Raw genomic sequence first — 115,343 nt, 5'->3', positions numbered from 1 at the left:
CCCGCTCATCGTATCCGTATTTAGCCAATCCCTCGATTGCGAACTTTGCTTGATCGAGCCAAACGTTCCCTCGCCAGTACGACTCTGGGTGAAACGAAGACGCTGAACGGGACACAGTCGGGAAGGGTAGATGCGTATTGAACTCTTCCGGATCAAGGAGCGTTTCGACGACAGCATCTGCCTGGTCCTGCGTAGCGACACCGGCCCATAATGGTATTGCCCCCTCGATTGCCCGTCCCACTCCACGAGCGTCAATCAGTGGTTCTCCATCCATTGTGATATCATAGAAGAAGCCGCTTCCCTCGTGGAACATGTGTCTCCGAATGTAGTCCGCAACCTTCTCGGCTTCGTCGTGATAGCGCTGTGCCTCTGCATACTCTCCACACCTGCCCGCAATACGGGCGAGGTATCGTTTTTCAGCGTATAGGTATGCGTTGAGGTCGACCGACTCCTGATTTAGAGAGTAGCCAACTCTGTTCCCATTGTGACGGTTCTCAAGCACCTCGGAATCATCGAACCGCGGTGCATTGTCCATCCCACTTTCCCAAGCAGCAGCAGTTACAATGGCATCGTCACTCTCGTTTTGGGGGTGCACAGTCGCGCCGTATTCGGCGATCCCATTACCATCGTGGTCACGCGTCCGATACCACCAGTCATGATATGCGACGAGTTGGGGATACATCTCCTGAAGGAACTCCTCGTCGTTATCATTCTGGTAGACTTCCCAAACTGCCCATGCAGCGAGCGGTGGTTTGGAGTTCCGAGCGTTCCAATTCCCGCCGCCATCTTCTGGCTTGTTGTACGCGATTAGGTCCTGTATCATGCCCGCGTCCTGCGGTCGGGTAGCAGAGTCTCGAGTGAACTGATAGTCGAACATCGACTTGATAATCTGCTTAGCCAACCACGGGTCAAACCGGGCCGTGCCAACAGCCTGCTTCCAGGTATCCCACGCCCAGAACCCACCAGCAAACCATTTGTATGCTATCGATGGAGTCATGCCATCGGTTTCGATGGCTCCCGCAGGACTTCGCCAGTTACCAATTAGGGTCTCTACAGCCTTGATGCCAACTTCTTCGTACGTAGAAGAGCCGGGTTCTTCGATCTGATCAAGATACTCATTCCACCGGTCAGTCACCTGTTGTATGTATTCGTCTGGTTGGCGGAGAATTGCATCAACCCGCTCGGCTTCGATATCGGCACCCTGCTCTGTGAACGTATACGACTCTGTCCACACCAGACGTTCCTGACCGTCGGGTGAGAGTGTGATCGTCGGCGTCAATTCAGCCGTATATTCACTTCCACTGACTGTGGTTTTCACAGGGCGATTGTGCCTGACCTGGAATCGCTCTTCGCCACTGGTCATATACGACCACGTCTCCCTGACGTGGTCGAAATCAACACGAATGCCTTCGGTGCTCTCCACAAGATTCGGGGCATCGAACTGGTTCTCGAGCAGGGAACCGGACCACTCCGCGTTCAAAAGCCGCTGCCTTGAACCAGTATTCTCTATGTCAGCAGTCACAAGTGCTGTTCGGTTCGTCACAAATCGGAGTTCCATTCGGATTCTCAGCCCATCAAGAGTGAATTCCTGGGCCAACACTCCTGGATATGACTCGAAGTCAGCACTCTCAGCCTCAGCCAATTGAAGTACTTCGTCGGTCTGCTTGTCTATAAGAGTAAGCTGGCTGAATGCTTCACTCAGGAACCACGAGTACTCTTGCGCGATATACAGTGGACCGGTAAAACCTCCGTAGTGAGATGTGTCATCTTCATTAGGAAGGGCGTAGCCGTGCCAAGCACCTTGGTCGGTGAACGGAGTGATATCCATATTGGCGTCGGGGAGTGCCGAATCGGGTACCCCGTAATGATCTAAGGTGGTCGGATGGGTTCCACCGGGAAGGGACGGCGGGTAGGGACTTGCACGACCGTTGTTTGCTGCAAGTGGTATTCCGGCTCCAGCAATCCCAGCTAGTTGGAGTATTTGGCGGCGGTTGTACATCAGCCCTGTATTTGTTGCATCGTTGTTTGTCATCGTGAATGCGTTCCAATCCTATTGAATCGGATTCCCACATCTGCCGTCTGTCAGCCATGGCGTTTCATTCATGTGTCAGTAACGCCCATGGCCCGATTGAGTGGGTTGAGAGTGGGTCTGATAAGGGTTTTCTAAAATTTTCACGCGGTAGTTCGTTCATTATCGTGGCTGTCTCTCCGTCAGATTGAGACTCCATTCGCAACTCAGTAGGAGCGACGTTACGAGAAACAGCGCAGCGATCGAGAGCGCTGCCATGACTGTGTCAGCGACCTACCGCTGAAGCGCTGGGCATTCGTCTGTAGTAAGACTCACACCTCAGTTGCGTAGGGGTAACGATGTTTCCTGCAAGATCAGTCGGTGCTGGTGGACGTCTGTAAGTCCCTGGTCAGCCTCTCCAACAGCGACAGTGGCGAATGGCCAAGACACTCACCTAGCTTATGGAGGATGAGTTGGTCATGCGACCGAAAGGTCACCGCCCAGCGTTCCGGTGGAGACACGAGTTCGTCGTCTGCTTGGTCGGTGACCAGATTCAATAGATTACGACTCACCAGTAGCGACATCAGTGTCGCATACAGCAAGATCTCCACGACAAGAGGGTTGCTCGTTTCGAACTCATCCAGTTGGTACTGTGTCTTCCCCTCACGGAACAGCGTTTCTACCCCTATCGACACCGATACAACATTGCTAGATCCGACGGAAGATACTTTTTTCTCGGTGGATTCGTGATGTAGGGATGGTAGTCGTCGGCGTCCGTAATGAGGACGCCGACGACGTGGAGGTACTCTGCGTGTACTGGCGTCGGCCGGTGATAGAAGCCACCGGGAGAGATTGGCTCGTCGGCAGTCAAGTTATAGCTACGTCTGAATCCAGCGAGTGTTCGGCTCTCGCTTGCGGCGGAGCCGAACACGAGAACCGAAATCTGAAGCTTGCCGTCTCACTCGGCCACGCCACGGAACTCAGAGGGAAACAGTATAGTAAGCCAACGCATGATTCTCGATGAGGAGGCTTTGGTGGGCACAACCGTCGCCTCCTCAGTTCTCTCGAACAGAAGCCTCGATAAGTCGCTGCTGTCATGCGGCTCTTCTCTTAACTAAAAACGCATGAGTGGTGGGTTTGTCTCTTCATCTCGCAGCCACAGCTCTCACTGCCAGCTGTCACTCGACGTCGATCATGTTTTGATCCTCGATCGTGGCCCAGACCTCCGTGCCGGCGTCGGTCACGCCGTAGACCCGCCCTTTTCGGCGGTCTTCAGAGACCAAGAGCGTGACGAGCTCCCCATCACGTAGCTCTTGGAGTGCTCGGGAGACGTGTGCGATACTGAGTCCGGTTTCATCAGCAATGAGCGACGGTGTCGCGGGCCCCTTTGCGAGGCGTTGCAATGTGGCAACACGATAGCGAGAACTGATGACGAAGCTGACGTGGTCCCACTGCTCGTCGGACGTCATAGGTGAATCTTCACCTGCCGAGTCTGAGTGTAGTCTCCCGTCATGTGCCATGAATGAGCATCTTCTGATTGGTAGCTGATTAACAGCGCTGATTGTTTCGGTGGATAAGTCACTCCAAATTCGAGGATTGTTGAGGGTAGCCAATTGTTTCTTTCTCTAATTTCACCATCCTACTTAATACAGAACACACTATCATTCAGCAATCTACCGCGAAGGGCAGGTCGCTGATTACGAGCGCAACCCATGGTGTCGGACGCGTTATCACGACGCCGGCGTCGATGGACAGCCTGGTAGCGAGAACGTGTGGGCGTTCCCGATATCGATTCGTCAGTGGGTATCGACAGCATTCAGCCGCGAAAGCTATAAGACTCAGTTACTCCCATTTCAAAGGATATAACAAAATTTGCTCGTGCAAAGGATAGGTTCGTGGGCCACTGGTCCACACCAACACTTATGTGAGGTCCTGTCATGTGTTGCTCAGGAGTTCAGGCCTGGACCTACCCACCCCCAGATGCAACCGCCCATGCCTGAACTCCATCACCTATCCAACCGGTATGTACTACGGCAGCCCGTATCGGCCACAGACAATTTATACAACAACTGAGTAGTCTTGACCTCCTCCCCGCCGTGAACAGTAGTTGCCGAACCTAGCTGATGACTTGAGTCGTAGTCGACGACATGGTCGACACAGCTGAAGCAAACCAGGTCTGTCGTGCTGCCTCAACCCTTCTCTACCCGGCACTGAACTTCGATATCAAACCGTGTGGAACCTACACGAGAGAGGATTTCGAGCACGTCCTCTCTCGTATCGCCTTCAACCAGGAGTTCGCGAACACCGGCGGTAAGACTGTCCAACTGGACCGGTCCGAGCCGGTCGACGTCACGTCGACGGCTCGGAACCCACTCGCGAAATCGCTGCTCTACCACCTCCGGCACCTCGACGCGGACGCCATCGACGCCCAGTTCGATGGCGTCCGCGACCGCCTATTCCAGGTGCTTCGGTCACTTCGGTTGCTTCCTCCTCGTGTTGACGTCGCGATCGACCTCCACGAGTGGCGGTTTTACGGCTCGGCCGACACCGACCACGTCCTCATCACCTATCCCGATCTCGGGACGAACCGAGCGTACTGCTTTGCAACGCTATGTATCGTCGCTCCAGGCGTGCGATTCACGCTCGCTACGATACCGATGGACGCGAACGGCTTCCGTGCGAAGCAGGAAGCCGTTCGCTCACTCATCGGCGAAGCACGTCAATATGTTTCGATCAGACACGCCTATCTCGACCGGGGCTTCTACCAGGTTCATGTTGTAGCGGAGTTGGAACAGCTAGAAGTCGACTACATCGTGCGTGCGAGGCCGAGTACGGGGATGAAAGCCCGTCTCAGCGCCGGCGCTGAGACGGTCGTCGATGCCTACCAGATGCAGCGAAAGCGGCCACCGATAGCGTCGGTCGACGTCACCGTGTTCGCTGTGCCACACCGAACGAACGAGGACGAACACGTCTGGTTCGTCACGAACCTCGACGTAGAGCGTGAGACGGCCAAAGCGTACGCGGCGGCGTTCCGCCGTCGCTGGGGAATTGAAACCTCGTACCGCCAGATCGGCGACTTCCTGCCGAGAACGTCGTCGTCGACGTTCTCGGTGCGGCTGTTCTACTTTCTGTTCGCTGTCTCGTTGTACAATCTGTGGGTGTTAGCGAACGTTCTGATCTCTGGCGGACCGATTTCGAGAAAGCCGCAGATTTCGACTCGAATCTTCCGAACTCTGGTAGTTGCGAACGCGTACGGCTAGTGTCCAGCAAGCGGTGACCGGGATGACCGGTCAGCACGCCAGTCGAGAGTGACATCGCTCGGGAACGCCACCTTCGGCGGCGTTCCCTCGCTCGGTCCCCACAGAGTTCGTCGAGAAATGAACCGAAACTCACCGCGAGACCGATCGAATCGCGTGATTCACTTCCGAGAACAATCTGATTCGGCAACTACTGTGAACGGCGAGGATTCCTCCGTGGGTAATCCAGTCAGTCGGTTACCCCGGCTGTGAACTTGCGGGTTTGCTGATGCTGGGTTGGTCGAGTGACCACGACTGTTCCCCATAATCGGCGAGTGTCCACTCGTGTTCATTCCACTGCCAGTACGCCCCATTAGCGGGTACGTCCCTACCGCGTTCAGCAGACAGGGCAGCAGGCCGAGCCATCGGCCCTACTTCAGACTGCAAGATATTCCACGCCCCCACGACATCACTGTGCGCCTCCAAGCCGCACGCGTCACATCGGAATGAATCACCGTTCCGAGTGACCGCATCACCCCTACACGCTGGACACGTACTACTTGAATCGTATTCACTAGTCTCCGTCACGGTGATGCCAACATCACCGAGTGTGAGTATGATCCGCTCGACGAGTTGCCGGTGCGACCAGAACGCGTGCGTTTTCTCGTTTACGTCCGCAGACCAGTGCGTCTCCAAGACGTTAGTGAGATTACCAACGTACACGGCATCGACGTTCCGTTCAAGTAGCCATTCAGCGGCGAGTTTCACGGCTGCGTCTCGTGCATGGTCACGCTTCCGACTGCGTTCATCGTACAAGCGTTGAATCCGTTTACTCGTGTACCGGTCGTCCGGCAGTTCGGACTGCAATTCAGCAATCCGTTCGGACAATTGCTGGAACCGTTCAAACTCGGGGCGGGCATGATATACGGCGGTGTCACCGGTTTCGGTGACGACCGCGAGCGTGTTGTTTGCGCCGACGTCGATAGCGGCTGACCGCGTCGTGTTCTCGGTGTCGAGTGTATGAGTGAATGCAGCCTGCCGCTGTTCGCGGAGATCGTCTGACTGAATGCGGACAGGATGCTGGACACGAAGCTGGTCAGTGTGCTCATCGTAGATGAGCTCTAATCGACTGTCGCTGCCACGCCACTGCGGGTTTCCACGTACTTCGAGCGTCACGCGCTCGTTGTACTCGAAGTCGTACCGGTCTTCAAGGACATCACCAACGCCGAATTCGAGTATACTCGTTGTCGCGTCCCAATCGAACGTGTAGAGATCGTTCCGGACGAGGCCGTGCAACTCGTAGCCGTCGTCACGATTCCCCCAATAGCCGGGTGGTGATGGTGTCTCCGTCACAGCTTGGTTCGACTCGTCACGGTACAGTGAAAGCAGTTCGAAGTGACTGCGCCAGGCTTCACTGTTTTTCCGGGCGAGTTGCTGGCACGTTGCTTTGCCGAGCAGCGGTGCGTACTTATTGTACAGGTCGGTGTACTCGGCGTCCCACACGTCACCATCTTCGTCGAAGTATTGTTGACGGCGGCGGTAGGTGATCTGGTTCCAGAGCGGGGCGTGTGCGGCCAGCCACTCGAACAGGCATTCCCGATACCGGTCACTGACCGGTTCAGCATTATACGTGTTCGTTCGTTGTGGCCGGTCGCTCACACCAAATGAAAGCATATCTTGTCACTTAAACATAAGGATTACAGGGAGTCTGTGTCTGGTGGTTTGCTGCATATCATGTCGGATTCATCCCCGCGCTAAAGCGCGAGGCTTTCTCCTCTGAATTCCGTAACGGCGCTGCGGCCTCGGTCGCCACCAAATCGCGAATTGTCCGTGCAGCCCGCCGAATCCTCTTTTTGCTCTTCGACAATGCAGATCATATCTCGACACCCGAACGAGGTCGTTGACCAGTGAGCCGCCGACGGGCGGGCCGATGTCCCAGCCGCGCTCTTCGCGAGTGTGTGTAGCTAAGCGGCGATCAAGGTTCGCTACAGTCAGTGTCACTCAGTCGCATGAGAACAGGAAGAGAACGACGCGAATATGTTCCGGACAAGTCTCAAACAGAGATCCTAAGAAAACCCCCAATATGGTCTCTGTTGGATCACTTGTCGGAACGGTACTGATGGCAGTACTCACGGTTGGTGTGGCCGCCAGTCTTAGCCGCGTCGAGAACTGGCGCTCCTATACACCAGCGGTCGGGAGTAGTCATACCACGACCGGCCACACACATGCGGAAAAACCGAGTGGACTCGTTCGTTGGCTGACGACTGTCGACCACAAAGATATCGGTATTCTCTACGGGGTATTTGCGGTCGTTTCATTTGCTTGGGGTGGCATCGCTGTCGTCCTGATGCGACTAGAACTGCTTTACCCGGCACAGGATTTCCTCAGTACGACGCTCTACAACGGTTTGTTGACGACCCACGGAATCACGATGTTGTTCCTGTTCGGGACACCGATATTAGCGGCGTTTTCGAACTACTTTATCCCACTACTCATTGGGGCGGATGATATGGCATTTCCTCGGATCAATGCTATCGCCTTTTGGCTGCTACCTGCTGCAGCCCTCCTCATCTGGGGTGGCATTCTTGGAGCGCCATTTCTTGAAAATATCGAACCCGCCCAGACTGCATGGACGATCTATACACCCCTCTCGGTAGAACAGTCGAATCCTGCGGTAGACCTGATGCTCTTGGGGTTACATCTCTCGGGCGTCGCGGCAACGATGGGCGCAATAAATTTCATCGCGACAATCTTCACAGAACGCAGCGAGGAGGTGACCTGGGCGAACCTGGACATCTTCTCTTGGACAGTCCTCGTACAGTCAGCACAGATTCTCTTCGCGTTCCCGCTTCTCGGTAGTGCCCTCGTGATGTTGCTTCTGGACAGGAATCTCGGTACAACGTTCTTTGCTGTCGAAGGGGGTGGGCCGCTTCTGTGGCAACATTTGTTCTGGTTCTTCGGTCACCCAGAGGTCTATATTCTCGTATTGCCGCCGATGGGCCTGATCAGCTACATCTTACCGAAATTCTGTGGTCGAAAGTTGTTCGGATTCAAGTTCGTGGTATATTCCACACTCGCGCTTGGAGTCCTCTCGTTCGGCGTCTGGGCTCACCACATGTTCGCGACAGGGATGGATCCACGGCTTCGAGCGTCGTTCATGGCCGTCTCAATCGCCATCGCTATCCCGAGTGCCGTCAAGACGTTTAATTGGATGGCAACGATGTGGAACGGCAGTCTCCGTACGACTGTGCCATTTCTGTTCTGTGTCGGCTTTGTCGGGAACTTCATCATTGGGGGTGTGACTGGTGTTTTTGAGGCAGCTATTCCCGTTGACCTAATTCTCCATGACACCTACCACGTAGTGGCGCACTTCCATTACGTGATTATGGGCGGTATCGCCTTCGCCGTCTTTGCAGGTATCTACTATTGGTTCCCACTGTATACTGGTCGGTGGTACCAGCGATCGCTGGCTCGCTGGCATTTCTGGTTGACCCTTATCGGGACCAATATTACCTTCTTCCCGATGGTTCTCCTAGGATATGCCGGGATGCCGCGCCGGTATGCAACCTATAGCGTTACTGCCGGTCCGTTGGAGCTGTTCTCGCTCTTGCATCAGCTTGCCACAGTCGGTGTCGTGTTATTAGCTATTGGGCAGCTCATATTTGTCTGGAATATCGTCGTCTCATGGCTCGAAGGGCCACAAGTGACTGCGGCTGATCCGTGGAATCTCAAAGATCAGGAGCAGTTCACACGAGAGTTTGCGTGGTTCGAACAGGAGAAACTCCCGACGCTTTCGGATGGTGGCGAAGAAACCACATCATCAGGTAATATTGAATAGATATCTGATAGTCAAATTCCGGCGTCTTCTGATTCGATTGCGAGCCGAACTCACGTGCGAGAGTTCACAATTTCGCGAGTGCCGTTTCGAGATCCCTGATCAGGTCCTCAACGTGCTCGATACCAATGGGAATCCGGACCAGTGAGTCTAGTATCCCTGCGGATGCCCGTTCCTCGTCGGAGAGATAAGACGCGGACATCGTTGCGGGGTGGTCCGCGAGCGATTCTGTTCCACCGAGGCTGACCGCCAGCGTGAACACGTCGAGTTCCTCGAGGACGGCACGCGTCTCAGCGCCGGTCGCGTCCAGTTCGAATGAGACGATGCCGCCGAAACCGTCCATCTGTTGCTTTGCGAGATCATGCTGGGGGTAATTCTCTAATCCAGGGTAGGTGACCTGCACCGTCGCGGGATGATTGTCGAGGTACGTTGCGATTTCCGCGGCATTCGTTTCGTGCCGTTCCATCCGGAGCGGAAACGTCCGGAGTCCACGGAGCGCCAAGTAACAGTCGAAGGGGGCGAGCGTTCCGCCGAGATCATACGCCTGTGTGTGATTCACGGCATCGGCAAGTGTATCATCGTCGGTTAGAACTACGCCACCCATCGAATCACTGTGTCCGTTGAGGTACTTCGTTGTGCTGTGGACGACGAGATCTGCCCCGTGCTCGAGTGGGCGCTGGAAGTACGGCGTCGCGAACGTATTGTCGACGACGTAGGTTGCCCCGGCAGTCGCTGCGATATCGGCTACAGCCGAGAGATCACAGAGCCGCAGTAACGGGTTCGTCGGCGACTCCATCCAGATGAGCGTCGTCTCGTCGGTGACTGCCTCGCTGACGGCATCTACATCCGTCGCATCGACGTAATCAATGGTGACGCTGAGTGAATCACCCAACAACTCCTCGAAGAGTAAACGCGTCCCACCGTAGATGCCATCGAATGCAACGACGTGGTCGCCCGCCTCGACGACCGACAGACAGGTCGCAGCCATCGCAGCCGTTCCTGACGCACACGCTATGGCGTGTTCGGCACCGCTGAGTCGTGCAAGCCGATCTTCGAGCACGTCACGCGTCGGATTGCCGAAACGGGTGTACTTGTACCCGTGGTCTGCATCACCGGGAGCACGCATTTCGTGGGTGGTGGTGAGGTGGATTGGTGAGACCACGTCGCCAGAACCTGTGGTGCCTCTCCCTTGCTGGTCATATCGAGTGGCGACAGTTTCGATGTGGTAGCTCGAATCGTCCATACGTGCCTATCCGATCGTTCCGCACACCAAAAAACGAACCAAGAGTGTCAGTTACCTATCGTCAACCCTTGAACAGATGGTGTTCAGCTTAATGCAGGTTCGAAGATCGTTGCCGGTTCCTAACGTGGAGAGCGAATTTGACAATGAGTCGTTAGAGGCGTGACTGGACGTCTAAATAAACGATCCAACTAGGAACGGGTGTTAAATCGACGTTCGCCTCGACCACATACGGATTCACGACTGAACGGACCATCGAACTAACGTCGTTCGAGACGGGATACGTCATCTTCTTGTACAGACCAGTAGTAGAGCGGGAGTTGACATACTCCCGTTCCTGATGGTGGACGCGCTAGATTTGTGTACGTCATACCGGTCAATATTGTGCTCGGCGATATGGACAGGGTTTAGGTGGGCATAGGACCCTCAGTGCCGACATCAGTTCGCCACGTCGACAGGGGAGCCTGGCTGAGCGTCGACGGAACGCGGAAACTCGGCGTTAGTAATCTCTGGCGGTTCAGAGATCCTGGGTTCTGTGAGTGCAAAGTGACCGACTTTCTCGCCGAAGGCTTCGCTGAGATCGGTGTCGACGGGACCAGTATCGAGGCGCGACTCGCTGGTCGGTGTATCCAGTGTGGGACCGAAGGGACCACCCCCTGGCTCACATTAGGGCACATTGTAGCTGTTGGCAACCGGGAGTTCTACCAGACTGATCAGAACGCGATTCAAGATCTCTCTCTGTCGTCGATCGACACGGGCTAATCAGATGTGACTGAGAGTTCGGATTTATTCATCCGATCACTGCGTCGATATTGCTTCAGCACTTGCTCTTCCGCACGGTGGAGAATCTCGCTACAGGTCGACTGCGCGATATCCAACTCGTCGGCGAGGTCAACGAGAGTTGTTCGCCGCGGCGTGTCGTAGTAGCCGTGTTTGATCGCATTGTCGAGTAACCATTCTTGCCGCTCGGTCAGAAGTGAATCTGATTCTACCTCTTGCTGAATCCGTTCGACGGTGTACTGTATACCGAACCTGTCGAGCGTGTCCCCCAGTTCCGATAGTGTCTGTTGCGGTATGGTCGCTTCGAGTGACATCTCCCCGTCTTGGACCTCGAAGGGCATCTCGAGAGGAACGCCCGAGTCCTGTACTGACATCAACAACAGTGGCACCGTCGTCTCGACCTGAATTCGACTGATGCTCGGTTCACTCTCGAAGACCGTCAGATCAGTCACCGAATCGTATTCACGTATCTCTTTACAGACAGTCTCGGGGTCCTCGCCGAGAATCTCGATCCGGGCGACGCCAGTGTTGGTGTTCGCGGTTGCCGCAAGTACTCGAAACGCCGTGTCGGGGTACGTCTGTGACAGCTCGCGTATCCAGACTGACTCTGGAATCGTGATCGTGAATTTTGCATAGGGCATGGTGGTATTGGAGTTTGGTTGCTCGATCGGGTCCTGACCGAACTTCACTGGATTGCTCTCAACCCATATTTTAGGGGGACCTAAAAGTATGTTGGCGTGAACATCTTCGGACAGGGTTGAAGACTAAGCTAGAAGCGAGATATTCATCACGCACTCGATGGACACGAATCTAATTTAGAACGAAGAATCCGGAGACCCACGACTTGCTCTTTCATTCTGCATCGCACGCTCCATCGGATTCGACCCGACCTCGGCACTGTTCTTGGGATCGGCTGACACATTTCCCGTCTCTATGTACTTTTTCTCGAGTTCCACAAGCTGGTCGTTGATCGCGTCGCTCTGGTGGTGCATGGGGGCGGCACGAACTCGGATGAGATCATACTCGTGACGGTCGATGAGTCCATTCCATGCTCGGAACGACCCTATTGTCAGCGTGTGCGTCTGCGGGCAGAACGGGGTCGTCGGCGTGAATTCTGCCCGGAGGACACGATCGACACTGTCGCCCGTGATGACATCCGTAGCATCGTCCCGCTCAACGGCATAGCGGTAGCCCGCGTTCTTGTGGCGGGTGTCCAAATTCAATCGTGCGAGGTTGTAATTGAAGGTCATATCGTAGACCTTCCGCTCCTCGAAGAGGTCACGCGTCAGCCGGTGAAACGTGACGTGATCGATTCCGACGAGTACGTCGTGCCGGTCGAGAAACGCACCAGGCATCGGCACATTGTCCGGCACGAACTCGTCGTAGTTATCGAATAGAGAGTCATCGTCCCGACCGAACGGCGACGGAAAGCTTGGCATACACCTCTCTACGGAATCAGGTGGCGTACCACTATTGCCAAAGATATTCGTAGTGTCCTATCACGGGGTAGACCTGTGCGCTCCCCCGCTAGACGTGAACGCAAATGGCAAATTTTCTACAACCACACTGGTCGACGTACTCCCACTTGAAGTCTTCCACGCCAAACTCGTCGTCCAGCATCAAAAAGAGGTAGTCCGATGGATACCTGTGATTCTCGTGGGTCGCCTCATTGACGTGGTTTCCTTTAGTTGTGTATTCCACTGAGTCGATTGCCTAGCAGATAGCTAGTGCACAGTCGATCTCCGGTTTTCGAGGTTCGTAGGTTAGGGTTTGTTGTGAACGCGGTCTGTGACCGGTTCAGAATCGGGGTTTTGAGGAGGGATTGACATCGCTGCTTCCTACGACATCGTTTGCTCGCCTGCGATAGTCCAGTACGTGCTCTGAATCGCTTTCCCGAGAAAATATCCAATAAACACCCAGAGAGCACTATTCTCTAACCCCTGAACAACAAACCCGCCGATGGCACAGATTACGCCGAGTAGAATTCCGAAATGGTCTAGTCCAGCGGACACTCCTCGCATGGTACGTTTGAGAACATTCTGAGATGAAAGTATTCGTCCGAATAAATTCGGCTTACATCCCCATCCGGCACCTCCATACCAGAGTGTACCCTCTCGAAAGTCAAGGCGAGAGTGAATATCTTCGCGACAAGCGACTGTATGGGCCGGCGAATACAGCGTGATAGACAATGGCAGCCAATTTAGCCCAAGTAGCTTTCGAATCGGTATCGGAGATCCCAGAAACGGCATCAGTATGTCACTTCGATGAGATCGGGGACGTAGTCCAAGAAACGCTTGTTTTGGCGGAAGAGCGGAACCAATCAACGGTTACTGTTGCCCCGATTCAAGCAGCACTTATTGATGAATGTAGCTGTGATATCATCAAATTCACCGACTACTACCGAATGTCCCGTGTGTAGCTGGTCACGTACCAATTTAGTAGTTGTACGGCGGGTGTACCGGTCCTGAGGCGATAACTACGCACAGCTACTGAGCGCCTGCCTCAGGCGATATTCCGAGCAATCAACGACGTACTGCAAACGGCTGGACGAACCAACTAACCAATAATCGACCGGATACGCACCGTTTGTTGGTTAGTGATGTCTCAGACTCTCGCTGTCGCCATCCTGTGCTGGTGCCCGGCCTGCGCCGACGTCGGCCGCAATGTCACCCTGGCCAACGCCAATTCACGCAGTACCTCGGCCAGGACGCTCTCGGACCCACGCAACACGGCGTCGCGCGTTCACGCATCGCTCTGACTCGCTCCCGGGGCGACGACGGCGACAGCCGCGTGGCGACACGGTGGCATCGAGAGTCCGAGTAGCCCGCCGCACCTGTTTCCGACCTTCCACGGTACAGCTTACGTCTCGACACCTCGCACAAGATTGCTGACCAGTGAACCACCGACGTACGGGCCAACGTCCCACCCACGCGTTCGATGGAGGTGCCCACACCACTCGCAGAGCGTCTGGCAGGGTGCCTGCTCCAACTCGACCGTCCCGCGTTGTCGGCCGACGTCAGCTTTGTCATCTTCAACAAGGCCAACCCCAACCAGTGGCTCGCCTCCGATTTCACCGTCGGCCTCTCTACGCAGTCCACCACCAATCAGGAGGAGCCACGATGATTGTGGCCGAAACTATCGGCTGTCAATCATTTCCTCTGTCCCCGCCCTATCGCCGCTCGGCCATGGCCACACGGTCCAACCCACGACGGCCGCACACCAACGGAGACGGTGGGTCCCCGCGCCGGCGGTCGACAGGTCAGGTGTGATCGCTTGCCAGCACCCAGACGCCAACGACGTCCTGCTCATGCACGCGGGTTACTGGAGATGCCACCCTCGCTCTCGCTCGGGAGGTGAGCCACCCATGACGAACACGCGGTGTCCTGCCGTTGGCGAAGTTGTCGCCTTCACCGAACTCGACTGTGCCCCACGACTGCTCGTCACTCGCGTCGACGATGCCGAGGAGACCATCTGGCGGCTGCATGCCTCGGTTGATGATCACCTCCACCGAGAGGACGTGACGATCGCGGTCCGGCGCGCTACAGGGCTGGCAAGGTTCTGTGTCCCCTGGGACGAGTGTCGACAGTTCGAGGGCCCCGGTATCGATGGCTATCCACTCCGGGAGGATGAAGAATGACTCGCGCCGGACTGCTCGGTCTGACGCGCAGGCAGGAGTGGCCCTGACTGCCATAGGCTGTCAGAGGCATCAGACCAGTCAGGGCCGTGCTAGCAAAGATGGGTGCGGCTGGAATAAATGTAGGTGTTGGAGTAACATTCTCGATAGTCTGGTGGGAGTACCAAACCGCCGGACGTGGGGACCGAGGCCGATCACCACTACCTCTGACAGTGCGGAAACCCGCAGTGAGAGAATAAGTTGGCGAGTTGTAATGTATGCATCGGTAACTAGTTTGAGTAGGGCTCGCGGCCGGCATCCGATTCGGCGCCACCAGCAGACAGCTGGCACTCTTCAGCCAGAGAGTGGCGATGGTGACAGAACGAAGGCTCATACCACCTACCTACAGACACGGCGCACCGACACGCCTGTCGGAGAGGTGTGTGGGTCGCAGGAACGGCGGGATGGCCGCCCGGGGAGGGGCCGATCCTCGGACGGCCGCCAGACAGGGGCACACAGTCGATGGTATGCGGACGTGCCAAGACGCAGACGCCGGTGCAGGGCGCCGGCTGTAGACCGGGGCCCCGTGTGTCATCACGTCGACAAACCTGGTAAGTATACAGTCGGTAACTGGAGGGCCGCTGCTGGCGAGCAATTGGCGCGTGGCCACATCTGTCGTCGTGACGGCCGGCCCGTCCTGTGATATCGAGCGCCCCGAGCAGGCGTCGCTGCCTAGCCATCGTCAGTAACGGTGGTTAGGGACGGATAGCGTCCCGCTGGAAGCAACCGCCTACTAATGATGCAGCCACGGTTGCACCGGGGTCGATGCCACGCCAACGACCCGTGGGTGGGGAACAGGATCCCACTGTCCTCGCTCGCTTGTCGGCGTGATTTGTGACAGCGGGGTCGTCGCGCGCCCGGGCGGTGGGGGTGTGTGCCTGCTGTGGCACGCGGCCCCACTGGAGGGCGGTCGTCCGGCGTTGGCGACAGCGTGTGCATGCATGGTCTCGACGATGCCACACAGGTCGGGCTGACTGCACCAGCGACTCTTGAATTGGACACGGGAATCTCCTGGAACAGTCCAGCCGCTGTGGCTGGCGCTCGGATTGATCAGTCCATCCAGGGCGCTGCCGGGTCACAGTCCCGCAGAACGGACCTCGGGTGTGGGTGTGATATCGTATCTGCCCAGACAGGTCCGGATGGCCCGAGGCCCACTCCATGCTCATGGGGTGGAGGTGAAAAGCGCGTCCATCTTTAGGGACGGGGCTGCCGACCGACTGGGTGATGGTCCGGCATGACGGCCCCCGACGTCGACGCAGTCGTCGGCCTGCCCGGCCTTGTCGGCGTCCAGCCGTTACTCGTCGTCGCCACCGTCGAAAGCGACGCTGTCACCGAGGTCGTGCTCGTGGCGACAGCCGATGACTCCCGCCAGCGGCGCGTGATGAGCGGGGATAATTAGCGACTGCCAGCGTCACCAGGTGTTGCCGACTGCCAGCCAGCGCGATGTGACTCGCATGCCAGGTTGTGTTCTCCGGGACGACTGCCGGCATCGCGAGGGCCCAGACAGGCCGGGCTGGTCGCCAACAGCGGGTGTGAACTGACGCTCCACACGCGGCCGCTGGCTGTCGCTCGACGACAGAAACCGATCCCCACGAGCGACGACTGTCAGAGGCACGGCAGTGGTCGGAGCTGTAGTTGTGCGTCTAGTATTCGCATACGTATATCTGTGGATAGCCGTACAATATTGCGCCAGCTGACGGCGCCGCAGCGCCGCCACGCTGGACTGCCCGTCGCCGCGAGTGCCTCTGACAGCACGACTGCCGGCGGGTGTTTAATCATTCACTCGTCTTATGAATATTCTGGAACTGATATCGGACTGACCACATCGGCGCCGCTCACGTCTCGACCGCCGCGAGTCGTGTCGTGGTGGCGCCCACTACCCGGCCAGTGGCGTCGAATCGACGAGGGTAGTTGATAATGGGCTAGCCAGCCCCCACCAGTAGTACTGCCACGACACACACCCGCACAGGCCGCCCAGTGGCGCCTGCGGTACTGCGTCGGCGACCTCGTCCACTACACTGAGTGGACGAGTGAGTTCGCCGCTGTCGAGAACCTCTACGAGCAGTACCGCTGTGGGGCGTACGGCCACGACGTCGTCATCGAACGCCAGACGGTGGTCGAATGATGACGGGCCGCGATGCCCTCTCGGACACCCTCTCTCGTGTCCAGTGTGCCACGCGTAGCGACCAGCTGCTGTTGACCGCCAGCGACGCCTAGCCCGCGTGGTCGGTCACTCCGGTTCGATTCCGGGACGGGCCCTGTGGTCAGCATGCCACGAACTATCGACACCGACGAGAGCGGCACTGACAGCACAGCCACCGATGACCAACTGGCCGCCCACCTCGAAATGGATTTCGGCGACGACGCGCCGGACACCGAGACGTTTCAGGACATGGTCGGGCAGCTCGAGGACGAGACCGCACCCCTCGTTTCCAGTGTTCTTGAAGGGCTCCTCACAACGGTCGAACCCCTCCAAGAACGCATCGACGAGCCTGAAGCCCAGCAGGAACACACGCACGACATCGCGACGACGGCTGTGGGCAAGGCCACCGAAGCCGAGAGCCGCCTCGACGACGTCGAAGCCCAACAAGCACAGACCCACGAGGTCGCCAAGAGCGCCATCGCCAAAGCGCAACAACTGGAGGCTGATCCCGACCAGCAGGAGGATGCTGAGACACTCCCCGATGTCGGCCCGCGGCGCCTCAACGTCGCTCTCACCCGCGCGAAAAAATACCTCGTCCTCGTCGGCAACTGGGAGACACTCATCGCACCAGAACCAACCCGAAACGACTGCAGTGACGTGTATGCCGACCTCCGAACATGGCTTCTCGAGAACGACTGTTTCGAGGAGACTGCACCAATAGAACAGTAACGGTACGCACAGCCACCCACAGTGCGCTGCTATTCGGCATTCTCACCGCGCGTTGTCGTACTGCACCGAGTCCGCAATATACGCTGGCTAGCGGTCAGACTCGGGATATACGCGGAAACTCGAGATAGCGGTCACCACTGTCTTTCGTGCCCGCAATCGCCTGAAAGCGACATGGTCTGGCAGCGGTCTGATGCCGACCTGAGCTAACCAACATTGTCAAGGAAATAGCACTCCATGTTGGTTAGCAGATGAGCGACCGTTCCCATGTCGAGGCGGCACTTACGGAACTCCACGAAGTAGACAGAACATCACTGGACGAAGCAGCGGCCACAACCTACGATCAGGCAGTCGATTACGTGGAAACTCTTCTCGACGAATTCGACGCAGTAAGCGCAGCGGACCAGCCGACCGAAACTGCTGAAACACCGGATGAATGGACCGACGATGAGTGGACAGACCAACTCCAAGCGGCGCGTGAGAAAGCGGCGCTTCCGCCAACCAAAGGAACGCTCACAACGAAGACGATCGATGGCCGTGACTACTACTACCTGCAATGGCGGGACGATGGGACTGTCAGGAGTCAGTATGTGGGGCCAGTCAATCCAGCCTGAACGAAGCGTGGGTACGAACAGACAGCGTACATACCTTCCTTATTGTGTCATCCCAGAATGCCCGGACTGCTCGAACGCCTATCTGATTGAGACAGTCGCGTGCCGTCGGTTCCACCATACGATGTCTATACTACACCCGACAGAGCCGGGACGAGACACACCCGCTCCCGAGTGAAACCGAACTGTCAGTCACGCCGATTGGAGACATTGTCACTAAATGATGGTACGACACTCAGACAGTCAGAGACGGGCTGACCGACACTCACGACCACCGTCGCATCAACCGAGGAGATAGAGATGGCAGACGATGTCGCCGACTGACGTGATCGAGGCCACGCCGCTACCGATACCCCGACCAGCGCTCGTCGCCGCCATCGAGAGAACCCCCCCTCCGAGACCAGCGCCGACCGGCGGCTGTGGCACCTGGACGACGCATCGATAGACGCCTTCGCCGTCAGGGCCCACCAGATACCCGGGTTCGCTACCTACTGCTGAGTAGCGACGCACCACAGTCGGTGACGAGGAGGCTGTCGTTGACGCCGTTGACGTCCTCGCCAACGCGACGTCAGACACTTCTCCACTCGCCAGCACGATCGGACACCCCGAGGTCATCACGACAGTCGGACACCCCCTCTCCAAGACGATGGACACCCCGCCGGCCGAGACGATGGTACTGTCGACGAGGAGAGCGATGCATCAGTTTCTGGGAGCCCCGTCTTGGGAGTACCACACACCATACTCGCCGGTCGCGGGTTGGCGGTATCCTGGTCGCCGTTGTCGACGTCGTCGTACAGCGGCCGTTCCAGTCATACGTCCCGCCGAACAGATAGCGCTGGGACACCTCGTAAACCGCTTGAACGTGGACACCCCGATGGAAGTTGAGGCTCTCCCGTGGGGGGATGTCGGTCGCTACGCCGCCGAGGAGTAGCCGCCCCTCGTACTGGTCGCGCATCGCTTCACAGTATGCTTCGGTGTCGCCACCCCTCGTACTGGTCGCGCATCGCTTCACAGTATGCTTCGGTGTCGCCACTCCTGCGAGTAGGCTGTTTGTGAGGCCCATGGGGCCGTTGTCTCGATTGCGCTGCTAACAGTTGCTACCGATTGCGGGGAGACCACATGCGACGGAGGCTAGTTTTACGGAGACACTGTCGAAGTAGCCGGTAGAGAGAACATGCAAACTGTGAGCCACTGATTCTATCATGCTATGATAATTTCTGGAGCACCGTGCTGAATACAGCGTACGGTCCGTGCGTGCCGCCTGAGTCAAACGACAGTGGGCGTCTACGTATCGCAATTGTCACTATATATACACACATTTTAGTTCGTGACAACTGATGTTTAGGTATGTCAGCCACGGTTGAATGGGATACAGTTCTTTCTGAGGTCACTGACGTCGTTCAATCGGAGGCCGATTTCGTTACAAAGGCCGATCAGGTGCTGGATATCGGTGCCGCTGCCCTCGACGTTGAGCACGGTCATATCACTCGTATTCTCTCGGAACTCGATTACTGGGAGGTCGTTGCCAGCACTGACTCGCCGAATGGCCTGTATCCCCCCGGTCTTGAAGCCGATCTCGGGACCACGTTTTGTCGCCGGACGCTCGATTACCAGACACCGCTCGCTCTCCACAACGCTACGACACAGGGCTGGGTGGACGACGTTGCCTACCAGACCCACGAGCTGGAGTGTTACATCGGTGTCCCCTTCGAACCTGGCGGACGACTGAGCGGGACGCTTTGCTTTGTCGACCAGGGTGCCCGCTCGGAACCGTTCACCGACGCCGAACTGGAGTTTGTCGACTGGCTTGCCACGACGCTCGAAACCGAGTTCCGGTTGCAAGAGCAGGCCCTCGCGCTGGACAGTTACCAGATGCTGACAGGTATTCTCACTCGAGTTCTACGCCACAATATTAGCAATGAATTGACAGTCCTCCGTGGATGCGTCGACCTCGCCGCTGGTCAACTTGACGGAGTTTCTACCAACACGGCACGACTCAACGCAGCCCTCGACAGAATCATCGCTCTAGCCGAGAAGGCACGGGACTTACAAAAGCTGGCGGAGACGGACTACGAACTCGAACGGCAGTCGATACCGGACCTGCTACGCGAGAGCCTCGCAGCGGTTGAACGGAACCACCCGTCCGCCGACTTCTCCATGACGGTGCCCGATGATCTGCAACTGCTCGCCTACCCATCGCTGAAAATCGCTGTCCGAGAGTTATTCGAAAATGCGGCCAAACACTGCGGTGACAACCCAACCTGTACGGTCACGGTTGAGGAGTTGCCCGATTCAGTAACGGTTACCATCAGCGACGATGGGCCGGGGCTGTCCGAGCACGACCAGCAGGTACTGAAGGGTGGGACCGAGACAGCCCTGTGCCACGGAAGCGGCGTGGGACTATGGATCGCCCGGTGGGCAATCGATACCCACGACGGGACCATCGAAACCACCGTTTCGGAGGCGGGAACGTCGATTAGCGTTACGGTGCCACGCCCGGAGCTGAACCGAAAGCTGATGAACGCCGAATCGGAAAAGAGGGGAGACTGATGTTTTAAATCTAACGGCCAATTCCAGCCGAATTACACCATATACCCTCTGTACTGTACGAACCGCGCACGGTGTTAAACTCGCGTCACCGCTTCGTCGACGTCGTTGCCGACACGATCGTCTCGATGGACGTCGTCTGTCGGCGTCGTCGAGGTGGGGTCGGCGGACCCTCGCCACACCCCGTTATCGAGATGTAACAATTATATTAGAAATATGGGATATCTTGCTTCGTTCGCGTGTTTAGAGGTGTCGGGCCACAGTCGCGTGTCTCTCCGCTGTCGCGGCGAGTAACCCGGCGCGGATAAGACAGAGTGGATCGAACCTACTTCGCTTCGGATCAGGTGAGTAACCACCAGATTGCACAGCTTTGGGGTGCTTTGAATAGAAAATTTGAGAAGGGACGCTAACCTCTGTATCAAAGGTCGCTCCGAACTGGGATCAGTCTGGGTCGAACCCGGTACCGAGAGGGCCAGATCGGGGCTGTGAAATATTTATAAGATATCTGATAACAAGGTCCAGAATCTTGGCGATACGCTCCCTCGGCGAGCGCGCCGGCGTCGGTGAGTTCGTCGATCCGCTTCGAGTTTGTGCGCCGGGATACCTCGAGACACTCTCAGCCGTCGGTGGCCGCCCAGCCAACGGCTTCGGAGGGTGACCACCCCGCTGTGGGCGAGGAGACAGTCGTACAGTGTGCGGGCACCACCAGAGATGTTGAGGCCCCGGAGGTCGGATCGTTGGCCCCGATGGTTGTCTTCCGGTCGTTACTGGGGGGCACCAGTTCTCCGTCTGCTCGGAGTCCGAGGCCGGTCGCCGTCTCGTCGACGTCGAGAACGACGAGAGTTGCAGTGTCGCCATCAGGTATCTTAGCGCCAAACAGTCGCTCTGGAAGGACCGGGTTTCTGACTCGTCGCCACTCATCAGGATTGGCATCGTTGAACACGTCCATGGCGTCGCCGAACGTCGCTAGCTCTCGGTCTGGATGTTCACGCTCGACGCTAACCGGCGCGACAGGGCAAGCCAGCGTTAGCGCGGGGAGGCATCGTTGAGAGGGTATTTCGTCGATACGGCAGCAATCCACGGCTTTTCGACCTCCTGCCCATAGTGTGATTTGGAGAATTTGCTCGCCACCGTTTCCGATTCATCAAACGCTGAGTGTCAGGGACGCTGGGTCGGTATTATGCTAACCAACAACTATCGATTAAATATAGTCTGTTGGTTAGCCACCTGTATCCGTCGAGTTTGTGCCTCCCTTTGAGAGTGGAGACACCACCAGTGCGTAATCATCAAGACATCAGTTTCGAACAGTACGCGTTCGACGACGGCGACCGAGTACACGTTGACTGGACTGACGGTATGGGTCCACTCGGCGCGTTTGTCGGCACGGTAACCCGGATTTCACGAAGCGCCGACGACGTGATAGTCGCCATCGAGGCCGACGACCGTGCGTCCGATTGGGTCAAACCGTCATATGTGGTAGCAGACTTCTCCATATATTTGCCACTCATGGCATCCTGTGACTGATAGATTGGTTGTGATGAATACAGAGGATGGGCCTTGTTTAGACGGTTAGACTCGATCAGTCTGAGGAGATGTTCCACTAGTATCGCATACTAGTAGCTTCGAAGAAGTACCAAATTTACTAGGAACTGAAGCGGGACAGATTGGGTGTGCAAACCAAGGCCTCCCGCTTCGCAGAGACAGTTGTATCGCTCGCCAAAAAAGCCGTCGCTGGTGAGCCAGCTCCGGCATACCGACCCGGAAAAGACGGGTATGCCGACTGGGTGATTCTCGCCGTTCAGGGGTTCAAAGAGTATCTCAATCACGATTACAGGAAGCTGATGGATGTTCTGCGAGAAATGCCGAGAGTTGCAGAATCACTCGATTTAACGGTTGAGACGCTTCCTCACTTCTCCACGATCTGTGCGCGGAAGCAAGCGATTCCGATGAAGCGGTGGCGAGCAATCCTCGACGCGTCGGTCGAACTGTACGAACTCGGAGATGTACAGGCAATCGACGCAACTGGCGTGGATCGTGTCCAAGCGAGCCAGCACTACGCGAAACGGACGGATTACACGTTCGAGGCGGTGAAGACCACGCTGCTCGTCGATTGTGAAACAAGTGCGATTCTAGATATACACTGTTCGATGAAACAACCGCACGATACACAGGTCGGTTGGCAGGTGTTGGTGCGGAATCTTGACGATCTGACGGCTGTAGCGGCGGATAAAGGATACGACTGGGAAGCACTTCGCACGAGAATGCATGCTGAAAGTATCACACCGCTGATTCCGCAACGCGGCCCAGGTTTCCGAGGATGGGCGAGAAACTCACTCATCCATGATCGGGCGTATAATCAGCGTTCCAATGCTGAGTCCGTGTTTTTCGGATTGCGGCAACGATATGGTGAGACGCTATGGGCGAGAACGTGGTTCGGTCAATTCCGCGAACTTGTCATGAAATCAGCGGTGCGAAACATCGAACGCGCAATCGAGGTGACTGACCGCTGAACGCTGGCGTCTAAACAACGCCCAGAGGATGTGATTCCAGAACGAAGGGTCGACACCGGGGTGATTGCCCGGCGGCTCCAGAGGAGTTTTTGTCCGGAGTAATGATAAAGCACGCATGCACCCAAGTGCCGAGGGGTTCGTCGATCGAGCCCGCGAGCAGTACGGAGTGGAGATCGATGTCCACGAGTTCCCCGAAGGAACCAAGACGGCCGCCGACGCAGCCGGAGCGATCGGCTGTGAACTCGCCCAGATTGCCAGCAGCATCGTCATGTCCGTTGACGACGACCTAGTGGTGGTCGTGACAAGTGGCGCCAACCGTGTAAGCGAGTCGAAGGTCGCCGCCCATTTTGACGTCCCGGAAGAACCGGTATCGATGGCCGATGCTAGGAAGGTCAAAGACCGGATCGGTTGGTCAATTGGCGGCGTACCCCCGTTCTGTCACGACGCCACGGTTCCCGTCCTGTTTGACAAGACTCTGACAGAGTTCGACACCGTCTGGGCAGCGGCTGGCACACCTGAGGCGGTCTTCCCGATCGCACCATCTCGCATTCAGGAGTTGTCGGAGGCGACTGTGCTGGACGTCGCCGAGTAGGCCTCGGAAGGCCACCGACTGCGCCGATAGCATTCGCGTTGGCGTCCCTCAATTCCAATTAAGGCCGACCCAGCTGCGAGCTGAGTTACCACCTACAATGGGGTACCGCGAGCTGGCTGACCCGGATTCATCTATTGTTGTGACTTGGACTACCCCATCCAGTCGTTGTCAGTAGCAGTGTGCTGAACACAGAGCGCGTCTCGCAGAGTAGCAGCTACACAGTCAAGATCGTAATGTTGCGTTCAAGTCGAATATGGTCGGCCTATATCTGCTACAGTGATTGAACGATTTCACCAATCTGAGCAATTTCGTCGCGGGCGGCTTCGAGTTCGGGCTCCATGAGATTTAGGGCAAACCCGTGAATCATGTCCCCATGGTGACGGTAATCGACCGACACACCCGCTTCTGAAAGCCGGTCAGCATATGCGGCATCCTCGTCCCGAAGAGGATCGAACTCTGCCGCGACTATTGTTGCTGGAGGTAGTTCCGCAACGTTTCGTGCTTGTAGTGGTGATACATATGGGTTCTTTCCGTCGAGTGGTGTTTCTAGATAGTGGTCCCAGAACCACTGCATCGCGGCTCGTGTGAGTAGATATCCCTCGGCATTTTCTTCGTAGGATTCAGTCGTGAAATCGCGATCCAAGACTGGATACATGAGAAACTGGTGAGCAATTTCGGGACCGTTGACGTCACGAGCACGCAGGCACACGGCCGCAGCGAGGTTCCCGCCGGCACTATCCCCGCCGACCACGAGCCGATCAGGGTCCGCAGTAAGTATCTCTGGGTGTGATGCTGCCCATTCCGTCGCAGCGTAGCAGTCTTGAAAGGGTGTGGGGAATGGGTGCTCCGGCGCCACCCGGTAATCAACTGAGACAACAGTACAATTTCCAGCGTTCGCGATTGCACGGCACACTTGATCGTGGTCGCCAGTAGTTTCGAACACCCATCCCCCACCGTGGTAATAAATGAACAGTGGCCGGGGACCAGCCGTATTGGGTTCGTACACGCGAATCGGAACTGGTCCGTTTGGTCCAGAAACTTTCAAGTCGCGGATCCGATCAATCGGATCCCAATCTGGATTTTCGAAAGCTGATAGTTCGCTATGTAGTCTTCTGGCTTGATCAACAGACAGATCGGCGAAATCTGGCACATTCTGTTCTTCAAGATCAGTCAAAAGTGCGCTGATTTTAGGGTGAAGCTCTCGTGCCATTTTCTGAGAATGACCTAGTTGAAAAATAAGTGTGTTTATTTGCTAGTGGCTCTTGATGTCGATTCTGACGGTTAGCAGTGGGGAGGTCTCGAATTGAGCTAGTTGGTGTAGTCTCTTCTGTCGTTCGTTTAGGTGTACCGTCTGTCTTTAGGAGATTCTTCGCTCCTTTTGACCACTATTCACCTGTCGGGCACGCACTATCTGCGACGTCGACATCCGGCTGTTTTCCAGAGCTTGGCCCGTCGATCGCTGCCATGATTAACCAACAATCCCGGTTCCTCGGGACAATATGTTGGTTAAGAATGTCGACGGGATGAGGGGCTGTGCGCCCACGTTGAAGATGCCTCCCTCCGAACTCCTAGGTATGTGTGGCCGAAACTCGCTCTTCATCGACCAGGCTGACCTCGAGGCTTGCTTCGACGCCGAGGTCGTCACGGACGGCGGGTACACACCCCGATACAACATCGCGCCTGGCGAGGACCTCTACATCATCACGAACGAGGCTCCAGACGAGATCGACGCCTACCACTGGGGGGCTGATTCCGTTCTGGGCGGATGAGCCCGAGGAGGGCATCATCAACGCTCGCTCCGAGACTGCCGACGAGAACCCCGTCTTCGAGCGGGCGTGGGAATCTCGTCCCTGTCTTGTCCTCTCGTCGGGGTTCTACGAGTGGAAATCACCGAATGGCGGGACAAAACAGCCCTACCAGATTTTTCGCGAGGACGACCCTGTCTTCGCGATGGCCGGCCTCTGGGACGTCTGGGAAGGTGAGGATGAGACGATCTCGTGTGTCACGATTCTCACGACGGAGCCAAACAACTTGATGAACTCAATCTACGACCGGATGCCGGTCGTCCTCTCGCAGGACGCGGAGTCCGACTGGCTCGCCGCAGATCCGGACACCCGCAAGGAACTGTGCCAGCCGTATCTGAAGGACGATCTGGACGCCTACGAGATTTCGACGCGGGTCAACAACCCCGGAAACGACGATCCGCAGGTCATCGAACTGCTGGACCCCGAGCAATCGGGTCTCGGCGAGTTCAGTTCCTGATAGCTGACGGTGTCACGGTCACCGCATCGGCGACGCAGCTGCCAAATCGACGAGCGAGTACTCTCGATCCCGACTCGTCCCCTCCGCCTCGAGGAGGTTGTACTGAGCCATCTTCGAGAGGTACGTGCGGATAGTCCGCTTCGTCCGTGGGTCATCGACGTCCTCGGTATAGCGCTCGTGAATCTCGCTCGGCCCGACCGGGTCGTGCTCGCGAACGATGTCGTAGACAACCCGCTGATAGGGGGTGAGTGAATCGAGGCTCTTCTGCTTAATCTGCGCCCGGGCATCCTCGGCGGCATCCAGAAGGACGTCGTCGGTGATGCGCTCGTGGTTCTCGCGATCGGCCTTGCCCGCGGCCGTTCGAAGGATGCCGATTGCGAGGCGGGCGTCGCCGGCGGCCGCGTCGGCGATCCGGTAGAGCTGGTCGTCGGTGATCACGTCCTCGTCGAGCCCCCACTTCGCCCGCGCACTCAGGATGTCGTACAGCTGCTCGTCGTGGTACTTGTCCATCCGGACGTGCTCGCTGGAGCGCAGGCGGCTCACGAGGAGGTCGTCGACGCGATCATCGTCGGTCGCGGCGGCGGGAGTGACTCGAATCTCCAGGCGTTCAACACGGAACGGGTAGCGGAGGCCATCTTCACCGCGAACATGCCGATCGTCACCGCAATTGGGCACACTGATGACCGGCTAATCGCAGATCGAGTAGCGGATATGGCCGCGATTACGCCGACGGCCGCCGGCGAGTACATCGTCAAGTCCCGCGAAGAGTTCCTCGCCAGCGAAATCGAGTCGCTGGAGCAAGAGCTCGACGCCGCGTACGAAACCTTTGAACAGGAGCACGAACATGAACAGGAACTCGCCGAAGCAGTCAACGAGGCGACCGCACTTGAGGGAGTCCCGCCGATCTATTATAAGGTCGCCATTGCTGTGCTGCTGTTGCTGGTCATTACCGGATTGTGGCTGGGGGTAATCTGAGCGTGGCAAACGGCCAAGATATCCACGACCGGCTGACCCGTGTCGAGGAAATCATTGAGCAGCTCGATTCGGACGAGTATGACCTCGATGAAGGTACAGGGCTCCACGAAGAAGGTCAGGAGCTCTTGGTCGAGGTGCGAGAAATACTCGATAACGGGCGTGGAAACGTCGTGGAACCCGAGTAGAGTACCATACCAACCTTAACCAACATCCAACGGCAGCTAACCTCCCCATTGTTGGTTAATAGTATTCTTGCAAGGTGAACGAGCTTTCCGGTTATAGTTTATTTTAGAATTTTGCACCAGTTGGTGGCCAGAAAGCATATACCGATCTTCTAGCTATCGCACCACCATGGACCGGGGCTCAACCGGTGCATACCCACCCCGCACATATGATCACACGGGCAGTCACCATCGAAGACATCGATGATCTGTACCTGACGTGGAACAGCCATATCAACGGTTCCGCCCTCTACCGCCGCGCCCTCCGAGATGAGATGGAGCTTCGCGACGTCGACCCTGACGAGCTTCGAGATCTCTTCGAACGGGCCCGCGAACAGGGCTACACGAAAGAAGAAATCGTCGAGGAGACCAACCGCTACGCCGATCTGAAAGCACTCGTCGACGACGCAGAGGAGTAACCCGCTATGTCACAGGACAATACGCCCTCCGAGACGGCCCCGAATCGCGCCGACAGCCAGTCCACGGCATCGAGTAGGCTTCCCAGGCAAGCTGTCTTCATCGTCGTCGTCCTGAGCCTGTTCGCTGTGGAACCCGCCGCCGCACAGACGAACGCCGTCTGTAGTGCAGACAACCTCCCCAGCATGATCGAGGGCTTCTTCCAGCTCACCACGGCCCTGGGGATTGTCGGCCTCGCAGTCGTGTGGCAGGCTGACTCCCTTATCGAGATGTTCACGATCACGCCGGATCAAAAGAAGGGACTCAAGCGGCACAAACGCTCGGCTATGAAGTCCGCCGTCGTCCTCGTCGCCCTCGGCCCACTCTACACCGTCGCCGGCTCGATGATGAATCTCCCGCTGGCGCAGTGCGTCAACCTCGCCCCCTGGTAGGCAACTACCACCTCCGTCGGAAGCCCCCTATGGAACACCGAGAGCTCTCCGTGCTCATGGCCACGCTGTTCGTGACGAGTCTAGTCACGGGTCTCGTTACTGCAAGCCCGCCACGGCCTAGCACGGAGGGGAATGGGCTTACTGAGAATGAATCAGCGACGCTGTGGTCTCGCGACGCGGATAACTACATCAGTCAGGAGGAGTACCAGCAGCGCTACGGCGAGAGCCGGACCGCGATGCACCAACTCGCAAACGGGACGGACATCACGTTCACGCGCCCGCCGGCGACAGCTGCAACGTGGACGCGAAACGATTTCGTTGATCTCGACGCCGGTGGGTCGGATACGTCCGTGCATCCGCGCCACGCGTCGCTTGAAGATGGCGTGTTTATCGAGGACGCCCACGCCACAGTGTTCGCAGTGCAGCCGTCGACGCGTGGTCACCTGGAGTCAGGTGACACGCCGCTCTATATCGCGCCGAACGGCACGATGCGGGGGTTCGTCGACTATCGCGTTCGCGTCCCGAACGGAAGCTCCTCGGGGAACACGACGATCGAGTGGTCGCTCGCGAGCAACGAGGTTGAGGAGGTTCGGTTGCAGAAGGACGGCGAAACCATCGTTGAGCGCGACGGCTCGCACACGCCGGCCCTCGACTACCAGACTGAGGATGACTGGAGTGCAAACCTCACGTTTGAAGCCGAGATCAGCGTCCGACTGAAGAAGACCACGCGAATCGACCGAGGCGACGAGACCGATGTCGAGGTCACGTATCGTACCGAGTCGCTCAACGTCTCGGATTCGATTGCCGTCGAGATCTACGACCTCTCGGCGTATCCCTACTATGCCGAGTATCCCAATGGTGACGCTGGTGTGGCCATTTTCCAGTCCCGACCGTGGCAGGGGTACACGCTGACGGAGAATGGAAGCGCACGAGTGCGTGGCGTCTGGCGGTTCTACACCGCTCGGAACACCAACTGGGATACGCTCGTCAGGTCCAACCGGACCGACAGCGCCACCGTCGAGTCTGACGCGATCCCCGTGTACGTCCACGCATACCCGTCGCGAATCGGTCCGAGGGCTGAACCCGTCGGCGATGGCCCCGAAATCATCAACACGTGGGGCACTGACCGGCCGTCTCCGGTTGGCACGCTCGGCGAGGACATCAACATCGACATCGTCAACCAGTCGTACACGACGACGTACGGCGTCGCAGTTCGCGCCGAGAGCGTCGACCGTGACGCGCTCCAGGTAGCGGGGATCGTACGGGGCGTGAACGCCTCGATTGTGGCACCTGACGCTGGCTCTGAGCGGCAGCTCCGGCGCAGTAATCTGACTGTTGAGGTGCTCCAGCAGAACGAAAGTCAGGCCACACTCCGCATCGAACTCCGGGACAACGAGACCGGCGCACCAATCGTACTCAATGATCCCGACCGACGATATCCAATCGGTGGGAACACTCGCAACGGGTACATCACCGTCGCGGAGCAACGCGTCGAGACCAACGCCTCCGGGGTGGCGATCGTGACGATCGACGAGCCGGGTATCTACACGGCTCGGTACCATCCGGGTTCGTGGCTCGGGCACGACCCCGCGTATGTGAGTGCGACGGCAACAGCTCGGTGGCATCCGCTCGGCACCATCGACGGTTGGTTCGCGTTCATTTTCGAGGTTGGCTGGCAGCTCATCCCGTTTATTGTAATGTTCTACGCTGGCAAGCGGCTCCTCCGAATGCTCGGTCCAGAAGACATCTTCCAACGGAACCCATAGTCCATGACTAGAAACCACCCACACATCAGTCGGCGAACCGCCCTCCGAACAGTCGCAGGTGCTGCCCTCATAAGCGTCGCTGGCTGTCTGAACGACAATGGCGGGTCTGGAACACCTAGTGACGGGACGACTTCTCCAGATGGCAACGGCCCACTCACGCGTATCGTTATCGAGGAAACAACACTCGTCGTCGAACTCTCCGAAGAGGCTGACATCGACCAGGTCAACCTCATCCAACCGAACGGCGAACTATTCGGGAAACGTGACGTAGCTGCAGGTGCTCAGCAGGTCTCATTCGAGATCGGCACCGCGTATGCGCCCGGTGAGTACCGGATTGTCGCACTGAAGGGCGAGGAGACAGTAGTCGAGACCACGACTGAACTGCGTCCAGAGATCCAGATACAGGATGTTGGACTCTATCGGAATAATCCAGATAAGCCGTGGGACGAAGTCTATGGTGAGAGCGAGACGGACCGGATCAAGAATGGCGAGGCATTCGTTACGGTAGAGAACACAGGGAGTGGTCCGGAAGCGATAACTGAACTAATCTTCTCCGGGGACGTTCCCAATCCAATTGAGAACCCCAGAGGCAGTGGAATGCACGAAACCGATCGGGTAGTAGTCTCCCCTGGCGAGACGGCCGACCTGTTCAGTAATTCGTTCCCGTTCGGCTCAGAGAGTGAGGAAGGAATGGGGTGTTCCCCAGATGGAAACAGCGGGCAGTTCACGGTTATCGTCGAGACTCAAGTCAGTGGCAATCGGGTCACAAGTACCTACAATGTCCAGTATTCTGGGTCTGACGAGATGACTGACTGTGAGGTCACGATCACGGAGGCTTGACGATGGTTGATCTTATTGACGTCGTCCTTGAGGGCATCAAGGGCGTCGTTGATTGGTTCATTGGGCTGTTCATGGACGGCCTCAGATCGGGGTATGAGACTCTGACTGAGGGAATGTTCGGGACACCTACTCCAGAGACAAACGGAGCTTTTGTCTTCGGTGAACCAACCAATGCACCCTGGCCAGCGATTCACGATGCTCTCATCGGCGGCGAAATCATGCTGGTCGCTCTTTTGCTTCTCGTGATGAGCGTCCAAGGGCGTCACACGGCTCGAATCTTCAATATTGGAGGAGCCTACGAAGCCCGGAAAACGAAGAAGACGGCCTGGATTGGAGCCTTTCTGATTATCACGTGGTACTGGATTGGGACTCTCGCGCTCTACCTCGTCGACGGATTCACTATCGCCCTGATGCCGGAGCTTTCCTCCGTAGCCTCGGCAATGCTTCAGTTCTTGGGTGCAGCCATCACAAATCCAGGGCTGGGGCTATTGTTCGCCGTGATTGGTGGAATCTCTATGTGGGCGCTGGAGGCGCTGTTCTACATCCGGATGATTCTGCTCTATGTCTACCTGTACGGAATGCCGATTGCATTTGCACTGGCCTACGGAAACATTCCGGTCGTATCCGATATTGCGATGGGATTCTGCAAACGGTTTGTCCCGTTGGCTGTCCTCCCGCTCCCAGCAGCGATGGTTCTCAAGGGCTATGATCTAATCTACGGCGGTGGGACGCTCACACCAGGAACAGCGTTCCTCAAATATCTCGTCGCTGCGTCCCTCCCGCTGGTCGCTCTCTACATCACGTGGAAGACGTTCAAATACGCGACGCCGTTGACGGCCAAAGTCGTCGGCGGTGCAACGAAAGGCGCAGCACTCGTTGGCGGTGTCGCCGCCGGTGGGTACCTTGCTGGCTCCGGCGTCGCGACGACCGCCGCTCGGTGGGGGCCGAAAGCCGCCGCTGGCCACGCCGTCGCCCAAAAAGCGGCTGCCCGCGGTGGGCATGGAGGAAACAATGACAGCACGCCATCGTACCGTCGAACAGAGAATGACCCTAGTGGAGCGACAGCGGAATCGGCGAGTGACGACAGTGAGAGGGAGTTTGATCGAGGAATCCACTAACAATGTCAGCAGATCAAGACGCGGCCGCACGGCGCATCATGGATCAGTTCGGCGAGGAGAGCCGCATCCCGTATCTCAATATCGAGGAAGGGGACGTCGGCATGCTCATCGCCTTCCCCATTATTGGGCTGTTTATCGCTGGCCTCACCGGGATCGAGTCGCTTGCCCTCCCGTTCGTTGCTGGCGGGCTTGGCTTTGGCGTTGCCGTCATCTACGTCTCACCAACCCACCTGAACGCCTGGACGTGGACCAAAGACGTCTATCGGTACCTCAAACGGCCTCAGGTCACGTTCAGTGCGCCCGCCAACGCCGACACGAGTACCAACGAGTCAGAGCGCAACGAGGGCGGACTCGCGAACTACACGCCGTTCAAGCCGGACGAGCGAACGCAGGATCTCACCAACATCAAGCGAGCGTGGCCGGGCGCTGGTGCTATCCAGCGTGAAGACGGCTCGATGGAGGCATTCATCGAGATCGATCCGGCCAACATGGACTTCGCGATGTCCGACGACTGGGCGCAGCTCCAGGACGCCGGAGAAGAGTTCGCCAACAAAGAACTGGACTCGAAGCTCAAACTCCACGCCACAACCCGTTCCTTCCCGGTCGAGCAGATCACCGAGACCATCGAGGAGCGCCTCACTGACGAAGACGTTACGGAGAACCCGATCTTCCGGGAACTCCTCGAAGAGTACCGGGAGACACGGCCGAAGGAGATGCGTGACCGGGGCATCCAGCAGGTCCGGTACTACATCGGCGTTGAAGTTAGCCCGATAGAGGTCTACGACCGCTTCCGCGACGAGGGCACCCCCGCAGAGAAGCTGACCCAGTTCCCGGCCATCGGCTTCCTGTTCAACCCGTTCGTCACCCGCCGCGAGGACCTTACCGACGTCGAACGTCGTGCGCAGATGTTCGAGAAGCTCGACAGTCGCGTCAACGACGTGCGATCCGAGTTCATCCAGCAGGCGTCGGGGTGGTCCGCACGTCGACTCAGCACGGTCGAGCTGTTCGTTCTGAATATGGACTTTTGGAACGGCCGCGAACACGACTACGACGAGGCAGAACGTGTCGTTCGCGACCAATCGATCATCGGCCACTCGCGCCGGGAGGACCCACACGATGCGTAACGTGATCCTCCAGACTGGTGGTGGCGCGCTTGGCTCCGTCGCCGGGTGGCTCCAGAATCTGACGCCAGCAGAGAGTGCAGTACTTGCCCTTGCAGTGGGTCTCAGCCTTGGCGTCGGCAGTAAGTACCTCTGGGACCGCTTCACTGCGGATGATGAACCAGACGTGGACTTCACCGATATCCTCGACGAGGAGACACTCGAAGAAGGCGAGGCCGAACGCAAGCTCCTCGACGACATCGCCGAGTCGCACAAGACCGTCACCGCGCCCGGAGCTGTCGAGTGGGAAACGCGAGCCGCACGGGTCGGCGAGCAGTGGACGACGACTCTGTACATCGCTAACTATGCCGACTACCCCAACGACGGATATCTGAGTGACCTCTTCGAGATGACCGACGTCCAGTTCGATCTGACGGCCCACATCACGCCGAAAAATCAGGAGCGGGCCCGGAACGAACTGCAAGACATCGCGGACGACCTCCAGGTCGATGCTGACCTCGAACAGAGTATCCGGAGCGCGTATCTCCAAGAGCGCGCCAACGAGGCCGCAGCGACGTACAAGGCCGTCGAGAACGGCGCGAACGTCTTCGACCAGGGGATGTTCATCACGGTTAGAGCCGACGAGAAAGACGAACTCAGAGATGCCGTCCAGACGGTCAAGAGCGCGCTCCGCGACGACCCGGCGAACCTCACGCCGAAGACGGCTATCTGTCGGCAGGATCTCGCTCTCCAGTCCGCCGCACCCATCGGCGACAACGAGTTCGGCCGGACGTCGATCGCGCTCGGCGGCGCCGTCGGCGCGTTACTCTCCTCGCCGCACAACGCGACGATTCTCGAGGAGGGCGGCGTCGAGTTCGGGATTCACAAAGACAATCAAAGCCCCGTGGTCATCGACCCCTTCGCCCGGGACAACGGGTACGCGATGTTCACCGTGGGCGATACCGGATCAGGGAAATCGTTCAGCTCGAAGCAGAACTTCATCCGCTCCATCGAGCAGAGCAAGAACCGTATCGGCATCATCCTCGAACCGCTGAACAACTGGGCCGGTGTCTCGGAGGCCCTCGACGCCAAACGAATCACTGTCGGCGGGACGCTCGGGCTGAATCCGCTGGAGATCCGGGAGACGCCGGAGCACGTCCAGCGAGCGATGGGCGAGGACGCGAGTCCGTTCAACGAGAAGCTCGACGACGCGATGAGCTTCCTCACGAACTTCTTTGCCCTCCGTGGTATCTCACTGGGAGACCGGCGCACCACGCTCGAACTCGCCCTCAAACGTGCCTACCAACGCAACGGAATCACCGACGACATCTCGACGCACAGCAATCCGAGTCCGACCATCCGCGAGATGATGGACGTCTTCGAGGACATGGTCGACGACCCTGAGGAGTTCGTCGTTCGATCCGACGAAGAGGCAGGGAAGATCAAAGAGGACGCGACGTGGCTGCTCGATCAGCTCCGCCCCTTCGAGGACGACGGTCGCCACGCCAACCTCGGCCAGGAGTCCGACTTCGACATTCGGGACGAGAAGGTCATCTACCTCGACCTCGCTCAGCAGGAGGGCAGCGTCGACAGCAGCACGGCACTGACGATGCAGTTGCTGATCTCGCTGGTGTACGAGCGGGCGAAAGTCTCAGACAAGGAGGTCGTGTTCTACATCGACGAAGCCCGCTACATTATGCAGGATGCCGCGAGTCTGGCGTTCCTCGAGACGGTGTTCCGGCACCACCGCCATCACGACCTCTCGATTCGGCTGGTCACCCAGACCGTCGACGAGTTCTTCGAGCACGCCGAATCTGAGGCCATCCTGGACCAGTGTGCGGTCAAGCAGTTCCACCGCCTCGACGGGATGGATGATGAGTGGGCCGAGGAGTTCGGGCTGAACTACGCCCAGATGCGGTTCGTCCAAGACGCCGTCCCCGGCAACGAGGACGCCGGCTTCTCCGAGGCCCTCGTGGGCGTCGACGGCGAATGGCGTGGGATCCAGGTCAAAGCGATGCCCAAGGAGAAGCAGGTCATCGACTTCGAGCCAACCGAGCAACGGCGAGACTCACTCCCCGGAACTGGTGAGAATGCTGTGGACGCGGAGGTGCAGGCGTTCCAAGACGATATTGAAAGCCGAGCGACCGACAACGGACAACGCCAACCTGAGCAGACGCCAGCAGAGACTGATGGTGGCGCAGCGGGAGGTGGCGACGATGCGTGAATACCTTCGCGTGACGCCAACCTCCGAACGCCTCACTCCGGAGCGTCTGCCGCAGGCACTGGAGAGCCTCCACAAACTGACATCAACGGACTCGGCAGGGCTAGCTGACAAACTCAATCCGCTACATAGCGACACACCGCTACGCTTCGAATTCCTCGCGCTCAGCGAGGGGAAAGATGACCCCGTCGAATTCTACTACGGTGCCGACGACCATCTAGATACTCTTGAGAAACGGCTCCGGTCGATCTATCCCGAGACATTCGATATCGAGCGTACTGAGGTCGACATCGCATCCCGACTCGTACAGCCTGTCGAATTCGACCGCGAGACATTCGTCGAGCACTATGAGTCAGGCGAACTCACGTACGAGTTCGGCCCTGACGAGCAATACGAGTGTGGCACTGACGACAACAGTCAAGCGGGGCCAGCGGACGCCGAATCAGTCGCGGATGGGGGAACGGTCGGCGACCAGCCTCCCGACCACATCATCGAGATCGGCGAGACTGCCCTCGAACTCGCCCCACCAGATGCGATTCCCGAGGATGATCCACTCACGACACTTGCCAAACCAACGGTAACATCGGACGGGTCGATACTCGCCCGGCCAGCGACCGAATCCGTCTCCCCACTCGGCGTGCGGTGGCAAGGGTCGGCGACTCGGAAGCAAGACTGGATGACCTCACTCTCGCCATTTACTGCCGACGACGAAGCGGAACTCCCAGCCGTCGATCAGCAAGGAGGTGCGCTCGCGTCGCTCGTCGACCACCTGATGGAGGCGACAGCACCAGTAGCGTTCCAAGTCGTCTTCCAACGACTCGAGAGCTGGCAGTCCGATGCCGACCTTCGCAAAGAAGACATCATCGACGGACGGGACACACTCGCACAAGAGATTCTTGGCTCCCTTTTCGAACTCGATGATCAACCGGAGAGTCGCGATAGAAACCAGCTGAGCGACGCGGTTGCAAAACGTGTTGCGGCAATCGAGGCGACAAATCCGAAGCGGTCGTTCACCGCGAACATCCGAGCAATCGGGATTCCATCCGGTAGTGACGGTCGCGATGATCTCGATGAACGAATGCAATCACTGGTCCCGGTATTCGACCCGCTTGACGGGCCATACTATGAGGTGGAGGCCGAACGGTTGCGCGACAGCGGCTTCCGGGAAGCCACGAAAGAACGGAATGCACGAGCAGCGCTGCAGCGGCTCTTGGAACGTGAGATCACGACTGGCCGTGGAAAAACCCGATCGGAGTTCGTCCTGAGTGGTCGAGAACTCGCGCACTTCGTCCTCGTCCCCTCCTCGGAACAGCTTACTGTCGAGGGGGCACGGGGGACGCGTGCGGAACAGCAGAGTCGGAATCCGTTGCCCCGTCCGCACCAGGACCTCATGAGTGAGTTCCGAGACGGGATGGCAATCGGGCATGCCCTCGACGACACTGGCGAGGCCGAAGACGCGCCGACACACATTCCACCCGGACTGCTACCCACTCATTACGGCCGGTTCGGAACAACCGGCTCCGGGAAGTCGAAAGCCCTCATCAACGACCTGCTGTCGCTGTACGACAACACCGAGGGGCCGACGATCCTCATCATCCCGAAAAACGACGATATGGCCCAGAATTATATGCGGGCTCACGCGCGTCGGTTCGGAATGACCGACCTCGAAGAGAACGTCGTCCACTTCCCGATCCCGGACGTCCTCCCCGGGTTCTCGTTTTTCGATCTCGAACCGTCGATGGAGAGCGGACGACGCCGCGAAGACGCCGTCCAACGGAAGGCCGACCACTACGAAGAGATTTTGAAGCTCGTGATGGGAACCGACCGCTACGAGCGGGCGACTGTGGCCCCGACTCTCATCAAGACACTCATCAAGGCCTTGTTCGACGAGGAATACGGCCGTGAAAACGGGCTGTACCGAGCGTCGACGGACTACTTTGCCCACCGACAGCTCGAACATATCGTCGACCAGCTCTGGGAGGCCGGGCCACCGAACGAGAACATCGCCGACGCCCCACGGTCGAGCGACGAGGAAGTCACCCGGACAATTCGACGGCAGATCCAGTTAGATCCGAACACCTTCGCGAACGTGATGGGCGGTGTCGGAAACCGCCTCGCCTACATCTCGCAAGATACGCACCTGCGCCAGATCTTCAATAATACCGAGAACCAGTTCGACTTCCGGGATGTCCTCGACGAAGATACGGTCATCCTCTTCGACCTCGGAGACCTCCGCGACGACGCCGCCCGGATTATGACCGGTGTGATCCTGACCAATCTCGATGCAGCCCTCAAAGATCGCAAACAGGCGCTCTCCCAGCACTCGGACGACTACGTCGTGAACTTGCTCGTCGACGAGGCAGCATCCGTCGTGGTCTCCGACATCATGAACGATCTCCTCGAGAAGGGGCGGGGCTTTCGCCTCTCTGTTGGCCTGTCGATGCAGTTCCCCGAACAGATGGAGGCTGAAGGCGGACGGAAAATCTACCTGAACGCTCTGAACAACATCGGCAGTTCGCTCATCGGGAAAATCAACGTCGACCGGGAACTGGCGCGAGCGATGGCCCACGAAGAAATGGACCCTGCGGATTTCGCCAATCGGATCCGTTCGTTGCCGCGCGGAGAGTGGATCGCCAGCCTGCCAAGCCCGACGTTCGGTGAAACAGGGCCGTATCCGTTCAGTCTCGAACCACTCCCGATTCCACCGGGCCACCCCGAGAGTGAATCCCCGCTCACTGAGCGTGAAGAGGAGCAGTTCACTGAGACACTCTCCTCGATGCACGAGCACATCAGTGACAGACACGGTGTGCCGGCTGCAACAGACGCCTCAACAACAAAAACACCTGCCGACGTACATGAGGTCCTCGATATCGCGAGCGACGACCTGGACGTCGCGATTTCGAAGGTAGTTCGGGGTCTGCAGCTCCGAGAAGGCTGCCGTGAAGAGAACGGCTGGGTGGCTGTCGAAGCAGTTGACGACGAACTCAGACGGCTCTTCGACGACGTCGACGCCGAGCCGCCGTCGTATGATGCACTCGCGGACATCCGAGAACGATCACGATACCTCGATACGACCGTCGATATCGACGCCGACGAGCTCCGCATCCGGCTCACTGACGCCGGAGAAGAGATCGCGATGCCTGATACTGGTGGCGTGCAGGCCGCTGGTGGGAGTGCCCACGACGCAGCACTCCTCCAGATCGAAGAAGAGCTCACCGCACTCGGCTTCACCGTCTCGATCCTCGCACAGGATGGTAGCGAGAAACCTGACGCGAGGGCGAGCCACCCCGACGTTGCCGACCGATTCGCCATCGAAGTCGAAACGACGACACCCGAGAACCCCGCAAAGGTACTCACGAATCTCCGGAAAGCCCAAGAGGCAGGGGATATCCCGCTGTTTGTCGTTCGGCCAGGAAACGATGAAACGGAGTGGGCCGAGCGTGTCGACGGCATTCTCACGCCACCCGTTCGCACCCTCCAAAATGGTGAGACGCGGTTCTACACGACTGACTCGAATCTCATGTTCAACGGTGGAGCGACCGAAGAAGGTGGAGTGACGGCCGTGCGACCGGCGACCGACGACGAGAACGGGACCCAGAACATCTGGCAGCGTGATGACGACGAGATTGTCCTTCGCGATGCCAGCGGGACGGAACACATCCGCCTCCCATCGCTTGGAACACTCTCGAAAGATCGTGTTCCAGCTATCTACAGCTACGATCACGCTGCCGACGAGTACGTCGTTTATGAGCATGGTGAGCAACACATCTACGAGACGAAATCGGCGTTCGAGGATGACTGGGTGCGTGTCAAGAAGCCATTCGTCCCCGAATCCGAACTCCCCATCCCAGACTACACACGTTCGACGTACGGCATCGTCATCCTTCACGATGAGGCGGAATCGGTTGTGTATGAAGACGGTGAGAAGCGGCCACTCTCGACAATCACTGACGGGTCGATCCGTCCGGTATCGCCCGAATCAGCGGCCGCTGACGAACCACGGAGTCAGACCGACCAGGCCGATGAGCCGGTCGAAGAGAAGCAGGAAGACCAATCGCCACCGTCGTTCGAATCGTTCGTTGACGACTATCTTATCGAAGACGCAGATGAAGCCGTGCCGAAAGATGAGGTATTCGGCCTCTACAACGACTGGGCAGAGGCACACGGCATCGACGATCCGCTGAATAAGAGTTGGTTCACACGGAAGCTCAACACCCACATCGAGGTAGACTCCACGAAGAAGCGAATCGACGGGGAGCCCGTCCCGCATTACACTGGTGTCCGCATCCGATCTAAAGAGGAACCTGAGTCATGAAATGGACGTACATGGTCCAATTCCCGATATCATCGGGACTTCTTGAGACCTGTTCCACCCAAGCTGAATCATGACCTCATCCAATCAAACTCGAAGGTCGGATATCACCCGACGGCGGCATGTTCCACCCAAATCCTCAATGGGTGGAACACCAACGAGCTTGGCGGAATGGGTGGAACACGCTCACGTCCAGCGGTTTGCAACCAGCCATAGTGAGTGTTCCACCCAACAACCAACTAGAATAGAACGGGGGGTCCCCGTTGGGACCAAGGGATTGGATCGAGACGTACAGCAGCGTGAAGTCTGTGCTGGCTCAGAGCCAGTGAGAGCCATGCGAGGTGCTATGTGAGGATGTGTGAACCTATCGTCAACGAGCCGGAGGCAATTCCGGAGACGTTACGCGAACGCGACCAATGGGTGTGCTGGCGGGAAGCAGAGCGAGACGGCAAGCCGACGAAAATTCCGGTAACGCCGGGGGATGGGGGGTTCGCGTCAGCAACGGAATCGGCGACCTGGGCGAGTTTCGAGGCCGCACTCGACTACACCGAGACGGCACACGCCGATGGCGTCGGGTTCGTGTTTACCGACGACGATCCCATCGTCGGCGTCGATATGGACGACTGCCGCGACCCAGAAACCGGCGACGTCGACGACGCAGCGCTGGACATCATCGAGCGACTCGACTCCTACACGGAGGTATCTCCGTCCGGTACCGGCTATCACGTCCTGATCACTGGCGCACTCCCCGACGGGCGGAACCGGCGCGGAAGCGTCGAACTGTACGACACGGCACGCTTTTTCACCGTCACTGGCGACCACGTCGAGCGGACACCAACGCGCATTGCACGCCGGCAGGACGCGCTCACAGCGATTCATCGTGAGTACGTCCAGGAGGCCGAGTGTGACACTGCACCCGAGTCCGAACAGCGTGGTGACGCTGACGACCGGTCACCGACGACCGATGCTGTCGACGTTGACGTCGACCTCGAAGACGAGGACCTCCTCGAGAAAGCGCGAAACGCATCGAACGGCGAGAAGTTCGAGCGGCTCTGGAACGGGAATACGGTCGGCTACGACAGTCAGTCCGAGGCCGACATGGCGCTGTGTTGTCTGCTAGCGTTCTGGACTGGCGGCGACCAGACGCAGATGGATCAACTGTTCCGCCAGTCGGGATTGATACGGGAGAAGTGGGACGAGGTCCACTACGCTGACGGGTCGACGTACGGCGAGAAGACCATCGAGCGAGCGATTGCGACCACGTCGGAGTTCTACGACCCGGACGCCGGCGACGACGCCGCAGATTCCCACGACGCACCTGGCGGGGTTACTGCTGGCGGTACGCCTGACGAGGCAGACCGGAGTCGTGCGTATCTGGCGGAGAAAAACCGCTTGTTGAGCGAGCGCGTCGACGAGCTCGAAGCAACACTCGAACAGAAGACTGAGCGGATCGAGACCCTCGAAGCAGAAATTGAGCGACTCACCGACGAACTCGCGGCCCGTGACCAAGAGACTGCGCAATCCCACAAGGAAGACTCCGGTACAAGGGACGAGACCGGTGATGACCCAGAGCCAGCCTCTTTGTTGAGTCGATTCTTCGGTGGTCGGTCTGAGTAGCAGCGGGGACTGAAACGTCAGGACAATCATCCCTGTCTGAGGGAACTACTTCCAGAGCACTGGTTCCGTGAACGGAGGCGGATTACCCAACGCGCTCGTTATATCGTGCTCCATCCCCCACCCACCGCTCCCGACGCCCGGTGACGATGACTCCTGCCGGTTGACCATCGTGATGCCCTGCGACTCGGTCTCGACGAGGCCGAAGAGTGGATCGCAGAACTATGTACGAGTAGACAATTCCTCCGGAGTAGCGTTTATTGCGCCGACCAAGGGTGACGGCGCTCAGCGCGATGGGCACCACCACGAGAGTCACCGTGGTGTCCAGCCCGGTGTCAGCTGAGTGCAGTCACAGGTGAATCCATGTCTACGTTCAGTAACTCCGAGGCAGCGAGTGCATCGCCGTCAGAAAACCACACGAGTCCATCGAGAGAGACCGAGGACACAGATTCGCAGCCGTCGTGGTCAGACGATGCAAGCAGCGAGGATGGAACGTCAACGCTCAGAATGAACCAATGTCCGGAGTGCGGAGCCCGTCGCTTCGTCTCGAAACTCCTCGTGTACGAGGTTACAGGCTACGACGAGGGCGGTGAACAAGATTTCCGCCGCCAGCACGTCCGGGCAGAGTTCGAATACACCTGCAGCGAGTGCCAGACGACACTCCGGACGCTTCCCGCAGATCGCCGCGACTACTACGATGAAGTCGCGGTCCTCGACACGGAACGGCGGGCAGCCCTCCGTGATCAACTCCGCCAGCTGGGGAGGCGATTCTGGCGGCGTCTCGCAGCGCGGACGACGTGGCTGGCACTCGGACTCGTTACACTCGTGACCGGGCTCGTGATCGCACTCTAATAGCCCGAAGGAAGAGAGCTTCCTCGCTATCGACTCTTGCAATCCACCGGAATACGCAGGGGGTTATCGACGGTGGAGAGCTAGCCCATCAGCAGGAAAGAGACGGTTTCGGCGTACGTGCCCAGGAAGAGCAGGGCGCAAACGGCCGGGCGAGCTGACTGTCCGTGGTCGTCGTTCGCGCCCGCAAAGGGGCGAGGCGCGCTCTAAGCGCGTCCAGAGCGTGAGCTTCCATGACTGGACCCGATATCCTCGACGACACGACAGGCGACTACGACCGGCTCGAAACCGAACTCGTTGCACAGGACCGGGATGCGTCCCGGGTCGCGACGGCGGACATCGACGAGACGACTGCCCGCCGTCTCGTTGGCGAACTCGTCAAGGACGATGTGGTGACGCCGATCCCTGACCAGCGCGTGCTCGTCCACGAGCCCAGTAGCACGCCCTTCGAGTCGATCACCCAGCTCGGCGTGTTCCATCGTGGCTGGCAGGCCGCCACCGACGTCGACGCGGAGGACAACTGATGCAGCAGACGCTCTCCGGGTGTGCGTTCTGCGATACACCGCCCGGGGCAGAGAGGGGCGAGGCGCATACGTGGGGGAAAGATGAACGGGTGACGCACCCAATCTGTGTCAACTGCGCCATCCTGACGCGGCCGGATCCCGATGAGCGCGATCACCACGCCTGCGACGGGTGCGGACTGGTCGTCGACGCCCTCGCGGCACTCACGCGCTTCCGTGTGGAACTCGGCCATCTCGAGGGGCCGCTGCAATTTTGCGAGCGATGTAGTCCCGGCGGACTTGCAACGTACTGGACGCGCGACCTCGAGGAGCATCTTGTCCAAGAGGTCAGCAAATAAAGAGGAGAGCGATATCCGTACGTCACCCCCGGAACAAGGGCTGAGCCCGTCATTTAAATATTTGTAGCACGATGGTACTACCATGAAATACGCGAGTGTCAGCGTCAAGTTCCCGGTCGAACTCGACACCGAAATCGAGCGATTCCTCGATGAAACGGGGATCTACACGAATAAGAGCGAGTTCATCAAGGAGGCATGTCGGTCCCAGCTCCGAGAACTCAATAACGACACGGCGATCGCCGCGCTTCGGCTAGAGCAGCTGCTGGCGCAGGCAGAACAGAGCCGCCAGTCGGATAGCGATATCGACGCAGAGCTCGCGGCACTCGGGGAGAAAGTCGATGCGGACGACCTCGAACAGGCCGTCGAAGAGGCACGGAAGGAGACGTCCGAGCAGGTGTACGGGTCTGACGCGTGAAGATCCTCGATACGAATCTGTGGGTCTTCGGGACGCTGCGAACCAACGAGCAGGCCGCTGAATTGCTTGCTGAAATCGACCGCGGTGAAACAACGTCTGCTATCAACGCGTACATGGTCCAAGAAGCGCTGGCCGCATTCGACCGGACACAGAGTCTCTCTGCGGCGGATCGGGATACCGTCAAAACGAGGTTTCTGACGCGACTTACGCGAATGACAGGGCTCATCGAGGCGCCGTCGAGTCGCGATGTGAGCGACGCACTCCTGCGAGAACAGCGATCAGCTCCTACCGTGCAGACGCTCGCCCGCGTCTGTGAGATCCAGCCGAAGGACGTTCCAATCCTCGTGCTGGCGTTTGAGCACCGTGATCACGAACCGACTATTCTCACAAACGACGAAGCCTTCGCCGAGCTGGAGCCAGCAGCGCACTCACTTCCTGAAATCACCATCGAACACGTTTCCTGACGGCGTCCAATCTCGCTACGGCAGCGCCTCCTCGGCGACCATGTGATTGTATGACTCGGACGCCATATATTGAAAGCGATGGCGGTATTCGGTATCGATATGGAGTGCCCTGCGTGTGGCGGCCCTGTCACGATGGAAGTGGGGCCAAACCACCCGCTCTCGGCATCAGTGGCGGATGCACTGCTTGCTGCTGACGAAGATGAGCAGATCGTCGTCGCCCGAAATTGCTGGGCGTGTGGCTGGAGTGAGGAGCGGTCGGTGTCCATCGACTCGGTCGAGACAACCGAGGGAGACACCCACGCTGTCGAGCGAGCCGCGCTTCTCGACGACATTATGAACGAGGCTACGGCGATTGACGACCTCACGACGCTCGAAGACGCCCTCGCTGGGGTTCGCCGTCAGCGTCGTCTCAAGACTGCTGGGGCCGACTCAACTGACAACGTCGACAGTGGATAGGTACTCCCATGACCGAGACCGAGGCGCTCTACGACGTTCGAGAACGGACGGAGAATCCAGCCCACGCATCGGTCGACGACGTGATCACACTCGTCCTTGATCGAGCACGGGAACCGCGTGAGGACCACAACGCACATTTCGACGAGGCCATGGCTGCTGTGGTCGATCAATATGGTGCAGATGCGGTCAGAACGGTCATCCATCGCGTCCTCGTTGAGCACTATCCGTTTCGGACAGCCACGGTCAACCTCGATATGCGCAATTTCGATGGTGTTCGGATCGGCACGACGGCTGGCTGGTTCTTGCGAGAACTAAACGCGGAAACAAATAGCTAAGCATCCGCCTGAAAGCCCTCGGCCGCTCGGCATCCCGCGACCCACGCTGCGCTCCTCGTTACACTCGGTGCTTGCGGGGTCGGGGGACGTCCGAGACGGCCTCGCCCGGCTGTGTTGAATCGCCATAAGGCAGTGGGATTCACTGTTTCACGGCACGCTTGATGTTATAGACGACACACATCAGAGCGATTTCTCTGAACTCACGGAACCAGGAACGCGCTCGCACGGCGAAGCCGAGCGAGCGCTTCACAGCCGAGTTCACAGTTTCTGTCATAGAGCGCTGATTGTAGCGTCGTTTGTCGATTCTAGCGTTGTGAGCGTGGTCGTAGGGAGCGAAGATACGGTGCTTGATGAGCGGTCTGATGCCGAGTTCACGCAGTGCTTCGCGGAGCGCTTGCTTGTCATAGCCTTTGTCGGCCGCTAGAGACCGCAGATCGCCCGCGTTCCGGCGGGCGATCTGCTCAGCGAGATCTGCGTCGCTTCCTTCCCGAGTTGTTGAACAGTGTACGTCAAGAATGGCTTGAGAGTCTGTGTCGACGAGTTTCGTGACCTTCAGCTTCTGTACGCGGTAGCTGATTCGCTGGCAGTAGTGGCGGCTCGCAGCTGAGCGTTCGTAGAATGTAGCGTCGATAGCGGCGTGTTTCGATGGGTCGTGTAGCTGCGCCGACTGGCGCAGCAACACTCGACAAACGCTCATACTGATCCGGTCGAACGCCTTACACAACGTGGATGGAGAGGGGAGATCGGCCGCTTCAAGGCCGATCTCCCCGGTTATTTGTGGCATCTCTTTGAGCAGGTCGATCGTCATTCGGTAGGACGCATCCAGGTAAATCCGCAGACAATGCAGGGAAACGAGAGCATAGTCGGCGAATCCGCCGCCACCTTCCGGGGCGGCGGATTCGTCTCCATCACCGGTAACAACTTGAGCAATCGGCACAATCTCACCAGTGAAGCGGGAGATTTGTGTCATGGACAACCGAATCGTCCCGCTTCAACTCCTTTGATTTAGCGACCTATCCCGACGCCGTCTAGTGATTCAACACAGCCCCTCGCCCTTTCTGAGTCCACCAGGACGGTGGCTGGCTGGCCGAGCAACGTGGCCGGCTAGACAGGTGTGTACGTAACGGCCCGCCCCGCTCGCCGCTGCCGCCCTCCGCTTGCTCACGGCTCACTCCGTTCGCCGTTCGCGTCGAGGCGCTCCCTGCGGTCACGCCTCGCTTCGCTCGCGACCGACCATTCCGGGCTGCGCCGAGCAAGCTCGGCGTTCCGGGCTAAAGTGAATATGGTCTCGACGCCAGCATTAAGCGCGTTTTCGGTTGCGCCCCTCGCGGGCTTTCGCGTTCCAGCGCTTTGGGCCGTTCCGCGCGGCGAGTCACCCCACGACTCGCCGTGCTCACGACCGTCGCCCTGGACACAAACCCGCAGTCCGGGCCGGACGCGAGAAACGGCTTAAAGCTGGCCGCTCGCTCCGGGCGGGTCGGCGCGCGGTGCTGGTTGGGTGACCTTCCTTTGGCGCTCTCGCTCGCGCCCCAGGGGGCGCTCACGAAGGCGCGAGCGAGAGCGCGCAGACGAGTCTGTCGGTCGTTGTCGTCGAGGAAATCCGCGATGTTTGAGGCATCGCGGTGTCGGGCGCGTGAGCGCCTTCAGGTCTACGTGAGACCAATGTCAAGTAACAACGCCACCAGTAATGTAGTTTCGGTCGATGAACAGGCTTTCGAGAAACACGATGAAGTCGAGGTCGACGAGGACGGATTCGAGGTCGTCGACAAGACCCCGGAGTTCCGGGCGACGGTCGACATGGAAGTGCAGGCGAAAGTCGATTCCAACCATCCGGACGCGCGGGTCGAGGAAGGGCCGGATCACCTGTTCGGGAAGACCCTCGAACAGGAAGAGCGCATCGAGGCACGGGAGGCCGAGCTGGAGCACATCAGTGCCCAGGCGGAACTCAGTCAGCAAGAGGGACGCGCGAAGCGGACGCGAGAGGTCGTCGTCGAGCAGTGTGGCCGTGACGAGCCGGAATCGGTAGAGCGCACGGACCCCCGAGAGAAGGTGACGCAGGAGGAACTCGCGGCGGTGAACAAGCAGGCGATGCGGATTAGCGACGAGGTGAAGGGCGGCTGGTCGAGAGCAGTCGTCGCGAAGCAGCTGGCCGAGAAGGTGCAGCGCGGAGAGGACGTGACGAAGGCAGTGCTGGAGACGTTGGAGGAGCAGAAGGCGGTCCCCGGTGCAATCGTGCCCATCGCGGATGTGCCGGACGTCCCAGTCGGTGAGGTGACGGTCCAGGGTGAAATCACTGAGCTTTGGACTCCCTCAAGTTCAAATATACAACAAGTCGGGCTGATCGAGGACGAGAGCGGACAAACGAAATTCACGGTCTGGGAGAAGAGTGGGAAAACGATAGTTCGGGAAGGGCAGACGGTCAGGTTCAGAGCGGTCAAGAAAAATTGGTACCAAGCCCGGTGCAGTCTCGCCATCACGGGCTGGAGCAGGATCGAATTCCCAGAGCGCGGTCGGTGGTGGGAAGAGTAGGCGAGCGCGGTGTTTCTTTTTTGGTGTGTGCCGGACCGACCCGGACCCCGCCGCCCCACCCTCCGCTCCGTGCTCGCTTCGCTGCGCGCGCAGCCACGACCTTGAAAGCCGGTCGGACAATTTATACTAAAGGTGGGGGAAAGACACACAAGGCTGCTAGCCTAGGTTTTGGAACCTGAGAAGGCTTAGGCTTAGATTGGCGCCGCTATTAGAATTAGTTCGATACTGATTCTCCTGTAAAGTCTTCGGCTCTCGTCTCACCAATTCCCTCCACTTCATCGACCAAGGTCTGAGGGTCAGCATCGTAGAGATCTTGAGGCGTTTCAATACCGAGGTCGTGGAGCTGATCGATATTATTCTCAGTGATTCCGTTGAATTCGGTTAGCTCTTCCCCATATTGATCCTGAATCAGAGCGGTTCTGTCAGTGTATTCGCCGTACAGATCGATAATGGAGCTTCTGAACGCTTCTCTCGTCTTCTCTCTTTTATCTGGCCCAAGGCTTCCAGATTCATAGCCGTCATCACGTCGCTCATACTCTTCTACGATGGAGATGTCGAAGGTGGTCTTTGGTCGTTGTTTGAACTTGAGCTCAAGCTCCATCGAGTCTGTCGAATCTAGGTCATCGAATAGAGCCCTGACGGAGTTGAAGTAGAAGCCGCTATCCAAGCAATCCTGCACAAACCGGTTCTCTCTAAGACTAGTCCCCTTGAACACAGCATCAGTAATACCTCTAAGTTCTTCGTCTAGTTCTTCCTCGATCTCTTCCTCGTCCTCAAATTCTGCATCTTCCTCTTCCTCAAGTATCTCACCGACTTCTCCGCTTTGCTTGATACCGAGTTCAAGGACCTGCTCAAATCTCCATTCTCCAGGTGTATCCCGGAGGAACTTATTGAACATCTCAACGCTGTCTTCTGCAGGGATAGTCTCCAAATTGAAATTGACTCTCTTGATTCCCGGTTTTCTCTCGCTGAGTCTCTTTGACTCCCAATCATTGAAGAAATCGCTGGCAGCGTTGAACTCGTCCGAGTAGCGATATTCTTGAGTCCCTTGCCACACCCCGTCTTCGTCCGTCTGTGTGAGGGAAACGGTGACAGAACGGCTCTGTTGGCTTTGGAGAGGACGTCGAGATGGGTTTCGGTCCTCGTACTGCAGGTTGATATCAAAGCCATCGTCTGTCTTGGCCACACTTTGTACCTCCAGATCTTTGTTCTCGTTATACTGGTATCCCCTCCCCATGTTCGTCTCCAAGTCTTCTATGAGAGCCTCTTCATCTGCTTCGCTCTCAAAAATGAATGCGGTGGCTTTCTTTCTCTTGTCCTTCTCCAGTACGTCTTTTTTCAGCGAAGTCGTCCGAGCGTATCCCAGGAACATCCGGCGTGTAAGGTTAGCCAAGTCCTCTGTTTCGCCGGAGTGTACTAGTACATTAGAGTGTTTGCGGAAGAAGGTCTGCGCCTTGTTGCGTCCATACTTTTCCTCGACGATGGCTTTGTAGTCTTGGTCGCTGGGGTACTCGTCCATAATTAGTCCTCGCTCAGGTCATCCGCGTATGATTTGAAATCAACCTGCGGTAGCTGGTTGAACTCGAACCGCTTCTCTGGCGGAAGGATACGTTCCTCCAGCGTATCGATTGCCGCTTCATAGAGTTCGTCTTCCTCCTCTCCGGACTGCATATAGGTGTAGATCCAGATTTCGTCGGCGTCGAGTAGTTCGTTGTCGCGCAGCGAGTAGTACAAGAACTCAAGACTGTTTTTATTAGTTCCCGCAGAATTGAATACAATACTGATATCTTTCGTTTCAGCATCCCGATCGTTCATTTCAGTCTTCTGAAGCTTTGCATAGACAAAGTCGGAAAACAGGTACTCAAACGACATTGTGTTCCGTCGTTCAGGAGCAGCCTTTGGCTCCTGAAGTGACGGGTAGTAGAAGTTGAGATCTCCTTCGATAATGTTGTCACCACTGGTGTGCTCTTCCTCAATCTCCCTGTATTTCCTCTGTATACTGGCGAGACGATCAAGTTCTCTATTGCCGAGGATGAGGATATGGTTGGGCCCTCCGCCCCTCTTGACCTTACAACTCTCTACATAGGCTTGGAAAGTCTCATGGTCGTAATCGTCGTCATTGGTGTAGGCACCAAGAATGGCTGTATCTCTCCTCCGACTCTGGTAGTTGTTTAGCTTCTCCTCAAAATCCTCAGATCTTGTTGAACACTCTAAAGCGGTTCTAGCCTGTTTTGCGTCCTTCTGAAGCGAGCTAGGACCCCAGCTGCTCCACTGTTTAGATTTAGATTCTACAATGACGCCCCTCTCATCTGAGAGGTACGGGTCCCTATAGGCCATATACCCGTCAATACCGTGTTCGTTTTTCTCGTGTTTTCGAGACTCACAGTCGATGTCTCTTCCACCGCCAATATAGTCCCAATTAAATTCTTTCAGCAGGGCGATAAGCCGCTTTTCGGCCCTGTCGCCAGAGTTGCGCTCTTCTTCAGCCATCGTATGCCTCCCGAGTTACCTTCTTTACCTCAGTCCACAACGGGTCCTCCGACTCCAGGCTAGAGTATAGTCGGACTGTACCACTTTGGAAGAAACCGAAAGTGGCCTCTTGTGACTGCGTCTTGATGTTTGCTCTTAAAATAGTGATGTCACTGCTGTGAGAGTCTATCAATGCACGAATGCGCATATCTCCTACATCCTTGATTGTATAAGTCCCAGACATCCCACTCTCTGCCTCAAAATTCTGAATTCGTAAACTCGAAACGTCAATAGACCACCCCGTGTCCTGTAGATGGGCGTACAATCTATCTATTGGAAGCTGCGTTTCGGTAATTGGAAAGCTGAAATCACTTGCCTCGCCGATTCTGGATATCAGCTTACTAGTGTCACTTTGATCGGAGAATATAGAGAGTAGACCGATATCGAAGTCAAGCTGGAAGGGGATCAGAATGGTTTGCTCCACCTCCTGGTCTACCACTTGGTGTGTAGATTCATCGAATGTTTCCCTTTTGACAGGGGTTTTTTCTACCAGGTGTCCACCAATCGCCATATCGCCTGTTTCGGAAATATTGAAGCCGTAAGAGCGGTTTTCTGTAAACTGAAGACTCTTTATCCCTTCAAGTGCTTCTTGATGATTCTCTTTTCCGGGTTCCAGTATCGCTAGGTTGGCGTTGAATGGAGACTGTGTGATCACAATCAGGCCCTTATATTGTTACTCATGAATATGCCTTGTCACAAAAAACTACTGTAAGTGGTATTTAAAGTACTTCAAACTCACAGAGCTCTCTACTTCCGAAAAGAAGGGAAATAAACCTATCCTCCATATAAAGAGTGGCTCCAGTCATGTAGAGTCTATTTTCCCCTCAATGGGTGAGGGGCTCGCCGTACTGGCGGGTTCCCTGAACACGGTGAGAACGATGGCAACCAGAGACATCTACGAAACTGGCTTCGACGAAGACGTCCGAACGGAGTCGAGTGCGAACCAATGCCCCGAGTGCGACGGCCGGGTCACCACGAACGCGGTCGAGACCGTCTGCGAGGACTGTGGCCTGGTCATCGACGAACAGCGCATCGATCACGGGCCGGAGTGGCGAAGGTTCGACGAAGACGAACGGGAGCGCACGGGCGCTCCGTTGACGGCGGCGCGGCACGATCGAGGGTTGTCGACGGAAATCGGCCGCGGGATCGATGCGAACGGGAACGAACTCTCAGGACTGAAGCGACGCCGGCTGTTCCGAATGCGGCGTGAACAAACCCGTGGGCGGTTTCAGTCGAAAGCCGAACGCAACCTCGCACACGGGCTTAGTGAAGTCCGCCGGATCAGTAGTGTGCTCGAACTATCCGAGGCGATCCGTGACCAGGCCTGCCGGCTCTTCCGCAGCGCTCAGAACGAGGACCTCCTCCAGGGCCGGTCGATCGAGGCGATGGCCGCCGCGAGCGTCTACGGCGCGTGTCGGTGTAACGGGCGGCCGCGAACGCTCGTCGACATCACCGATTCAGCGCGCGTCGAGCAATCGCGGGTGACGAACGCATACACGACGCTGAATACGGAACTCGGCCTACCAGCCCAACCCGTGACGCCCAGTGCGTTCGTTCCGCGGTTGGCCTCGGAGCTCGGCGTCTCCGATCAGATCCGGCAGCGGGCTCGGCAGTTGGCGGAAGCATCCGAATCGACCGGAGCAACCACGGGGGTTCGACCATCTGGGTTCGCCGCAGCCTGTCTGTACAAGGCCGGACGCGAAGACGGACGATGGCTCACCCAGTCGGACGTCGCTGACGTTGCGAACGTCTCGGTGGTCACCGTGCGGACCCACCGCGACGCGCTGGACGAACTGGCTGTCTAACGCCCACACTGCTGATTTTCGGTTGTATGTCTGTAGGCTGATTGATGTGAGAGCCATTATTTAAACCCGAAGACGAAGCATGATACGGCCAGATCACTCTATGACCGACCAGTACGCCGACTACGAAGCCCTCCGACCGCTCGGCGAAGCGACCCACGTTCCCGACGGTCAACTCGCCAGTAGTAGTGGCGAGCCCCGGCGGCAACGCTCTGGTGGCGTCGACGCGGGCTATCCAGACGACCCGACAGTAGATGAGACCGAGTGTGATTGCTGTGGAGCGTCGATCCCCGCTGGCCAGTCGAAGTGCCGGCTCTGTCTCACGAACCATCTCGAAGCAGCCGACGACCAGGACACATCGAATGCCGAACGAACCCTCCTCCATATCATCCACATAGTCGTTGAGGCGTCGACGTTCTACGGCGCCGTCGGGAAGGGATCTGCTGCGGCCACCCTCCTCGCGAAGGCAGATGATGACCCAGTAGTCGATGACTGCAAGCTAATCTATGATCTCGACGAGGAACCGGCCCCACAGCTTGTCGACCAGTGGCCCTCGCTCCCCTCGGCGACACGGGTCACGTCTGAATGTGGTAATCAGCTGCTAGTGTCCGCTCGCAACAAGACATCGCCGACAGAGACGACGCAGTCCCGTCACGACGGCGAGCACGCGACGTTTCTCTACGACGAAACCGGGAGCGCGGTTCGAACCGAAGAGGGTCTTGCAAGCCTCCGTGAGGATGCAGACGACGACCTCTGGCTGGTGTCAGCGATTGCGCTCCAGGAATCCGTTGACAAAACCGATACCGACCAGCCACGACGCGAGCGCCCAAACAGAACTCACCTCGAGTGTCGGGAATGTGATGGGGAGACTAAGCATCGATTCCGCGAATTCGAGGCTGTCCCCGATGACGAGTGGACCGGGCAGCCCATGTGGGAGTGTCAGCGGTGCGGGACACCTCGCTATGGGCCCGAACCCGAAGGCGGTCAATAGAGACGGTATCAGTTTAACCAACGAACCCTGATGTCGATTCGTTCTGTTGGTTAACTGGAGGCCAGTTCGTGATCACTCCCGGACTCCCCACTGACTGCCCGCCGGTGTTTTTTCGCGCCGTAAATTGGCGGAGGCGCACATATGGACCCACGAGACACCCCCGGCTATCGACTCCACCGCGCGCTCAGCAGCCTCACCAGTATCGATATCGACCAATTGGAGCCCGCTGATCGAGAGCGAATTAGCACCGCGACGACGCTCCTCGAGCAGGTGGATTTTCTCACCCAACCGGATACGACGAGGGACGGTGACGTACACGGAGAATCCTGACAGCACGACGCGTCGACAGCGAATCGTCCTGTGGCCGTCACAGCGTGAGCGGTTGTTTGCCCCCTGAAGGGGTGCGGGGGCGCGAGACCGCTCCCGAGAACAACCCATGGCAACACTCCAAGCCGCAACGACATCGACCGGCGCGCTCGTAACAGACCCACAGGCCGTCCGCCAGCTCTGTGAGAACCACTGCTTCGGGACGCTCAACTGGGAAGTGGACGACGACGGCGAACTCGTTATCTGGGGCTACGACAGCTTCGAAGTGTACGAGGCCCGTGAGAACGGTCTTCCTGATTACGACGGTGGCATCGTCACCCACGAGTTCCTCCGGTCGCTCGCGGAGTATCTCGAACCGGACGAAGAATTCGACATCCAGACAGCCGGATTTACCAAGTGCCGATTTCCCGTGCTGGCGAAACGGTACGTCATCCGCGACGGTGAGGTGCTGTACGCGGACCTCAGTTCCCCCGACCCGATCGACGAGTAGCGTTGTTCGTCCCCCGGGAGGGGTGCGGGGCGATCCAGTCGTGGGTCGTCCTGCGAGGTGATTGTTCAATGGGCCACCGCGCACTCGTTGCGTACAAACGAACTGACGGACAGTACACGCTCCACTACTCTCATTGGGGTGCAGCGAATCTCAAGCTCAAGCACCGAATCTCGGCCGAAACACCGTTCGGTGGCGAAGACACCAACTCGAAGTGGGCGAAACAGCTGCTGGCGGAACTGGCCGATGGCCTCGAAGCAGATGCCGTCGACGGCTACCTCGCCGGCGAAGACCTCCCGTCGACGGTCGTCGAGCCGAAGCCCCGCGCCACCGGCCTCACGCTCGAGGAGATTATCGCTGACCATCTCGACTACCTCCATCACGAGGCGTTCTACGTGGTGTCACCGACCTTCGAGGTGACTGCCTACCGGACACTGTGGTTCGGCCTACAGTACGACTCGGAGACAGTCGACCACGACGAGACAGTCGGCAACGGGGCGCTCGCCACCGTCCGATGGCACGACGGCAAGCCGGTCGGCGACGGCCATCTGAAGGGGCAGTTCCGGGCACTGAAAGACGTCGTTGGCGATATGGTCGACAAGGGTGTGTTCACACAGTCGACGGCCCGCCAGTACCTCAAGCAGAAACTCGGCGAGTGGGTCGGGAACCGCCAGGAACTGCGTAGCCCAGGCGGTGAATCACCGTCTCCGGACGCGACACTCAGCCGCTCGTAGGGCGATTTGCGTCGAAGCAGATGGTGGTTTTTCTGGGGCAGAAAGGACTGAGCCCCATCGTAGGCTCGTGATTTGATGCCTGAGAATCCAGACGAAGATCCATTCCACGATTGCGAGTTAGGTCCCGCCGCAGTCCTCGGGACGCGCACCTTCCACGATGTCCTGTTCACCGAGGATACGGAGACGCCGGTGAACGTGCTAACTGGCAAGACGCCAACACATTCGCAGGCGACCGTCGAGGAAGCGAAGAAATTCACTGCGAGTATCGACACGGACACACCACAAATCGCGCTCCCGGCCTCTGTCGAGACGCAGGTCGAGACCCAGAGCAAGCCCTACACCTCAGCTGCGTTCTTCCATTTCAAGGCGACGGGGTCACTCGAACGACACCGTGCCTACCACGTCGCGTACGACTCGGATGCGTTCACCGTCGACTTCGAGGCCGACTACGCGTCGGGCGATCTAACCATCACAGTCGACCGAGCGAACGAGTCCTAAGAATCGACCGTTAGATCAGGTTTTTCGAGCGCCGGCGATGGGTGCCGGCGCAGCAGGAGCGAGCAACGACTCCCGGTGCGTCGGCGCTTCGAGGTGTTCGAGATGCACATGGTCATTTACAGTCTGGTAGAAGCATCGACAAAAGACGAAGCACTATCCACCGGAAAGACGGTGTTCGACCGCCTGGTCGGCGCGGACCCACACGCTGGCGCCGTCTTCGATTACCACGTGACGTTCGACGAGGAGGATACGTCCGTTGCGGGGAAGGCGCGATGGGGTGAGTTGCCGACTGCAGCCCCCGTCAACTCCGATGACGGCCAAGACCTGCTTGAGCGTGGCTGGGAGGCGACGAAAGAGGAGTTCGAGCGGAATCTCGAACGGGTGAGGGAGGCACTTGACGAACTTTCCGATGAGGAGATCATGCGCGACGAAGATCTCGCTCGGCACGCCTTCCACCAAGTCGGCGCCTACGACGGGCCAACGATCTTCTTGTACAACGAATATGCGAACGGTATCCGTCACCGTGAGCAGCTGGATCGAGTGCTGGAGGAGAGTGAAGAGCTCTGGATCGTGCCCGCAGACGTCCACTTCTAACAGATGCCCCGGATCACCAACTGGCGACGTGAGAGCCGCACGCCCACACTCGCATACCGGAATACCGAGACCGGCGCTCGGGCGGTCTTACACCGAGCACCGGATTCGTACCGCTACAAGTGGCGTGGCGTAATCCTCGTCGACGGCTACCCAGTGTGGTCGCGGGGGTACGAGACGAAGGACGCGAAATCGTTCCGTGATGAGCTCCGGGAACGGCCAGCGCCCGAACTGAGTTGTCCCGAGTGTCCGAACAGCGACGTGGCAATCGGTGGGAAAACGGCTGACGGTGCGAAGATTCAGCGCTGGTTCGAGTGTCGGAACTGTGGGTACGAAGCATCCTCGCGAATCGTGTACGGCGCCGAGCGCTGATTGATAGGAGCGTATCTGTGGTGACGTTTATTTTGGGCCGGAATGGGTGGCCCGTCTCAATCGGGCCAGATCCATAGATGAGTCTGGAAGTCATCGACCGCCACAGTGAAGCACTGTTCGAGTTCCTCTGGTGTCCGGTCTGCGGGCACGAGATATTCAGTCACATCCCCTTCGAGGGGATGTTCTGCAAGAACTGCAATACGCAGGTTAAACTGCAAGAGTCACGGGAGACACGTGGCTACGAGGAGGCCGTCCTCGCCTGCTTCGACACCGATTCGACGTGGAACCTCCACGTCGACGAGAAGCTCCGTCGCGATCTTCCGGATGGGTCGGCGCGGGTGAAGGTCCTCGGTGCCCCAGGCGACTATGAGGTCGATTGGTGGAGTCCGAAGCCAGATGAGAACTGGGAGCCGGTCGAACGTGGTGAGTTCGACGATGTCGAGGAACCTTCGGAGGTCTCTCATTTGGCTTAGCGAAGCACTGCTGCAAATCTAAAACCGAGTCACAGAGAGTACTCGCATCGATTAAGTACTCGGTCCTGCCATCTGTCTATGAAGTTAATGTTTACTCGAGATGATCTCCCTCGTAATGACCGTCTTTCTAATCCTATCACAGTCCTCGTTCGAGAGGTCTCGCCCTCCAGCAGTAACAAACTCGATTTTGAAGTTACAGTCGAGGATGCAGACGGACATACAATCTCTCTTAAAATCTGGTCGACGCATTCTCTCTCCCTTTCGCTTACCGAGGGTCACCGGTACGAACTGAAAGACGTGCGAGGAAGGTACTGGTCACAGGGTGGAAGTCGACACTACCAGCTCGACAGTACGAAGGATCTGACAGTAACTGAACTCGGTCCGGCCGATGACACCGCAACACGACTCTTGATTGTCGGCGACACACACGTCGGTTATCGGCATCGTCGCCGTGATAAGAAAGCAAAAGGTGCTAAAGATCTCGACGCTCGTGGTCGCTTCCAAGCGGTAATGGATCAGGCCAATACCCTAGACGCTGATGCCATTGTCCACGCCGGGGACATTTTCGATCACGTTGCCATCGGGGCAGACCGGTCCTTTGTGATAGACGCTCTCAACTCAGAGCTCAATATTCCGTTCTACTACATCTACGGGAACCACGATGAGCCTGCTAGCCGTCGAACAGTTGATGGAGCAACTAATGATACGTCAGAGGTTGAGCGTCTCTCGAAGAATGGAGAATCAGTAGGGGAAACAGACGTTACGCTATTCGGGATCGACTACAGTCACGATAGCTTCCCGGGCGAACCGCTCGAAGCCTCGGTTCAATCAGTACTTTCAAACGCGAATGTATTGGTCGTCCACGATACTCCATACCCTGTCCGGAGTGAAAACGGGTACCACATACATCAAAAAAGGGGAGCAGATTTTCGGAAGGCTATTGAACAAACCTCCGTTGAAATTGATCTCATCGTCTCCGGGCACATGCACGTCGGTCAACAGGGCACGCTTGATGAGTTCCAAACGCCCGTCCTTGTTACCGGAGCACCAGCACCAATCAGTAGCGGGAAAGAAGACAACAACCCGTCAACGTGGCTCCTCCGTGTGACTGAGAGCGGCATTGACGGCATCACACGACACCTTCTCTGAGAACTGGTTGTTATTGCGCCGGCGATGGGTGCCGGCGCACACGCACCGGCGGTGTTTGATGTCGACACGAAGTCAACTCCGATTCGTCCAACGAGTCGATCAGGACGACGAACCAAACGATGCGGACCGGGTCGCACAGGTGTACCGGCATTCTGACGGCTACCCGACGAGCGTCCTTCAGGATCTCGTCCGACTGAAGGAACTGCTCGATGCGACCCGCGCCGAGAGTGGACCGGCCTACACGGCAGCGGCGTTCGTGTTCCTCGACAAGCTCTCAACGGTCAGTCTGTATCTGGATGGTGATCCAGAGCGAACGATCGACGCAGCGCAGCCAGCAGACCTCCTTGATCCGACCAATATGGAGCATCTCGACCAGCCGCTGTTCCTGCTGGGTCACGGCATCGAGAATCCGGCCGACGGCATCCACGGCGACGAGGAGTATCTCTACGTCGTCGAACTCCCCACACGGAATTCGTTCGAGGAGCCCGCCGAATGGATCATCAAGGTGAGCGGTCACTCCGCGTTCCCCCGCTGGGACGGTCCGACCGACGAGGCCTTCGAGCGGGCCAGCTGGCAGTTCCACGGCCCACTGGAGGACGCGTTCGAAGAACTAGTTGCTGAACCGGCGTGAGAACGCGACCGGTCTAAATGATGCCGCCGATGACGAGCAGGCCGACGACGAGCAGAAGCGTCGCGACCACGCTCCCTCCAGCGAGTAACTTGTTCTCCATCGCCTTCTCGTGGAGTGGCATTGCGGCGTACTCCTCGCGGAACGCCTCGAGGTTCTGGTCGTCGTAGAAGTACTTCGTCTTCAGCGCGAACCGTTCGGTGACCGCACAACCAGTACAAATCGGCTCGCCTTCCAACCGTTCCGTTTTGGTGTGGCTGGAGCAGGCGATTGCCCCGCAGTTCGGACAGTGGGTGTACGTCTCGTCGACGCCGCTCGTGTCACAGTGGACGCACCGATGGATGCCGTCCTTGTCTGTTACTCTGGACGGCCCTGCCGCGTAGTACTCGTAGGGGTAGGTGTACTCCTGGAGTTCCGTTGTCTGTCGAACCTCGGGGAGGTACACCAGTTCGATCGACTGGACCGAGATGTCCGAGCGGTTCGGCTCGCAGGTCTTGTTGTACGTGACGTTGTTGTCGCCGGTGTAGGTGACCGTCGTCGTGTGGTGCTGTTGGAGCCGCTCGACGGCCCACTCCTTGTACTCCGTTTGCGTCTGGCCGAACCGGTTCTCCTCGACGTCGTCGAACACCTCTCCGAACTGCTCGGCGTCGAGGTCGACCGTCGCGTGGTGGTTCTCGGTGACCAGCGTCGCGACATCTTCATCGACGACCTGCGGCTGCCCGCGTTCGGCGTGGGCAACGAATCGGGTCCGGTCGTTGATCCGGTGGATGACGCCCACCGATGTCTCGAAGACGGCGTTCGTGTCCGCGGTGACCGCGACCACCGGGCGGAACGTCACCGATGAGTGCGGTTCTGGGAGGTCGGCAGCCTCGATGTTCTCGATGTCGCGGAACGCCTCCGCGACGGTCGCGTCGACGTCGGCGGCCAGGTCGTACGGGCGGAGCGTCTCGTCGCAGAGAATCTCGATGCGCCCGTTGTAGAGGTCAAGGCCGATCTCGTCGGCGATGTCCCGGAGGTCCTCGCCATCGAGCAGCTCTATTGGATGGGGATCGTCATTCTGCTGGAGTCGATGCGCGTACTCCTGGGCGGGATTCGTGAACCGGCCGGTCGTGACGACCATCCCGCGTTTCGGGCCGTCGAAGTCGAACGTCGCAATTGCTGAGTGGAGCTTCTGGACGACCGGTCGCCCGACCGTCCCCGTGTGCTTGCACTCAACGATGATCGCGCGCCGCGTGCCGTCGACGACCTCCTCCATGATGACGTCGCGACCCTCGTCGGCGGTTCGGTCGGCCTGACGGACGTTCTCGTAGCCGAGATTGCGGAAGACGTCCTCTATCACGTCCTCGAACTCGAACCCTGAGAGATCGTCCAGTACAGCCATCCCGATATACCTGGACAGTACGTTGCAACTGTCAAATACGTTGCCGAACGCAGCTACGTCCTGTTTTTGAACCCCCGAGAGGGGTGCGGGGGTGATCAAACGAGCCTCCCGCGAACCAACCTATGAGTGGAATCAGCGACCCACGCTCACACGTACAGTCACGGACCACGGCTGATCCCGACGTCATCTACGTCGGTTACCGTCGTCGAGGCCGCGCCATCGTCGAGAAGCAATCAGACCAACAACAGCTCACGCCAGAGCGGAGTCTCGAGCTGGCGAATCACAGTCCTTCGGGCTTCGAATGGGGATATGGTGGCAGCGGGCCGGCCCAACTCGCACTCGCCCTCCTGCTCGATTACACCGACGATGAGGAGGTAGCGCTTGCGGAGTACAAGGCGTTCAAGACCGAAGTAGTGAGCCAGCTAGAGTGTACAGGACCCGACGGCTGCTGGCGACTCACCGGACGCGAGATAGATGCTAACCTTCATGAGATAGTCGACGACCCAGTCGCACCGTCCGTCAACTAACGATCACAGAGCGCAATCAATGTCAGAACACACTCAGCAGCCTCGTGCGGACTCAGAATCGCAACAGAACCGTGAGCGTCAGGTGCCAACCGAGTACGTCGAGCGAAGCGATGTCGGCGTCTCACTCACCGTCAAACTCACTCGCGGTACTGGCACCCGCGATCAAGACAAGATCACGGCCAAAGTGAAGGGTAAGACGCTCGAAGACGCCCGCGAGGATATGGAAACCCTCCGCGAGTATATCCACGACCTCGCTGAGGACACTCGCCAGATCCAGCCAGCCGACCCACACGAATAGTACTTCTTTTGACTATTGCACAGAATTGTGTAACCAAAGGATGTACGAAGTGTGCGGTGAGAAGGAACTCAAGGTCATCCTCGCGCTTGACCCGGGCGATTCCATCTCAGGCGTCGCGCGGAAGATCGACGAGAACCGGGAGACGATCCGTCGCGTCGTGAATCGCCTCGAGGAGGCGGGATACGTCGCGGGCGACGATGGGCTTCATCTCATCGATCAGACGTTCCGAGACGCCGGTCTCGAGTTCCTGACGGCGTCAGCAGACATCTCGCCACCGTCGATCTCAGAAGCCTATGTCCTCCCGCAGTTCGCGGGGATGGAGTATGCATACACTGGCATCGATGCGGTCTACGTCTGGACCCGCGGTGGCTACCAGGTCGCTCGCGACCCAGAGGACTATCCGCTGTTCATCGCCGTCCACGAGTCTGACCTCGATGCCTGGACGGCGTTCTTCGATCGGTTCGAAATCCCGACTGCGGAAGAACGCCTGCCCGCTGCCGACCTCGATGGTTCGATACAGGTGGTACTCAAGCCGCGGCCACAGATCGAGGCCGAGATGGTCGACGGACGGCCCGTCATCCCACTCGAAGAAACTGTGGCGTTCGCAAACGAGCACTACGCGCACTTCCAGTCAGCGCTCGACATGCTCGGCCGCATGTACGACAGCGTCGACACTGACGCGAACTACCGTCCAAACTGACTTGGGGTTCTGACAAGGAATTTCTTCGACTGGGAGTGGCCTGGCCGCTGTTTGTTGTCGCCTTGAGAGAGCGAAGGCGAACAAAAATGAGCGATTCGTTGAATTCATCCGTCGAATCAGACGGTCTCACACCGGAACAGCGTCTTGAACCGCCAAACACCCGACTCATCAATGCTGGTATCGCGACGATTCACGACATGGAGACGCTCCGAGCCTGCGTCGCCTACGAGAACGCGAACCAGCAGCGCGTCCAGATTCTTCGCCAGCTCAAAGATCGGGCCAGCGAAATCCGCGCACAGGACGATTGCAATAGTTGACCGCGGGGTCAAATGAGCGATATGCCCGAGATCGTCCATATCCCGGAGGGGATATGATAGCATATCAGATTTCCACGCGGTAAATAACCCAGATAACGATGACTCGTAGATGATCGAGCCGCTTGGCTACCAACAATCAGGTCTACGGTGATTTCGACACTCAGTAAACCGATTACCGAGCTGAATATGTAGAAACCAAACCGGCACTGTCTAGTTCTGAATGACCTCAGCTGGCGTTTTCCCGTCGAGCGCTTGATTCGGTCGTTCGTGGTTGTAATGGTGTTTGAAGCGTCGTAGCCACTGTTTTGCGCTGGATTGACTGCCCCTCCAGAAGGAGTGAAAGCGGTCGATTCGTATGGTCACGGTCTGGAACCACTTTTCGATGTGGTTCCGGATTCGGTAGTCAAGCCGACCGCTCAAATCGTGGCGTGAGAGGGCAGTCAGATAGCCGCCAGCATCAACGAGAAACACTGTATCGTCGAGATCGTGTTTTTCGGTGAGTCGATGCAGGAACGCTGCCGCGGGGTCAGTCCCGCGGCGGCTGAACACGTTAACTTCGAGCAACAGCTTCGATTCTGTGTCGATGGCGGCGTAGAGCCACCTTTTCTCGCCGTCAACCTCGATCTGTTTCTCATCGACTGCGACCTGCGACGGCTCCGCCGTCGGTGGGTCGCTCTGAGCTTCAGACAGTGTATGAACCCAATTCCAGACTGCACCATGAGAGCGATCAACACCCAGCAGGTCTAAGATAGCAACGTCTCCCTGATCGACAGCCCCGCCGCGTGGAGACGCACCCCAAACCGCCAGACGGGTGTCGGGGTGCGCTCGTTCTCCCAAACGTCTTCATTGTCCTCGTTCAACGTTTCTCTGAGGAGGTCTGCGAGTTGCATGGACACTTCTCGCTACGGCCTCCTCGCTTCTCAAACTCGCTCAACTAGACAGTGCCCTGAATCGGCAGACGTATCCGATTTTATAGCCACATACAATAAACAGCAGGCACGAATCAAATCCATCCTCCGAAGTTGTGGATATGTACTGTTCACAAAATCAGGCAGATAGTCAAACAGTGAAATCCCCTTATGTTCCACCCATGCCCCTACTTCACCAGATAATTTCTCGCGTGGTCACCAGTCGTACTCTTGGTGTATTTGGCGCCCTTCCTCGTTCAATAGCGGCCCGACGACGTCGCTGACTCTTTCCAGAATTTTCGTGGATCGAACTGTTGGCTTGTTTCCGGTGAATGTTGCGATTTCATCACTTCCCACACTGTAGGCCACGCGTCCGAACCCAGCTGTCGCCATCCCGCCTGCACACATCGGACAGGGTTCAGTGCTTGTATACATCACCATTGCTGCTCGTTCATAAGCGCTGTACTCTTGACACGCACGATACGCAAGATGGAGTTCAGGATGGCGCCGGATGTCATCTTCAGTAATTTCACGGTTAGAGTCACTCATGATGACTGTATCATCACGGACAAGCACGGAGCCGAACGGTTCATCGCCACGGGCAGCAGCTTGACGTGCGAGATCGAAAGTTTCGCGCATATGTGCCTCGTCTTCAAATTCATCGAATTTGGGAGTAGTCACAGCTGTATCCTAGCCTGTACACATGAAGTATTTGTTGGGAACATGGATTAATAGCAGGAGGATGTCACTAGCGACCTGCACCACTGTGACCACTGCACTGAGACAGCCAGTTACATCTATCGTCAAAATATGGATTTAGATCTTGGAGAACAGACTAATATCACTCAAATCAGAGTCCCATCCAAAGATATTCTGGAATACATTCTTTAGCAACGGAACATATCTGTTCTCGGTATGCCTCTTAATTCACCGTTTGATGTGTCCGCCAACCGCCTGTTTCACGTCATGACAAAGCCGAACGGCCCAACGTGTAATCTCGAATGCGAGTACTGTTTTTATCTTGATAAAACGGATCTCTATCCGGAGCGGTCAGATTTCGTAATGTCCGACAAGACACTCGAGACGTACGTCCGCCAGTGTATCGAAGGTCAACCTGGCCCCATCGTTACGTTTGCCTGGCAAGGTGGTGAACCAACGCTACTCGGTATAGACTTCTTTCAAAAAGTGATCGAGTTTCAGCAGAAATATGCACCCGCTTCAGTACAAATCAGGAATACACTCCAGACGAATGGAACGCTCCTCGATGAGGAATGGTGTCAGTTCCTCTCGAAGAACGATTTCCTTGTTGGGATCAGTATTAACGGGCCACGCGAACTCCATAACCGATTCCGCAGGACCAGGGCTAAGAGTGCTACTTTCGAGCAGGTGATGGACGGCTTATCACTCCTCGACAAATACGATGTCGAACATAACGCCCTATGCGTCGTCAATTCAGTAAACAGCCAGCATCCGATCGACGTCTATAAATTTTTCAAAAAAGAGAATCTGGAATGGATCCAGTTTATCCCACTTGTCGAACCAGTCGAGACATCCGGGTTGGAGACATATAGCGATGATAGATCGGATGTACTTCATCAGAACCCAGAGATTGGTCACCAGGCACCGACTTGGGTTCGTGAACGTGGCGGGACGGTTGATCACCATGACAAAGCGTATGCGGCGGTCGTAGAGGCAGGCAGAGCAGCCCCAGTGACCGATCACAGTGTCGACCCAGAACTCTACGGAGAATTCTTGTGTACGATATTCGATGAATGGATTCGTCACGACATTGGCGAGATATCGGTCCAAATCTTTGATCAGAGTCTTGAACAGCTGTTGCGGGGTGAGTCAAATCTATGTCTCTTTCAAGAGACGTGCGGTTCGCAAGTCGCCATGGATCATAATGGTGATATCTATGCGTGTGACCACTTCGTCAACCCTGGATTCAAACGCGGTAATATTCACGAGACTCATCTCGCTGAATTGGTCGAGGAACCTGAACAGCGCAAGTTCGGCGAATACAAGCGAGACGGGCTTCCATCTCGTTGTCGAACCTGTAATGTCAGGGAATTCTGTCACGGTGGCTGTCCGAAAAACTGGCTCCTGACGACACCCGATGGCGAATCCGGACTCAATTATCTCTGTGCAGGATATCGCCGCTTTTTCACCTACATTCAGCCCTATCTAGGTCTTGTTAAACGAGCAGCTGAATTAGAAATCTCACTCTCAACTGTCAGTAACGCTGTCGGCAGTCTTGATTGATCGAAAACAAATTATAGGGTAGCGTAACGTATGTTAATCTGATCTGCGACCGCGTTTACGGAGTCAGTTGTCCCCATGACCGGATGTCCTTGGAATCTCCAAGCAAGATAGAGATCAGCAGGCCGGCGTTCCCTCAAAGCTCAATCGTAGAGGCCCCCGACACGAACCGCCTCGGGTCAAGCCACGAAGTATCCGCCTCGAACTCCTGAAAACTCCGTCGGCGAGCAACTCACAGATAAGTCGGGGAATCGATGGGCTTCTCAGTTCCAATGCCGGTCGTCCCAGTGGCCACCATAGAACGGGTCCGTAGTTTTCTCAAATAAATCGGTGAGATCCTCGAACCGAGCATCCCGTCGCTCGGCATAGTCAGGGTCCTGAATCCGGTTCGTTACCTCATCGGGGTCGTCCTTTAGATCGTAGAACTCGTCTGTTTCGAGGAGGTTGAGAACTAGTTTATCTGTCTCAGTGACAAGCGCCCGGAGGGGAAGAAACCCGTTATCGCCAGTGCGATCGTTAGCAAAGGCGTGGTATTCGACCAGCGCCGAGTCACGGTACGCCTCATCCTCCTCGAGCAGTGGTCGCATGCTCTTGCCGTCGACGTCTAAGTCAGCGTCTAGACCGGCGAGGTCGACAAGCGTCGAGCGGAGGTCGACATGGGAGGTGATGGATTCACGGAGTTCGCCAGCCGGCAGGCCAGCGGGATACCGGAACACCAGCGGGACGTTGACAGTCTCGTCGTACGCCGTAGCCCACTTGCTATCCAGTCCATGGGCGCCGAGGTGGTGGCCGTGGTCAGAGGAGAACGTCACAATGGTGTTCTCACGGTCGTGGTTATCGACCGTCTCGAGAAGGCGGCCAATCTCGCTATCAACCCACTCCGCACAGCCAAAGTATACCGGCCGAGGAATGACGCCCGATTCCGGGTCCGACAGCGAGTCGATGAAGAATTCGCCATTCAGGAACTCCTCGGCACGGCGTTGGTGGTGGGCGGGCTTGTCTTCGAGCTCTTTGATTGTCTCGTAGTTGTCAGGAAGTTCAGGTGGGTCCCCCACGTACCGTTCGGCGTATTCTGGTGGGCAGAGGCTCGGCTCGTGAGGCTCATCGATGGAGACGACGAGAAAGTAGGGTTGATCGTCCACGTCATTGATGAACTCGCGGGCTCGGTCGACGATCCGACCGCCCCAGATGTCCTCACGGGTGATGCCCTTCTCTCGAAGCGCTTCCGGGGGGTGCTCAGCATTGTAGTTATCGAGCATTCCGTCAGACCACCACCAGTCGAAGAACTCGTCGCCCATGTCCTGACGGTAGTTCTCGCCGTCGTACCAGTACTCTTGCTCGTAGGGTTCAGGTGCGACGCCGTCGCCGTGATAGTCACCGTCGAGGTGCCACTTCCCAACATAGGCGGTCCGGTACCCGGCCTCCCGAAAGGCGGTTCCCATAGTCTCGACACCCTGGTAGAGCATGACGTTGTTTGTCCAGCTCCCGGCGTTATGGGGGTACTGCCCAGTAAACAGGCAACTGCGTGAAGGTCCACAGACGGGCGCACCGGCGTAGGCGTTCGAACAGCTAACACCCTCGTCGGCGAGTCGGTCGAGCGTTGGCGTATCGATGACGCCTTCGCCGGCGCCACCGAGATTACCAACGGCATTCAACCCTTGCGTGTCTGTTACGACTAGGACCACGTTCGGTCGGTCAGCCATACCCGGATGGGAAGTGATGAATTAGCATAAAAATGGCGGGATCGTTGGGGAAGTTGTCCGACTCATGGCGGTCTTCCGATTGAGCACGCGGCAAAAATCGAGCAAGAGTAGAGTTCGGGTCATAGCGAAGAATTTCGCACTACCACACAGAACCGAAGAGACGCGCTCGATCGACTTGCGTGGACAAGTCCCGCAACGGACAGTAAAGATAGCCGAATATTGATGCTGTCGTCGAGGACGTCCGGAGCGGCCGATTCGTCGTCGCAGCCGTCGGAGACAGACCAGTATCGATGAGCGCTATGCCGACGCCCGACCATCTAGACTCGTTGTCGACGAACATCACCCGGGACAACATATGGTACCGTTTCAGATCGGAATAATCGCTCTGTCCGCAAATCACTGGAGACGGAGGTGTGTTCACCATTCATGGAATCCGCTGCTCACTATCATCGATCAGAGGCCATTTTCTCCTGTGAGACACACCACGAAGAACCTCTGCCGATGACGCTACGCCTGACCGACACAATACTCTGAACTGATAGGGATCAGTACTGATGCTTGGAGATTCTCACGAGAAAAATGAGATACACGAAAACCACACGACGAGAGAAACTATGAACTAGTCTGCTGATACCTATGAATTGCGACCTTATCTCTGATATTGCGTCATCGGTTCACTGTCAACATTGTTCGACGAGAAGGACGGGAGATATCGGGGCGTCCTATCGCACTCAGCTGTCGAAGAGGAATTCGGAAGTGTCACGGAGGTCGGTGGAGTCGACTGTCGTGTCCGCCGCGGCCACAGCCGCATCTGGGACGCGTTCGTCCGGATGAAACAGGACTGCAGTATCCGCTTCAACGAACGCCTCCGTGTCAGTGTGTGAATCTCCGACATAGGTTATATCGATGCCCGACTGCTGTTCGCGAATCTCTCGCAGGATCTCTCCCTTCTCTGACGGGCCAACACCGACATCGATTCCTGACAGCCGGCCGTCCGAGAAACGAAGCATATTCCCACGGACGAATCTAGGACTGTACTGTTCGAAGCGGTGCGATAAATTACCCACCCCAGCGGTGAGCACGCCGAACGGGATGTTCTCGTTCCTCAACGTCTCCAGAACCGCCTCTGCACCTCGCTTTGGCTTGACTGCTCGCGTCGCTCGGTCTATATCCTCGGCCGTGACGCCCGCGTTCGCCCACACGTCGACTGTCGACCGGCACCACTCCGTGAACGTCAGCTCCCCGGATTCGAGCCCAGCCATCAGCTCATCGCCGACTGGAGTGGTCCCGTAGAGTGTGTGCAGTAGGTCGAACCCACCTCGCTGTCGAGCGAGGGTGCCGTCCAAGTCGAAAACAACGAGTCGTGCCATTTCACTGCTCGGCGACGACTTCGATTTCAACGTCGATGTCGACTGGGAGTTTCACGACTTCGACGGCACTCCGGGCGGGATATGGCGGGGTCATCAGCTCCCCGTAGACCTCGTTGACCTCGTCATAGTACCGCATATCCTTTACGAACACCGTTGCCTTCACGACGTCATCGAGCGACGCATCGGCCGCTCGAAGGATAGCTTCGACGTTCTCTAACGTTCGTCGCGTCTGTTCAGCAGGCGTCCCATCGATGACGTCGCCGGTCTCGGGATCGACCGGACCTTGTCCGGAGACGTAGATGCGGTCCCCGCTTACGGTTCCTTGCGAATATGGTCCGATGCTATCCGGTGCGTCGTCAGTAACAATCTCTTTCATAGTATAACCTCGTCCATGTCGAGTACCCTAGGGGTTCCACCTATGGCTATTGAGCTACCCACATTAAAGCGGTGGGATTCAGCGTGGACTCCCGTTCTGGCCTCGGATGAGGCAGAGAATCGCCGTTCACGTTCAGCGTCCCGCTGTTCAAGCGCATGCCTAAGGGTTCGCCTCCGTCGCCTCCAGTTTGGGTGCGACGGAGATACCGCAAGCCGATATTCTTCGCGGCGTTGTAGTCCGCATGGTTCTCGCACCCACATTTGAGGCACTCGAAGTCCTCGTTGTCGCGGTTGTTTTGGTGCGTGAATCCACATGCGAGCACCGCCTCGACGTGTTCTCAGGAGTAACTTGTTCGACCTTGATGTCATGTATTTCGGCCTTGTACTCAACGTACTCATACAGGCGGTCGAACGCCCATTTGTGGCCCCGCGATACCCCAGTCCGCTCGCAGATGTCAGTCAACTCTTCGAACGCAATGACCGAACACCCGTTTTTGCGGGCATCCGCAACAAGGTCGTTGCTGATGCGGAGAACCATCAGCTTGAACCGCCCTTCTTCTTCTTTCCGACCGACCGATTGGATGTTCTCGTGTGCCCAGGGTGTTCCGCACTGTTGGAGGGACCCACGACGGTTCTCGTACTCACGCCGCCAGTGGTCGAACTCCTCGCCCGTCCAGAACGTGCCTGTCGAGGTGACGGCGAGGGTGTTCACGCCGAGATCAACTCCGAGAACCGTTCCGTTCTCAGGTGTTGCCTATGCCGACGTGTCAGACTCCACATCCCTGTACTGCAGTTCCGCACTCGTGTTTTCGTACTTTTCGAAGAATAGGTAGTCGGAGTGCGGTGTGTCGCTGTCCTCATCGGGTAGCACGTACTCGGCTTTGATTCAACCGTCTGTGGTGGTGAGACTCACGTAGTCGGCGTGGAACGTCGCGGTACGCTTGTCGTAGACGACGTGTGGGCTGGTGAATAGGGGTTTGGAGGCTTTCTTGTCTTGCTTCCAGCGTACGACGACGCTCTTGCAGGCCTCTGCCGCTTTGTTCCGAGCGGCTTACACAAGGCCACCGTTGAACCCGTCTGTTTTCTCGCGTACCTCGTCGTAAGTTTCGTCATCCAGCGCCGTCTTACTGGTGGTGACGTACTCGCCGTGGAAAGCGTGGTCAACGACGTATTGAACCGATCAGAGGAACGTATCCACGGTGTCCTCGAGGGGTACGGCGTCGTCGCTATTCACGTCAAGTACAACGAGGACAGTGCGCCGCACATCCATACTCTATATGTGAGTAGAGCAACTCTTAAGAGTTGGGGTATCGGCCTGCCGCAGTAGTGTGGTTTGGTTCTGAGTTGTCGACTTCATTCCACAGCTAAAGCCGTGGTTTTCGCCTCACATTTTCTATAAATGCTGTTGCGAATCAAGCGAAGAAGTAGATACTGTAAGGAAACAATCGAGTCGGTTGTTTTGTCTTGCACTCAGTATACGGACACAAAGAGTACTATCTGACGGAGTGAGTATAAGTGGTCCTTCGAGAGGGCTAAGTCCAACCGAACATTGGTTCATAGCTATAGTTGGACGGGTTCCGAGCATACTGTACAGAGCACCATGATGTATGAATTCCCCCTCTCAAAATTCTTAGATGGCTTTGGACCTTCTAAAATTTGGATTTTTGGACAGGCTAGTAGACCGACTAAGACGTGTGTCCTGCTGTCACGTTCTGCAACAGCTGGTTCTGCAGGAATAACGAAGGTACATTCATTATAACATGCGGAGAACGTGCAATACTCCTCTTTCGGCATAGCTGGAAATATTATCTTCTCTGAGGAAATCCTTTTAGCTTGTTCTGAATAACCTAGGCTATGCCAGAGCAAACAGACAGGACTATCAGATCGGTCGAAACGACTCTCGACATTCTTTTGGCGCTGAGTCGACTCGAACCAGTCATCCTGTCCAAACTCGCTACCGACCTTAACATGCCCACCAGCACGCTGTTCACCCACCTTAATACACTAATGCAGCGGGACTACGTAGTCAAAGAGTCGAATGAATACCGTCGGTCGTTCCGCTTTCTCCAACACGGTGCCAGTGTCCGTCATCAACTGGATGCCAGTCGCTTGCTACGCAACAAGGTCGAAGAACTCAGTTGGAAAACAGGGGAGATCGCCGTCGCCGCCATTGAAGAGAATGGACAGCGCGTTATTGTGTACCGGAGTTCTGGCAAGAAGGCTACCGGGGACGAGATACCTGTCGGGAACCATACGTACATGCACTGGACGTCGCTGGGGAAAGCGATACTGGCCAATCTTCCGGCGGATCGGCGCCGCGAAATAGTTGAGAAGCATGGGCTTCCAGAGGGGACAGAGAAGACGTTGGACACCCGAGAAAAACTCGAAACTTGTATGGAACGGGTTCGTAACCATGGATATGCAATTGACGATGAAGAGTACCTACGTGGTGTTCGAGGGATCGCGGTGCCAATACTTGACGACAAACAAGAGGTTCTCGGCTCGCTTGGTATCACTGGCTCTCGTGACAGGTTCACATCACTATATATGGCGAACTTGCTGGAGATACTCGGATATGCAAAAAACGAAATTGAGGAGCGGACCCGGTACTACCATCACAATAGGATTGTCGGATAGTTCTTTATTTCTCAGCCGATAGTCGTTGGAACTCCGTGGACGCACTGAACGGTAGCGGAGCCATTGCATTCGCTGTCGTTCGAGGCAGTACTGAATCGCCGTGGTCGGTTGAGAAACGAGTCCGCTTGGCCGCGCTCTCGAGAAGTGCGTCGGCCAATTTCCTGGTACGGGGAACCCAATTGTGTAGGGGTCCTCGAAGAGGTCGCCGGCCTACGGGATACCGTCGGCCTCCTGGCCGCGGTCATCGTGAGTCATACCGGACACCACGAGTTCGCCGTGTGGACCTCCTCCGTTCCGATATTACCATCTTGGTGGCTTCGGTGAGATGAGCACTATCAGCGTACCGTGGCCACTCATGGCGTCACGAGAGCATGCATCTCTGGAGACTGAGGTCAGGCTGCTCGCGAACCCACCACTGTGGCGTGATCGACCCGGGTGACGAGGCCGCGGAGCTCTGTCACCTCTCGCATTCTCTGCGCGAACGGATGCCCATAGGTCTTCCAAACCTGCTGGACAGGAGTGAAACTAGCAGACAAACCGGGAATCGGCTTCTTAATGTCGGACGACATGACCAGTGCTTTCGAGTATGAGATCGACAAGGGGCACTGCTTCGACTGATCCGCGAGGGGAATTCCACGGCTTCAGCCGTGTGAGAAAGTCAAGAGGCCGCACAGTCCGTCTGGTGTAAACTACGCGGGCGACTCGACGCAAGCGTTAGGTGGGTCCTCGTACAATCCCCCGGATATGACTGAAGACGACCCCGCCTGTTGTGCCGCATCTCGGAGCACCGAAAGGACTGTGGTGGCGAGCGATGGGGCGATCAGCACTGACCCGGCGACCGACGACGAGGAGCGCACAGATGGAATGGTCCGTCTTGGTGGTAACAGTTTTCTAATGGGGACCGATGATGACGTGGGATTTCCGCAGGACGGTGAGGGACCGGTCCGAGAGGTGGAACTTAACCCGTTTTATATCGACAGGCATGCCGTTACGAACGCCGAATTTCTGGTGTTCGTCCGCGAAACGGGTTATACGACCGATGCCGAACGCTACGGCTGGTCGTTCGTCTTTGAGGACTTCGTTACGGACGCTGACCGGGAGCACATTATGGACTCGGTCGCTGAAGCACCCTGGTGGGTCGCTGTCGAGGGAGCGAATTGGCTCCGTCCGGAGGGCCCCAGTTCCGACGTCATCGATACGGATCGCCTCACTCATCCGGTAACCCATGTGTCTCATCGGGACGCGGCCGCGTACGCCGAGTGGGCGGGCAAGCGACTACCGACGGAGGCGGAGTGGGAGTACTCTGCGCGCGCCGGGTTAGAACAGAAGCGCTATCCTTGGGGGGACGAACTACGCCCGAACGGAGAGCACCGGTGTAATATCTGGCAGGGGGAGTTTCCCGAGCAAAACACTGTAGACGATGGGTATATCGGGACAGCTCCTGTGGACGAGTACGAACCCAATGCGTACGGTCTCTACAACGTCTCGGGGAATGTCTGGGAGTGGTGTGCTGACTGGTTCAGTACCGACTACCATACGACCAAGGCGTATTCCCACACCAACCCGACTGGCCCGGACGACGGGGAGACTAAGGTGATGCGGGGGGGATCGCATCTCTGTCATCGCTCGTGGTGCAATCGCTACCGCGTGGCTGCACGGTCGAAAAACACGCCTGACAGTTCAACGGGCAATATTGGCTTTCGGTGTGTCGTCGACGCTCTTATGTAGAACTGCGGAAAGATCCGATAACGAGACAATCAACGATTGAATCGGTGGATTCGCCAGCCAAAGTGAGTGACCGAACGATGCCGAAGGTGTGAGTGGCCTGTTCCAAGCCCCGCTTGGACAGGCCGCGGAACTTCCACAGCCACGGCTAGACGAGCGAAAACAGGCACTCGGCTTGGTTAATATGGACGCCTTCTGGCGATACTACGTCTCTTTGTGCATGACCGTTCGGTGGTCACGCTCCATCTCTCGGTAGGCTTGGAGTCCGTCGGTCCAAACCTTTCCCAGCGGCTGGGAGAGGTCTTCAGCCACCTGGATTACTGGTTCAAGATCCCCGCTATAATCGATGCCGAGTTAGCCGCGAACCACACGAAAAGAGTCGCGGCATGCCGCGACGAGCGTCAGCTGATCACCGTGACGACCTCGCCAGCGCGAGCAGCCTGTCTTCGACGAGCGTCCGCGAGAACGGCTGTTCCGCGGCGGCTCTTGCCCTTTGTAGCCCGAACAGACCTGACATAGACTTTCGTGTGGATTCCCGTTCATGCCTCAACAGAGGCAGGGGGACAGACTTCCCGCTCACATTCAGCGTCCCACGATTCAAGTGCACATCTACGGGTGCGCCTCCGTCGTCTGCAATTTGCCAACGGCGAAGATACTGCAAACCGGTGTTCTTTGAGGCGTTGTAGTCCACATGTGTCTCGTACCCAAACTATCTGCCGAGAAGTGTGGTTGTGAAGTGTTTGCGTTTCGTTTGAGGCGTTCGGAACCGCTTTTGACGGCTCCGACAGGCCGCTGAATCCCTTTCTGAACGACCTTCGCAGTCAGGACGGTTTTGTCGCGGAGTTGGTCGTAAAGGTCACGTTCGGTTTTGGCTTTCGAGGTGATGTGGTATCTGTCGACGCCGTGCCAACATCACTCGCTGGCGGAGCTAGCGCAGTGTTTGAACTGCACGACAGCATCTCGAAGAGAGTTGATGGCTCCTTCGGGGGTCGAGCTTGATAACGCCGGTGCGCCAGTATTCCACTGTCTTTTCGTGAATCTGGCTTGTGCTACTTGAACGGTTGGGTGTTGGACTGACACCGCAACGTGGTTTGTAGCATTGGTTGTTGGCTTCGTCTCCCGACTACAAGGGTCGGAGTATCCGTCTCGTACCGCCTATGAAATGGATCCAGCCGTTGAATCGAAGGGAAGGATTCCACCTTGTTTGAAATCAAATTCATGACTGCGACCCACCGAACGGAAGCAGCTGTCGAAAGTGACCGCATGACGGTTGCTTTCGTGTCCATAATGGGGTCCTGGTGAGAGTTAGTGGGATCACAGAGCTATCGGCTCTATGGGAGTAGTAACCAACCAATATTTAATAAATTTTAATCGGAGTATATACACATACATCATTTAGAATAGTTAATCGTCCACAGACTAATAGCATATTTGGAAGAAGACTTATTATAAAGTGATAAAATAGAGTAATTAACCATACAATATATTCTAACATCAATAATTACATATAATTTTGATTGGATTATAGTGTGCCAGTATAAACAGCAACTACTTACGTTCTGGGAGAACTCTTCTTCGACCTCTTGGTGTGAACTAGTAGTCTTGTAGTCCTATATCTAAAAGAAAGAGATTATGATTATATCAACCAAAACCCCTATGTTTTCATAACTTTTTGTATATATGAGGTATACACAACAATCAACGCAGAACGGTTTTGATAAACCCAATCTACCACAAATCTCACTAGACAATAAGGCTATTTAGATGTGAAAATCTACCAGATGGTCTTGAAACTGCGTATTCATTCCTAAGTGTCTGATATAGCATCTAATATGTCCGTTTTTAGCTAAGAAAAGCACTATCTGTCAGCAGGGGGTAACGATGCTTCTTTTCAAGAGGACTGAGGAGACGACAGCTGTGGACATCAAAGCTTCCTCATCAAGAAACATGCGCCGGCTTACTACATTGTTTCCCTCCAAGTTCCGAAGAGTACGCCAAGAAACCTGGCATAATCGATCGAAACAGCAAACTTCTAATTCTGGACCCTGTGTGGGCGCTCGTATTTGGCTTTGCCGGAGGCGAGAGCTGAATACTCTCTGGCTTTAGACACAGCTATACTCGGTAGTCGACGAATCAATCCCTCCAGCGGCTTCTACCACCACTTGATTCAATTTCTCCCAGAGAATCTCTGTGACCTTGCTGATGTCGCGATCGACAGCACGCTGTTCAAGGGGGCTCGTACTTGTACGGATGGCTGGTCCTGATCGATCTGGTCTACTCCAAGTATCGGCATTTCTATTTGGTCGATAAAAACGATTGCTACTGGGGGGAGTCAGATATAGAGCAGTATGTGTCAGATGATGACAATGGGAATGGCGGGACCATACTATTCTCTAGGCGGGCGACCAGATCCACGACATGATTGATGGCCTCTCACGGAGATTCATGGATGTGGAGGTCGAATTGTAGTTCAACCAAGGCTAGTGCCGCTTCAGTCCTGAACTGCTAACTATATCGCCGTAGAGAGCGTCTTTCTAGTATTCAGCTGTGTCTGAAGCCCATCATGCCACGAACCCAACAGTACGTTGTCGATCTCTCCGCCGACGAACGAGCTGAACTCGAAGCCATGCTAGCCGCAGGGACGCACAAAACACGTGTTCTCACGCGTGCACGATGTCTCTTGCACGCCGATGACGGCTTGACTGACGACCAGGTCAGTCAAGCCGTTGGCTGTCATCCAGCCACGGTTGGACGTATTCGGAAACACTACACTGAGGACGGCCTCGCGGCGATTCATCGCCGCAAGGCCGACCGTGTCTACGAGCGCAAACTCGATGGGCGCGAAGAAGCTCACCTCATTGCTTTGGCCTGTAGCGACCCACCGGAAGGACGATCTCGATGGACGCTTCATCTCTTGGCTGAACATCTCGTCGCCCTCAACGAGATCGACGTCGAATCGATCTCTCACGAAACCGTCCGACAGGTGCTAAAAAAACACGGTTACACCCTCACCGATCAAAATCCTGGGTGATCAAACCCGGCGAAAACGCCGCGTTTGTCTGCCGGATGGAGGACGTTCTCGACCTCTATCACGAACCGTACGACCCGGCCCGTCCTGTCGTCTGCTTCGATGAGAGTAACAAGGCGCTTCACAAGCATGTCCGCGACCCGCTCCCGGCGAAACCGGGAGCGGTCGCTCGGTACGACTACACCTACGAACGAAACGGCACACGGAACCTCTTCATGATGAGTGAGCCGCTCGTCGGATGGCGACACGTCGAGGCGACAAAACGCCGTCGCAAGCAAGAGTTTGTCCAGCAAATGCAGTCACTCGTCGATGAGCACTACCCGGATGCCGATTGCATCCGGGTGGTGCTCGACAACCTCGATACGCACAAAGCCTACGCATTCTACGAGTTTCTCCCACCGAAGGAAGCACGCCGTCTGCTCGGGAAGTTAGAGTTCCATTTCACACCCAAGCACGGTAGCTGGCTCAACATGGCTGAAATAGAGTTCAGTGCACTCGCTACGGAGTGTCTCGACCGACGTATTCCGGACGCAGCGACCCTCCGTGCGGAGGTCGCTGCATGGGAGCGCACTCGAAATGAGGATGAGTCAGCTATCGACTGGCAGTTCACCACTGAGGATGCACGTATCAAACTCCGTCAGCTATATCCAACAAATCACGCTTGAAGCGGCACTAGTACGATGAAATGCGGTCGCTAGATACGAAGCGTATTCGGAAAGTCGGCGTCCAAGTTTCGGGCGCCGACGATTACCATCTCTACATCACGAATCTACCGAGAGTTGAGTTCTTACCGTCGCACTTAGCAACGCTCCATCGGTGTCGGTGGGAGGTAGAAACATTATTCCGTGAGCTGGGGACACAGTACGAATTGGACAAGTACGACACGAGGTACCTTGTTGTCGTGGAAACCCTGTTTTATGCGGAATCGCTACACTGCCGGTGCGGCGTGATCTGTTAGACCTAGTCACTGAGGAAGCAGATGATGAAAGTGTGTTTACGCCGGAGAACTGAGCGACGACTTACCAATCGCACGCTTAGTGTAGCTTCAACTCTGAATTTGTAACTCTTCCTCAATCTCGACTGGATAGAGTTGCCCTAGCTTGATCCGAGCGTCGTCAGTGGTGAATTGCCAGTCTATAGGTCGATTAACAGCATTTCGCCGCTTCTGCCACGCAGCGACCTCCGCTCGGAGGGTTGCTGCGTGATAGATTCGTCGATCAAGACATTGGCGTTTGAGGACGCCAATCTCAATCTCGGCCATGTTCAGCCAACTCCCACGCTTGGGCGTGTAGTGGAACTCGAACCGATCAGGATACGCTTTCGCTTGATCTGGCGGGAAGAATTGATAGAACCCAGCGGGCTTGTGGGTGTTGAGCTGATCCATCACAACCCGGATGCAGTCCGCATCCGGGTAGTGAACATCCGCGAGCTCGACCATCCGGTCAACCCACTCTATGGTACGTCTCTTCTCGGTGATTTCGACGTTCACCCAGCCAGTCAACGGCTCGGTCGAGATGTGGAGGCGTTGCTTCCCGTTGCGTTCGTATCGATGATCGACACGAGCGACCGCTCCCGGCTGGCCCGGGAGCGGGTCGCGTTCGTGTCCACGCAGTGCCTTGCTGGATTCGTCAAAACAGATGATCGGACGTGTTTCGTCGTACGGTTCGTGGTAGAGGTCGAGAACATCCTCCATGTAGTAGACGAATTTAGCGTCCTGTTCGGGCGGTATCTCCCAGTAACTGGAGAGATGAGGTTTCAGGGCGTTTTTTTAGCCGCTGTCGAACGGCTTCGTGAGAGATCGACTCGAAGTCGATCTCGTCGAGGGTAACGAGTTCCTCGGCAAGGAGATGGAGCGTCCAGCGTGCGTGTCCTTCTGGTGGTTCGCTGCAAGCAAGTTTGATGAGGTGAGCTTCGGCGTTCCCATCGAGTTTGCGTTCGTACTCCCGGTCGGGCTTGCGGCGATGAATCGCCGCGAGCCCTCGTTCGGTGTAGTCCTTACGGACGTTGTGGACTGTCTGTGGGTGACAGCCGACGTGCTCACTGATTGTCGCATCAGTGAGTCCGTCGTCAGCTTTCAGAAGGATGCGTGCGCGTGTGATGTCTTGGGCTCTCCGTTCACCGGTGGAAATGAACCAGTCGAGCGTCTTGCGGTCTTCCTCGCTGAGTTCGACGATATATTTCTTTCCTCCCATTCCTGTAGATACGCGCTCAGAGGAGATGACGTTATACTGTCACGGTTGAAGCTACACTTAGCTCATCGTGGATAAATACGGTGAATCTCTCGGTTACTCATCACTGCTATTGTTGGAGCAGTTGAGTGAAGATGCACGGAATATTCCTCAATAATAGTCGATACTGTAGGAGACGCTCATTACAGCTGCGAAACGAGGTTTGGGTATTAGGTAAAGACGAATGCAACTAATATTTCTCTACAGCATTACAATCTTACAATTGTAACACCTGATTATCATCTATCTGATGTCTCTGTGAGCTATTTCTGTGCTAAGAACAAACAGACATAGCGAGATGCAGACTCCGAGATAGATTGAAACAGATCGTATAAAACTGTCCAACCACTCCTATTTCGACCGAGTAATTGCATAAAATCGATGGACGTAGATCATTTCCACTTTTCAACAACTGGATCGATACTTTGTACTACACAATCAGGACGGGATCTTCAAACTTAGCGTACTCAGTTTGTATACGTGTGATTTCGCTGATCGTACGTTAAATCTCAAAAAAGATTGCCTCAATTACCGATTGCTGCCAGGAACGGTCCTGCTTATACACTGTTGTTCCCGCGTACACGTGGAAATCAAAATAGACTAGGCCGAAACTCACATGCTTGCTTCGTAGTCGGCCATCAATTAGGTGTTTTGTGTAAGTCTAATTAGTTGTAGCCTCTGTCCGTTACGAACCGGACTAGATATCCATATTACAGTAGATCCACCCCGAGTCGAGTGTTTGACGCTTCTTGATCATACAGCGAACGCTCTTGGGAAGCAAGTTGTTGGTCGGGTAGAGCTGGCGCTGTAGAAGCGTAGCGGGCAAGGGTGACGCGGGAGCGTCGCCCGAATGCAATGTTCCCATTTGAATTGCTTAGCTCGGAGGCGAGCGCCGCGAACCTGCTCCAGCAGGTTCGCTGGCGCGAGGGCCTCCAGTGTCCGCGCTGCCGATCTGAGTCAGTGATCAAACACGGCAGCTACCGGGAGTATCAACGGTATCTCTGTAAGGATTGCGACCGCACGTTCAACGACAAGACCGGTACGATCTTCGCGCACGCGAAGATCGGCCTCGACAAGCTATTGTTCGCGTTCTACTCGTATCTTCGGTTCAACACGAGTATCCGCCAGTTAGACGCTGAACTCAATGTTTCCTACCGGTCGCTTCGGCGGCGCGTCGAGCAGTTCGCCAGAACGCTCGACGCGCCAACTATCGATCTCGTTGGCCCGGTCGAGATTGACGAGTTCTACGTCTCTGCCGGGAAGAAAGGTCGCGAGCGCGACCGAGAGTCGCGCTCGCGTGCCCTTTCGAAACGTGGACGAGGAACGTACGAGGAGGACAAACCGCCAGCTTTCACGCTCGTTGATCGCGGCAGCGACCAGCGATACGTCGTACCGGCGAAATCCGCTGACGAAGCGACCGTGCGACTCCTTCTCGACAACCGCGAGACGGAGTCGCTAACTGTCTACACCGATGGATTTCGAGCGTACGATCCGCTCGACGACGATGAGACGTTCCACCGAGAATCAGTGATTCACGGCGATGGTGAGTACGTCGATGGAGACGCGCACGTGAACACGTGCGAGAGCCACGCGTCGCTGGCGCGACGGTGGCTCTCGCCGCATCGAGGCGTCTCAAAAGACAAACTGACAGCGTATCTCAGACCGTTCCAACTTCGGCGACGAATCCTCCGCAAACCGGGCCGAGAGGCACTCAAAGAGATCGTCCAAGCAGTTCTCTGACTCGCCAACAATGTACTTCACAAGAGCGTACAGCGAAAGTCCAAGACAACATGACGCTATGTATTCACGAGTGTGGGATTGTTCTTGAGCGACTGAACCACATCAGATGTTCAAGTATAGTGGAAAGGGGTTCAGTCAAGCACAATTTGATAGCGTATATAACTCAGCTACTGCTACAACCGAAACCAATCCGTCCAAGCGTAGATAGATATTTCTATAATTATACTAAATATGAAATAATGTCGTCTACACATCACACCCACACAATCCATTACATCACTATGATTGTAATGGCTAACTGAGTTTTATTTTGCCTTCCAATATATTTGTAAATGTAACATTGACCATCCCTTGTCATCCAACTGCGTTCACTATTACTGAAGCCTCTTTACTATATGTAAACCGATGCCAACCCCGAGTTTAGTACCATTGGCAAGGCTAGTGGGGATATGCGAATTATTAGCACTATGAGTGGATACTGTTCTGTATTACTGGATGCACAACCTTGGCTCTAGTTGCTCGGCAACACCTGGCAGAATCAAAAATTGGAATAAGACAAAATATTAGGGGTGAAAATGCCGAGAACCAGCAATTCTCTAAATGAGGTGTGTCTATAGACAAGAATAGTGCTGCATACTGACTACACTTAGAATACTCGAAAGATTGCAGTTTACTATGAAAATTTTACTTGGAAGTGTTCGATCAGTTGACTGAAATGCCTCCGAGGCTTTGAGACGTTGACCTTCAGACAACCTGTCTATGAACCTTAAGGACTATTTTGTTCTGGACAACCCACAATGTCTAGTGGCCTCTGAAACAGTTTGATCTCCTATTACGATTTGATAAATTACTCACACTGGAGTTAGGTGTATGTAATATTGAGCTCTATGATATTCGCTACACTTTGGAGTTTGTTGGGTAGCTCTTGCTGAAATCGCTCTTCTTGGAACCGACTAGTGGGACCAGAGACACTAATTGCACCCTCTACCTCATTGTTGTTGTTGATTATTGGAACAGCAACACAGCGAAGCCCCTTGACTCGAGCTTCATCGTCTAGAGCATAGCCAACTTCACGTATATGCTCAAGTCTCTCGAAGAGCTCATCGCGGTCTGTTATAGTGTTCTCAGTTGAAGCAGGCATTCCATGACGCTCGAGAATTTCAATCACCTGATCTTGCGGAAGATGTGCTAGTATCGCCTTGCCAAGGCCGGTATTATGTAGATACACCTCTTGTCCGATATATGAGTCGGTTTTGACTGCATCCTTACCGTGCGCTCGATGAAGATAGAACCCTTTTCCATGCTGTTCAACGAGGAGATTTGCTAGCTCCCCTGTTTCTTCAGCTAAGGTGGAGACTTCGTCTTTTGCAATCGTGTAAAGGCGCTGTTTGTGTTGAGCGTGTCCTCCAAGGTCAAGCAATTTTAGTCCGATTCGATACGATTTGCCTTCTTTGATGACGTAACCGTCTTCTTCTAGTGTACTGAGGTAGTTATGGAGGCTGCTCTTTGATAAATCAAATTCTCGTGAAAGTTCAGTAACCGTTGCCTCATTTTTGGCTTTGAGCTTGCTGAGTATTTGAAACGTAGTGTGGGCAGTCTTGACTCGATTTTGTGACTTCGCATCAACCATACTTACTGTGTATTGTTCCGGTGTTATAAATCTGAATGTCCCAATCCTGATACTTGTTCATTATTCCTATAATCGCATTTGACTACTCACTGATTGACACTCACTTAATGCATTTAAAATTTATATCTATACTTACCTCAAATTTGTCTATTATTATGAAAACTCAGATAACGATCTGATGTGATGGGGATTATTGGTTGACTTTCGCAAGAAGATACTGACGGTTAGTCTGTCTTATTGTACGAGCCCCCCTCGTTCTTCTGGTGAAATATATAGATTTTTGCTCATTGATGCATATATCAACCTGTGATTGAGAACCGAGAGAATCTCGTCAAGAGTAGTGCTCACGACTTGGCACTCAACTGTATCGAGGAAGCTATTCAAGCGGCTGCTCCGAATAATGCGATCCAGTCCGAAGTTTCTCTGAACGGTGAGACACTCACAATTGGACATACGGCGTACGATCTTAATGAGTATGAAGAGATACTTGTCGTGGGGGGCGGGAAAGCTGGAAACGGTATCGCTGCTGCTCTTGAATCAATACTCGGAAAAATGATTACCGGTGGTTTAGTCATTTCTAAAGAAGAATTTAATTTAAATAATATCAAATGCGTTACTGGGGATCATCCGCTTCCCACACAACGAAATGCGGATGCAACAGAGCGTTTGCTTACGCTTATTGAGTCTGCTAATTCTGAAACACTCATTTTATTCATTGTTACTGGTGGGGCAAGCGCATTGCTTACGTCCCCTGCCGGTAACCTCACTGTGGATGATATTCATACTACAACCGAATTGTTGCTTGAAGGCGGTGTACCAATCCAAGAAATTAATTCAGTCCGAAAACATCTATCGAATATCAAAGGAGGTCGTGCAGCTCGAAAAGCCACTCCAGCCACAGTTGCAACTTTGGCAATTTCTGATGTATCTGGAAATGACCTTTCAGTCATTGGAAGTGGGCCAACGGTTTCAGATAAGAGTACGTTCCGTGATGCGTTAAGAGTCTTCGACCGGTACGATCTCCACCCTCCTGAGGCCGTACTTAATCACCTCAATGCAGGCGCCGTTGGTGATATCGCTGAAACCCCATTCTTGGATGACCCTGCGTTTGAGTGTGCAGACTCCCATTTGGTAGCTAGTAACACTCTTGCGATAGAAGCTGCATCTACTGTCGCCAGTGATGCGGGATACAAACCGATGGTGCTCTCATCACGGCTCAGGGGAGAAGCAAGTCAGGTCTCAAAGGCAGTTCTCTCTGTCGCTGAGGAGTGTATTGCTACTGGAAACCCGGTTGAGCCACCGGCAGTACTGTTCGGTGGTGGTGAATGTACTGTTACTATCTCAGGCAACTATGGGCAAGGTGGGCCCAATCAAGAGTTCGCCCTTTCTGCCGCACTGGATCTTGAAGATGATATAGTCATCACTGCAGTTGACACTGATGGTGAGGATGGTAGCTCGGATGTTGCCGGTGCAATTGTAGACTGTAATAGTGTAAAAAACTCTAATCAAGCCGAAGAATGCCTCAACAAGCATGACGCAGGAACTTATCTTTCTAAGATCGGAGCGACTATTCACACTGGTCCAACAGGAACAAATGTTAACGATCTGATCGTGATAATTGTTGGACAACCCGATTAACTCGTACTACCTGATGCAATTTTCCTTGATCGTATCTGCTTTTGATCTCCACAACTAGCCTCTGTTTGATCTCGCTCAATTCGGTATACTTTGTTGTAGTGCTGTCTAAGACGGTCCTGACTCAACAAGCCGGTGCGAGGGTCCCCTTCCTCATGGACGACCGCCTCGAGTGAGTGGGTGGGAAGGAACTCGCTGTACCTTTCCCACCGCGCGCGAAGAACTCCCGACTGTCAATGCCGGGCCACAGACAGTCCCAAGGGCTGGCGTGCCAACAAGGTTAAGCCGCGTTTCTCGGCGTGGACGGGTCGCAAGTCAACCAGCCCCGGAATCTGGACTGTCGAAGCGAATGTGACGTCATATGCTTCTCTGCCGCCCGCATCATACACGGGGTAGAGTGGAGGTCACGGCTACGTAAATTGCCGCTGGCCTCTGATTCCGCACCATTAGTGGATTTCGTCGGTGTGAGTCCCGCGCCGAGAAACTATACGCAAGCCACTTTTTAACAAGCGCGTCAGCGCGAGTAGGGTAGGATAGTTGACGTGATGCCCCGTCGTGTGAAGTCGGACTGCGAAACAGTCGATGGGTGTTGGTGTAGGTCCCTCTCTCTCGATATCTAATTGCTGTCTGCAGATCTTTTTGAGGCATGTGATCGGATCATATTGTATATTTCACTCCTCAAACTTGCTGAACTATTTAGAACCCAAAATAAAGATTTGTGACTGATTTGATGAAGTCCCATCAAAAGAAATATTTGAACTCCCTCAAACGTACTCTATATGAGTCTACCAAAAATAGGGCTCGGTACGTGGCAGAACACTGATCCAGAAACCTGTGCGAATACCGTCTCTACCGCACTGGAATTAGGGTATCAACACATCGATACAGCCCAATATTACGGAAATGAGGAAGCTGTTGGTGAGGGTATCAAAGCAGCTGACGTAGTCCGCGAGGATATATTCGTGGGCTCGAAAGTTCACGCAGAAAAGTTTGGCTTAGCATATGACGAAGTCATTGAAGGGTTGGAAGTGACCCTTGATCGACTTGGACTCGAATATCTGGACCTACTATACGTTCACTGGCCGGTTGGAAACTACGAAGCAGAAGAAACGATGTCAGCTTTTGATGAACTCATTGACCGAGAGCTGATAGAGTATGCCGGCGTCTGCAATTTCAGTATTGAACAACTTGAGGAGGCGATGGAGCATATTGAGTCAAATCTATTTGCTCACCAAGCAGAAACACATCCTCTCCTGCAACAGAACGAGCTTGTGGAACATGCGCAAGAAAACGACTATCATCATATTGCGTATTCTCCTCTCGCACGTGGAAATGTACTCGAAATTCCTGAAGTCAGAAATATCGCTCAAAAACATGATAGTAGTCCAGCACAAGTTAGCCTTGCATGGTTGCTCGCGCGCGACAATGTTAGCGTCGTACCGAAGGCAACGTCGAAGTCGCATCTAAAGGACAACCTCGGGGCTGTTGAGCTCGAACTCGACGCAGAAGATATTGAACGAATCCAGGGGATCGAGCAGACGGAGCGGTATGTCGAACGCGATGGAGCACCATGGCTTGAAAGTTGAATTCAAATCGAACATTTCGAGTTTGTTGCTGCCGAAAGTATGTGGTACGTATTTACCCCAGGGACACGACAACGGGCACAACCTGAGCTCGTGAGATTATCTCGTTATCTCGGGCAACTCGCTTGAACTCTTCGTAGGGATTGCGTCCCTGCTGGCTCCACGTCGCCAGCAGGGACAGCAGGGTTTCGTGAATAAACATGCCTGGTCGTTCCGAAGCGTTCCGATGAGTTTTCGGAGCACCCCCTGTACATGAAGCGCGTTTTCAGCGGCGTTGTTAGTCGGGGAGACTGCTGGCTCACCGACGGAGGTAATCCATGGTCGAGACCTCCTTCGATTTTCCCAAGTAGTGTTACCACTGGTCTATCAAGAACTGACCGCTCAATTAGCGATTCAAGCACTCTCTGTGCCATCTGTTGTAGTTCTGCTTGCCTACGTACTGTCAGGTCGCTCCCCCGGAGAACGACGTACCGCTGTTTGAGGGTATGCTATATCGGGTTGCTTTCCGCCTGCTGTTCGGCGGCTTCCTCAGCTTCCCGAAGGATATGTGCCCAACATCGTTGGAGATTGCTGCTGAAGACCGATACGCCGTCCGGCCATCACAGACGACCGTTCTCGCGAAGTCCTCCCCGAGGACTTCCGCGGGAAGATCGCTTCCTCGACTCTCTCTCTCTCTGACTGCGTACAGCGTATGTTCCTTATTGGTGAACGTCCAGATCCATGTCTATTCACCATCTCGTTTGATTCCGGTCTCATCATCGTGGACAACGTCAGCTTGCTGGATCTGGTGGCGGATCTGCTCATACTCACAGCGACCGGCGCGCGCGGTGCGCTCGACAACTCCAGTCCGTGCAGTAGCTAGAAGCGATCGGCGATCTTCCGGTAAGAGAGACGGTGGTCGTACCGAAACAGTGCCCCCTGTGTGATGACGTTCACCCCGAATTGCCCCTCTAGTGATTCAGCAAACTACTAGGTGACCTGATTCGATAACTCGGTGGGAGAGTCCACTTCCGACCCAAACATGTTATCCAGAGTTCCCAATTCTTCTGTGAACTACTATCGGGGTAGTTCGGAGTATGAGGCGACAGTCTCTGTTTCACACGATTGGCACTCTTAGTGGTGGTTGTACTGTGTGATTTTCGGTGGCTGTGGATCTAGGAGTTCCTCGAGGAGTCGGGAGTTGATGCCCTTCGGTTCGTCAAACGCTTCACCACAGTCTGTGAAGCAGTCACAAGTAACCACGATTTCTCGATCTGAGTCAGGAGTGTCGCGCCATTCCGGGTCGTGTCTGGACTTTCGGCCAGGCCTGTCACCGTCAGTACGTGGTTGTTCATCGTCCTCGTTCCGACCGGACGAGAACGGTTTCTCTTGATCCGATTGGTCCTTGCTCGGTGGGGACCCCTCATACCACTGGAGCTTGGCTCTGAGCCGTTTGTTTTCCTGTCGCAACTGTTCGTTCTCTTCTAGAAGCTCTTGGTTTTCCTAGCGGAGCTGTTCGACTTCTTCTTAAAACGAAGCAACACGTGCGAGCGTCCCCTGTTTGGTAGGGTCGGAAGAAGTCATGAGCAGGCAAGACGGGCGGTCTCCGGACTGGAAACTATCCCTTGGGAATACATTGGTTTTCCTGCTGCATCGATCTACGTCACCAGTTGGGTGGCTACTAAGAGTGACTGCCGAAAACAGTCTGGGACTAAACACGTACGATAATTATATATAGCATGATTGTATACTGGGAAATGAGATGGCAAACAAAAGCAACAGCCATTCCAGTGGAAGCAAGGTCCCAAAATCCCTTTCTCGACGAAATGTCATTAGGGGACTAGCTGCAGCAGGGGCAGCAGGTCTAGCTGGGTGTGGAGCGGGTGAACGGACCACTGAACCCGATGAAAACGCAAACAATTCGGGACAAACTGGTACTTCGGAAACTACCATCCAGATGGCCGAAAGTATCAAAATGTGGAGCGCAGCTAATGCTGAGACCTTCAAGATGGTCGCAGATAGGTATAATGAGGAGACGGGTGGCAAGGTATCCGTCTCTAACATGACCTCAGGGGACCTTCAAGATAAGCTGAAAGCGAGCCTAATTAGTGGAGAGGATGCTCCTGCTACGGCGATGATCCAACAGTATTCAATTCCCGGTATGATTGATACTGGTAGTTTGACCGACCTATCTTCCCGAATTAACAGTGAAGGATTAAAAGACGACTACGTGTCTGGTACGTGGGATGCCGTTTCCAAGGATGGTGGGATTTATGCTATCCCATGGGATATCGGCCCAGCGGTGGTATATTATCGTCGAGACGTATACGAACAAGCCGGGATTGAACCAAGCAGTATTGAGACATGGGATAATTTCATGGAAGAGGGAAGCAAGCTTGGGGACGATAAATCCCTCATCAGCCTAGCACCAAATGAATATGCTAATACGTGGAGGTTCCTTTTCCGCCAGCTGGGTGGGAACGAATTTACTGAGGAAGGTGACATCAACATACACTCAGAGAAAAGTGTTCGGGCCGCAAAGTTAATGAAAGATATGATTGATGCGGGAGTAGCGGATACTACTTCCGGATGGACGCAAAATTGGTTCTCCAATTTCCAATCTGGGTCGACCGCCAGCATCGCGTTTGGTGCCTGGTTCACGGGGACCCTTAAGGCAGAATTGTCGGATACTAGTGGGAAATGGGGCGTTATGAAACTCCCCGCTTTCGAAAAAGGTGGGAATCGGGCAAGTAAAAATGGTGGATCATCGTTGATAATCCCAAACCAATTGTCAGAAAACGAATTGGCAAGAGCCTGGGATTATGTGAAATATGCCACATCCAATGACGAAACGATGATTAAGACGTATTCCGAGAAGGGTAACTTCCCAGCTTACTCGGCAATCTATGACGATGAGGTATTCAAACAGAAGGATGAGTTTTTCGATGGCCAACGAGTGGGGACTGTCTTTACTGATGTAGCTGAAGATATCCCGGGGTATCAATTTACCGCGGACACTCCCCAGGTATCAAACGCTATTGTCTCCGAAATTCGAAATATGGTCAAAAATGATGGCAGTCCTGATAAGGCTATGCAGCGAGCAGCGGAAACAGTGAAAAATAGTACTAACCGTGACCTCGCCTGAAAATATACAATAACAGCACGGAGCAAATAATATTTCAGCTTTAGACAAGATTATTCAGTAAGCGACTAAACAGTTAAACATATTACTACCCATGACTAGATATGAAAACATGAGTGCAACAGAATATAGTCAAGACAATTCTCCCTCGATAGTGGATAGATTCCGGTATAAACGACAGAGGTTGACCGAGATCCTTCCATCCCCCGGTGGAGTACCATACATATTCCTTTCTCCATTTTTTATTTTCTTCTCAGTATTCCTAGCATTTCCCATCGTATATTCTCTATACCTTTCGTTTTTTGAGTTTCAGGGAGTTGGTGGTCAAACACTTTTCTGGGTTGATTTAGGCTGGTTTGATTTCACCGTCACAACAATTGCAGATCTAGAATTCGTTGGATTGGAAAATTACGAGCGGCTTCTTGGTGATTCAGTATTCCATCAAGCGTTCCTCAACACGCTCTTCATTTTCGTCATTCAGATCCCGCTTCTAATGACGTTAGCTTTGACCTTGGCTCTTATCTTAGACGCTAGCTTCGTGAAATTCAAAAGGTTCTTCCGATCGATAATTGCTCTACCAGTTGCAGCTCAAACAGTCGCTTACACGGTTGTATTTCTCGTCATCCTTCAACCCAATGGCATACTCGATTCACTGTTCGTAGCAATTGGAATCTCACCACAACAATGGATAGGAAACTCCACATGGGCAAAAACAATGATAGCGTTCATGAAAACTTGGAGATGGACTGGTTATAATATGATTATTTTAGTCGCGGGATTGCAAACGATCCCCCAGCAATTGTATGAAGCTGCTAGAATTGATGGAGCTAGCCAATGGGAAAGGTTCAGATATGTAACTATTCCGCAGCTTAAACCGATTCTCTTGTTCGTATTAGTTACTACTACTATCGGTGTGTTCAAAACTTTCCCAGAAGCAAAAATTATGATTGATGGTGGAGCACCACGTGTCGGTACCCAAACATTGGTTCCGTATATCTATGAAGTTGGGTTCATTAATTTCGAGTTAGGTTATGCGAGCGCAATCACGTACGTTGTTGTTGGTGTAATTATATTCATTGCCTATCTTCAAATGAAGGTTGGTGGTTCTGATGCATGACAAAACACAGCGATCTGCTTTCCAAAGATTCGGGATTTATGCTTTCCTCTTAGCTGTTACAGCAGTTATGCTCCTCCCGGTTTATTGGGTTCTTGTAGTGTCTACAATCCCTGAGGAAGCCTTTATTGGAAGTGGTGTGCCAATGATCCCTGGTCAACATTTCCTTGATAATTTCATATCCTTGGAGTCAAATATTGATTATGTAGATAGTATTGGGCATAGTGTGGGGGTTTCGGTAGTTTACACTGCAATCTCATTGTTCCTTTGTGCCATGGGTGGATTTGCATTCGCTAAGTATGATTTCCGATTTCAAAAACCAGTATTCTATCTAATCCTAGCCACGATTACTTTGCCGATTCAGATTCTCGTCATTCCATATTTCCTAATGATGGCAAAATTAAATCTCGTAAATACATTCATTGCGATTATTTTGCCATATGCAGCCCACCCCCTTGGGATATTCCTGATGCGGCAGAATATGCAAAAAATCCCGGATTCATTGCTTGAGTCAGCGCGGATGGACGGAGCAACTGAGTTCCAAGTATTCTACCGAATAGCTCTCCCAACTATGAAGTCGTCTATGGCTGCTCTAGGGATCATTCTATTCCTGTTCCAGTGGAACCTATTCCTCTTCCCGTTAGTGATCCTTCGAGAAGGAAAATACACGATTCCTCTCGCAATCAGTCAGCTTGTTCGTGTTGGAAGAGTGAATTATGATCAAATTATGGTGGCGGCGGCGCTCGCTATTATTCCTCTATTCATCGTCTTCGTTGTCCTACAAAAGTATTTTGTCCGTGGAATCCTTGCAGGTTCAGTTAAGGAGTGATCAAAATGGCGAAAATTCAACTCAGTGACATTACGAAAGAGTTTGGTAACGGTTCAGAAAGTATCGTTGCAGTTGATAATATCGAGCTTCAGATCCAAGATGGGGAGTTCCTTGTATTGGTTGGTCCATCGGGTTGTGGCAAAACAACTACTCTACGGTGTATTGGCGGCTTGGAAAGTGTTACTGATGGAGAAATAAAATTCGGTGAGGAGAATGTTACAGATATTCCATCGACCGGTCGTGATGTTGCGATGGTATTCCAAAATTATGCATTATATCCACACATGACAGCTAAAGAAAATATCAGTTTTGGTTTGAGGGTGTCTACCAAACTCACTTCAGAGGAAATTAATAATAAAGTCGAGGATGCTGCTGAAATGCTTGGCATTTCGGACTTGATGAATGATAAACCAAAGGAGTTGTCTGGTGGTCAACAGCAAAGGGTTGCCTTGGGGAGAGCTATCGTAAGAGAGCCGCAGGTCTTCCTGATGGATGAACCTTTATCGAATCTAGACGCGAAACTACGAACAGAAATGCGGACTGAGATTCAGGAATTGCAGGATACATTGGGTACCACTACTGTGTATGTTACTCACGATCAGACTGAAGCGATGGCAATGGGTGACCGAATAGCCGTCCTAAACGAAGGCCAGCTCCAGCAGGTTGGTAAACCGGAAGAACTCTATCTATCACCCACCAATCAATTTGTAGCATCCTTCATTGGAGACCCGAGCATGAACTTATTCGAAGCTACTGTTGAAGAAGATGTCTTGATTGGGCCAGGGGACATTCGAATCGATCTTCGAGATACATCCCAAATCACGGGAAAGGAACGAGTTACTGTAGGACTTCGTCCAGAGGATATCAAAGCGACCTCGCAAGGCGATTACGGGATGAGTGCAAATGTATCTGTTGTTGAGCCAATGGGCAACGAGAACATACTCTACACCTCTGTTGGTGAGAAAGAGTTCATCATCCGGGCGAATAATCAGGTCCGTCCTGAACGCCATGATGAAATACAACTAACTTTTGACGAAGAGTCTATGTATATATTCGATATCGAAACTGAAAAATCGCTTAAAGTAAAGTCGGATGAGGTCGCTGACAATCAATTCAACGCCACTGAGGAAATTGCTACCTCAAATAGTACCAACCTTGCAGAAGACGGTTCCACACAAGAATCGTAAACTCTAATAACACAGTTAATTTATACTAAATTAAATAAAATAAATATTCTAAAAACACCTAAAGACACAGTCACATTCGTATATCATCGTTTATGATTGTCCATAATCTGACTATGTATGTCCCGAATAATGTGGCCTATCCCATCGATCCCTGAGAGTCGTTTCGCTGATTAGTTATAGAGCCTCGAGTCCAGTTAGAGAATTTTTATCGGGTTGATGGACTCGCTGGCGAACAAATCAAAGAGACTATCGTGGGCTGTAATTACGCTGGGATACGGGTCATCATGGTGACCAACGATCACGCCGGGACGGCGAAAAACAGCTCATAGAGTGACGGGGGAGGGGAAACCATCGATTCAGACTACGCTGAAGTCATCAAAAGGAGCGAACTCGATGACTGGAGTCTCTTTCGGCGACTGACAGCGAACGCTTTGAGGACGCCGCAGTTTTCACGCTGGTTAACCTGGAGAACAAGCTCGACTTGATAGATCGGCTCTGTAGTTTCGCTAGACGAGAGCGCCGCAACTACGTTATCGCTGTAGAAAGCGAAGAGGAAGACTGCTGTAGTATCGGAGTTCCGCTCTTCACTCGTGTTACGGTCGCTAAGGCTAAATCTGTTGTCGCTAACCCGGAGAATCCGATGACCCCGAAAGGGTGGGCGGGTTCGCCGAGTGGGCAATGCTTACGCTACATGCACTCTGTATCGAGTTGGGCAAATCCTACCGCGTTGCGGTGGATTTGCTCAGCGAGTTGCCCGGCGTACTCGAAGAGATCGGTCTCATGCGGCTGTCTCACTACACTATCCTCCGTACGTGGTTTGTACGGATTCCGACTAAGACGTGACGTGCGTTTCTCGGTTCGTCATTCCAGAAACTCACTGGCCACATAGCTATCGATTCGACTGGCTTCGACCGCGACCAGCCCAGCCGCCACTACGCCAACCACACGCACTAGCGCGTCCGGGTGCTGAAAGTCACTGTCCTTGTTGATGTCGAAACGCTGTACATCACCGACACCCACTCCACAACGTGCAAGAAAAAAGATCTGAAGATTGGCCCGCAGGTCGCCCGCCTAAACGTGGGCGACCTGCGGAGCCTCGCTGCCAACCGAGGCTACGATGCGAAAGACTTCCGCGACGAACTCAGTGACAACGGCGTTAGACCGCTGATCAAGCATCACATCATGAATCCGCTCGATCACACCCACAACGCCCGCATGGACCGTGATCGGTCCAAACGTCGCTCGATGAACGAAATCGCCTTCTCAAGCATCAAGCGTACGCTCAGCACAACCGTGCGTGCGCGAAGCTGGTGGCTGGCGTTCCGTGAAATGTTGCTTAAAGCGACCGTCTACAACCTCAATCCCTGATAAAGCGTCGCCAACTAATCCGATCTGAGCCCACCAGTCTGTCCTGATGAGCCGTTGGTAGCGAGCAAGTATCCCTGAGAGAAGAGAGGGCTGTCGCTGTCGGTGGCGGTCAGCCGCCGACACGACAGTGTCGCCACCCACGTGGAGGCGTGCTCGGCGGTGACTTCCGGTGGAACCGGTCGTTAGGTGGCCGGTTTGCGGGAACGGCCCGACACATCATCGAGATGAACTCCATGAACGGCCACTTCCAGAGGCGGCGCCCGTCACGGCGGGGGCGTCGCACAAACTCCCAGTGCAGATACCGCCACACGTTCTGTAAGAGAATGGTCACTATGACGTACAACAGCCGTACGACCGGATTCTGCGTTGTGATCGTTGCAATACTTTGTTCGGAGAACCGATAGCTGGCCTCGAAGCGTTTGACGTAGTGGTATCGGGCTTCACGTGGCGTGTCGATGAACAGCGCGTCAGCGGCATAACTATGACGCGCCACCCCGTGTTCGTCATACCACCCGTTCTGGTAGGTACAGTTGATATAGACGGGAATCTCAACGGTCCAGCTGTGACCGTCGAGTTTCGCCGTCAGATCGTGTTGGATGACGCGGCTCCATCCTTCCGAGAGTTCCTGCTTAATGTTCTTTCCCCACCGGACGATCGGCATTACGTAGGTGGGATTGTGTGTCTGAAGCAGCGTGAGGCACTTGCTATCGTAGAATCCGCGGTCGAGATAGATGGCCTTGACGCTGAGGTCAAGGCTGTCAAGGAGGCCAAGAAACTCTGCCAGGACACTGCTGGCGGTGCGCCGTCTCGTCGACGGGCGACACCGCCAGGTGTATTCTTCACATGCGCGTAGAGTGTCGCGTAGGCGTGGAATGCGGTGGTTCCACGCTTGGATTCCGAGTGATAGAGGCCATCTGTCTCATCCTCATCACCGTAGTAGGGCCTCAGGTGGATGTCTACGATGACTTCCACTGCTCGGGAAGACCTCTAAAATGTCCTTCTGAAGGAGTGCGTTCCCGACTTTTTCAACCGACGTTAGTTCGAACTTCTCGCCGAGGAGGTACAGAACTGTGTTTTCGTGGGGAAAGTCTTCACTGGTCTCACAGAGTTCAGATATCGAGTCCCCGTCGGCGTAAGCGCCGACGAGGACCTCGTAGATATTCCTTAGCATAGAATTCAACATTAGCTCCGAGACAGAAAGCGACTTCCTCGTCGAGGGTATTGACGAGGAAGTTAAGAAGTTGGTCCTCGTGGATTTCATTGTCTGCTGGCTTGTTGAAGTGCACATCCTCAGCAAGCAGACATTCTAACTACCCAGCTTTGTGAGGTACTGAAATCTGGTCATCCACGTCACAGTACCGATAGATGCGAAAGTTTGGCGTGGAAACTAGGAAGCCGTTCGATCCTTCACATGATCAGTCAATGGATAAGACTAGAGGAGACATCGTGCGTCCACGACCGAGTAGGGGGTAAGAGGCCGTCTCAGTGACGGTGCAAGACGGGCGTCGATCTTACCAGATGCAGCGAGGCGGCCACCGATAGCGTCGGTTGACGACACTATCTTCGCCTTGCCACATCGAATGAGCGAGGATGAGCAGATCTGGTTCGTCACGAATTTTGACGTAGAGAGCCAGACAATCGGACCGTACATGGCGGCATTCGATCGCCGCTGGGACATCAAGCCGTCATATCTGAAAATCTGGGATTTCTTGTCGAGAACGTCGTCACCGACGTTGTCGATACACTTGTTCTAAATTCTGCTTGCGGTCTCGGTGTACAATCTGTGGGTGTTAATGAACACCCTCTATTCACAGGGAACGATTCCGAGGAAATAGCCACTTTCGACACGTACTTTCCGGACAGTCCTTCTCTCGATAATACGGTAACGAGTGAGCCACATCGACCGGGATGGCTGGTCAGAGCTACCCAATTGAGTGATAACAACCAAGACTGCCGTCACTCGACAGCTGTTCCTCGGTTTTCGGTTTTGTTCGGTAAACCTCTATTTCAGAATTCCTTAGTTTAGCTGCCGAAAGAAACGGACTTCCTCCAGTCTCAGTTTGATTCGGCAGCTACTAATTAGCGCGCGGAAACTCTCATTTTGATCTGTGAATCTCTATAATCTCGCCACTTTCGATATCTGGATCTTTGATTTCAATATTTTTATCTTGGAGATGTACTATTGGTTTCTCATTCCAGTAATCTTTATTCTTTACTGTCGTGCCCAGAACTGCTGTAGCCAGGATATGCTCCCCTGGTTCATGAACATCAGTTAGTATTGGAACAAGAGTACATGGATTCATTATGTTAGAGTTTGGATCTGATTTTGGAAGATCAGAATCTCGGTTTTCCATTAAATCGCAGATTCCACTCATATGCGTCTTATTGTTGGCTTTGACATATGTGTCCCCTTTACATGACGAAATCTGAGATTCGGGTGTTCTATTTCGTTTATAGGCGACCGGGAATCCGCCTTCAATACTCCTAATTGTACGGTTTGTTGAGATTTTGTGGATTCGGATATGCCAGGGCATCTTTGGCACGACCCATGATTCAATTTCGACACCATTCCACGGTTTCCATAAAGAATAGGGTAACCCATTGCGCATACTACCTTCTTCCAATTCGTCTCGTGAGCGGTAATATCCAGACTCATCAGATACGGTGAGTGTATTATCTAATCCCTGACTAGATAGCTTGGAGCCACCAGTTCGAGTGTTAAAGCCAAATCCAGTAGCATAGGCGAATTTACTATACTTTTCATCATACGGCGTCGCTTGACCGTGAGTGAGAGCACACACGAAATCATCTTGACTACTAGAATAGATAACCATGCCACTCTCTTCTTGAACATGTGTTTCAGAACGAGTTGGATGTTGTTCCTCCTCAGCCTCCCAAAATGGATGCGAAGGAGGTAGTGCAAGTGGCAAAAATGTTTTCATTGCCCAATAGGGAGAGGTTGGAGAGCTGTAATCTTCGATAATTGAGCTGTTTGGGTATCTATATCCCAAACTTAGTACTTTATCAGAATCAAAGATCGGCTGTTGTAGCCACCACCGAATATTTTGTAACCAGATATTTTTTATTTCCCCCCACGGAAGTGCTTCAACTCCTGCATATGCCAGGGCGCCCCAAAAAGACCCTTGTGCAAACCTATACAAGAGGCTCCTCCCATACGGGAGTGCTTCTCCTTTTTTAGTGAACCGTAATCTAAAATCTGATGCAAATTGTTCTGCACGCTGCTTAAATTTACTTGAACGTCCAGGGTCGATATCTTCAGCTAGCTTAGAATAAATTAAACTGTAAAAATGAAGAGCCCAGGATATGTAGTAATCTCCTTTATTTGGCCCATCAGTGTACCATCCGTCTCCTTGATAAAATTCTTCGATCCGGCTGAGATCTGATTCGACTTGTTCCCAGTCATAAGGTGCACCAATTTTCCGCAAGCCAAGGTTAGTGATCACTCGGAAGTACAGCCAGTTATTGTCAATAAGCTCAACATTATTTATATTATAAAGCCATTCTGAAATTTGTTTTTGTTGCCCTTGAGTCAACGGGTACCATAGTCGTTCGGGAATAAGTGCCAACGCTAAACTAATTGGTGGCGCTTCAACGGCTTTCTGTGACTGGTCAGTGATTTTTCCCCAGTATTCCTCATGAGTCTGGTCAGTACCGTTGAGCAAACCCTTACGATAGTATTTCCACCAGTCAAAATTTCCGTTCCCTGCTGCTAACGGTGCTAAACCCCAAAGCGGCCGTGCAAATCCCTCAAGTTCAGTATCTGGCTGAATCGCCCCCAGACTGCCAACCTTGACTTGAGCCTTTCCATCACTGAAATTCTGTTTTAGTGGGTCAAAGAGTTCTCTTACTAGCTTTTGGACATCGGTTCTAGTTTGAACATCTGTAGCTATTGTTGACATGATCTATAGTTCTTTTATGTTAGTAGTAGTGAATGTGTCTATGATTATTACTCTGTATTTGTGCCAGCATTCAACTTCACACATGCAATTGTAATCTATTGTGTTAGTGCCTATAATATAAATTCTCGGGCATCAGCTCTATTGTGTAAACCGCCTCGAAGTTCAGCCTCGAAATTTCTCATAGACCTTTATTCTATGCCTCAGAAGAGGCAGGAGACGTATACCTCCCACTCACAGTCAGTATCCTGCAATTCACATACGGGGTACGGGTGCGCCTACATCGTCTGCGTTTTGCCAACGAGGGGGGGGAGATGCTGTAAGCCGATGTACTTTGTTGCGTATTTGCATAACTCGGATACCAAGCACCGCCCAGACGAAGAGTTCACGGCGATCTGACACCAACTCGTGCGAACGACTGAACGCATCGAGAAGACAGCGTGGCAACTGTACTGGGACGGCACAGAGAAAGCTGGAGAAATCTTTGGCAGTGGTTCCTGTCTATGGTGATGTTTGGGGTCCAAGCCATCGCAGTGGTTCGTGATCCACGACACCTTGAATCCCGTCGAATGGCTGTTGGGCGAATCAGTAAGCGATGCAAGGACCATTGGACGTGCTAGACAGGGAAGGGAATGTAAGCGTCACTCAAGCTTCGGCTGGTGCAGTACGCTGATCTAGGGCACTAACAGTCGTTCTTTGGCGAATTGTATCAGCGACCGGACAAAACAAACAATCTGTACTCTCTCAATTGGGAGTGATAAAGGAAAACTATAGACCTTGTTGCGACGGGACTAAATCATTCGCCAGGCAGGTACTACCAGTACGGTTCCCAATTTTGGGTTGCTCTGACTAATGCTTCAAAGAAGTAGTAGTCACCCCAGATACAGCACTCGTCGACCCCATTTCCTGTAGGCTTACTGTATACTCCATGATCAAGAAGTCCATTCGAATCTTTATTTTCTGTGGTATAATCCTCGCATAGTGACACGAGGATTTGAATAGCTGCGTTCCTGTATATTGGTCTGGATTCATCCACAATCGGAAGGACTGTTATAAGCTCGTCCAGGCCACAAACTGCAATTGCAGCTGCTGAACTATCACGCTCCTCGTCACTTGACTCAATATCTAAATCCCAGTAAGGTACGTTGTCAGCGGGTAGGTTGGAGAGGTAGTAATTTGCTGTTTGCTTAGCTGTCTCAATAAATTGTTTATTATCAGTATATTGATAGCTGAGGGGGAAACCATAGATTGTCCACGCTTGCCCTCTAGACCAGCAAGAATCATCAGCACAACCTTGATGTGTCTCACCACTGAGTGGTTTATTATCATCTATATCAAATTGGAAAGTATGGTATGTTGAGCCATCACTCCGAACGATGTGATCTGCTGTTTGTTGGGCATGAGAACAAGCGAGATCCTGGTAATATTGACGGTTTGTTGTCTCTCCAGCCCAGTATAGAAGTGGGAGATTTAGCATGGTATCAGCTATAATACGACCGTGTGCCCAAGGTCTCTCTTCTGGATTTTCAATGTCACCCCATGCTTGAATAATTCCAGGACCAGAGTGAAATCGGTCTGTAAGTAAATCTGCAGCTCTAAGTCCCAACTCTCGAGCATCTGGGTTCCTAGTCACCTTGTAGCTGGCAACGGCAGAGAGCGTGTAAAGAAATCCAAGATCGTGGTGATTAAGATGTTGCTTTTTCTCGATCCTCGTTGAGAACGAGTCTAAGTGGGATTCTGCTATATTCCGGTACCGATCTTCTCCAGTTACCTCATAAGCAAGCCAAAGCATCCCAGTCCAAAAGGATGTGGTCCATCCATAATCATTTTTGACCGGCTGATAATTCAACTCCTCACTTGCAGGGCCTGGGAACTGCTGGCTACCAAATTCATCTATTAGAGAATCTATTTGATCTAAAACAAATTCAATACTATTTTCAATGGTCTCTCGATGATTCTCTGGTACAGTAGAATACTGTTCAGTAATTGAATCTAGGTGATGGTTCATCTTAATTCGTATTTCATAATATCCATATTTGAATATAAACCTGCCGGTTAGGAAGGTAAGCTGTTTTTCCGATAGTATTCAGACCGGAATCTTATGGTAGTATACGAAACTCTGCAACTAATTTTTAGCTGTTTGCTGATTATCATGGTTAAAGCAGTTCAAGAATGGCGTTGATTGTCGATTGGGTTCTCGAAAAGTTCGATCGACAGTTCTTCGATTTTCGCGGCGACACAATTAAAACCGGAGAGCAGTTCGCTGGATTTCGACGGCTTCGCGGAAGGACCGTTTGATATCGGCACGAAGCAGCGCTACGTCACCGAGAATCGTCCAAGAGCTCTGTGTGCAGCACCCAACTTGAGGAGGCTGTAGGCCAGCATCAGCAGGTGCCAGTGCCGACTGGTACCTGCAGCATGCCGGAACTCGCAGTCGCTAAAGCCGAGGTCCTGCTTGGTGTCTCTGAAGAATGTCTCGATGCGCCATCTCATCGCGTACAACTCGATGAGTTGGCTCGCGGGCGCGTCGATCTTGTTCGACACGATGTACTTCACACTCGGTTCGTCGTCCTCTTCATCGGCACTCGGTTCTTTCGTCGTAATCAGCAACTTTACCTCTCCGAGGCGACCGACCTCACGCTTCTGCGTCCAGATGTGGTAGGTGTCTCCGTCAATTGTCCGTGGAACAGTGTCGAAGCGCTGGTCGAGCGCGTCGACACGGATCCGGTCACCACCGTACGTGACCAGTGTGTCACTCTTGACGGCGGAAACCCACTCTTTGCCGTAGCCTTCGAGGTGTGTGACGAACTCTTCGGAACAGTAGAGCTCATGTCGAAGAGATAGGTGTCGCCCGGGACACCTATCTCGATGAGTTCATCAACAAGGTCAATAGCAAGCTCAACGCGACGTTTGGCGTTTTTCTCGTAGAGGCGAAACCCGAGTGGATAGATGGTTTTCTCGTCGGCGTAGAGTGCGTAGATGAGGTTCTGTCCCCAGATGTAGCCAGGAACAGTGTGGTCGTAGAATTTTCCCATGTTGGGGATTTTCTCGCCCGTTTTGTGCGTGAAGGTGTCGTCGATGATGACGACACCTTCACTCGACCAGCGAGTGTCGTCGGCTTGCTGGAGAAGCTCCAGGCGCTCTTTGTGCAGTTGATCGTCGTCCCAGTCGTACTCGGTGAGGAACTTGTTGAGAGCGCGTTCGCTCTTGGCTGGAAGCACGTGTGTTGAGATGCCGTCCACGGTCTTGTTGCTGGCCGCAACAAGACCGGTGACGTAGGTCTTGGAATGATAATATTGCCGGGTTGAAAGGCAGTTTAACTCGTCGATTGCAGCGGTACAAGACAGAAACGACGTAAGTGGGGGAATCCGATCTTCACGTCTCTCTACGCGCTACATCAGCATAAGGTGCGAAGTCAAGTAGTTAAGTAGCAACTCCTGATTGTGGTCGGTGGACAGACCTTGCACGTGGATTTCATTGAGGGCCTCTCTGATACGACGAATTGTTCCCGGAATCGACCAACATGTCTACGACCCTTTGTTTCCGTCGTATAATCCGCGTTCGCAGTTGGATAGGCTACGCAAATGCGACTCCTGCTTACGCTTCTGACCTCTGAGACCTGTGGAGAATTAACACTTCGCTGCCTTCGATCAGCGCCTTCGAATTCTCCTATTTAACTTTTAGTCACAAATCTCGCGATAAACGATTCATCCCTCAGGAGCGTTTCTTATTAGGTGGCCCATTTTGTGGTGGACAATAGTCCTCGTAAAATGATTATTTCTCACGGGTGTGTTTGTACTGTTGAACATAGGATTTCATTGACTATATGGCGCCTAGATACATTACACTACTAGTGATGTAATACATTGGTGGGCTGAGATAGACCATATTCAATTCAAGACTGGAATCATTCTAATTTTGAAAAATCATTCACATATGCTCAGAAGAGATTCAGAGTCATATTTGCCGTCGATATATACCACAGCTAAAAAATATTATTTTGTAGTGATAATATATTATGTTATGTGCTATACTAAGAGATATACAGTGAATGGGACATAAGAAGTATTCCTATCGGATCCGTCAATTTACAGAACGCCAAGTCAGCATTGGTGAATACCTACTCGATGGTTTTGTAAGATGCAACGGTTGTGTCTGCGTTATGGCGGGAGAAAACGAAGAGGCGGTGTTTTGCGGGTTTGGAACTCTATCTCTTTACCCATGTTACGATAGCTAAGAATAAATCAGCTGTCGCCAACCCGGACGAAACTGTTGACTCCAAGGAGAATTGTGGGTTCGTCGAGTAGGAAATGCTCACGCTCTGTGCACTTCTCATCGAGCTGAGCAAATCCTATCGCGTCACAATGGATTTACTCAGTACGATATTGGGCGTCGTCAAAGAAATGGGGATCACACAGCTACCCTCTGCACTGAGCTCCGGATGCGGTTTTGATAAATTCCGGTCAAGACTGTTGATCGGTCCACATGTGCTTCCAGCCAAGAGTGATACGCGCGCCACCTACAGTGGTGAAAGGATCCGTGTCGACGCGTTCGGCCAGCACGTCGACAGAGTTCCTCCAATGATTGTCAGAGATTTCTACCATATCTAGACGCAGAAACGTGAGTATAGACGGCTCGATGAGGGCAAGTTACTGATCACGACAAAGAACCTAGTGGCGATGACGAGGACGACAGTCAAAGCGTGAAGTACATTGAGTCAAACAAGACCGATGTGCCACGGGTTATCTCGTCGATTTGTAAGCAATGAGATCGTGGATAACGACATTCTTCAGAACACTATGCTAGAGCTCGTTGTTGGAAAATGCGAGCTCCGGCATACTGCAGGTCCCAGTCGATATTGGCACCTATTGATGCTACCCTACAGCCTCCTAAGTTAGGTGCAGTACTCAGCACTCTTGGAACGATTCTTGGCCGAGCAGCATAGTTTTGAAGAGACATCAAATGTACCTGCATAAAAGTGTCGAACATCTCATTTCTTGAGTGGTCAACGACCCAAGCTAAAGTATCGACGATCTATTATTAGAAGTCGGGGAGAATTTTCGCCTAACATGCCGAGCAAGTAACTAAGCATCACTGTCCTGCCACTCTGTTGTATTTAATCCGTCTACTTATCGCGGCCGATAATATTATTATACATTAGCATCTTGTGGATAGTATGCCAGTACCATGGCAACCGGTAAGTGGTGGCATAGTCAATAAAAAAACCAAATTTGCCTTTAACGGAGGATACAATGACTCGTAATTGGTCCCGTCGATCAGTCCTACAGATTTCAGGAGCCGCATTAGCAGCGCCATTGTTGTCAAGTTCTTCGAGTGCTGCCACTGAAGACGCAGACGAATTTGATCGTCTACGTCTAAAATGGAAGGATTATCTGACTGGGGGCGATATTAATCCAGACGATCCGGCCTACGAATCTGACATTGAACGTATTAATAGAGCTGCGAAAAATCATTGGGAGGATATGATCGTCTCCGATGATCGAACACAGCTTTGGGAAGATCTTTCAATCCCTACTTCTGGTGGCTTGCTAGCTCCAGCGGATATCACTGATAGTTATCAGCGACTGTATCAAATGTCCCTTGCGTATGCGACGCCTGGGGCGGGTCTACAGAACGATAGTGACCTTGCTGAGGCCATTATTGATGGTCTCGAGTTTATTTATCAACGTGTCTATAACGAAAATGGAGATCGATTTGGGAACTGGTGGCCTTGGGAAATCGGAATCCCTGCCCGACTCACTAAGATTTGTACACTAATTTACTCCGAACTCACCAGTGAACAGATATCTAAATATATGAGCGCGATTGACCATTTCCTTGAGAGTCCAAATTATCGTAGATCTAGCTACGAGCCATATACCAAAAAAGTCGAACTAAACGGGACGAACCTCATGGATGAGGTTGTGAATCTGGCTCTACGTGGTATACTAGGTAAAAATGGCGAAAAAATCAGTGAGGCTCGAGATGCTGTCGTAAATAGCAATATCTTCTCGTACGTTGAGGATGGTAATGGCTTCTATAGGGATGGTTCATATGTTTTCCACGATAATATCCCATATATTGGTACTTATGGAAGGATCCTGCTTCAAGGATTAGCAGAACTACTTTTGGTATTTGCGGACTCGCAATGGGAATTGGATAAGGACGCAGAGATTATATACAAAGCAGTCAGTAGGTCCATCGCTCCGTTTATGTATAAAGGTCTTATGATGGACGCAGTTAGTGGACGTTCAATAAGTCGATATAACTCCCAAGATCATCGGAGGGGACATGCGATGACAGCAGATATCCTTAGACTAGCTGAATCAGCTCCTGAGCCCTATAAAGGAGAATTGAAATCGTATGCTAAGGGATGGATCGAATATGATGATTGGGATGATTATTTCGATGATGCCAATATCTTGGAAACCACACTAGGTAACAATCTTATAGAAGATTCATCTATCTCGGCTAAGCCAGAGCCCGTAAAGCATAAACAGTTCTATAATATGGATCGGGTAGTTCATAGCCAAAATAACTGGACATATGTAATTAGTATGTGTTCAGAACGAATTGCGAGATATGAGTCAGGTAATGATGAAAATCTCCATGGGTGGTATCAAGGAGATGGAATGACCTATCTCTATAATGAGAACGATCAGGGCCATTATACTGATGATTTTTGGCCTACTATTGACCCATATCGACTACCAGGCATTACGGTTGATACGCAAGAGCGCGATGATCTCCCCGGTTGGGAATCCACAACTCCGGACACTAAGTGGGTTGGTGGGGCAGAACTCCAGGAAAAGTTCGGCATTGTAGGCATGAAACTAGATGCTGAAAAAAGCACATTGTCCGGAAAGAAGTCTTGGGTTCTTCTTGATGATTTAGTTATAGCACTTGGTGCAGATATCTCTAGTAATGAAGACAGAGCTGTAGAAACAATCATAGAGAATAGGAACCTCCATAAAAATGGAGATAATGACTTTGTCATTGACGGGGATAATGAAAACGCCTCCACTTGGTCCAAGACCTACGAAAATCCCGATTGGGCCCATCTAGAAGGTGTTGGAGGGTACCATTTCCCCGAAAGTCGTAGTGTGAATGTTCTACGTGAGGATCGTACTGGTGCTTGGCAAGATATTAACCCAGCATCTACTCCAGAGGACTATCCGGAAGTCACGCGCCGATATCAGACACTATATTATGACCATGGAGCTAGTCCTAATAACGAAACTTATGCATATGCTCTCCTGCCAGATTCTAACCCGGAAGAAACTCAAGAACGGAGCCAGGACCCCGATTATAAGATAGTTCGCAACGATTCTAATGTGCAAGCTGTCTCAGTGCCTCGCTTGTCTATTTCTACCGCTAATTTCTGGAAGCAAGGCTCTATTACATCTTCGCCAGGGCACTTCGAAAATATGGAAGTGAGTGGTCCTGCGTCAATAATGCTAGAACGCGATTCAAACGAACTGAATATAGCCGTCTCTGATCCTACTCGAACCCAAGAAGTTCTGACTATCGAACTCGATCAGAAAATGAAGTCTGTTGTCCATAGTGACGACTCCATCAGTGTCACTCAACTCCATCCGAATGTTGAAATTGAAGTGGACGTAGGTGGTACTAAAGGAAGAACGCATGAACTGACCTTGAGTCAAAACTAATATACTTGGCTCAAGTTTCCACGGCAGTGTTTAGTTAAGCGTGAAAGGCATTCGTCTTTAGCTAAGACTCACACCTCGGTTTCGTAGCGGTAGCGAGCGTATCTTGTAAGGTCGGGCGTTGCCGGTGGATCTTCTGTGCCTCTTCGATCAGTCGCTCCAGCAACGGCGGTGGCGAGTAGCCGAGATACTCCCCGAGCTTGTGGAGGATGAGCTGGGCGTGCGACCGGAAGGTCGCCGCCCAGCGTTCCGGCGGAAACACGATCTCATCGTCGGCTTCCTCGGTAACCAGATCCAACAGCTCACGGCTGACCAGCAGCGACAGCAACGCCGCATACAGCAGAATTCTCACCACAGCTGGATTGCTTGTGTCGAATTCGTCCAGTTCGTACTGCGTCTTCAGCTCACGAAACAACGTTTCTACCTCCCACCGACACCGATACAGCGTTGCTAGATCCGCCGGCAGAAACTCCTCTCTTGGCAGATTCGTGATATAGAGATGGTAGTCGTCGGCGTCTTCGTCACGGACGCCGACGACGCGGAACCGCTTCGTATCCAGCGACTGCGTCCCGTTGTACAGCCCGCGTTTGAACTCCGCTTCGACCTCTACGTCGATGTACTTCCGCGAGAGGTCACTGACCACATCGTGGATCTGCTCGCCCTCCAAGGGAATGGCGCGGCCGCGCCATTCCCGTAATTCCGCTGTAATCACCGGATTCGCACTCTTCTTCAGCCGACTCACGAAGTAGCCGTCGTTCTCGTCGATCAACGCGAAGCGGCGGTACTTGAAGTACGCCAGATCGAGCAAAACCAGCCGTCCGCACAGCCACGAACCCGTCTTGAACAACGAGCTGTCGTGCGTTTTCTCATCAGTCACGTCGATCCGTTCAATCGTCTCCTCAGTGGCGTTGTGGAGCAGGTGGAGCTTCGCTCCAGCCTGCTCCTCGTGACGGGCTTGGAACTCATCAGAGAGGAACTTGTGCAACCGCAGCACCGTTCCATCAGCGATCATCACATCTCTGAATCGGTCGATATCAGCGTCAACAGCATCAGGGACAGCGACCTCGTCGAGTCCACGCTCGACGAGGTCGCGGAGATACTCTGCGAGCAACGGTGTCAGCCGGTGATAGAAGCCACCAGAAGAGATCGGTTCGTCGGCTGTGGCGTTGTAGCAGCGTCTGAACCCAGCGAGTGTTCGGCTCTCGCCTGCGGCGAAGCCGAACACGAGCGCCCACACGAGGACAGGAATCTGAAGCTTCCCCTCTCGCTCGACCACGCCGAGTTCCTCGGCGTGCTCTTCGAGGAACTCGGAGGGAAACAGTGTAGTGAGCCGACGCATAATTCTTGATGAGGAGCCGGAGTTGTGCACAGACTCAGCTTCCTCATTCCTCTCGAAAAGTAGCCTCGATAAGTCGTCGCTGTCACGCGGTTTGTCTCTTAGCTAAAGACGGATGAGCGTGAAAGGTGAGGCGGGCGGATTTCTTGGTGCCTATGCCAGAAATCAGCCGCCTCAGCGGGAATAGAGAGTGGATTGATTTGGATTTTGTGGAACGCGAGCGGACACCCGAGCCAGCGATGGCACTGGGTATTCAATCGCACGTTGCGGGGCTGTCACTGTCGAATACCGTCGAATTACTCGATTTCCTGGGTGTCCAACGCAGTCGAAAAGCCATCCACGACTGGGTCCAGAAGGCCGATCTACAGCCAGAATCCGGGAAAGAACCGAATCAGGTCGCGCTCGACGAAACAGTGATTCGGATCAACGACAAGCAATTTTGGCTGTACGCCGCCGCCGATCCACAGACGAACGAACTGCTTCACGTCAGGCTTTTTACCACAACTACCACCGCTCTTACCGAGATATTTCTCCGCGAACTGGGGCAGAAGCATGATGTCGACGCCGCCGTCTTTCTCGTTGATGGCGCTCAACACCTCCAAACCGCACTGCAGCGTGCTGGCCTCCGATTTCAGATACGTCACCACGGAAATCGGAACGCTGTCGAGCGAATTTTCCGAGAGCTGAAGCGTCGAACGTCGTCTTTTTCGAACTGCTTCAGCCACGTCGAACCGAACACAGCCGAAAACTGGCTCCAGAGTTTCGCTCGCTGGCACAATGCTCCAAACTAAACACTACCCCTAATATGAGCAATATAGTCTGGAACCGGTACACATTAGCATGTATTAGCCAATTCATTGACTGATGAATCGCCCAAATGTAATTCTCATTATGACGGATCAACATAATCATCAGGCGTTGAGCTACGCAAACCATCCTGATATTGAAACACCAAACATAGATCGGCTTGCAGACTCTGGTGTAGTCTTCGATAATGCATACTGTCCATCGCCGATTTGTGGTCCCTCTCGTGCTTCGATTTTCACCGGTCAGTACCCACAATCACATGGGTTTAGCGGGAACAATTCGGGATACGATACAGATGTTTCTCTTCTTCCTCAAGTGCTCCAACAAAACGGTTACACAACTGGTTTAGTTGGGAAGCTCCACTTGAACCCAAAAAACACCTCACATGGATTTGACATTCGAGAAATACACGATGCGATGTACGATGTCTATGACGAAGAAGAGCCTTGGTGTTCTGATTACGTTCATTGGCTAGCAGAAAAGAAGTTTGATGAGAATATCAAGAAGGTGATTGAGTTAGCAAATTCTGATGAAAATGCCCTTCTGGAGCGGTATAATATGTACCGGTTTTTGATGGGGTCGAATTGGCGTACTGAAGAGGAACATTCGAATACTTGGGTAACTCAAAAGTCATTAGAATTCCTCAAAGAGTATTCCGAAGAACGATTTTTCCTTTTTACATCCTATTTCGGTCCCCATCAGCCAATGGCCGCGCCTGGTAAATGGGAGAATTATTACGACCCCGACAATATTACCATCCCACCTGAACTTTCTCTCAATCCAAGTAAACGACCCTGCGGGCGAGCAACGATTCAGAGCGACATTGTAGCGAGATACTTTGATGAGTACGATTGGTCTGAGGAGCAATATCGGAAGGTGCTCGCAGCGTATTACGGACAGATCTCTATGATCGATCACGGCATCGGAAGGCTCTTAGATGAACTCGAACGCCAGGGTCTCAAAGAAGAGACAGTAGTTATTTTTACAAGCGACCACGGAGATCATGCAGGCCAGTTTGGGTGGTTTGCCAAAGGAACGATGTACGAGAACTCAGTTCGGGTCCCCCTTGTCATCGATGATCCAAGTGCACAGTCGATGACTGGGGGGCGAACCCAGCATGTCGTGAACAATCTCAGTCTCTACGACACGATCCTGGAATCGTGTAAGATCGACCATGGAATCGAAACAGCAGGTAGATCTCTCCAACCGCTATTGAATGACCCTTCATCAAAAGAGTGGGACGACACTACGTATAGTGAATTGCAAAATTCGTGGATGCTTGTCACAGATGGTTACAAATTGATTAGACAGAAAGCCCCTAATGGTCACCACGTATTTGAGATGTACGAGACGTCTGAGGAGATACCCGATAGAACAAATCTCTGGGATCGGCCGGCACATCAAGAGCGACAAGAGATGCTCTTCGACAAATTAGAACGTCGTATGCCAGATACTGTTATGAATTGATTTGAACTCGGTTTGTAGCAATAGCACACACTAGCTATATTCGTTAACGGTGGTTCTGTGGGTCCTCATGGGTTCTAGGTACGGACATGACGTAATCGGTGTGCCGATCCGAACAGGTCTAAGGGGGACCAATGGAATGACGTTTTGCTACTCTCGATTTCTTAGTTAGTTTTCGAATTAAATCATCATCCAGTGAACTAGTCAAAAAAAGTAACTACTCAGCTGCTAACAACAGAGTTTTGCAGAGTACCGATACCTTCTATTTCTGCTTCAACTGTTTGGCCCGGTTCCAGAACCTCGACTGGATCGCGGAAGATCCCAACGCCACCCGGTGTTCCTGTCGAAATGACATCACCGGGGAGGAGCGTCATTGCTTCACTAATGTAGGATAGCAACTCACCAATGTCGAAAATGAACTGCTCAGTGTTCGAGGCCTGTTTGGTCTCGCCGTCCACACGGAGTTCGACGTCGAGCCCGTTGGGATCGATATCGTCTCCAGTCGCTAGTACTGGCCCCATCGGAGCGAAAGTATCGTAGCTCTTCCCGCGGAAGAACTGGCCGTCGGCCTCCTGGGCAGTTCGTTCGCTTACATCGTTGAGTATAGTGTAGCCTGCGACATGATCGTATACGTCTGCCTCGTTGACAGCCGACATTGTCTCACCGACCACGGCAGCGAGTTCTACCTCATAGTCTACCTGCGCATCGCCATCGGGATTTGGGTGGATGATTGGATCGGCGGGATTGGTGACGGTCGTTGGAGCCTTGCCGAAGAGCATTGGGCTGTTTGGAATGTCCTCATTCTGTTCCTCGGCGTGGTCACGGTAGTTGAGGCCACAGCAGACAATCTTACCTGGCTGAGGAACTGGTGCGAGCAGCGAGACTGCTTCCGGGTCAACCATCGTCAACGAGCCGTTCTCGACTCGATTGGCGACCCGGGATCGGTAACTCTGATTTGCAATATCAGCGAGCGTCGGTTCCCCCTCCGGAAGATCCGAGAGTGCGTGAATGGCATCTTGAACTTTGAGACCCCAAGCAGGAGTCGTCCCATCGGTGTAGCGAACAAAGTGCATCATCTTATGAAGGAACGTATCTCTCCTTAAATCTTGAGATTATCCAGCGATGAGTACTCTTCACAGAAATCGTCGCGGCGTTCGAGCGCAGCACGTTGTAAATCAGTCTTGTCGATCTCTTCGCAACGTTCCACGAGTGTATGTATAATTCGGACTGGTGATTGTTTGTTCGCTGAAAATCCGAATACGGCATCAGCTATGTTTTTTATGGTCTCGATATACAGTACGAACATGGAACACAACCTAGGTGCCAGTGAACTCTCCGTCCCAGAAGCAACGATTCTTGAGGCCTGTGGCAACCCCGAACTACCAAGGGTCGGTGTTATCGAACAGGTCTGGGAGACTGACTCGCTTGCTCCAGCCGAAATCAAATCCCACGTCAGAGAGGCCGTTGACACACTCGAACTAGCCGACGTACCCAAGGGCGGTGAAATCGCACTCGGCGTCGGTAGTCGTGGGATCGAGAACCTCGCTAGTATAGTCGATGAGACCGTCTCTGCTCTAACAGACAAAGGGTATGACCCATTTATTTTCCCGGCAATGGGGAGTCACGGTGGCGCAACGGGCGAGGGCCAACGAGAGATGCTTGCAGAATTAGGGGTCACCGAAGTTTCAGCTGGCTGTGGGATCAGATCGAACATGGATGTGATCGAGGTCGGACGGACCCCTGAGCGGAACGTACCAGTTGTCGCCGACGCCCACGCCGCCGGGGCCGATGCCATTGTACCGATCAACCGTGTCAAGCCACACACCGACTTCGACGGGGCTGTTGAGAGTGGCCTATCGAAGATGCTTGTCATCGGGATGGGAAAGCAACGCGGCGCAAAAATCGCTCATGAGTGGGCTGTCGACTGGTCATTCCGGAATATGATTCCCGAAATTGCCGGACAATTGCTGGAAGAGTTACCTATTGTGGGTGGCATTGCCCTGGTTGAGGACCAGCATGATGACACGACGCTGATTGAGGGCGTCCCACCGAGTGGCTTTCTAGATCGGGAGCGGGAACTACTCGAACTCTCCTACGAGATCATGCCGACGCTGCCCTTCGACGAACTTGATGTCGTTGTCTTTGACCGGCAAGGTAAGGACATCAGCGGCCAAGGTCTCGACACAAATGTCATCGGTCGCCGGACCTTCGCGATCAATGAGCCGGAACCTGATTTGCCTGACATCAAACGGATTTACACTCGCGGACTGACTGAGACGACACATGGCAACGCAATGGGAGTCGGCTCTGCTGATTTCGTCCACGAAGACGTTGCAGCCGAGCTTGAGGCCGAGACAACGCTAATTAATGCACTCACAGCTAGCACTGTCCGCGGAGTTCGCTTACCGCCGGTCGTCGAGAGCGACCGGGCTGGCCTTGTCGCGGCGCTGTCGACTATTGGTGTTGTCGATTCCGAAACTGTCCGCGTCATCCGTGCTAGGGACACTATGAATCTCAATCGACTGATTGCCTCTGAGGCGCTTGTCGAGGAAGCGCGGACGCGAGAGGATCTGCGCGTCATTGCAGACCCGTCACCTATCGAATTCACTGATGGCGAATTTGCTGCTCCGTCGTTGGAAAAGTAATCGAACTAGCAAGCCTAGCGATACACATAAAGTACCAACCAGCGGACCAGCACACCTACAAGTTTTATTACCTGGAATGTAAATAGTATACACATAGTGGTAATCAAGGTGGAGTGAGCTGCGTTGGTCTTCATTACGAAATGTGACTGACACATGTTCTCCCGCCGCAGAAATCATATAACTATGACATACAGGGCTGGAATCATTGGATCCGGCGGTATCGCAGGCATGGGTATTCTCGGTATGCACGACGAGGAAGCTATCGGGAAGGAAAAAATTGACGCAAGCCACGCGGGTGGTTATGCGAATACTGAAGAGATCGAACTAGTCGCCGTCGCTGATATCGACAGAGAAAAACTAGACCGGTTTGGAGAGGCTTGGGATATCCCAAAGGAACGGCAGTACGTTGGACATGAAGCGATGCTGGCCAACGAGGATCTTGATGTAGTCTCTGTGTGTACGCCGTCGTTCCTCCACGAAGAACACACGGTCGCGGCGGCCCGCTCTGGCGCAGCTCCGGACGTCATTTGGTGCGAGAAACCGATCGCCTCTCGGGTGAGCGCGGCTGAGGAGATGGTTACTGCGTGCGAGGAGACGGAGACGGAACTAGTTGTCAACCACTCTTTCCGTTTCACCGACAAACTTCAGCGACTCTACCAACTGGTCTCCAAGGAAGACCTGATCGGCGAAGTGCAGTCGGTCAGTACTCAGTACCGTATGGAACTGATGCGTAACTCTACGCACGTTCTGGATACGCTCGTGTATCTCTTGGACGCCAGGGCGGACCAAGTGAGCGGCTACATCACCGGAGAAAATGAGGCCGTGGACTCACTTGATGCGAGTGAGGATGTGGTCGATGCTGGTGGTGGCGGGCACGTAGTTATGGATGATGAGACGTTCGTCACTATCGACTGTACAATTCCACGAAACATATCATCGATGACATTGAACTTCGTCGGTACCGAGGGGAAACTCTATCTCAACAACGATGACGGCGAGTGGCGCTACTGGGATCTGGTCGACGGAGAGCACGTGGAGCGTTCACTTCCTGGCATCGACGGTGCCTGGACCTGGGAAGATGACTACAAGGAATCCTTCACCAATGCGGCTCATCATATCCAGGATTTGTTGAACGGTGAAACGGAAAACTACTCACCTGGCGTCGAAGCCACTCGATCCCTAGAAATAATTGTCGGCTTCTATCTCTCGCACTATACCGACAGTACTGTAGATGTCCCCTTGGAGCAGCCGCTTCGGGATATATCGATCACGTCTTGGTAGACACGGTCTGTACTCCTACACACCGTTGCTTCCGATGTCTTCACCAGCCAGCTTTTCCCTGCCGTGATTTAGTTTAATATTGGGATTTTAATAATACAGCTAAAATTTCCCATTCAGACTTTTGGCTCTGTTGACTCGATGGAAACGCTGCTACTCTATGAGAGCGTGAACTAAGATCTGGGGCGCAAGAGGCCGAGAGGATTTCTGTGACACAGAGCACGTTCTGTTGACTGGTCCGTGTACGAAAGAAGTCGAGTCATGGGCGTGACAGGCCGGATGCCGCGCGGAATGGTCAGCGTAACATTTGCACATTCGGGAGGCACTTTTCGACCCAACGGCTCTGTTGAAACCCTTTCGCTGTCTTGCGATTTGCTGAAAAGCCAGTTTCGTATCGGATCCGTCTGATCCGGTCGGAAGATCCGGTCTTCTCAATGTCAACTCTGAAGGGTTTCAACAAAGCCACCTCCTCATAATACCGCATGTCTTTGACGAACACCGTCGTCTTGACCACATCAGCAAGTTCCGCACCGCCTGCCTCAGTGATGGCTTTGACGTTTTTTAGTGTACGCTCAGTCTGTTCACTCGGTGTCCCGGAAACTACTTCTCCTTTATTTGGATCGACAGGCCCCTGACCGGAGACGTACATTCGCCCCCAGAAATTATTCCTTGCGAGCACGGACCGATGCTATCCGGGGCGTCGTTAGTTGTTATCTTTTCCATGCTTTCCAACCTATTTCAGTTACGCTTTTGTATATCACCAATCTGATATGTTTCGTTAATAAACGATGTTGGGAGGCTAGTTGTCAGTCCGCCATCAACAACAATGTTTTCACCGGTAATGAAGCTTGACCGCTCAGAGGCAAGGAAGAGTGTAGTGTCTGCAATCTCTTGTGGTGAGCCAAACCGTCCAAGCGGATACTGATCGAGCCAGCCGACCCGAGCACTGCTTTCTCCTGTCCGATGTTCAGTTCTCTTCATCTCCTCACGTCGATTAGCAGTTTCAATCGTTCCTGCGGAGATTACATTCGAGCGAATTCCGTGTTGACCATAGTGGGCAGCGATATTCCTCGAAAGCGCGAGCAATCCGCTTTTTGCTTCAGCATATCCAGAAAGTCCGATGCCGAACAAACCATTGACTGAGCCCATATGGATCATCGAACCACCGCCAGCAGCCACCATTGCTGGCAAGACCTCCTTGCTCAACAGGAACTGACTCTTGAGATTTAGATCCACCATCCTATCGAAGGTCTCTTCATCGCACCGGTGAATTGAATTTGCGGAATCATCTGCGCCACCTGCGTTGTTCACCAATACTCGAATATTACCGAATTCCTCACAGGCTGTATCAACGAGTTTTCGGACTTGGTCCTGCTCAGTAACGTCACATTCAACAGGTACAACACGCCCATCATGCGTATCTGTGAGTTCTTCGGCAACGGGTTCAACACGGTCGTATGATCTTGAGCAGATAGCGACGTCGCCACCGGCTTCAGCGAATAGCGATGCAATCTCACGACCAATTCCACGAGACGCACCCGTAACGATTGCTGGCCGATTCTGCAGTGATAATTCTACCATAGCGGATCAATTGATGAGGCCCCACCTATTGAATTTTGTTCTGTACTCTTGGAGATGACTTGTCTCTACGCTCTTCTGTAGAGAATTGTTGGTGAGTTGGAGCAGTAGCTGGAAGTCACAGCGGCAAGGGTGGCGCGGCCGCGCCACCCAACTAAGCATGATTCCACTTAAGACATTCGTCTCGGAGCGTCGAGCCGCGAATCTGCTGGCACAGATTTGCTGGCGTGACGGCGTCTATTGCCCGCCCTGCCGTGCCGAATCCATGATTCGGTACGGCAGCTATCGGGTGTTTCAACGGTATCTGTGTAAGGATTGCAACCGTACGTTCAACAACAAGACCGGCACGGTCTTCGAACACTCAGCGATACCGCTCAGGAAGTGGTATTTCGCCGTCGACACATACATCCGGCTGAACACGAGCATTCGGCAAGTTGACGCCGAACTCGCCGTTTCGTACAAGACTGTCTACCGGCGCGTCCAGCGCTTTCCGCGGGCGCTGGACGTGCCTCGGCCACAGATCGAAGAGCCAGTAGAAATCGATGAACTGTACGTCACCGCCGGCAAGAAGGGCCGCGAACTCGACCGACCATCGCGCCTGCATGCCCTGTCCACGCGCGGTCGTGGAACGTATCACGAGGACAAGCCGCCCGTGTTCATCCTCTGGTAACCAGTCGTCGTGTGATAGTTGAGAACGGTGGACCGTTGAAATGGCCCGGTTCATACCTTCTAAACACTAAGAACAGAGATTTCTGTGAATACTAATTCCGTCCTGATTACAACTTCGGAATTCGTTGAAGAAGCGAACTACCGATTCAATTCAGCTATATTCGATATTCCTCGATTGCATCTAAGTCGACCGTGATACCAAGCCCGGGGCCACTTGGTGCAGGAAGGCTGCCATCAGAAACGTTGAAGGGCTCATCAATAACATCTGCCTCCCAAGCATAGTAAGTCGAATCGGGTGGTAGTGAGAATCCAGGAATACCACTGACTGCGTGGAGAATTGCAGCTGTCCGGATCCCGAGATCAAACGCACAGTGATGAGTAAATGGGACACCCGCTTCTTCAAGCACTGCTGCCTGTTGACGAAGTCCACTAATACCGCCCGCTGGAGTAAGGTCAAGGACAGCCACGTCCATCGCACCAGCCTCAACCAACGAGAGGATATTGTGCGAGATGTATGTGTCTTCGTTCGGTGCAATAGGTTGGCGCAAGCGTTGGCGTAATCTCGATAACGATCTGTGTGAGTCGACTCGAATTGGTTGCTCGAGATACTGGAGATAGATCCCAGCGTCCTCTAGCATCGAACCGACACGAACCGCTTGATCGAGTGTCCAGCCCTGATTAGGGTCTAATCGGAATTCGAGGCGGCCATCTGTCTCGTCGTGCATCGCTTTGATTCGCTCGACGTCTTGTCGCCAATCCTTCCCGGCCTTCGTTTTAAGAACATCAAATCCACCCTTGAGCGCCTCCCTTGCTTTCACACGGGACTCTTCTGGTGAAAGAATGCCTAGGCAGAATGCAACCGGGACCTCTGTTGGGTTTGGGTCTGCATTTCCGATTTTGGCACGATGTTGCTGAGCCCCCTGTGACGGTGCAGTCCAACCTCCAAGTAATTCATACACTGGCTGGTCGAGGGCTTTCCCGACGATATCCCAACATGCTGTTTCAACAGCTGAAAAGAACATATCAACATTTGTATATTCAACAAACACTTGGCGTCGGAGGCGTTCAATTTCGAACGGAGACTGGCCGGTAATTAGTTGTCCGACGCCATCTTGGATTATAGCCTCGGTAGTAGAGGGTGACAGAAACACACGCATTTCCCCCCACCCGATAACCCCCTCGTCCGTATCAACCCGAACAAGTACGCGCTCCATCGATTCGAGCTCACCATGATTTGTGGTATACGGTGCGATACCCAAATCATCGTCAAGGTCAGTTAATGGGACATCTACAGTAACCGCTGTTACGTCTGTTATCTCCATAGTTGTGAATTATTTGGGGGTAGTAAGAAAGTATCGCTTGTCACAAACCATCGGCGTTCGTTGCTGCCCCAATCCACTCTAGACTTTGCTCGGGCAGTAGACCGTAGTTATAGAAAGATACGCGCGGGACCTCTTCTATTCGGAGCGCGTCTACAATCTCACTGAGTGTCTTTTCGTCGTGAATCGCTGGATGACCTGGGAGAAGGCCCACATGAAGAGGAACATCCGGAGTTAACTCATCGACCGTTCGATACTGGTCCAGTACTGACTCACGTGAAGACTCATATGCCGGTAGGCAGTAGTAATCTACGTGCTCCGACAGCTGATTGAGATCAGAACCCACCATCCATTCTCGGCCAGGTTCGGGTATACCAACATAATAGCCGAGAGGAACTGATCCACTAGCCGATGCCAACTTCTCGTAGAGAGCCGAAAGTGTGTTTTCTCGGACGTTAACGTAGTCTCTCACTGCGTCGCTCTCCCGAAGCCACAGTTCGGGCGAGAGGTCGTGTGGGATAGTTCCATTAATGATGCAGTCTAGCGTTTTGACGACGGTTTCGCGAACAAATGGGACATCAACTCCAGCGTCAGCGGCAGCGTCCTGGCAGTGGTCACAGAAACAGAGGCCAAACAGAAATTCACCTAAAGTGCCTAATTGTGTGTGAATCTTCTGATGATGCCAACCGAACCCTGTTCCGTAGAAGTAGTCGAATGTCTCTAATTCAATGCGGTGAAAATGCTCACGAGCAGCTAGATCCTCAATAAGTGAAATTAGGTAGTGTTGTACATTAGGATTGGAGGGGCAGAGACCGAAGACTAAGTCGTCGCCATAAGCTGATGTCAAGGTCACATCACGGTGTTGCATTCCAAGCCGTGAATTGTGACAGCCAATAGTCCAAGATGTCAACTTCACGTCTGACAGCTCTGTAGCAATATCTGCAACCCAGTCGCCCATCATCTCTGAATATGGTACCGGCTTCAGCTTCCCGTAGTTATCCCCAGGAGTGAAGTACGAACTCGCTCGGGCAAACAGAGTTCGTCGCTCGGGATTACGAGGTAAAAAGGCCTGTACAGAGTGATAATTGGTAGCCAGATTTATTTCACTGATACCTAATTCCGTAAATTGGGTAGCGACACGATCAGGTCCCTCTGCCAAAATATCCCAGGGGTATGCCCATGTAGCAAATTCCATACAAACACCTCGATCAGGACAGTAATAAAAGTACAGGAGGCATTCTTGATAACATGCATGAATATTCACATATAGAATATGTGCATAAAATTAGGATAGCAGAGATAGCATAATAGTACAGTTGCGGATTGTTCAGTGT

General features: G+C 54.3%; 92 protein-coding genes and 17 pseudogenes (1 of these 109 running past the window's edge). 69 read left to right on the top strand and 40 right to left on the bottom strand.

The genetic code is table 11. The features are described from left to right. On the bottom strand, positions 1 to 2,032 hold the 5' portion of the coding sequence (locus Hhyl6_RS23690; protein ID WP_483741652.1) for an MGH1-like glycoside hydrolase domain-containing protein. The gene continues 161 nt to the left of window position 1, outside the view; only the first 2,032 of its 2,193 coding nucleotides appear in the window; the start codon lies at positions 2,030 to 2,032; its stop codon lies beyond the left edge, outside the window. Between the two features lie 262 nt (positions 2,033 to 2,294). Next, positions 2,295 to 2,807: pseudogene (locus Hhyl6_RS23685) on the bottom strand (transposase); the annotation flags it as partial. Here Hhyl6_RS23685 and Hhyl6_RS23680 point away from each other — a divergent pair. Continuing rightward, the gene (locus Hhyl6_RS23680) at positions 2,766 to 3,032 is read left to right on the top strand and encodes a hypothetical protein (protein ID WP_483741669.1); all 267 of its coding nucleotides are present in this window, start codon (positions 2,766 to 2,768) and stop codon (positions 3,030 to 3,032) included. The pseudogene Hhyl6_RS23685 and the gene Hhyl6_RS23680 overlap by 42 nt on opposite strands. A 154-nt stretch (positions 3,033 to 3,186) precedes the next feature. Here Hhyl6_RS23680 and Hhyl6_RS23675 read toward each other — a convergent pair whose 3' ends face one another. Continuing rightward, on the bottom strand, positions 3,187 to 3,477 hold the full coding sequence (locus Hhyl6_RS23675) for a winged helix-turn-helix domain-containing protein (RefSeq protein ID WP_483741651.1): 291 nt from the start codon (positions 3,475 to 3,477) through the stop codon (positions 3,187 to 3,189). 678 nt (positions 3,478 to 4,155) lie between these two features. Here Hhyl6_RS23675 and Hhyl6_RS23670 point away from each other — a divergent pair. After that, a complete protein-coding gene (locus tag Hhyl6_RS23670) occupies positions 4,156 to 5,268 on the top strand; it encodes a transposase (RefSeq protein ID WP_483741650.1) in 1,113 nt (370 codons plus the stop codon). A gap of 234 nt (positions 5,269 to 5,502) precedes the next feature. Here Hhyl6_RS23670 and Hhyl6_RS23665 read toward each other — a convergent pair whose 3' ends face one another. Continuing rightward, the gene (locus tag Hhyl6_RS23665; RefSeq protein ID WP_483741649.1) at positions 5,503 to 6,903 is read right to left on the bottom strand and encodes an RNA-guided endonuclease InsQ/TnpB family protein; all 1,401 of its coding nucleotides are present in this window, start codon (positions 6,901 to 6,903) and stop codon (positions 5,503 to 5,505) included. A gap of 460 nt (positions 6,904 to 7,363) precedes the next feature. On the opposite strand from Hhyl6_RS23665, the gene Hhyl6_RS23660 reads away from it, so the two are divergent. Next, positions 7,364 to 9,082: a cbb3-type cytochrome c oxidase subunit I gene (locus Hhyl6_RS23660; protein ID WP_483741648.1), complete on the top strand. Its 1,719-nt coding sequence runs from the start codon at positions 7,364 to 7,366 to the stop codon at positions 9,080 to 9,082. Positions 9,083 to 9,146: 64 nt separating this feature from the next. On the opposite strand, the gene Hhyl6_RS23655 is transcribed toward Hhyl6_RS23660, so the two are convergent. Continuing rightward, positions 9,147 to 10,322: a trans-sulfuration enzyme family protein gene (locus Hhyl6_RS23655; protein ID WP_483741647.1), complete on the bottom strand. Its 1,176-nt coding sequence runs from the start codon at positions 10,320 to 10,322 to the stop codon at positions 9,147 to 9,149. Between the two features lie 408 nt (positions 10,323 to 10,730). Between Hhyl6_RS23655 and Hhyl6_RS23650 the strand changes: the two genes are divergently transcribed. Next, complete coding sequence (locus Hhyl6_RS23650) at positions 10,731 to 11,081, top strand: DUF8134 family protein (RefSeq protein ID WP_483741646.1); 351 nt, start codon at positions 10,731 to 10,733, stop codon at positions 11,079 to 11,081. Here Hhyl6_RS23650 and Hhyl6_RS23645 read toward each other — a convergent pair. The 3 genes from Hhyl6_RS23645 to Hhyl6_RS23635 all read right to left on the bottom strand — a co-directional run bounded on the left by Hhyl6_RS23645 (position 11,078) and on the right by Hhyl6_RS23635 (position 12,800). After that, entirely contained in the window at positions 11,078 to 11,788 is a 711-nt protein-coding gene (locus tag Hhyl6_RS23645; RefSeq protein ID WP_483741645.1) for a helix-turn-helix domain-containing protein, read from the bottom strand. The genes Hhyl6_RS23650 and Hhyl6_RS23645 overlap by 4 nt on opposite strands. A 126-nt stretch (positions 11,789 to 11,914) precedes the next feature. Beyond that, complete coding sequence (locus Hhyl6_RS23640; protein WP_483741644.1) at positions 11,915 to 12,538, bottom strand: DUF7998 family protein; 624 nt, start codon at positions 12,536 to 12,538, stop codon at positions 11,915 to 11,917. A gap of 88 nt (positions 12,539 to 12,626) precedes the next feature. Then, complete coding sequence (locus Hhyl6_RS23635) at positions 12,627 to 12,800, bottom strand: hypothetical protein (protein ID WP_483741643.1); 174 nt, start codon at positions 12,798 to 12,800, stop codon at positions 12,627 to 12,629. 1,236 nt (positions 12,801 to 14,036) lie between these two features. Between Hhyl6_RS23635 and Hhyl6_RS23630 the strand changes: the two genes are divergently transcribed. The 7 genes from Hhyl6_RS23630 (at position 14,037) to Hhyl6_RS23600 (ending at position 20,802) form a co-directional block, all read left to right on the top strand. Further along, a complete protein-coding gene (locus Hhyl6_RS23630; protein WP_483741642.1) occupies positions 14,037 to 14,222 on the top strand; it encodes a hypothetical protein in 186 nt (61 codons plus the stop codon). Between the two features lie 241 nt (positions 14,223 to 14,463). After that, a complete protein-coding gene (locus Hhyl6_RS23625; protein ID WP_483741641.1) occupies positions 14,464 to 14,736 on the top strand; it encodes a hypothetical protein in 273 nt (90 codons plus the stop codon). A 1,270-nt stretch (positions 14,737 to 16,006) separates the two neighbouring features. Further along, positions 16,007 to 16,171 carry a hypothetical protein gene (locus Hhyl6_RS23620; protein WP_483741640.1) on the top strand — a complete coding sequence of 55 codons (165 nt, stop codon included), beginning with the start codon at positions 16,007 to 16,009 and terminating at the stop codon, positions 16,169 to 16,171. Positions 16,172 to 16,717: 546 nt separating this feature from the next. Next, positions 16,718 to 16,897 (top strand): hypothetical protein, encoded by a 180-nt coding sequence (locus Hhyl6_RS23615; protein WP_483741668.1) that lies wholly within the window; start codon positions 16,718 to 16,720, stop codon positions 16,895 to 16,897. A 144-nt stretch (positions 16,898 to 17,041) separates the two neighbouring features. Beyond that, complete coding sequence (locus Hhyl6_RS23610; RefSeq protein WP_483741639.1) at positions 17,042 to 17,644, top strand: hypothetical protein; 603 nt, start codon at positions 17,042 to 17,044, stop codon at positions 17,642 to 17,644. Positions 17,645 to 17,892: 248 nt separating this feature from the next. Beyond that, a complete protein-coding gene (locus Hhyl6_RS23605; RefSeq protein ID WP_483741638.1) occupies positions 17,893 to 18,255 on the top strand; it encodes a DUF6788 family protein in 363 nt (120 codons plus the stop codon). Positions 18,256 to 19,599: 1,344 nt separating this feature from the next. Continuing rightward, the gene (locus Hhyl6_RS23600) at positions 19,600 to 20,802 is read left to right on the top strand and encodes a GAF domain-containing sensor histidine kinase (RefSeq protein WP_483741637.1); all 1,203 of its coding nucleotides are present in this window, start codon (positions 19,600 to 19,602) and stop codon (positions 20,800 to 20,802) included. Positions 20,803 to 21,415: 613 nt separating this feature from the next. Here the strand turns inward: Hhyl6_RS23600 and Hhyl6_RS23595 are convergent. Next, on the bottom strand, positions 21,416 to 21,748 hold the full coding sequence (locus Hhyl6_RS23595; RefSeq protein WP_483741636.1) for a hypothetical protein: 333 nt from the start codon (positions 21,746 to 21,748) through the stop codon (positions 21,416 to 21,418). A 344-nt stretch (positions 21,749 to 22,092) separates the two neighbouring features. On the opposite strand from Hhyl6_RS23595, the gene Hhyl6_RS23590 reads away from it, so the two are divergent. The 3 genes from Hhyl6_RS23590 (at position 22,093) to Hhyl6_RS23580 (ending at position 23,901) form a co-directional block, all read left to right on the top strand. Continuing rightward, positions 22,093 to 22,323 carry a hypothetical protein gene (locus tag Hhyl6_RS23590; RefSeq protein WP_483741667.1) on the top strand — a complete coding sequence of 77 codons (231 nt, stop codon included), beginning with the start codon at positions 22,093 to 22,095 and terminating at the stop codon, positions 22,321 to 22,323. Positions 22,324 to 22,469: 146 nt separating this feature from the next. Next, positions 22,470 to 23,309, top strand: coding sequence for an IS5 family transposase (locus Hhyl6_RS23585; protein WP_483741635.1), 840 nt, complete (start codon positions 22,470 to 22,472; stop codon positions 23,307 to 23,309). A gap of 115 nt (positions 23,310 to 23,424) precedes the next feature. Continuing rightward, positions 23,425 to 23,901 (top strand): YbaK/EbsC family protein, encoded by a 477-nt coding sequence (locus Hhyl6_RS23580; protein WP_483741634.1) that lies wholly within the window; start codon positions 23,425 to 23,427, stop codon positions 23,899 to 23,901. A gap of 271 nt (positions 23,902 to 24,172) precedes the next feature. Here Hhyl6_RS23580 and Hhyl6_RS23575 read toward each other — a convergent pair whose 3' ends face one another. Beyond that, on the bottom strand, positions 24,173 to 25,111 hold the full coding sequence (locus Hhyl6_RS23575; protein ID WP_483741633.1) for an alpha/beta hydrolase: 939 nt from the start codon (positions 25,109 to 25,111) through the stop codon (positions 24,173 to 24,175). Positions 25,112 to 25,475: 364 nt separating this feature from the next. Between Hhyl6_RS23575 and Hhyl6_RS23570 the strand changes: the two are divergent. Further along, positions 25,476 to 26,163, top strand: a pseudogene (locus Hhyl6_RS23570) (SOS response-associated peptidase). 18 nt (positions 26,164 to 26,181) lie between these two features. On the opposite strand, the pseudogene Hhyl6_RS23565 reads toward Hhyl6_RS23570, so the two are convergent. After that, positions 26,182 to 26,724: pseudogene (locus tag Hhyl6_RS23565) on the bottom strand (Cdc6/Cdc18 family protein); the annotation flags it as partial. On the opposite strand from Hhyl6_RS23565, the gene Hhyl6_RS23560 reads away from it, so the two are divergent. The 18 genes from Hhyl6_RS23560 to Hhyl6_RS23475 all read left to right on the top strand — a co-directional run bounded on the left by Hhyl6_RS23560 (position 26,659) and on the right by Hhyl6_RS23475 (position 44,556). Next, entirely contained in the window at positions 26,659 to 27,138 is a 480-nt protein-coding gene (locus tag Hhyl6_RS23560) for an exodeoxyribonuclease VII large subunit (RefSeq protein WP_483741632.1), read from the top strand. The pseudogene Hhyl6_RS23565 and the gene Hhyl6_RS23560 sit on opposite strands and share 66 nt — an antisense overlap. A 2-nt stretch (positions 27,139 to 27,140) precedes the next feature. After that, positions 27,141 to 27,323, top strand: a complete 183-nt coding sequence (gene xseB, locus Hhyl6_RS23555) for an exodeoxyribonuclease VII small subunit (protein WP_483741631.1) — start codon at positions 27,141 to 27,143, stop codon at positions 27,321 to 27,323. A 206-nt stretch (positions 27,324 to 27,529) separates the two neighbouring features. Further along, on the top strand, positions 27,530 to 27,778 hold the full coding sequence (locus tag Hhyl6_RS23550; RefSeq protein ID WP_095637961.1) for a hypothetical protein: 249 nt from the start codon (positions 27,530 to 27,532) through the stop codon (positions 27,776 to 27,778). 6 nt (positions 27,779 to 27,784) lie between these two features. Continuing rightward, positions 27,785 to 28,207, top strand: coding sequence for a DUF7985 family protein (locus Hhyl6_RS23545; protein WP_483741630.1), 423 nt, complete (start codon positions 27,785 to 27,787; stop codon positions 28,205 to 28,207). A gap of 29 nt (positions 28,208 to 28,236) precedes the next feature. Then, complete coding sequence (locus Hhyl6_RS23540) at positions 28,237 to 29,973, top strand: DUF8186 domain-containing protein (RefSeq protein WP_483741629.1); 1,737 nt, start codon at positions 28,237 to 28,239, stop codon at positions 29,971 to 29,973. A gap of 3 nt (positions 29,974 to 29,976) precedes the next feature. Then, positions 29,977 to 30,813 carry a hypothetical protein gene (locus tag Hhyl6_RS23535; protein ID WP_483741628.1) on the top strand — a complete coding sequence of 279 codons (837 nt, stop codon included), beginning with the start codon at positions 29,977 to 29,979 and terminating at the stop codon, positions 30,811 to 30,813. Positions 30,814 to 30,815: 2 nt separating this feature from the next. Further along, positions 30,816 to 31,931 carry a TrbL/VirB6 family protein gene (locus Hhyl6_RS23530; protein WP_483741627.1) on the top strand — a complete coding sequence of 372 codons (1,116 nt, stop codon included), beginning with the start codon at positions 30,816 to 30,818 and terminating at the stop codon, positions 31,929 to 31,931. A gap of 2 nt (positions 31,932 to 31,933) precedes the next feature. Beyond that, positions 31,934 to 33,055, top strand: a complete 1,122-nt coding sequence (locus Hhyl6_RS23525) for a TraC-like domain-containing protein (protein ID WP_483741626.1) — start codon at positions 31,934 to 31,936, stop codon at positions 33,053 to 33,055. Further along, positions 33,048 to 35,255 carry a VirB4 family type IV secretion system protein gene (locus tag Hhyl6_RS23520; protein ID WP_483741625.1) on the top strand — a complete coding sequence of 736 codons (2,208 nt, stop codon included), beginning with the start codon at positions 33,048 to 33,050 and terminating at the stop codon, positions 35,253 to 35,255. Before Hhyl6_RS23525 ends, Hhyl6_RS23520 begins: the two co-directional genes overlap by 8 nt. Then, the gene (locus tag Hhyl6_RS23515; RefSeq protein ID WP_483741624.1) at positions 35,248 to 39,567 is read left to right on the top strand and encodes a type IV secretory system conjugative DNA transfer family protein; all 4,320 of its coding nucleotides are present in this window, start codon (positions 35,248 to 35,250) and stop codon (positions 39,565 to 39,567) included. Before Hhyl6_RS23520 ends, Hhyl6_RS23515 begins: the two co-directional genes overlap by 8 nt. Before the next feature lie 351 nt (positions 39,568 to 39,918). Beyond that, a complete protein-coding gene (locus tag Hhyl6_RS23510; RefSeq protein WP_483741623.1) occupies positions 39,919 to 41,181 on the top strand; it encodes a phage NrS-1 polymerase family protein in 1,263 nt (420 codons plus the stop codon). Positions 41,182 to 41,541: 360 nt separating this feature from the next. Then, positions 41,542 to 42,030 (top strand): hypothetical protein, encoded by a 489-nt coding sequence (locus tag Hhyl6_RS23505; protein WP_483741622.1) that lies wholly within the window; start codon positions 41,542 to 41,544, stop codon positions 42,028 to 42,030. 230 nt (positions 42,031 to 42,260) lie between these two features. Then, positions 42,261 to 42,551, top strand: coding sequence for a DUF8069 family protein (locus tag Hhyl6_RS23500; RefSeq protein ID WP_483741621.1), 291 nt, complete (start codon positions 42,261 to 42,263; stop codon positions 42,549 to 42,551). Then, positions 42,551 to 42,886 (top strand): DUF7558 family protein, encoded by a 336-nt coding sequence (locus Hhyl6_RS23495; protein WP_483741620.1) that lies wholly within the window; start codon positions 42,551 to 42,553, stop codon positions 42,884 to 42,886. The genes Hhyl6_RS23500 and Hhyl6_RS23495 overlap by 1 nt, the downstream gene beginning before the upstream one ends. An 82-nt stretch (positions 42,887 to 42,968) precedes the next feature. Further along, positions 42,969 to 43,301, top strand: a complete 333-nt coding sequence (locus tag Hhyl6_RS23490) for a ribbon-helix-helix domain-containing protein (RefSeq protein WP_483741619.1) — start codon at positions 42,969 to 42,971, stop codon at positions 43,299 to 43,301. Then, on the top strand, positions 43,298 to 43,765 hold the full coding sequence (locus Hhyl6_RS23485) for a hypothetical protein (RefSeq protein WP_483741618.1): 468 nt from the start codon (positions 43,298 to 43,300) through the stop codon (positions 43,763 to 43,765). The genes Hhyl6_RS23490 and Hhyl6_RS23485 overlap by 4 nt, the downstream gene beginning before the upstream one ends. Positions 43,766 to 43,864: 99 nt before the next feature. Then, the gene (locus Hhyl6_RS23480) at positions 43,865 to 44,221 is read left to right on the top strand and encodes a DUF8105 family protein (protein ID WP_483741666.1); all 357 of its coding nucleotides are present in this window, start codon (positions 43,865 to 43,867) and stop codon (positions 44,219 to 44,221) included. Positions 44,222 to 44,229: 8 nt separating this feature from the next. Then, complete coding sequence (locus tag Hhyl6_RS23475; protein WP_483741617.1) at positions 44,230 to 44,556, top strand: DUF8158 family protein; 327 nt, start codon at positions 44,230 to 44,232, stop codon at positions 44,554 to 44,556. Between the two features lie 139 nt (positions 44,557 to 44,695). Here the strand turns inward: Hhyl6_RS23475 and Hhyl6_RS23470 are convergent, their stop codons facing one another. Next, positions 44,696 to 45,526, bottom strand: coding sequence for an IS5 family transposase (locus Hhyl6_RS23470; protein ID WP_483739087.1), 831 nt, complete (start codon positions 45,524 to 45,526; stop codon positions 44,696 to 44,698). 692 nt (positions 45,527 to 46,218) lie between these two features. Between Hhyl6_RS23470 and Hhyl6_RS23465 the strand changes: the two genes are divergently transcribed. Further along, positions 46,219 to 47,085 carry a DNA-binding protein gene (locus tag Hhyl6_RS23465; RefSeq protein WP_483741665.1) on the top strand — a complete coding sequence of 289 codons (867 nt, stop codon included), beginning with the start codon at positions 46,219 to 46,221 and terminating at the stop codon, positions 47,083 to 47,085. A gap of 214 nt (positions 47,086 to 47,299) precedes the next feature. On the opposite strand, the gene Hhyl6_RS23460 is transcribed toward Hhyl6_RS23465, so the two are convergent. The 3 genes from Hhyl6_RS23460 to Hhyl6_RS23450 are packed head-to-tail and all read right to left on the bottom strand — an operon-like array spanning position 47,300 to position 50,269. Further along, entirely contained in the window at positions 47,300 to 48,604 is a 1,305-nt protein-coding gene (locus tag Hhyl6_RS23460) for a helix-hairpin-helix domain-containing protein (protein WP_483741616.1), read from the bottom strand. A gap of 2 nt (positions 48,605 to 48,606) precedes the next feature. Further along, positions 48,607 to 49,575, bottom strand: a complete 969-nt coding sequence (locus tag Hhyl6_RS23455; RefSeq protein WP_483741615.1) for a PD-(D/E)XK nuclease domain-containing protein — start codon at positions 49,573 to 49,575, stop codon at positions 48,607 to 48,609. Beyond that, a complete protein-coding gene (locus Hhyl6_RS23450; protein ID WP_483741614.1) occupies positions 49,568 to 50,269 on the bottom strand; it encodes a hypothetical protein in 702 nt (233 codons plus the stop codon). The genes Hhyl6_RS23455 and Hhyl6_RS23450 overlap by 8 nt, the downstream gene beginning before the upstream one ends. Before the next feature lie 223 nt (positions 50,270 to 50,492). On the opposite strand from Hhyl6_RS23450, the gene Hhyl6_RS23445 reads away from it, so the two are divergent. From Hhyl6_RS23445 to Hhyl6_RS23395, 11 genes are all read left to right on the top strand, one after another. Continuing rightward, positions 50,493 to 51,419, top strand: a complete 927-nt coding sequence (locus Hhyl6_RS23445) for a transcription initiation factor IIB (RefSeq protein WP_483741613.1) — start codon at positions 50,493 to 50,495, stop codon at positions 51,417 to 51,419. Positions 51,420 to 51,519: 100 nt separating this feature from the next. Continuing rightward, positions 51,520 to 52,407, top strand: a complete 888-nt coding sequence (locus tag Hhyl6_RS23440) for a biosurfactant protein 1 (protein WP_483741612.1) — start codon at positions 51,520 to 51,522, stop codon at positions 52,405 to 52,407. A gap of 141 nt (positions 52,408 to 52,548) precedes the next feature. Next, a complete protein-coding gene (locus tag Hhyl6_RS23435; protein ID WP_483741611.1) occupies positions 52,549 to 52,737 on the top strand; it encodes a DUF8012 family protein in 189 nt (62 codons plus the stop codon). Between the two features lie 106 nt (positions 52,738 to 52,843). Continuing rightward, on the top strand, positions 52,844 to 53,224 hold the full coding sequence (locus Hhyl6_RS23430) for a hypothetical protein (protein WP_483741610.1): 381 nt from the start codon (positions 52,844 to 52,846) through the stop codon (positions 53,222 to 53,224). A 68-nt stretch (positions 53,225 to 53,292) separates the two neighbouring features. After that, entirely contained in the window at positions 53,293 to 53,955 is a 663-nt protein-coding gene (locus Hhyl6_RS23425; protein ID WP_483741609.1) for a DUF6735 family protein, read from the top strand. 75 nt (positions 53,956 to 54,030) lie between these two features. Continuing rightward, the gene (locus Hhyl6_RS23420) at positions 54,031 to 54,453 is read left to right on the top strand and encodes a DUF8025 family protein (RefSeq protein WP_483741608.1); all 423 of its coding nucleotides are present in this window, start codon (positions 54,031 to 54,033) and stop codon (positions 54,451 to 54,453) included. A gap of 102 nt (positions 54,454 to 54,555) precedes the next feature. After that, entirely contained in the window at positions 54,556 to 55,047 is a 492-nt protein-coding gene (locus Hhyl6_RS23415; RefSeq protein ID WP_483741607.1) for a DUF7995 family protein, read from the top strand. A gap of 3 nt (positions 55,048 to 55,050) precedes the next feature. Then, complete coding sequence (locus tag Hhyl6_RS23410; protein ID WP_424005435.1) at positions 55,051 to 55,416, top strand: DUF7568 family protein; 366 nt, start codon at positions 55,051 to 55,053, stop codon at positions 55,414 to 55,416. Between the two features lie 77 nt (positions 55,417 to 55,493). Next, positions 55,494 to 55,889: a DUF7567 family protein gene (locus Hhyl6_RS23405; protein WP_483741606.1), complete on the top strand. Its 396-nt coding sequence runs from the start codon at positions 55,494 to 55,496 to the stop codon at positions 55,887 to 55,889. A 78-nt stretch (positions 55,890 to 55,967) separates the two neighbouring features. Then, positions 55,968 to 57,038 (top strand): metallophosphoesterase family protein, encoded by a 1,071-nt coding sequence (locus Hhyl6_RS23400; RefSeq protein WP_483741605.1) that lies wholly within the window; start codon positions 55,968 to 55,970, stop codon positions 57,036 to 57,038. Between the two features lie 58 nt (positions 57,039 to 57,096). Further along, positions 57,097 to 57,669, top strand: coding sequence for a hypothetical protein (locus tag Hhyl6_RS23395; RefSeq protein ID WP_483741604.1), 573 nt, complete (start codon positions 57,097 to 57,099; stop codon positions 57,667 to 57,669). A gap of 13 nt (positions 57,670 to 57,682) precedes the next feature. On the opposite strand, the gene Hhyl6_RS23390 is transcribed toward Hhyl6_RS23395, so the two are convergent. Then, on the bottom strand, positions 57,683 to 59,047 hold the full coding sequence (locus Hhyl6_RS23390) for a restriction endonuclease (protein ID WP_483741603.1): 1,365 nt from the start codon (positions 59,045 to 59,047) through the stop codon (positions 57,683 to 57,685). Between the two features lie 122 nt (positions 59,048 to 59,169). Between Hhyl6_RS23390 and Hhyl6_RS23385 the strand changes: the two genes are divergently transcribed. The 4 genes from Hhyl6_RS23385 (at position 59,170) to Hhyl6_RS23370 (ending at position 60,889) form a co-directional block, all read left to right on the top strand. Next, positions 59,170 to 59,574 (top strand): DUF6166 domain-containing protein, encoded by a 405-nt coding sequence (locus Hhyl6_RS23385; protein WP_483741602.1) that lies wholly within the window; start codon positions 59,170 to 59,172, stop codon positions 59,572 to 59,574. A gap of 19 nt (positions 59,575 to 59,593) precedes the next feature. Then, positions 59,594 to 59,872, top strand: a complete 279-nt coding sequence (locus tag Hhyl6_RS23380) for a DUF7389 domain-containing protein (protein ID WP_008524600.1) — start codon at positions 59,594 to 59,596, stop codon at positions 59,870 to 59,872. Positions 59,873 to 59,912: 40 nt separating this feature from the next. Beyond that, the gene (locus Hhyl6_RS23375) at positions 59,913 to 60,572 is read left to right on the top strand and encodes a helix-turn-helix domain-containing protein (RefSeq protein ID WP_483741601.1); all 660 of its coding nucleotides are present in this window, start codon (positions 59,913 to 59,915) and stop codon (positions 60,570 to 60,572) included. Between the two features lie 86 nt (positions 60,573 to 60,658). Further along, a complete protein-coding gene (locus Hhyl6_RS23370) occupies positions 60,659 to 60,889 on the top strand; it encodes a DUF8129 domain-containing protein (RefSeq protein ID WP_080510856.1) in 231 nt (76 codons plus the stop codon). 210 nt (positions 60,890 to 61,099) lie between these two features. Here Hhyl6_RS23370 and Hhyl6_RS23365 read toward each other — a convergent pair. Together Hhyl6_RS23365 and Hhyl6_RS23360 are read right to left on the bottom strand one after the other, a co-directional pair. After that, positions 61,100 to 61,779, bottom strand: a pseudogene (locus Hhyl6_RS23365) (IS6 family transposase). Positions 61,780 to 62,013: 234 nt separating this feature from the next. After that, on the bottom strand, positions 62,014 to 62,478 hold the full coding sequence (locus Hhyl6_RS23360; RefSeq protein WP_483741600.1) for a nucleoside deaminase: 465 nt from the start codon (positions 62,476 to 62,478) through the stop codon (positions 62,014 to 62,016). A 234-nt stretch (positions 62,479 to 62,712) separates the two neighbouring features. Here Hhyl6_RS23360 and Hhyl6_RS23355 point away from each other — a divergent pair, with 234 nt between their 5' ends. Then, complete coding sequence (locus Hhyl6_RS23355) at positions 62,713 to 64,059, top strand: anaerobic sulfatase maturase (RefSeq protein WP_483741599.1); 1,347 nt, start codon at positions 62,713 to 62,715, stop codon at positions 64,057 to 64,059. Positions 64,060 to 64,319: 260 nt separating this feature from the next. On the opposite strand, the gene Hhyl6_RS23350 is transcribed toward Hhyl6_RS23355, so the two are convergent. The 4 genes and pseudogenes from Hhyl6_RS23350 to Hhyl6_RS23335 form a co-directional block, all read right to left on the bottom strand. Continuing rightward, positions 64,320 to 65,759 (bottom strand): sulfatase-like hydrolase/transferase, encoded by a 1,440-nt coding sequence (locus Hhyl6_RS23350; RefSeq protein ID WP_483741598.1) that lies wholly within the window; start codon positions 65,757 to 65,759, stop codon positions 64,320 to 64,322. A gap of 731 nt (positions 65,760 to 66,490) precedes the next feature. Next, positions 66,491 to 67,129 (bottom strand): HAD family hydrolase, encoded by a 639-nt coding sequence (locus tag Hhyl6_RS23345; protein ID WP_483741597.1) that lies wholly within the window; start codon positions 67,127 to 67,129, stop codon positions 66,491 to 66,493. Position 67,130: 1 nt separating this feature from the next. Beyond that, positions 67,131 to 67,505: a RidA family protein gene (locus tag Hhyl6_RS23340; protein ID WP_483741596.1), complete on the bottom strand. Its 375-nt coding sequence runs from the start codon at positions 67,503 to 67,505 to the stop codon at positions 67,131 to 67,133. Further along, positions 67,502 to 68,774: pseudogene (locus Hhyl6_RS23335) on the bottom strand (RNA-guided endonuclease InsQ/TnpB family protein). Before Hhyl6_RS23335 ends, Hhyl6_RS23340 begins: the two are co-directional and overlap by 4 nt. 584 nt (positions 68,775 to 69,358) lie before the next feature. On the opposite strand from Hhyl6_RS23335, the gene Hhyl6_RS23330 reads away from it, so the two are divergent. Further along, positions 69,359 to 70,141: an IclR family transcriptional regulator gene (locus Hhyl6_RS23330; protein WP_483741595.1), complete on the top strand. Its 783-nt coding sequence runs from the start codon at positions 69,359 to 69,361 to the stop codon at positions 70,139 to 70,141. 744 nt (positions 70,142 to 70,885) lie between these two features. After that, complete coding sequence (locus Hhyl6_RS23325; RefSeq protein ID WP_483741594.1) at positions 70,886 to 71,869, top strand: formylglycine-generating enzyme family protein; 984 nt, start codon at positions 70,886 to 70,888, stop codon at positions 71,867 to 71,869. On the opposite strand, the pseudogene Hhyl6_RS23320 reads toward Hhyl6_RS23325, so the two are convergent. After that, positions 71,862 to 72,379 (bottom strand): annotated as a pseudogene (locus Hhyl6_RS23320) (IS1595 family transposase); the annotation flags it as partial. The gene Hhyl6_RS23325 and the pseudogene Hhyl6_RS23320 overlap by 8 nt on opposite strands. Positions 72,380 to 72,574: 195 nt before the next feature. After that, positions 72,575 to 72,890: pseudogene (locus Hhyl6_RS23315) on the bottom strand (RNA-guided endonuclease TnpB family protein); the annotation flags it as partial. A 923-nt stretch (positions 72,891 to 73,813) separates the two neighbouring features. On the opposite strand from Hhyl6_RS23315, the pseudogene Hhyl6_RS23310 reads away from it, so the two are divergent. From Hhyl6_RS23310 to Hhyl6_RS23300, 3 genes and pseudogenes are all read left to right on the top strand, one after another. Further along, positions 73,814 to 74,192: pseudogene (locus tag Hhyl6_RS23310) on the top strand (hypothetical protein); the annotation flags it as partial. Between the two features lie 237 nt (positions 74,193 to 74,429). Continuing rightward, a protein-coding gene (locus Hhyl6_RS23305; RefSeq protein WP_483741593.1) for an IS630 family transposase occupies positions 74,430 to 75,559 on the top strand; the annotation gives its coding sequence in 2 pieces (ribosomal slippage) (positions 74,430 to 74,865 and positions 74,865 to 75,559; 1,131 coding nt in all). Between the two features lie 11 nt (positions 75,560 to 75,570). After that, positions 75,571 to 75,902: pseudogene (locus Hhyl6_RS23300) on the top strand (transposase); the annotation flags it as partial. 37 nt (positions 75,903 to 75,939) lie between these two features. On the opposite strand, the gene Hhyl6_RS23295 reads toward Hhyl6_RS23300, so the two are convergent. After that, on the bottom strand, positions 75,940 to 76,623 hold the full coding sequence (locus Hhyl6_RS23295; RefSeq protein WP_483741664.1) for an IS630 family transposase: 684 nt from the start codon (positions 76,621 to 76,623) through the stop codon (positions 75,940 to 75,942). Beyond that, positions 76,601 to 77,086, bottom strand: a complete 486-nt coding sequence (locus Hhyl6_RS23290; RefSeq protein WP_483741592.1) for a helix-turn-helix domain-containing protein — start codon at positions 77,084 to 77,086, stop codon at positions 76,601 to 76,603. The genes Hhyl6_RS23295 and Hhyl6_RS23290 overlap by 23 nt, the downstream gene beginning before the upstream one ends. Before the next feature lie 891 nt (positions 77,087 to 77,977). Here Hhyl6_RS23290 and Hhyl6_RS23285 point away from each other — a divergent pair. Further along, positions 77,978 to 78,862, top strand: coding sequence for an IS1595 family transposase (locus Hhyl6_RS23285; RefSeq protein ID WP_483741591.1), 885 nt, complete (start codon positions 77,978 to 77,980; stop codon positions 78,860 to 78,862). 862 nt (positions 78,863 to 79,724) lie between these two features. Here Hhyl6_RS23285 and Hhyl6_RS23280 read toward each other — a convergent pair. After that, a complete protein-coding gene (locus tag Hhyl6_RS23280) occupies positions 79,725 to 80,492 on the bottom strand; it encodes an IclR family transcriptional regulator (protein ID WP_483741590.1) in 768 nt (255 codons plus the stop codon). Positions 80,493 to 80,798: 306 nt separating this feature from the next. Between Hhyl6_RS23280 and Hhyl6_RS23275 the strand changes: the two genes are divergently transcribed. Then, complete coding sequence (locus Hhyl6_RS23275; RefSeq protein WP_483741589.1) at positions 80,799 to 82,130, top strand: glycerate kinase type-2 family protein; 1,332 nt, start codon at positions 80,799 to 80,801, stop codon at positions 82,128 to 82,130. Positions 82,131 to 82,906: 776 nt separating this feature from the next. Further along, on the top strand, positions 82,907 to 83,713 hold the full coding sequence (locus Hhyl6_RS23270) for an aldo/keto reductase (RefSeq protein WP_483741588.1): 807 nt from the start codon (positions 82,907 to 82,909) through the stop codon (positions 83,711 to 83,713). 52 nt (positions 83,714 to 83,765) lie between these two features. Here the strand turns inward: Hhyl6_RS23270 and Hhyl6_RS23265 are convergent. Then, positions 83,766 to 84,661: pseudogene (locus Hhyl6_RS23265) on the bottom strand (IS66 family transposase); the annotation flags it as partial. A gap of 165 nt (positions 84,662 to 84,826) precedes the next feature. Beyond that, positions 84,827 to 85,192, bottom strand: a pseudogene (locus Hhyl6_RS23260) (IS66 family transposase); the annotation flags it as partial. Between the two features lie 259 nt (positions 85,193 to 85,451). On the opposite strand from Hhyl6_RS23260, the gene Hhyl6_RS23255 reads away from it, so the two are divergent. The 5 genes and pseudogenes from Hhyl6_RS23255 (at position 85,452) to Hhyl6_RS23235 (ending at position 91,329) form a co-directional block, all read left to right on the top strand. Further along, positions 85,452 to 86,834, top strand: a complete 1,383-nt coding sequence (locus Hhyl6_RS23255; RefSeq protein ID WP_483741587.1) for an ABC transporter substrate-binding protein — start codon at positions 85,452 to 85,454, stop codon at positions 86,832 to 86,834. A 109-nt stretch (positions 86,835 to 86,943) separates the two neighbouring features. Then, on the top strand, positions 86,944 to 87,948 hold the full coding sequence (locus Hhyl6_RS23250) for a carbohydrate ABC transporter permease (protein WP_483741586.1): 1,005 nt from the start codon (positions 86,944 to 86,946) through the stop codon (positions 87,946 to 87,948). Beyond that, positions 87,941 to 88,774: a carbohydrate ABC transporter permease gene (locus Hhyl6_RS23245; RefSeq protein ID WP_483741585.1), complete on the top strand. Its 834-nt coding sequence runs from the start codon at positions 87,941 to 87,943 to the stop codon at positions 88,772 to 88,774. The genes Hhyl6_RS23250 and Hhyl6_RS23245 overlap by 8 nt, the downstream gene beginning before the upstream one ends. 5 nt (positions 88,775 to 88,779) lie before the next feature. Further along, positions 88,780 to 89,961: an ABC transporter ATP-binding protein gene (locus tag Hhyl6_RS23240; protein WP_483741584.1), complete on the top strand. Its 1,182-nt coding sequence runs from the start codon at positions 88,780 to 88,782 to the stop codon at positions 89,959 to 89,961. 640 nt (positions 89,962 to 90,601) lie between these two features. Next, positions 90,602 to 91,329: pseudogene (locus Hhyl6_RS23235) on the top strand (IS5 family transposase). A 109-nt stretch (positions 91,330 to 91,438) separates the two neighbouring features. Here Hhyl6_RS23235 and Hhyl6_RS23230 read toward each other — a convergent pair. From Hhyl6_RS23230 to Hhyl6_RS23210, 5 genes and pseudogenes are all read right to left on the bottom strand, one after another. Continuing rightward, a pseudogene (locus tag Hhyl6_RS23230) lies at positions 91,439 to 92,615 on the bottom strand (ISH3 family transposase). 810 nt (positions 92,616 to 93,425) lie between these two features. Further along, positions 93,426 to 95,249, bottom strand: coding sequence for a DUF2264 domain-containing protein (locus Hhyl6_RS23225; protein WP_483741583.1), 1,824 nt, complete (start codon positions 95,247 to 95,249; stop codon positions 93,426 to 93,428). An 811-nt stretch (positions 95,250 to 96,060) separates the two neighbouring features. Beyond that, positions 96,061 to 97,254 carry a glycoside hydrolase family 88 protein gene (locus Hhyl6_RS23220; protein ID WP_483741582.1) on the bottom strand — a complete coding sequence of 398 codons (1,194 nt, stop codon included), beginning with the start codon at positions 97,252 to 97,254 and terminating at the stop codon, positions 96,061 to 96,063. Positions 97,255 to 97,562: 308 nt separating this feature from the next. Next, positions 97,563 to 98,009 (bottom strand): annotated as a pseudogene (locus tag Hhyl6_RS23215) (transposase); the annotation flags it as partial. 173 nt (positions 98,010 to 98,182) lie between these two features. Further along, positions 98,183 to 98,575 (bottom strand): annotated as a pseudogene (locus Hhyl6_RS23210) (transposase); the annotation flags it as partial. Positions 98,576 to 100,498: 1,923 nt separating this feature from the next. Here Hhyl6_RS23210 and Hhyl6_RS23205 point away from each other — a divergent pair. Continuing rightward, positions 100,499 to 102,916: a polysaccharide lyase 8 family protein gene (locus Hhyl6_RS23205; protein ID WP_483741581.1), complete on the top strand. Its 2,418-nt coding sequence runs from the start codon at positions 100,499 to 100,501 to the stop codon at positions 102,914 to 102,916. 61 nt (positions 102,917 to 102,977) lie between these two features. Here Hhyl6_RS23205 and Hhyl6_RS23200 read toward each other — a convergent pair whose 3' ends face one another. Beyond that, complete coding sequence (locus Hhyl6_RS23200) at positions 102,978 to 104,252, bottom strand: IS4 family transposase (protein ID WP_483741580.1); 1,275 nt, start codon at positions 104,250 to 104,252, stop codon at positions 102,978 to 102,980. Between the two features lie 152 nt (positions 104,253 to 104,404). Here Hhyl6_RS23200 and Hhyl6_RS23195 point away from each other — a divergent pair, with 152 nt between their 5' ends. Together Hhyl6_RS23195 and Hhyl6_RS23190 are read left to right on the top strand one after the other, a co-directional pair. Continuing rightward, complete coding sequence (locus Hhyl6_RS23195; protein WP_483741579.1) at positions 104,405 to 105,040, top strand: IS6 family transposase; 636 nt, start codon at positions 104,405 to 104,407, stop codon at positions 105,038 to 105,040. A 73-nt stretch (positions 105,041 to 105,113) separates the two neighbouring features. Next, complete coding sequence (locus tag Hhyl6_RS23190) at positions 105,114 to 106,523, top strand: sulfatase family protein (RefSeq protein WP_483741578.1); 1,410 nt, start codon at positions 105,114 to 105,116, stop codon at positions 106,521 to 106,523. A 218-nt stretch (positions 106,524 to 106,741) separates the two neighbouring features. Here Hhyl6_RS23190 and Hhyl6_RS23185 read toward each other — a convergent pair whose 3' ends face one another. Further along, positions 106,742 to 107,593, bottom strand: a complete 852-nt coding sequence (locus Hhyl6_RS23185; RefSeq protein WP_483741577.1) for a fumarylacetoacetate hydrolase family protein — start codon at positions 107,591 to 107,593, stop codon at positions 106,742 to 106,744. Between the two features lie 231 nt (positions 107,594 to 107,824). Here Hhyl6_RS23185 and Hhyl6_RS23180 point away from each other — a divergent pair, with 231 nt between their 5' ends. Next, complete coding sequence (locus Hhyl6_RS23180; protein WP_483741576.1) at positions 107,825 to 109,165, top strand: nickel pincer cofactor-dependent isomerase, group 22; 1,341 nt, start codon at positions 107,825 to 107,827, stop codon at positions 109,163 to 109,165. A gap of 183 nt (positions 109,166 to 109,348) precedes the next feature. After that, on the top strand, positions 109,349 to 110,446 hold the full coding sequence (locus Hhyl6_RS23175; protein WP_483741663.1) for a Gfo/Idh/MocA family protein: 1,098 nt from the start codon (positions 109,349 to 109,351) through the stop codon (positions 110,444 to 110,446). A 460-nt stretch (positions 110,447 to 110,906) separates the two neighbouring features. On the opposite strand, the pseudogene Hhyl6_RS23170 reads toward Hhyl6_RS23175, so the two are convergent. Both Hhyl6_RS23170 and Hhyl6_RS23165 read right to left on the bottom strand, forming a co-directional pair. Beyond that, a pseudogene (locus tag Hhyl6_RS23170) lies at positions 110,907 to 111,166 on the bottom strand (Rid family hydrolase); the annotation flags it as partial. 15 nt (positions 111,167 to 111,181) lie between these two features. Continuing rightward, on the bottom strand, positions 111,182 to 112,024 hold the full coding sequence (locus Hhyl6_RS23165) for an SDR family NAD(P)-dependent oxidoreductase (RefSeq protein WP_483741575.1): 843 nt from the start codon (positions 112,022 to 112,024) through the stop codon (positions 111,182 to 111,184). Positions 112,025 to 112,181: 157 nt separating this feature from the next. Here Hhyl6_RS23165 and Hhyl6_RS23160 point away from each other — a divergent pair. Further along, positions 112,182 to 112,685: pseudogene (locus Hhyl6_RS23160) on the top strand (transposase); the annotation flags it as partial. Between the two features lie 160 nt (positions 112,686 to 112,845). Here Hhyl6_RS23160 and Hhyl6_RS23155 read toward each other — a convergent pair. Further along, positions 112,846 to 114,012, bottom strand: a complete 1,167-nt coding sequence (locus Hhyl6_RS23155; protein WP_483741574.1) for a mandelate racemase/muconate lactonizing enzyme family protein — start codon at positions 114,010 to 114,012, stop codon at positions 112,846 to 112,848. A gap of 40 nt (positions 114,013 to 114,052) precedes the next feature. Next, positions 114,053 to 115,204 carry a hypothetical protein gene (locus Hhyl6_RS23150; RefSeq protein WP_483741573.1) on the bottom strand — a complete coding sequence of 384 codons (1,152 nt, stop codon included), beginning with the start codon at positions 115,202 to 115,204 and terminating at the stop codon, positions 114,053 to 114,055. Positions 115,205 to 115,343 lie beyond the last annotated feature (139 nt).

The sequence above is a fragment of the Haloarcula sp. H-hyl6 genome (assembly GCF_056934455.1).
The sequence above is the reverse complement of the archived record's forward strand: the minus strand, read 5'-3'. Positions and strand labels throughout refer to the sequence as shown.

Bases quoted from the DNA above. Each gene is read 5' to 3' on its own strand.
- Hhyl6_RS23680 (WP_483741669.1), top strand. From the start codon at position 2,766: ATGGTAGTCGTCGGCGTCCGTAATGAGGACGCCGACGACGTGGAGGTA.
- Hhyl6_RS23675 (WP_483741651.1), bottom strand. From the start codon at position 3,477: ATGACGTCCGACGAGCAGTGGGACCACGTCAGCTTCGTCATCAGTTCT.
- Hhyl6_RS23670 (WP_483741650.1), top strand. From the start codon at position 4,156: ATGGTCGACACAGCTGAAGCAAACCAGGTCTGTCGTGCTGCCTCAACC.
- Hhyl6_RS23660 (WP_483741648.1), top strand. From the start codon at position 7,364: ATGGCAGTACTCACGGTTGGTGTGGCCGCCAGTCTTAGCCGCGTCGAG.
- Hhyl6_RS23655 (WP_483741647.1), bottom strand. From the start codon at position 10,322: ATGGACGATTCGAGCTACCACATCGAAACTGTCGCCACTCGATATGAC.
- Hhyl6_RS23640 (WP_483741644.1), bottom strand. From the start codon at position 12,538: ATGCCAAGCTTTCCGTCGCCGTTCGGTCGGGACGATGACTCTCTATTC.
- Hhyl6_RS23630 (WP_483741642.1), top strand. From the start codon at position 14,037: ATGGAGGTGCCCACACCACTCGCAGAGCGTCTGGCAGGGTGCCTGCTC.
- Hhyl6_RS23625 (WP_483741641.1), top strand. From the start codon at position 14,464: ATGACGAACACGCGGTGTCCTGCCGTTGGCGAAGTTGTCGCCTTCACC.
- Hhyl6_RS23620 (WP_483741640.1), top strand. From the start codon at position 16,007: ATGACGGCCCCCGACGTCGACGCAGTCGTCGGCCTGCCCGGCCTTGTC.
- Hhyl6_RS23610 (WP_483741639.1), top strand. From the start codon at position 17,042: ATGCCACGAACTATCGACACCGACGAGAGCGGCACTGACAGCACAGCC.
- Hhyl6_RS23605 (WP_483741638.1), top strand. From the start codon at position 17,893: ATGAGCGACCGTTCCCATGTCGAGGCGGCACTTACGGAACTCCACGAA.
- Hhyl6_RS23600 (WP_483741637.1), top strand. From the start codon at position 19,600: ATGTCAGCCACGGTTGAATGGGATACAGTTCTTTCTGAGGTCACTGAC.
- Hhyl6_RS23595 (WP_483741636.1), bottom strand. From the start codon at position 21,748: ATGGACGTGTTCAACGATGCCAATCCTGATGAGTGGCGACGAGTCAGA.
- Hhyl6_RS23580 (WP_483741634.1), top strand. From the start codon at position 23,425: ATGCACCCAAGTGCCGAGGGGTTCGTCGATCGAGCCCGCGAGCAGTAC.
- Hhyl6_RS23575 (WP_483741633.1), bottom strand. From the start codon at position 25,111: ATGGCACGAGAGCTTCACCCTAAAATCAGCGCACTTTTGACTGATCTT.
- Hhyl6_RS23550 (WP_095637961.1), top strand. From the start codon at position 27,530: ATGATCACACGGGCAGTCACCATCGAAGACATCGATGATCTGTACCTG.
- Hhyl6_RS23545 (WP_483741630.1), top strand. From the start codon at position 27,785: ATGTCACAGGACAATACGCCCTCCGAGACGGCCCCGAATCGCGCCGAC.
- Hhyl6_RS23540 (WP_483741629.1), top strand. From the start codon at position 28,237: ATGGAACACCGAGAGCTCTCCGTGCTCATGGCCACGCTGTTCGTGACG.
- Hhyl6_RS23535 (WP_483741628.1), top strand. From the start codon at position 29,977: ATGACTAGAAACCACCCACACATCAGTCGGCGAACCGCCCTCCGAACA.
- Hhyl6_RS23530 (WP_483741627.1), top strand. From the start codon at position 30,816: ATGGTTGATCTTATTGACGTCGTCCTTGAGGGCATCAAGGGCGTCGTT.
- Hhyl6_RS23525 (WP_483741626.1), top strand. From the start codon at position 31,934: ATGTCAGCAGATCAAGACGCGGCCGCACGGCGCATCATGGATCAGTTC.
- Hhyl6_RS23520 (WP_483741625.1), top strand. From the start codon at position 33,048: ATGCGTAACGTGATCCTCCAGACTGGTGGTGGCGCGCTTGGCTCCGTC.
- Hhyl6_RS23515 (WP_483741624.1), top strand. From the start codon at position 35,248: ATGCGTGAATACCTTCGCGTGACGCCAACCTCCGAACGCCTCACTCCG.
- Hhyl6_RS23510 (WP_483741623.1), top strand. From the start codon at position 39,919: ATGTGTGAACCTATCGTCAACGAGCCGGAGGCAATTCCGGAGACGTTA.
- Hhyl6_RS23505 (WP_483741622.1), top strand. From the start codon at position 41,542: ATGTCTACGTTCAGTAACTCCGAGGCAGCGAGTGCATCGCCGTCAGAA.
- Hhyl6_RS23500 (WP_483741621.1), top strand. From the start codon at position 42,261: ATGACTGGACCCGATATCCTCGACGACACGACAGGCGACTACGACCGG.
- Hhyl6_RS23495 (WP_483741620.1), top strand. From the start codon at position 42,551: ATGCAGCAGACGCTCTCCGGGTGTGCGTTCTGCGATACACCGCCCGGG.
- Hhyl6_RS23490 (WP_483741619.1), top strand. From the start codon at position 42,969: ATGAAATACGCGAGTGTCAGCGTCAAGTTCCCGGTCGAACTCGACACC.
- Hhyl6_RS23480 (WP_483741666.1), top strand. From the start codon at position 43,865: ATGGAGTGCCCTGCGTGTGGCGGCCCTGTCACGATGGAAGTGGGGCCA.
- Hhyl6_RS23475 (WP_483741617.1), top strand. From the start codon at position 44,230: ATGACCGAGACCGAGGCGCTCTACGACGTTCGAGAACGGACGGAGAAT.
- Hhyl6_RS23470 (WP_483739087.1), bottom strand. From the start codon at position 45,526: ATGACACAAATCTCCCGCTTCACTGGTGAGATTGTGCCGATTGCTCAA.
- Hhyl6_RS23465 (WP_483741665.1), top strand. From the start codon at position 46,219: ATGTCAAGTAACAACGCCACCAGTAATGTAGTTTCGGTCGATGAACAG.
- Hhyl6_RS23460 (WP_483741616.1), bottom strand. From the start codon at position 48,604: ATGGACGAGTACCCCAGCGACCAAGACTACAAAGCCATCGTCGAGGAA.
- Hhyl6_RS23455 (WP_483741615.1), bottom strand. From the start codon at position 49,575: ATGGCTGAAGAAGAGCGCAACTCTGGCGACAGGGCCGAAAAGCGGCTT.
- Hhyl6_RS23445 (WP_483741613.1), top strand. From the start codon at position 50,493: ATGGCAACCAGAGACATCTACGAAACTGGCTTCGACGAAGACGTCCGA.
- Hhyl6_RS23440 (WP_483741612.1), top strand. From the start codon at position 51,520: ATGACCGACCAGTACGCCGACTACGAAGCCCTCCGACCGCTCGGCGAA.
- Hhyl6_RS23435 (WP_483741611.1), top strand. From the start codon at position 52,549: ATGGACCCACGAGACACCCCCGGCTATCGACTCCACCGCGCGCTCAGC.
- Hhyl6_RS23430 (WP_483741610.1), top strand. From the start codon at position 52,844: ATGGCAACACTCCAAGCCGCAACGACATCGACCGGCGCGCTCGTAACA.
- Hhyl6_RS23425 (WP_483741609.1), top strand. From the start codon at position 53,293: ATGGGCCACCGCGCACTCGTTGCGTACAAACGAACTGACGGACAGTAC.
- Hhyl6_RS23420 (WP_483741608.1), top strand. From the start codon at position 54,031: ATGCCTGAGAATCCAGACGAAGATCCATTCCACGATTGCGAGTTAGGT.
- Hhyl6_RS23415 (WP_483741607.1), top strand. From the start codon at position 54,556: ATGCACATGGTCATTTACAGTCTGGTAGAAGCATCGACAAAAGACGAA.
- Hhyl6_RS23410 (WP_424005435.1), top strand. From the start codon at position 55,051: ATGCCCCGGATCACCAACTGGCGACGTGAGAGCCGCACGCCCACACTC.
- Hhyl6_RS23405 (WP_483741606.1), top strand. From the start codon at position 55,494: ATGAGTCTGGAAGTCATCGACCGCCACAGTGAAGCACTGTTCGAGTTC.
- Hhyl6_RS23400 (WP_483741605.1), top strand. From the start codon at position 55,968: ATGAAGTTAATGTTTACTCGAGATGATCTCCCTCGTAATGACCGTCTT.
- Hhyl6_RS23395 (WP_483741604.1), top strand. From the start codon at position 57,097: ATGTCGACACGAAGTCAACTCCGATTCGTCCAACGAGTCGATCAGGAC.
- Hhyl6_RS23390 (WP_483741603.1), bottom strand. From the start codon at position 59,047: ATGGCTGTACTGGACGATCTCTCAGGGTTCGAGTTCGAGGACGTGATA.
- Hhyl6_RS23385 (WP_483741602.1), top strand. From the start codon at position 59,170: ATGAGTGGAATCAGCGACCCACGCTCACACGTACAGTCACGGACCACG.
- Hhyl6_RS23380 (WP_008524600.1), top strand. From the start codon at position 59,594: ATGTCAGAACACACTCAGCAGCCTCGTGCGGACTCAGAATCGCAACAG.
- Hhyl6_RS23375 (WP_483741601.1), top strand. From the start codon at position 59,913: ATGTACGAAGTGTGCGGTGAGAAGGAACTCAAGGTCATCCTCGCGCTT.
- Hhyl6_RS23370 (WP_080510856.1), top strand. From the start codon at position 60,659: ATGAGCGATTCGTTGAATTCATCCGTCGAATCAGACGGTCTCACACCG.
- Hhyl6_RS23355 (WP_483741599.1), top strand. From the start codon at position 62,713: ATGCCTCTTAATTCACCGTTTGATGTGTCCGCCAACCGCCTGTTTCAC.
- Hhyl6_RS23350 (WP_483741598.1), bottom strand. From the start codon at position 65,759: ATGGCTGACCGACCGAACGTGGTCCTAGTCGTAACAGACACGCAAGGG.
- Hhyl6_RS23345 (WP_483741597.1), bottom strand. From the start codon at position 67,129: ATGGCACGACTCGTTGTTTTCGACTTGGACGGCACCCTCGCTCGACAG.
- Hhyl6_RS23340 (WP_483741596.1), bottom strand. From the start codon at position 67,505: ATGAAAGAGATTGTTACTGACGACGCACCGGATAGCATCGGACCATAT.
- Hhyl6_RS23330 (WP_483741595.1), top strand. From the start codon at position 69,359: ATGCCAGAGCAAACAGACAGGACTATCAGATCGGTCGAAACGACTCTC.
- Hhyl6_RS23325 (WP_483741594.1), top strand. From the start codon at position 70,886: ATGACTGAAGACGACCCCGCCTGTTGTGCCGCATCTCGGAGCACCGAA.
- Hhyl6_RS23290 (WP_483741592.1), bottom strand. From the start codon at position 77,086: ATGGGAGGAAAGAAATATATCGTCGAACTCAGCGAGGAAGACCGCAAG.
- Hhyl6_RS23285 (WP_483741591.1), top strand. From the start codon at position 77,978: ATGTTCCCATTTGAATTGCTTAGCTCGGAGGCGAGCGCCGCGAACCTG.
- Hhyl6_RS23280 (WP_483741590.1), bottom strand. From the start codon at position 80,492: ATGGTTGATGCGAAGTCACAAAATCGAGTCAAGACTGCCCACACTACG.
- Hhyl6_RS23270 (WP_483741588.1), top strand. From the start codon at position 82,907: ATGAGTCTACCAAAAATAGGGCTCGGTACGTGGCAGAACACTGATCCA.
- Hhyl6_RS23255 (WP_483741587.1), top strand. From the start codon at position 85,452: ATGGCAAACAAAAGCAACAGCCATTCCAGTGGAAGCAAGGTCCCAAAA.
- Hhyl6_RS23250 (WP_483741586.1), top strand. From the start codon at position 86,944: ATGAGTGCAACAGAATATAGTCAAGACAATTCTCCCTCGATAGTGGAT.
- Hhyl6_RS23245 (WP_483741585.1), top strand. From the start codon at position 87,941: ATGCATGACAAAACACAGCGATCTGCTTTCCAAAGATTCGGGATTTAT.
- Hhyl6_RS23240 (WP_483741584.1), top strand. From the start codon at position 88,780: ATGGCGAAAATTCAACTCAGTGACATTACGAAAGAGTTTGGTAACGGT.
- Hhyl6_RS23225 (WP_483741583.1), bottom strand. From the start codon at position 95,249: ATGTCAACAATAGCTACAGATGTTCAAACTAGAACCGATGTCCAAAAG.
- Hhyl6_RS23220 (WP_483741582.1), bottom strand. From the start codon at position 97,254: ATGAACCATCACCTAGATTCAATTACTGAACAGTATTCTACTGTACCA.
- Hhyl6_RS23205 (WP_483741581.1), top strand. From the start codon at position 100,499: ATGACTCGTAATTGGTCCCGTCGATCAGTCCTACAGATTTCAGGAGCC.
- Hhyl6_RS23200 (WP_483741580.1), bottom strand. From the start codon at position 104,252: ATGCGTCGGCTCACTACACTGTTTCCCTCCGAGTTCCTCGAAGAGCAC.
- Hhyl6_RS23195 (WP_483741579.1), top strand. From the start codon at position 104,405: ATGCCAGAAATCAGCCGCCTCAGCGGGAATAGAGAGTGGATTGATTTG.
- Hhyl6_RS23190 (WP_483741578.1), top strand. From the start codon at position 105,114: ATGAATCGCCCAAATGTAATTCTCATTATGACGGATCAACATAATCAT.
- Hhyl6_RS23185 (WP_483741577.1), bottom strand. From the start codon at position 107,593: ATGCACTTTGTTCGCTACACCGATGGGACGACTCCTGCTTGGGGTCTC.
- Hhyl6_RS23180 (WP_483741576.1), top strand. From the start codon at position 107,825: ATGGAACACAACCTAGGTGCCAGTGAACTCTCCGTCCCAGAAGCAACG.
- Hhyl6_RS23175 (WP_483741663.1), top strand. From the start codon at position 109,349: ATGACATACAGGGCTGGAATCATTGGATCCGGCGGTATCGCAGGCATG.
- Hhyl6_RS23165 (WP_483741575.1), bottom strand. From the start codon at position 112,024: ATGGTAGAATTATCACTGCAGAATCGGCCAGCAATCGTTACGGGTGCG.
- Hhyl6_RS23155 (WP_483741574.1), bottom strand. From the start codon at position 114,012: ATGGAGATAACAGACGTAACAGCGGTTACTGTAGATGTCCCATTAACT.
- Hhyl6_RS23150 (WP_483741573.1), bottom strand. From the start codon at position 115,204: ATGGAATTTGCTACATGGGCATACCCCTGGGATATTTTGGCAGAGGGA.